Source organism: Bacteroides sp. HF-162, from assembly GCF_015679285.1.
GTDB classification, from domain to species: domain Bacteria; phylum Bacteroidota; class Bacteroidia; order Bacteroidales; family Bacteroidaceae; genus Bacteroides; species Bacteroides uniformis.
The window spans coordinates 230685-346027 of record NZ_CP064937.1; the positions used below are offsets into that span (position 1 = coordinate 230685).

At 43.1% G+C, this 115343-nt stretch carries 85 protein-coding genes, 3 tRNA genes, 3 rRNA genes, 4 pseudogenes and 1 riboswitch (2 of these 96 cut by a window edge); of the genes and pseudogenes, 33 read left to right on the top strand and 62 right to left on the bottom strand.

The window, feature by feature from the left end; genetic code table 11:
* On the top strand, window positions 1-683 hold the 3' portion of the coding sequence (locus tag ITJ87_RS00920; protein ID WP_005829541.1) for an ABC transporter permease. Its footprint begins 61 nt before the window's first position; the window shows 683 of its 744 coding nt (coding positions 62-744); the start codon falls outside the window, past its left edge; the stop codon is at window positions 681-683.
* On the top strand, window positions 680-1450 hold the full coding sequence (locus tag ITJ87_RS00925; RefSeq protein ID WP_005829539.1) for an ABC transporter ATP-binding protein: 771 nt from the start codon (window positions 680-682) through the stop codon (window positions 1448-1450). The genes ITJ87_RS00920 and ITJ87_RS00925 overlap by 4 nt, the downstream gene beginning before the upstream one ends.
* A gap of 114 nt (window positions 1451-1564) precedes the next feature.
* On the opposite strand, the gene der is transcribed toward ITJ87_RS00925, so the two are convergent.
* The 12 genes from der to ITJ87_RS00985 all read right to left on the bottom strand — a co-directional run bounded on the left by der (window position 1565) and on the right by ITJ87_RS00985 (window position 14050).
* A complete protein-coding gene (gene der / locus ITJ87_RS00930; RefSeq protein WP_005829538.1) occupies window positions 1565-2878 on the bottom strand; it encodes a ribosome biogenesis GTPase Der in 1314 nt (437 codons plus the stop codon).
* Window positions 2879-2927: 49 nt separating this feature from the next.
* Window positions 2928-3809, bottom strand: a complete 882-nt coding sequence (gene era / locus ITJ87_RS00935; protein ID WP_016274452.1) for a GTPase Era — start codon at window positions 3807-3809, stop codon at window positions 2928-2930.
* An 85-nt stretch (window positions 3810-3894) separates the two neighbouring features.
* Window positions 3895-4899, bottom strand: coding sequence for a beta-ketoacyl-ACP synthase III (locus ITJ87_RS00940; RefSeq protein ID WP_005829534.1), 1005 nt, complete (start codon window positions 4897-4899; stop codon window positions 3895-3897).
* A 123-nt stretch (window positions 4900-5022) separates the two neighbouring features.
* Window positions 5023-5208 (bottom strand): 50S ribosomal protein L32, encoded by a 186-nt coding sequence (rpmF, locus tag ITJ87_RS00945; RefSeq protein WP_072546213.1) that lies wholly within the window; start codon window positions 5206-5208, stop codon window positions 5023-5025.
* 12 nt (window positions 5209-5220) lie between these two features.
* The gene (locus ITJ87_RS00950) at window positions 5221-5799 is read right to left on the bottom strand and encodes a DUF177 domain-containing protein (protein WP_005829530.1); all 579 of its coding nucleotides are present in this window, start codon (window positions 5797-5799) and stop codon (window positions 5221-5223) included.
* Between the two features lie 365 nt (window positions 5800-6164).
* Window positions 6165-6275 (bottom strand): 5S ribosomal RNA (gene rrf, locus ITJ87_RS00955).
* Window positions 6276-6348: 73 nt separating this feature from the next.
* Window positions 6349-9226 (bottom strand): 23S ribosomal RNA (locus tag ITJ87_RS00960).
* A 129-nt stretch (window positions 9227-9355) separates the two neighbouring features.
* A tRNA-Ala gene (locus tag ITJ87_RS00965) sits at window positions 9356-9429 on the bottom strand.
* Between the two features lie 56 nt (window positions 9430-9485).
* Window positions 9486-9559 (bottom strand) — tRNA-Ile (locus tag ITJ87_RS00970).
* 135 nt (window positions 9560-9694) lie between these two features.
* A 16S ribosomal RNA gene (locus ITJ87_RS00975) occupies window positions 9695-11218 on the bottom strand.
* The 16S, 23S and 5S rRNA genes sit together here with 2 tRNA genes alongside, the layout of an rRNA operon.
* 231 nt (window positions 11219-11449) lie before the next feature.
* Entirely contained in the window at window positions 11450-11722 is a 273-nt protein-coding gene (locus ITJ87_RS00980) for a hypothetical protein (RefSeq protein ID WP_165853578.1), read from the bottom strand.
* 612 nt (window positions 11723-12334) lie between these two features.
* Window positions 12335-14050, bottom strand: coding sequence for a DUF6377 domain-containing protein (locus ITJ87_RS00985; protein ID WP_117601289.1), 1716 nt, complete (start codon window positions 14048-14050; stop codon window positions 12335-12337).
* A 439-nt stretch (window positions 14051-14489) separates the two neighbouring features.
* On the opposite strand from ITJ87_RS00985, the gene ITJ87_RS00990 reads away from it, so the two are divergent.
* The 4 genes from ITJ87_RS00990 to ITJ87_RS01005 are packed head-to-tail and all read left to right on the top strand — an operon-like array spanning window position 14490 to window position 21842.
* Window positions 14490-17405 (top strand): SusC/RagA family TonB-linked outer membrane protein, encoded by a 2916-nt coding sequence (locus tag ITJ87_RS00990; RefSeq protein ID WP_370293446.1) that lies wholly within the window; start codon window positions 14490-14492, stop codon window positions 17403-17405.
* A 20-nt stretch (window positions 17406-17425) separates the two neighbouring features.
* Entirely contained in the window at window positions 17426-18952 is a 1527-nt protein-coding gene (locus tag ITJ87_RS00995; RefSeq protein WP_117966995.1) for a RagB/SusD family nutrient uptake outer membrane protein, read from the top strand.
* Window positions 18953-18983: 31 nt separating this feature from the next.
* The gene (locus tag ITJ87_RS01000; RefSeq protein WP_117601292.1) at window positions 18984-20483 is read left to right on the top strand and encodes a glycoside hydrolase family 30 beta sandwich domain-containing protein; all 1500 of its coding nucleotides are present in this window, start codon (window positions 18984-18986) and stop codon (window positions 20481-20483) included.
* 27 nt (window positions 20484-20510) lie between these two features.
* The gene (locus tag ITJ87_RS01005) at window positions 20511-21842 is read left to right on the top strand and encodes a DUF5125 domain-containing protein (protein WP_117966998.1); all 1332 of its coding nucleotides are present in this window, start codon (window positions 20511-20513) and stop codon (window positions 21840-21842) included.
* 93 nt (window positions 21843-21935) lie between these two features.
* Here ITJ87_RS01005 and ITJ87_RS01010 read toward each other — a convergent pair whose 3' ends face one another.
* Entirely contained in the window at window positions 21936-22280 is a 345-nt protein-coding gene (locus ITJ87_RS01010; RefSeq protein ID WP_117601294.1) for a hypothetical protein, read from the bottom strand.
* On the bottom strand, window positions 22277-22585 hold the full coding sequence (locus ITJ87_RS01015; protein WP_005824736.1) for a septum formation initiator family protein: 309 nt from the start codon (window positions 22583-22585) through the stop codon (window positions 22277-22279). The genes ITJ87_RS01010 and ITJ87_RS01015 overlap by 4 nt, the downstream gene beginning before the upstream one ends.
* Window positions 22586-22727: 142 nt before the next feature.
* On the opposite strand from ITJ87_RS01015, the gene ITJ87_RS01020 reads away from it, so the two are divergent.
* The 4 genes from ITJ87_RS01020 (at window position 22728) to ITJ87_RS01035 (ending at window position 28921) form a co-directional block, all read left to right on the top strand.
* Entirely contained in the window at window positions 22728-24542 is a 1815-nt protein-coding gene (locus tag ITJ87_RS01020) for a DNA polymerase III subunit gamma/tau (protein ID WP_117967039.1), read from the top strand.
* Between the two features lie 142 nt (window positions 24543-24684).
* Window positions 24685-26556: a sensor histidine kinase gene (locus tag ITJ87_RS01025; RefSeq protein ID WP_117967001.1), complete on the top strand. Its 1872-nt coding sequence runs from the start codon at window positions 24685-24687 to the stop codon at window positions 26554-26556.
* Window positions 26553-28514: a HAMP domain-containing sensor histidine kinase gene (locus ITJ87_RS01030; protein WP_117967004.1), complete on the top strand. Its 1962-nt coding sequence runs from the start codon at window positions 26553-26555 to the stop codon at window positions 28512-28514. Before ITJ87_RS01025 ends, ITJ87_RS01030 begins: the two co-directional genes overlap by 4 nt.
* A 236-nt stretch (window positions 28515-28750) precedes the next feature.
* Window positions 28751-28921 (top strand): DUF362 domain-containing protein, encoded by a 171-nt coding sequence (locus ITJ87_RS01035; RefSeq protein WP_005834872.1) that lies wholly within the window; start codon window positions 28751-28753, stop codon window positions 28919-28921.
* Window positions 28922-29304: 383 nt separating this feature from the next.
* Here ITJ87_RS01035 and ITJ87_RS01040 read toward each other — a convergent pair whose 3' ends face one another.
* The 4 genes from ITJ87_RS01040 to ITJ87_RS01055 all read right to left on the bottom strand — a co-directional run bounded on the left by ITJ87_RS01040 (window position 29305) and on the right by ITJ87_RS01055 (window position 34174).
* Window positions 29305-30498 (bottom strand): pyridoxal phosphate-dependent aminotransferase, encoded by a 1194-nt coding sequence (locus ITJ87_RS01040; protein ID WP_117967007.1) that lies wholly within the window; start codon window positions 30496-30498, stop codon window positions 29305-29307.
* 81 nt (window positions 30499-30579) lie between these two features.
* Window positions 30580-31794 (bottom strand): bifunctional 3,4-dihydroxy-2-butanone-4-phosphate synthase/GTP cyclohydrolase II, encoded by a 1215-nt coding sequence (locus ITJ87_RS01045; protein ID WP_117967010.1) that lies wholly within the window; start codon window positions 31792-31794, stop codon window positions 30580-30582.
* Between the two features lie 14 nt (window positions 31795-31808).
* Window positions 31809-33710, bottom strand: coding sequence for an LptF/LptG family permease (locus ITJ87_RS01050; RefSeq protein ID WP_117967013.1), 1902 nt, complete (start codon window positions 33708-33710; stop codon window positions 31809-31811).
* Between the two features lie 77 nt (window positions 33711-33787).
* A complete protein-coding gene (locus tag ITJ87_RS01055) occupies window positions 33788-34174 on the bottom strand; it encodes an START-like domain-containing protein (RefSeq protein WP_005824726.1) in 387 nt (128 codons plus the stop codon).
* A 256-nt stretch (window positions 34175-34430) separates the two neighbouring features.
* Here ITJ87_RS01055 and ITJ87_RS01060 point away from each other — a divergent pair.
* Window positions 34431-34504, top strand: a tRNA-Met gene (locus ITJ87_RS01060).
* Window positions 34505-36285: 1781 nt separating this feature from the next.
* On the opposite strand, the gene ITJ87_RS01065 is transcribed toward ITJ87_RS01060, so the two are convergent.
* The 3 genes from ITJ87_RS01065 to ITJ87_RS01075 all read right to left on the bottom strand — a co-directional run bounded on the left by ITJ87_RS01065 (window position 36286) and on the right by ITJ87_RS01075 (window position 38658).
* Window positions 36286-37677: a hypothetical protein gene (locus tag ITJ87_RS01065; RefSeq protein WP_117967016.1), complete on the bottom strand. Its 1392-nt coding sequence runs from the start codon at window positions 37675-37677 to the stop codon at window positions 36286-36288.
* A 70-nt stretch (window positions 37678-37747) separates the two neighbouring features.
* Window positions 37748-38308 carry a helix-turn-helix domain-containing protein gene (locus tag ITJ87_RS01070; RefSeq protein ID WP_117976947.1) on the bottom strand — a complete coding sequence of 187 codons (561 nt, stop codon included), beginning with the start codon at window positions 38306-38308 and terminating at the stop codon, window positions 37748-37750.
* Window positions 38290-38658, bottom strand: a complete 369-nt coding sequence (locus tag ITJ87_RS01075; RefSeq protein ID WP_117967022.1) for a DNA-binding protein — start codon at window positions 38656-38658, stop codon at window positions 38290-38292. The genes ITJ87_RS01070 and ITJ87_RS01075 overlap by 19 nt, the downstream gene beginning before the upstream one ends.
* Window positions 38659-38876: 218 nt before the next feature.
* Here ITJ87_RS01075 and ITJ87_RS01080 point away from each other — a divergent pair, with 218 nt between their 5' ends.
* Window positions 38877-39554, top strand: a complete 678-nt coding sequence (locus ITJ87_RS01080; RefSeq protein ID WP_117967025.1) for a hypothetical protein — start codon at window positions 38877-38879, stop codon at window positions 39552-39554.
* Between the two features lie 439 nt (window positions 39555-39993).
* Here the strand turns inward: ITJ87_RS01080 and ITJ87_RS01085 are convergent, their stop codons facing one another.
* The 3 genes from ITJ87_RS01085 to ITJ87_RS18930 all read right to left on the bottom strand — a co-directional run bounded on the left by ITJ87_RS01085 (window position 39994) and on the right by ITJ87_RS18930 (window position 42475).
* Window positions 39994-41271, bottom strand: coding sequence for a hypothetical protein (locus ITJ87_RS01085; protein WP_118918683.1), 1278 nt, complete (start codon window positions 41269-41271; stop codon window positions 39994-39996).
* 355 nt (window positions 41272-41626) lie between these two features.
* A complete protein-coding gene (locus ITJ87_RS01090) occupies window positions 41627-42133 on the bottom strand; it encodes a hypothetical protein (RefSeq protein WP_117967030.1) in 507 nt (168 codons plus the stop codon).
* A gap of 228 nt (window positions 42134-42361) precedes the next feature.
* The gene (locus tag ITJ87_RS18930) at window positions 42362-42475 is read right to left on the bottom strand and encodes a hypothetical protein (protein WP_333494197.1); all 114 of its coding nucleotides are present in this window, start codon (window positions 42473-42475) and stop codon (window positions 42362-42364) included.
* A gap of 338 nt (window positions 42476-42813) precedes the next feature.
* Here ITJ87_RS18930 and ITJ87_RS01100 point away from each other — a divergent pair, with 338 nt between their 5' ends.
* Both ITJ87_RS01100 and ITJ87_RS01105 read left to right on the top strand, forming a co-directional pair.
* On the top strand, window positions 42814-44043 hold the full coding sequence (locus ITJ87_RS01100) for a site-specific integrase (protein WP_004311259.1): 1230 nt from the start codon (window positions 42814-42816) through the stop codon (window positions 44041-44043).
* A gap of 19 nt (window positions 44044-44062) precedes the next feature.
* Complete coding sequence (locus ITJ87_RS01105; RefSeq protein WP_004311260.1) at window positions 44063-45274, top strand: site-specific integrase; 1212 nt, start codon at window positions 44063-44065, stop codon at window positions 45272-45274.
* Between the two features lie 64 nt (window positions 45275-45338).
* On the opposite strand, the gene ITJ87_RS01110 is transcribed toward ITJ87_RS01105, so the two are convergent.
* Entirely contained in the window at window positions 45339-45632 is a 294-nt protein-coding gene (locus ITJ87_RS01110; RefSeq protein WP_004311261.1) for a helix-turn-helix domain-containing protein, read from the bottom strand.
* A gap of 12 nt (window positions 45633-45644) precedes the next feature.
* The gene (locus tag ITJ87_RS01115; RefSeq protein WP_032849094.1) at window positions 45645-45848 is read right to left on the bottom strand and encodes a helix-turn-helix domain-containing protein; all 204 of its coding nucleotides are present in this window, start codon (window positions 45846-45848) and stop codon (window positions 45645-45647) included.
* Between the two features lie 661 nt (window positions 45849-46509).
* On the opposite strand from ITJ87_RS01115, the gene ITJ87_RS01120 reads away from it, so the two are divergent.
* Window positions 46510-50058, top strand: a complete 3549-nt coding sequence (locus ITJ87_RS01120; protein ID WP_004311263.1) for an Eco57I restriction-modification methylase domain-containing protein — start codon at window positions 46510-46512, stop codon at window positions 50056-50058.
* Here the strand turns inward: ITJ87_RS01120 and ITJ87_RS01125 are convergent.
* A pseudogene (locus ITJ87_RS01125) lies at window positions 50030-50716 on the bottom strand (transposase); the annotation flags it as partial. The gene ITJ87_RS01120 and the pseudogene ITJ87_RS01125 overlap by 29 nt on opposite strands.
* A 232-nt stretch (window positions 50717-50948) precedes the next feature.
* Between ITJ87_RS01125 and ITJ87_RS01130 the strand changes: the two are divergent.
* Window positions 50949-51122, top strand: a pseudogene (locus ITJ87_RS01130) (transposase); the annotation flags it as partial.
* 3 nt (window positions 51123-51125) lie between these two features.
* On the opposite strand, the gene ITJ87_RS01135 reads toward ITJ87_RS01130, so the two are convergent.
* From ITJ87_RS01135 to ITJ87_RS01185, 10 genes are all read right to left on the bottom strand, one after another.
* Window positions 51126-53318, bottom strand: a complete 2193-nt coding sequence (locus ITJ87_RS01135) for a hypothetical protein (protein ID WP_004311265.1) — start codon at window positions 53316-53318, stop codon at window positions 51126-51128.
* A 2-nt stretch (window positions 53319-53320) separates the two neighbouring features.
* Window positions 53321-55522, bottom strand: coding sequence for a HEAT repeat domain-containing protein (locus ITJ87_RS01140; protein WP_004311266.1), 2202 nt, complete (start codon window positions 55520-55522; stop codon window positions 53321-53323).
* Window positions 55523-55528: 6 nt separating this feature from the next.
* Window positions 55529-57703 (bottom strand): HEAT repeat domain-containing protein, encoded by a 2175-nt coding sequence (locus ITJ87_RS01145; RefSeq protein ID WP_005829319.1) that lies wholly within the window; start codon window positions 57701-57703, stop codon window positions 55529-55531.
* A gap of 30 nt (window positions 57704-57733) precedes the next feature.
* A complete protein-coding gene (locus tag ITJ87_RS01150; RefSeq protein WP_004327091.1) occupies window positions 57734-59296 on the bottom strand; it encodes a DUF6850 family outer membrane beta-barrel protein in 1563 nt (520 codons plus the stop codon).
* A gap of 23 nt (window positions 59297-59319) precedes the next feature.
* Window positions 59320-60591 (bottom strand): DUF4876 domain-containing protein, encoded by a 1272-nt coding sequence (locus ITJ87_RS01155; RefSeq protein WP_004312956.1) that lies wholly within the window; start codon window positions 60589-60591, stop codon window positions 59320-59322.
* 13 nt (window positions 60592-60604) lie between these two features.
* Window positions 60605-63475 (bottom strand): TonB-dependent receptor, encoded by a 2871-nt coding sequence (locus tag ITJ87_RS01160; RefSeq protein ID WP_004311273.1) that lies wholly within the window; start codon window positions 63473-63475, stop codon window positions 60605-60607.
* A gap of 910 nt (window positions 63476-64385) precedes the next feature.
* Entirely contained in the window at window positions 64386-66266 is a 1881-nt protein-coding gene (locus ITJ87_RS01165; RefSeq protein WP_117976751.1) for a carboxypeptidase-like regulatory domain-containing protein, read from the bottom strand.
* A gap of 1257 nt (window positions 66267-67523) precedes the next feature.
* The gene (locus tag ITJ87_RS01175; protein WP_004311277.1) at window positions 67524-68312 is read right to left on the bottom strand and encodes a ParA family protein; all 789 of its coding nucleotides are present in this window, start codon (window positions 68310-68312) and stop codon (window positions 67524-67526) included.
* A 75-nt stretch (window positions 68313-68387) separates the two neighbouring features.
* A complete protein-coding gene (locus ITJ87_RS01180; RefSeq protein WP_004315818.1) occupies window positions 68388-68792 on the bottom strand; it encodes a DUF3408 domain-containing protein in 405 nt (134 codons plus the stop codon).
* A gap of 29 nt (window positions 68793-68821) precedes the next feature.
* On the bottom strand, window positions 68822-69238 hold the full coding sequence (locus ITJ87_RS01185; protein WP_004327094.1) for a DUF3408 domain-containing protein: 417 nt from the start codon (window positions 69236-69238) through the stop codon (window positions 68822-68824).
* Between the two features lie 121 nt (window positions 69239-69359).
* Between ITJ87_RS01185 and ITJ87_RS01190 the strand changes: the two genes are divergently transcribed.
* The gene (locus tag ITJ87_RS01190) at window positions 69360-69569 is read left to right on the top strand and encodes a hypothetical protein (RefSeq protein ID WP_005829337.1); all 210 of its coding nucleotides are present in this window, start codon (window positions 69360-69362) and stop codon (window positions 69567-69569) included.
* 583 nt (window positions 69570-70152) lie between these two features.
* Here the strand turns inward: ITJ87_RS01190 and ITJ87_RS01195 are convergent.
* From ITJ87_RS01195 to ITJ87_RS18935, 10 genes and pseudogenes are all read right to left on the bottom strand, one after another.
* Window positions 70153-70719 (bottom strand): DUF2284 domain-containing protein, encoded by a 567-nt coding sequence (locus tag ITJ87_RS01195; RefSeq protein ID WP_004289236.1) that lies wholly within the window; start codon window positions 70717-70719, stop codon window positions 70153-70155.
* A complete protein-coding gene (locus ITJ87_RS01200) occupies window positions 70716-71474 on the bottom strand; it encodes an ABC transporter ATP-binding protein (protein WP_004289235.1) in 759 nt (252 codons plus the stop codon). The genes ITJ87_RS01195 and ITJ87_RS01200 overlap by 4 nt, the downstream gene beginning before the upstream one ends.
* Window positions 71471-72451, bottom strand: coding sequence for an iron ABC transporter permease (locus tag ITJ87_RS01205; protein ID WP_004311292.1), 981 nt, complete (start codon window positions 72449-72451; stop codon window positions 71471-71473). Before ITJ87_RS01205 ends, ITJ87_RS01200 begins: the two co-directional genes overlap by 4 nt.
* Window positions 72452-73591, bottom strand: a complete 1140-nt coding sequence (locus tag ITJ87_RS01210; protein WP_004289233.1) for an ABC transporter substrate-binding protein — start codon at window positions 73589-73591, stop codon at window positions 72452-72454.
* A gap of 11 nt (window positions 73592-73602) precedes the next feature.
* Window positions 73603-75681: a TonB-dependent siderophore receptor gene (locus ITJ87_RS01215; RefSeq protein WP_004311295.1), complete on the bottom strand. Its 2079-nt coding sequence runs from the start codon at window positions 75679-75681 to the stop codon at window positions 73603-73605.
* An 18-nt stretch (window positions 75682-75699) separates the two neighbouring features.
* Entirely contained in the window at window positions 75700-76800 is a 1101-nt protein-coding gene (locus ITJ87_RS01220) for a YncE family protein (protein ID WP_004293828.1), read from the bottom strand.
* Window positions 76801-76828: 28 nt separating this feature from the next.
* On the bottom strand, window positions 76829-78919 hold the full coding sequence (locus ITJ87_RS01225) for a lipoprotein (protein ID WP_004311297.1): 2091 nt from the start codon (window positions 78917-78919) through the stop codon (window positions 76829-76831).
* A 14-nt stretch (window positions 78920-78933) separates the two neighbouring features.
* Window positions 78934-80715, bottom strand: coding sequence for a PKD-like domain-containing protein (locus tag ITJ87_RS01230; RefSeq protein WP_004293827.1), 1782 nt, complete (start codon window positions 80713-80715; stop codon window positions 78934-78936).
* 64 nt (window positions 80716-80779) lie between these two features.
* Window positions 80780-81697 (bottom strand): DUF4465 domain-containing protein, encoded by a 918-nt coding sequence (locus ITJ87_RS01235; protein ID WP_004289228.1) that lies wholly within the window; start codon window positions 81695-81697, stop codon window positions 80780-80782.
* A gap of 154 nt (window positions 81698-81851) precedes the next feature.
* Window positions 81852-82044: riboswitch (cobalamin riboswitch) on the bottom strand.
* A 599-nt stretch (window positions 82045-82643) separates the two neighbouring features.
* Window positions 82644-83025, bottom strand: a pseudogene (locus ITJ87_RS18935) (site-specific integrase); the annotation flags it as partial.
* A 243-nt stretch (window positions 83026-83268) separates the two neighbouring features.
* On the opposite strand from ITJ87_RS18935, the gene ITJ87_RS01250 reads away from it, so the two are divergent.
* The 10 genes from ITJ87_RS01250 to ITJ87_RS01295 all read left to right on the top strand — a co-directional run bounded on the left by ITJ87_RS01250 (window position 83269) and on the right by ITJ87_RS01295 (window position 89460).
* Entirely contained in the window at window positions 83269-84111 is an 843-nt protein-coding gene (locus ITJ87_RS01250; RefSeq protein ID WP_122296722.1) for a GyrI-like domain-containing protein, read from the top strand.
* Window positions 84112-84118: 7 nt separating this feature from the next.
* Window positions 84119-84394, top strand: coding sequence for a zinc ribbon domain-containing protein (locus tag ITJ87_RS01255; protein ID WP_122296721.1), 276 nt, complete (start codon window positions 84119-84121; stop codon window positions 84392-84394).
* A 7-nt stretch (window positions 84395-84401) separates the two neighbouring features.
* Entirely contained in the window at window positions 84402-85271 is an 870-nt protein-coding gene (locus tag ITJ87_RS01260) for a radical SAM protein (protein ID WP_122296720.1), read from the top strand.
* 3 nt (window positions 85272-85274) lie between these two features.
* On the top strand, window positions 85275-86045 hold the full coding sequence (locus tag ITJ87_RS01265; RefSeq protein WP_122296719.1) for an N-acetyltransferase: 771 nt from the start codon (window positions 85275-85277) through the stop codon (window positions 86043-86045).
* A gap of 70 nt (window positions 86046-86115) precedes the next feature.
* Complete coding sequence (locus tag ITJ87_RS01270) at window positions 86116-86343, top strand: hypothetical protein (protein ID WP_122296718.1); 228 nt, start codon at window positions 86116-86118, stop codon at window positions 86341-86343.
* Window positions 86300-86767: a hypothetical protein gene (locus ITJ87_RS18545; protein WP_230391785.1), complete on the top strand. Its 468-nt coding sequence runs from the start codon at window positions 86300-86302 to the stop codon at window positions 86765-86767. Before ITJ87_RS01270 ends, ITJ87_RS18545 begins: the two co-directional genes overlap by 44 nt.
* 147 nt (window positions 86768-86914) lie before the next feature.
* The gene (locus ITJ87_RS01280) at window positions 86915-87265 is read left to right on the top strand and encodes a helix-turn-helix domain-containing protein (RefSeq protein ID WP_122296716.1); all 351 of its coding nucleotides are present in this window, start codon (window positions 86915-86917) and stop codon (window positions 87263-87265) included.
* Between the two features lie 254 nt (window positions 87266-87519).
* Complete coding sequence (locus tag ITJ87_RS01285) at window positions 87520-88104, top strand: BfmA/BtgA family mobilization protein (RefSeq protein WP_122296715.1); 585 nt, start codon at window positions 87520-87522, stop codon at window positions 88102-88104.
* 4 nt (window positions 88105-88108) lie between these two features.
* Window positions 88109-89050, top strand: coding sequence for a DUF5712 family protein (locus tag ITJ87_RS01290; RefSeq protein ID WP_122296714.1), 942 nt, complete (start codon window positions 88109-88111; stop codon window positions 89048-89050).
* A complete protein-coding gene (locus ITJ87_RS01295) occupies window positions 89047-89460 on the top strand; it encodes a GNAT family N-acetyltransferase (RefSeq protein WP_122296713.1) in 414 nt (137 codons plus the stop codon). The genes ITJ87_RS01290 and ITJ87_RS01295 overlap by 4 nt, the downstream gene beginning before the upstream one ends.
* Window positions 89461-89658: 198 nt before the next feature.
* Here ITJ87_RS01295 and ITJ87_RS01300 read toward each other — a convergent pair whose 3' ends face one another.
* The 4 genes and pseudogenes from ITJ87_RS01300 to ITJ87_RS01315 form a co-directional block, all read right to left on the bottom strand.
* Window positions 89659-90900 carry a site-specific integrase gene (locus ITJ87_RS01300; protein ID WP_178241398.1) on the bottom strand — a complete coding sequence of 414 codons (1242 nt, stop codon included), beginning with the start codon at window positions 90898-90900 and terminating at the stop codon, window positions 89659-89661.
* 13 nt (window positions 90901-90913) lie between these two features.
* A complete protein-coding gene (locus ITJ87_RS01305) occupies window positions 90914-92158 on the bottom strand; it encodes a site-specific integrase (protein ID WP_178241399.1) in 1245 nt (414 codons plus the stop codon).
* Between the two features lie 273 nt (window positions 92159-92431).
* Window positions 92432-93184: pseudogene (locus ITJ87_RS01310) on the bottom strand (phage integrase SAM-like domain-containing protein); the annotation flags it as partial.
* Window positions 93185-93559: 375 nt separating this feature from the next.
* Entirely contained in the window at window positions 93560-94648 is a 1089-nt protein-coding gene (locus tag ITJ87_RS01315) for a site-specific integrase (protein ID WP_229135115.1), read from the bottom strand.
* A 324-nt stretch (window positions 94649-94972) separates the two neighbouring features.
* On the opposite strand from ITJ87_RS01315, the gene ITJ87_RS01325 reads away from it, so the two are divergent.
* The 5 genes from ITJ87_RS01325 (at window position 94973) to ITJ87_RS01345 (ending at window position 100904) form a co-directional block, all read left to right on the top strand.
* Window positions 94973-95338: a type II toxin-antitoxin system HigA family antitoxin gene (locus tag ITJ87_RS01325; RefSeq protein WP_117966645.1), complete on the top strand. Its 366-nt coding sequence runs from the start codon at window positions 94973-94975 to the stop codon at window positions 95336-95338.
* A gap of 406 nt (window positions 95339-95744) precedes the next feature.
* The gene (locus ITJ87_RS01330) at window positions 95745-97079 is read left to right on the top strand and encodes a TolC family protein (protein ID WP_117966648.1); all 1335 of its coding nucleotides are present in this window, start codon (window positions 95745-95747) and stop codon (window positions 97077-97079) included.
* Between the two features lie 76 nt (window positions 97080-97155).
* Window positions 97156-98253, top strand: a complete 1098-nt coding sequence (locus ITJ87_RS01335; protein WP_117966692.1) for an HlyD family secretion protein — start codon at window positions 97156-97158, stop codon at window positions 98251-98253.
* Window positions 98254-98359: 106 nt separating this feature from the next.
* A complete protein-coding gene (locus ITJ87_RS01340; RefSeq protein WP_117966651.1) occupies window positions 98360-100000 on the top strand; it encodes an MFS transporter in 1641 nt (546 codons plus the stop codon).
* Window positions 100001-100037: 37 nt separating this feature from the next.
* On the top strand, window positions 100038-100904 hold the full coding sequence (locus tag ITJ87_RS01345) for an AraC family transcriptional regulator (RefSeq protein ID WP_117966654.1): 867 nt from the start codon (window positions 100038-100040) through the stop codon (window positions 100902-100904).
* 6 nt (window positions 100905-100910) lie between these two features.
* On the opposite strand, the gene ITJ87_RS01350 is transcribed toward ITJ87_RS01345, so the two are convergent.
* The 8 genes from ITJ87_RS01350 to ITJ87_RS01385 form a co-directional block, all read right to left on the bottom strand.
* Complete coding sequence (locus tag ITJ87_RS01350) at window positions 100911-102350, bottom strand: PAS domain-containing sensor histidine kinase (protein ID WP_117966656.1); 1440 nt, start codon at window positions 102348-102350, stop codon at window positions 100911-100913.
* A gap of 20 nt (window positions 102351-102370) precedes the next feature.
* A complete protein-coding gene (locus ITJ87_RS01355; RefSeq protein WP_117966659.1) occupies window positions 102371-103492 on the bottom strand; it encodes a sensor protein KdpD in 1122 nt (373 codons plus the stop codon).
* Between the two features lie 112 nt (window positions 103493-103604).
* Entirely contained in the window at window positions 103605-104360 is a 756-nt protein-coding gene (locus ITJ87_RS01360) for a hypothetical protein (RefSeq protein WP_034529308.1), read from the bottom strand.
* A gap of 146 nt (window positions 104361-104506) precedes the next feature.
* On the bottom strand, window positions 104507-105079 hold the full coding sequence (locus ITJ87_RS01365) for a K(+)-transporting ATPase subunit C (protein ID WP_005824709.1): 573 nt from the start codon (window positions 105077-105079) through the stop codon (window positions 104507-104509).
* Window positions 105080-105091: 12 nt separating this feature from the next.
* On the bottom strand, window positions 105092-107140 hold the full coding sequence (gene kdpB / locus ITJ87_RS01370; protein ID WP_117966662.1) for a potassium-transporting ATPase subunit KdpB: 2049 nt from the start codon (window positions 107138-107140) through the stop codon (window positions 105092-105094).
* Between the two features lie 30 nt (window positions 107141-107170).
* Window positions 107171-108877: a potassium-transporting ATPase subunit KdpA gene (gene kdpA, locus ITJ87_RS01375; RefSeq protein WP_117966695.1), complete on the bottom strand. Its 1707-nt coding sequence runs from the start codon at window positions 108875-108877 to the stop codon at window positions 107171-107173.
* A gap of 18 nt (window positions 108878-108895) precedes the next feature.
* Window positions 108896-108976, bottom strand: coding sequence for a K(+)-transporting ATPase subunit F (kdpF, locus tag ITJ87_RS18940; protein WP_055305132.1), 81 nt, complete (start codon window positions 108974-108976; stop codon window positions 108896-108898).
* A 385-nt stretch (window positions 108977-109361) separates the two neighbouring features.
* On the bottom strand, window positions 109362-110720 hold the full coding sequence (locus tag ITJ87_RS01385; RefSeq protein ID WP_117966665.1) for a sigma-54 dependent transcriptional regulator: 1359 nt from the start codon (window positions 110718-110720) through the stop codon (window positions 109362-109364).
* Between the two features lie 306 nt (window positions 110721-111026).
* Here ITJ87_RS01385 and ITJ87_RS01390 point away from each other — a divergent pair, with 306 nt between their 5' ends.
* Complete coding sequence (locus ITJ87_RS01390) at window positions 111027-112361, top strand: aspartate kinase (protein WP_117966698.1); 1335 nt, start codon at window positions 111027-111029, stop codon at window positions 112359-112361.
* Here the strand turns inward: ITJ87_RS01390 and ITJ87_RS01395 are convergent.
* The 3 genes in view from ITJ87_RS01395 to ITJ87_RS01405 are tightly spaced (at most 18 nt apart) and all read right to left on the bottom strand, a layout consistent with a single transcriptional unit that may run on beyond the window.
* Window positions 112358-113149 carry an SGNH/GDSL hydrolase family protein gene (locus tag ITJ87_RS01395; protein WP_117966667.1) on the bottom strand — a complete coding sequence of 264 codons (792 nt, stop codon included), beginning with the start codon at window positions 113147-113149 and terminating at the stop codon, window positions 112358-112360. The genes ITJ87_RS01390 and ITJ87_RS01395 overlap by 4 nt on opposite strands.
* A gap of 18 nt (window positions 113150-113167) precedes the next feature.
* On the bottom strand, window positions 113168-114355 hold the full coding sequence (locus ITJ87_RS01400) for an AGE family epimerase/isomerase (RefSeq protein WP_117601306.1): 1188 nt from the start codon (window positions 114353-114355) through the stop codon (window positions 113168-113170).
* A gap of 17 nt (window positions 114356-114372) precedes the next feature.
* Window positions 114373-115343: the 3' portion of an MFS transporter gene (locus ITJ87_RS01405; protein ID WP_117966670.1), read on the bottom strand. It continues 424 nt past the right edge of the window; only the last 971 of its 1395 coding nucleotides appear in the window; its start codon lies off the right edge, out of view; it ends in the stop codon at window positions 114373-114375.

Genomic DNA, 115343 nt, shown 5'->3' on the forward strand with positions numbered 1-115343 from the left:
GTCCCGAACGTATGCGTATGTTTTTCCGCCAATATGTCAACGAGTTGGAACAGCTCGGCGTGAACTCTATCGGCATCGTATTGCTGATATCGTTCTTCATCGGAGCTGTAATCACCATACAGATAAAGTTGAACATCGAGAGTCCCTTCATGCCCCGATGGACAGTGGGATATGTAACCCGTGAAATCATGCTGCTGGAATTCTCCTCCTCCATCATGTGTCTGATTCTGGCAGGAAAGGTCGGGTCAAACATCGCCTCGGAGCTGGGCACCATGCGGGTCACCCAGCAGATAGACGCCCTTGAAATTATGGGTGTCAATTCTGCCAACTATCTTATCCTACCGAAAATTGCCGCTATGGTGACAACCATTCCACTGATGGTGACGTTCAGTATATTCGCCGGCATCATAGGTGCCTTCTGTACTTGCTGGTTCGGCGGCATCATGTCGGCGGTAGATTTGGAATACGGCTTGCAGTACATGTTTGTCGAATGGTTTATTTGGTGCGGCATCATCAAGTCACTGTTCTTTGCCTTTATCATTGCCAGCGTATCGGCATTCTTCGGTTACACCGTCGAAGGCGGTTCCATCGAAGTGGGCAAGGCGTCCACCGACTCCGTAGTATGCAGCAGCGTACTTATCTTATTCGCCGACCTAATATTAACTCAACTTTTAATGGGATGATTGAACTGAAAGGACTTTGCAAATCATTTGAAGAAAAAGAGGTACTGAAAGATATCAATGCCACTTTCGAGAATGGAAAGACCAACCTAATCATAGGGCAGAGCGGTTCGGGAAAAACCGTACTCATGAAATGTATCGTGGGTCTGCTGACACCGGACAAAGGAGAATTGTTGTATGACCACCGCAACTTCCTCGCCATGGGAAAGAAGGAAAAGAAAGCGCTCCGCCGGGAAATGGGAATGATTTTCCAAAGTGCCGCGCTGTTCGATTCCATGACGGTACTGGACAATGTGATGTTTCCACTGAACATGTTCAGCAACGATACCCTGCGCGATCGGACTCGTCGTGCCATGTTCTGCTTGGAGCGTGTAAACCTGATTGAAGCCAAAGACAAATTTCCCGGAGAAATCAGCGGCGGTATGCAGAAACGCGTAGCCATTGCCCGTGCCATTGCCCTAAACCCGCAATACTTGTTCTGTGACGAGCCGAATTCAGGACTTGACCCCAAGACCTCGCTTGTCATCGACGAACTGATACAAGATATAACCCGAGAATACAATATGACTACTCTCATCAACACTCATGACATGAACTCTGTAATGGGTATCGGAGAAAAAATCATCTATATTTACGAAGGACACAAAGAATGGGAAGGCAATAAAGACGATATCTTCACTTCTACCAACGAGCGGTTGAACAGTTTCATATTTGCATCTGACCTATTCCGGAAAGTCAAAGAAGTGGAGATACAGAACCTTGAAGGATAAAACCACACCTCATTTTCTAACCTATTACATAAGAAAGCGTCCGGAAGCTATGTTCCGGACGCTTTCTCTTCATAAAACCAGTTAATAGAATCGACTATATCATCACGATATATTTTACTTCTGCCGGATATAGATATTTATCGGAGTTCCGGTCAACTTCCATTTCTCACGCATCTTATTTTCCAGGAATCGTCTGTAAGGCTCTTTCACATATTGTGGAAGATTTGCAAAATAAACAAATGACGGCACCTGGGTATTGGGCAACTGCGTAATATACTTTATCTTGATATACTTACCCTTAATTGAAGGGGGTGGATACGCCTCGATAAGCGGCAGCATTTCCTCGTTCAAACGAGCTGTCGGAATACGCGTCATACGATTTTCGTACACATCACGCGCCTCTTCCAATACCTTCAGAATACGCTGTTTGGTCAGTGCCGAAGCAAAGATGATAGGAAAATCCACAAACGGAGCGAAACGGTTGCGGATAGCATCTTCGAAAGTCTTCATCACCTTCACAGTCTTGTCCTTCACCAAGTCCCACTTGTTCACCACAACCACCAGCCCCTTGGCATTCTTCTGTATCAAGGAGAAGATATTCAAATCCTGGCTTTCGATGCCACGCGTAGCGTCTACCATCAAAATACATACATCTGCATTCTCAATGGAACGAATGGAACGGATTACGGAGTAGTACTCCAAATCCTCATTCACCTTGTTCTTCTTACGGATACCCGCCGTATCTACCAGGTAGAAATCAAAACCGAATTTATTGTAGCGGGTATAGATAGAATCGCGCGTGGTACCGGCAATCTCCGTCACGATGTTACGGTCTTCTCCAATAAAGGCATTGACTATGGAAGACTTTCCGGCATTAGGGCGTCCCACTACTGCAAAGCGGGGAATATCCTCGTCCAGAATTTCATCAGATTCCTTCTTGAACTTGCTGACGATAAGGTCCATCATATCGCCCGTACCGCTACCCGTTACAGCAGAAATACAATAAGGGTCACCCAAACCCAAGCTATAGAACTCAGGGGCATTGTATTGCAGTTCATGATTATCAGTCTTATTGGCAACCAGCAACACAGGCTTCTTGGCACGACGCAAGATGGCAGCTACCTGCTCGTCGAGGTCCGTAACCCCGTTCATCACATCCACCACAAACAGTATCACGTCGGCTTCGTCCACCGCCATCAATACCTGCTTACGAATCTCTTCTTCGAAAATATCATCAGAGTTCACTACCCAACCGCCGGTATCTACCACGGAGAACTCACGTCCCAACCATTCGGTCTTTCCATATTGGCGGTCACGGGTGGTTCCCGCTTCCTCATTCACAATTGCCTGACGTGTCTTGGTCAGACGGTTAAATAATGTAGACTTTCCCACATTGGGACGTCCTACGATTGCAACTAAATTTCCCATAGTTCACACTCTTTGTTTTTTGCGACTGTCACAGTCGTATGAATAACTCTTAATCCAGCTGATAACCAAAATTACGCAGTTCCTTGTCCGAACTCCGCCAATCCTTATCAACTTTCACAAACGTCTCCAGGAATATCGTTTTCCCGAAAAACCTCTCCAAATCACGGCGCGCTTCAGTAGCCACTTTCTTCAAAGCCTTCCCCTGCTTGCCTATGATAATACCTTTTTGCGAATCACGCTCCACATAGATTACGGCACTGATATGAATCTTCTTTGCCTCCTCCTTAAACTGTTCTACCATCACCTCCACCGAATAAGGGATTTCCTTATCGTAGTACAACAGAATTTTCTCACGGATTATTTCGGTCACGAAGAAACGCGCCGGCTTGTCCGTCCACTGATCCTTGTCGAAATAGGGAGGTGAGTCGGGCAACAGTTCCTTCACCCGCTTCATGACATAATCCACATTAAATTTCGAAGTAGCAGAGATAGGAATAATTTCCGCCTTCGGCAGCAATTCCTTCCATGCTTCCACCAGTTCCACCAGCTTTTCCTGGTTGCTTAAATCAATCTTATTGATAAGCAGCAATACCGGAACGTCCAAGTGTCCTACTTTCTCCACAAAATCATTATGCTTGTCGGGAGTCTCAACCACATCTGTCACATACAGCAACACATCCGCATCCGCCAATGCCGAAGTGGAGAAATTCAGCATGGACTCCTGCAACTTATAGTTTGGCTTCAATACACCCGGAGTGTCCGAAAACACAATTTGCATGTCATCCGTATTATAGATGCCCATAATCCGATGACGGGTGGTCTGCGCCTTGAAAGTGGCGATAGAAATACGCTCACCTACCAAAACATTCATCAATGTGGACTTGCCTACATTCGGATTTCCTACGATATTTACAAAACCTGCTTTGTGCATGACTTCAGTATTTGAATTGAGACAAAAAAACGCATCGAATCGAGATAGGATGCGTTTTTATCATATTATATTCAGCAATAGCATGTTACTGCTTCTTTCCGTCGTATCCCCACTTCACATACACAGCTCCCCAGGTAAATCCTGCGCCGAATGCAGTGAAAATAAGGTTGTCGCCTTTCTTCAGCTTATCTTCAAAGTCCCAGATGCAAAGAGGTAACGTAGCAGCACTAGTATTGCCATAACGTTCGATATTAATCAGCACTTTCTCACGAGGAACTTCCAGACGATGTGCCACAGCATCGATGATACGAAGATTGGCCTGGTGCGGAATCACCCAGTCAATGCTATCCTTTGTCAGACCGTTTTTCTCGGCAATTGCCGCGCTAACATCCGACATATTGGATACGGCATACTTAAACACAGTACGTCCTTCCTGATAAATGTAATGCATGTGATTGTCTACAGTAAAATAAGAGGGAGGACAAACCGAACCACCCGCTTTCATATGCAGGAAAGGCAAACCTTTGCCGTCGGTTCTCAGAATAGCATCCATAATACCTACATCTTCTGTTGTCGGCTCGAGCATGAAAGCTGCAGCGCCGTCTCCAAAGATAGGACAAGTAGCACGATCTGTATAATCAACCATTGACGACATCTTGTCGGCTCCCACAATGATAACCTTCTTATATCTACCAGAACGGATAAAATTGGCCGCAGTCTCCATCAGATAGAGAAATCCGCTGCAGGCTGCCTGCAAGTCAAAAGCATATGCATTTTTCAGCCTTAGCTTATCACACAAAATAGAAGCTGTAGAAGGGAAGTGGTAATCCGGAGTAGAAGTAGCTACAATCACCAGATCTATATCATCCGGGTCTGCGCCAGTACGTTGCATCAGCTGTTTGGCAGCTTTACGCGCCATATAGGAACTACCTAGCCCCTCTTCATTCAGGATACGTCTTTCCTTTACTCCGATACGAGTCATAATCCATTCGTCATTGGTATCCACCATTCTTGAGATTTCGTCGTTTGTCAAGACGTAATCAGGTACATAACCGCCGACTCCTGTAATTACTGCATTTATTTTTTCCATTAAAATCTTGTTTACTTATAGAACTACTGAAACAACGGTAGTCTAAAAAGGTTTGCTTATTAAATTACAAATCTTTTTAGACGCCCGATATTCAAGTATAAGTTTTAGTCAAACTGACCGTAATTATACGGCAGCTTCCTTTTCAACTGCAAGCTTACCTCTATAGTAACCGCATGCACTACATACAGTATGATATACATGCCACTCACCACAATTCGGGCAAATAGCCAGTGTAGGAGCTACTGCTTTATCATGAGTTCTTCTCTTCGCAGTTCTTGTTTTTGACTGTCTTCTCTTAGGATGTGCCATTTTCTTTAATCTTTAATTGTTATCTAATATTTTCTTTAATTCGTCCCAACGCGGGTCTACCTGCGTTTCTTCTTCATTCATCAGCTCCACCTCTTCTTCCGGAGCAAATGTATCCTCAGCCATATCATCATCCGGAGTGGTGCGCATATGCTTACTCAATTTGCTGGTCATTGCCTTGTTACACTTACCCGGAGCATGCACATGCTTCATGGGGATGGCCAAAGCTACAAACTCGTACATAAACCATGCTACATTAATCTCACCTTCCTCTTCGGGAATTACTATGAGATTGTCACCTTCTTCGGCATATTCATGACCGAACTTAACCAGCAGCTTATCTGTCGAGCTGACAAGCTGTTCCATATCGTCCAAACAACGGTCACATGGCACCCACACCATTCCGTCTGTCTGGAAGTTCAATTCGAAAGCACGAGATGTTTTCTTTACAACTAACACCACATTGACTTTACCCTTCTGCACTTCCGGTCCATCAATATTGGCAAAGAAAAGGTTGTCTAGCACAAACTCATATTTGCATGAATCTGCTTGCATACCTTTCAGGTCTATTTTGTATTTATCAAACTTTCCCAAAGCTTCTTTTGTTTATTCGGGCGACAAAGATACGAATAATTATCCTCATTATGTAGTATTTAGAGTAAAATATTCATTTTTTTATGTTCATTTCACCCAGATATCACTACAAATCAGCAGAAAACTCATGAACTAAAACACAAGAACAATCCATACCAGCATCCAAGTATATGTAAAGAAAACGAACTAAGCGTTTTTAATCATTCATTTAGTACCTTAATTCGGGAATTAATCTGATGAACATACGATGAATAATTATATATAATAAGGTATAGTGATTAGCGGTAGAAACGGAATGTTAGAGGAGATATATGTAAACGAACGAAGCCTCCGTATCCTTATCAGACACGGAGGCTTCTTCTGAAAAACGGCGACTACCTACTCTCCCACTGTTACGCAGTACCATCGGCGTGACCGGGCTTAACTTCTCTGTTCGGAATGGGAAGAGGTGGAACCCCGGTGCTGTAGTCACCTGAATAAGGTAGACATGATGCGAAAAAAGCAAAGCATTCATTTATGGCTGAACGTATATACCTCCATACAAGGCAAGGCAAAAAGTGAACGGGCAATTAGTAACGCTCGGCTATGACATCGCTGCCTGTACACCTGCGTCCTATCAACGTTGTAGTCTACAACGACCCTGAGAAATCTAATCTTGTGGCTGGCTTCGTACTTAGATGCTTTCAGCACTTATCCAATCCCGACTTAGATACCCGGCAATGCACCTGGCGGCACAACCGGTAAACCAGAGGTCAGTCCAACACGGTCCTCTCGTACTAGTGTCAGAGCCACGCAAATTTCATGCGCCCACGATAGATAGAGACCGAACTGTCTCACGACGTTCTGAACCCAGCTCGCGTGCCACTTTAATGGGCGAACAGCCCAACCCTTGGGACCTTCTCCAGCCCCAGGATGTGACGAGCCGACATCGAGGTGCCAAACCCCTCCGTCGATATGAGCTCTTGGGAGGGATCAGCCTGTTATCCCCGGAGTACCTTTTATCCTTTGAGCGATGTCCTTTCCATACAGAAACACCGGATCACTATGCTCTAGTTTCCTACCTGATCGACTTGTGAGTCTCCCAGTCAAGCGCCCTTATGCCATTACACTCTGCCGACGGTTACCAATCGTCGTGAGGGCACCTTTAGAAGCCTCCGTTACGCTTTTGGAGGCGACCACCCCAGTCAAACTACCCACCAAACAGTGTCCCCGCAACAGCGGGTTAGAACTCAAATAATCAAAGGGCCGTATTTCAACAGCGGCTCCACGAACACTGGCGTGCCCGCTTCAAAGCCTCCGGCCTATCCTACACATCAATTACCCAAATTCAATGTTAAGCTATAGTAAAGGTTCACGGGGTCTTTTCGTCCCATCGCGGGTAATCGGCATCTTCACCGATACTACAATTTCACTGAGCTCACGGTTGAGACAGCGTCCAGATCATTACACCATTCGTGCAGGTCGGAACTTACCCGACAAGGAATTTCGCTACCTTAGGACCGTTATAGTTACGGCCGCCGTTTACTGGGGCTTCAATTCAACGCTTCTCTTGCGATGACGTCTCCTCTTAACCTTCCAGCACCGGGCAGGTGTCAGGCTGTATACTTCATCTTTCAATTTTGCACAGCCCTGTGTTTTTGTTAAACAGTTGCCTGGACCTATTCTCTGCGCCTCAATTGCTTGAGGACCCTTTATCCCGAAGTTACAGGGTCAGTTTGCCTAGTTCCTTAACCGTGAATCACTCAAGCGCCTTAGTATATTCAACCCGACTACGTGTGTCCGTTTGCGGTACGGGTACCGTAAGGATTAAGTTTAGCGGATTTTCTTGGAAGTATGATTACACGCACTATTGGATTGTCCAGAAGGACGCTCCATACTGTCAGGTTCGACTCTCATTCCGGATTTGCCTGGAACAATCAACATCTACACCCTTCAACGGACTATTCCGTCAGTCCGCGGCGCTGTCACGACTCCGTCTCCACGTCACTCCTTAAGGTAGTACCGGAATATTAACCGGTTCTGCCATCGGCCTCGCCGTTCGGCTGAGCCTTAGGACCCGACTTACCCTGATCCGATTAGCGTTGATCAGGAAACCTTAGTCTTTCGGCGAGGGGGTTTCTCACCCCCTTTATCGTTACTTATACCTACATTTGCTTTTCCACACGCTCCAGCAAGGCTCACGCCTTACCTTCGACGCTGAGTGGAATGCTCCCCTACCGATGATTTCTCATCCCAAAGCTTCGGTAGAATACTTATGCCCGATTATTATCCACGCCAAACTCCTCGACTAGTGAGCTGTTACGCACTCTTTAAATGAATGGCTGCTTCCAAGCCAACATCCTAGCTGTCTTAGCAATCTGACTTCGTTAGTTCAACTTAGTATTCATTTCGGGACCTTAGCTGTTGGTCCGGATTGTTCTCCTTTAGGACATGGACCTTAGCACCCATGCCCTCACTCCTGACATAGAACTGACACGCATTCGGAGTTTGTCAAGACTTGATAGGCGGTGAAGCCCTCGCATCTTATCAGTCGCTCTACCTCATGTCAGTATAAGTCAAGGCTGCACCTAAATGCATTTCGGGGAGTACGAGCTATCTCCAAGTTTGATTAGCCTTTCACCCCCACCCTCAGGTCATCCAGAAGCTTTTCAACGCTTATTGGTTCGGTCCTCCAGATGGTGTTACCCATCCTTCAACCTGCCCAAGGGTAGATCACTTGGTTTCGCGTCTACTCCTTCCGACTATACGCCCTGTTCAGACTCGCTTTCGCTTCGGCTGCGGATCTGAGATCCTTAACCTCGCCGGAAAAAGTAACTCGTAGGTTCATTATGCAAAAGGCACGCCGTCACACTAAAAGTGCTCCGACCGCTTGTAGGCACATGGTTTCAGGAACTATTTCACTCTTCTGTTCGAAGTGCTTTTCACCTTTCCTTCACAGTACTGGTTCACTATCGGTCTCTCGGGAGTATTTAGCCTTACCGGATGGTCCCGGCAGATTCACGCAGAATTCCTCGTGCTCCGCGCTACTCAGGATACCACTAGGCTTCGGTTGGCTTCGCATACGCAGCTATCATGCTCTATGGCTGTACTTTCCAGAACATTCTGCTCACCAACTTTCTTGCCACAACGTGGTCCTACAACCCCACACATGCCGTAACATGGATGGTTTGGGCTGTTCCCCGTTCGCTCGCCACTACTGGGGGAATCATTATTTATTTTCTTTTCCTGCAGGTACTAAGATGTTTCAGTTCCCTGCGTTAGCCTCCCGCATTGCGGGATGATATCCCTTCAGGATATCGGGTTGTCCCATTCGGAAATCCGCGGATCAAAGGTCATTTGCACCTACCCGCGGCTTATCGCAGCTTATCACGTCCTTCATCGCCTCCGAGAGCCAAGGCATCCGCCATGTGCCCTTACTTACTTTTTGTCTTACCGATCACGTATGGTCGATATATACTTTCAGCTTTCAACTTTACTTTTTTTGGTCACATCATGTCAAAGATCGTTGTCAAGGATTAGGAATTAAGAATTTAAAATAATGCCTAATCTTGAGAAGTGGAGAATAACGGATTCGAACCGTTGACCCCCTGCGTGCAAAGCAGGTGCTCTAGCCAGCTGAGCTAATCCCCCTTCACCATTGATGAAAGACCCGCTAAATCGTAACCGGTCGGTCACCAACTGAGAAGTAGTCCCAGGCAGAGTTGAACTGCCGACCTCTACATTATCAGTGTAGCGCTCTAACCAACTGAGCTATAGGACTGTCAGTCAAACCCTCGCCTTACGGCTCGGCTTCTACTTTTCTCGTATATTTTAATAAACAAGTACGCGCAGTACAAGAGGTTCTTATGGAAGCATAACTTCAAGAACCAACGATCGAGTCGAGACGTCACTCCAGAAAGGAGGTGTTCCAGCCGCACCTTCCGGTACGGCTACCTTGTTACGACTTAGCCCCAATCACCAGTTTTACCCTAGGGCGCTCCTCGCGGTTACGCACTTCAGGTACCCCCGGCTTTCATGGCTTGACGGGCGGTGTGTACAAGGCCCGGGAACGTATTCACCGCGCCGTGGCTGATGCGCGATTACTAGCGAATCCAGCTTCATGGAGTCGGGTTGCAGACTCCAATCCGAACTGAGAGAGGTTTTAGGGATTAGCATCACGTCGCCGTGTAGCTGCCTTCTGTACCCCCCATTGTAACACGTGTGTAGCCCCGGACGTAAGGGCCGTGCTGATTTGACGTCATCCCCACCTTCCTCACATCTTACGACGGCAGTCTCGACAGAGTCCCCAGCATAACCTGATGGTAACTATCGATAAGGGTTGCGCTCGTTATGGCACTTAAGCCGACACCTCACGGCACGAGCTGACGACAACCATGCAGCACCTTCACAAATGCCTTGCGGCTGATCTGTTTCCAGAACATTCATTTGCAATTTAAGCCCGGGTAAGGTTCCTCGCGTATCATCGAATTAAACCACATGTTCCTCCGCTTGTGCGGGCCCCCGTCAATTCCTTTGAGTTTCACCGTTGCCGGCGTACTCCCCAGGTGGAATACTTAACGCTTTCGCTTGGCCGCTTACTGTATATCGCAAACAGCGAGTATTCATCGTTTACTGTGTGGACTACCAGGGTATCTAATCCTGTTTGATACCCACACTTTCGAGCATCAGCGTCAGTTACAGTCCAGCAAGCTGCCTTCGCAATCGGAGTTCTTCGTGATATCTAAGCATTTCACCGCTACACCACGAATTCCGGCCTCTACTGTACTCAAGACACCCAGTATCAACTGCAATTTTACGGTTGAGCCGCAAACTTTCACAACTGACTTAAGCATCCGCCTACGCTCCCTTTAAACCCAATAAATCCGGATAACGCTCGGATCCTCCGTATTACCGCGGCTGCTGGCACGGAGTTAGCCGATCCTTATTCATACGGTACATACAAAAAGGCACACGTGCCTAACTTTATTCCCGTATAAAAGAAGTTTACAACCCATAGGGCAGTCATCCTTCACGCTACTTGGCTGGTTCAGACTCTCGTCCATTGACCAATATTCCTCACTGCTGCCTCCCGTAGGAGTTTGGACCGTGTCTCAGTTCCAATGTGGGGGACCTTCCTCTCAGAACCCCTATCCATCGATGGCTTGGTGGGCCGTTACCCCGCCAACAACCTAATGGAACGCATCCCCATCAATGACCGAAATTCTTTAATAGCTGAAAGATGCCTTTCAGATATACCATCGGGTATTAATCTTTCTTTCGAAAGGCTATCCCCGAGTCATCGGCAGGTTGGATACGTGTTACTCACCCGTGCGCCGGTCGCCAGCAAAGAAAGCAAGCTTTCTTCCTGATGCCCCTCGACTTGCATGTGTTAAGCCTGTAGCTAGCGTTCATCCTGAGCCAGGATCAAACTCTTCATTGTAAAAGTATCGTGACTGCGCAAATTAAAAAAATCAAAATGCGACAGCTTGTTATCTGTTCAGGACGCTCGAATTCAAAAGTTTATCTTTACCTATATAAAATAAGTATTGACGGTTCTCTTGTTTTACCCAAGGCAATTCCCCATTGATAAGGAAAAGCCTTGCTCTTGTACTACTTGTATTGTTTATGTAAATCTGTTCAAAGATCGCTCGTTTCACGATTGCTGTTCTTTTCAGAAAGCGGATGCAAAGGTAAGAACTTTTAAGTATATCCTCCAAATATTTTCGGAAGTTTTTTTTCTTTTTTTTCTCTCTTTTCTCTTTCCTCGTCGTCTCTCTTGTCGAAAGGGAGGCAAAAAGAAAAAGAAAGAAGAACCAGGCACCGTTTCTTTTAAAAGAATGTCAACTCGCGCTGCTTTCATTTTCAAAAGCGGGTGCAAAGGTAAGAACTTTAAAGCATAACTTCCAAATATTTTCAGAAGTTTTTTTTCATTTTTCTTTTCCAAGGCCGAAGTTCCGGAAGAAACCGATGGCAAAGAAGAGAAAAATGGAAGCTTACCGCTCCGTTTTACTGTCAGAATGTCAAAACATCGCCGCCTTCGTTCCCGAAAGCGGATGCAAAAGTAGGCCTTTTATGGACATCTGCAAAATTTATACACGGTTTTTTTTGAGAGATTCCATGAACTTTTTCATAACTCACTGATTGATAGATATGTTTTAAAGCATGTTTTTTAAAGGAAACTGGGATAAGGAAAGGAAGGGACACATTATATATATACGCGCGCGCAATACAAGCTCCAATTCATACCTTGACATAGACCACTGAACGGCCGGCACCGCGCTTGCGAATCACAAAGAGAACTGACAATAAACCTGCGAAAGGCTACATCCGGAAAGCACGGAAACTAAACGGGAACTAATGAACAACTTTTCTCACCACAGATATGTTGCTTTCCTTCCACACCCGTGTTTCTTTCTTACCACAGCTGTGGTAAGAAAGAAACACGGGTGTGGAAGGATTAGTTCTTAGGGAAAAATAAGGTGGTACATCGCAGTTTGTATCCTAATTCTTAGCTACCATCTATACGTCATACAGCGACAATCAGTAGAAGCCTTTATCAAGTCCACTTCTGTGCCCTACCCAAAGAACGCACAGCGGCAGCAAACTCTTCCCGAGGAATGATAGCCTTATTACGTGTCTTCAAACGATTATTATAAACGGTCTGAGGTGAATAATGCAAGAATTCGGCAATCTTCACACTATCAGTGATACCTAAACGCACCAAAGCATAAATGCGCAATTCCGTATTCAGCAACTCACCATCTTTTAGCACAATCTGCTCGTCAGGATGGAGCAAGGCATTGAAGTCACTTACAAAATCCGGATAAATGTGCAAGAAGATAGCATCAAAGTTATGATAGAACTCTTTCAGCTCATTCTGTGCCATAGAATGAGTATCGGTTAATGCTTTCACATCCTCCAACTGATTTGCCTTAAGCTTACGATTGATATTTTTCCGATACTCATCCAGCTTGCTGATATAATTGGAACAAATGGAAAAAACATAACCTATGTATTCCTCCTTCACATAGTTGGATTCACGAAGCTGATTATTGGTATCTCTCAGCTGTTCATTCAAAGAAGTAAGCTGTACATTCGTTTCTGCCACTTGTCCGTGCATTTTCGAAAGTTCTTCCACATGCTTATTCAAGCGGTTGTTTGCCTCATTCAGCTGTTGGCGCGACTGCTTCAACCGCTTCATCTGCTTATATATATACAGAAAAGCAAACAAGGATATCAAGGACAAGACACTGACCAATACCAAATACATACGTAACCGCGCTTCTTGCTTCTGATTACGTTCCTGATAAATCTGATGAATGGTGTCCTGCACCGCAGAGATGCCTACTACTCTCACCCGGTTCCGATATGCCAAGGCATTCTGCAAGCAGTAACTCATGTAGACATAGGCATGGTCAATATCACCCAAACTAAAAAGCACCCCCGCCAGCTCTTCCAGCGAAGCAATATCTTTATTGGAGATACGTACATCGGCCATAGCAGAATATATCAGGTAAGTCAGATAATTTTCTTGCTCATCGGACTCGCGATAAAAGCAAGCCAGCACGTAAGCATTCATGGCATCACGCCGAGTATCGAATGCAGAATTAAAGATTCCCTTCTGCAAACGCTCCTTAAAAACATACATACTGTCCGTACCTTGCACTACCTGCCCCTTATACCACAAGAACAAGGGATGTTCAGGGGTAAGAACCATATTCAAGGAGTCTTTGTAAACACGTTCCAACTGTGCATAATGTTCATGCAAAGTGGCCATTTCACTACCGGTATACTGATTGAAATGCGAATACAGATACAGCATTTGTCCATAATAGTCCACTAACAATTCTTTGGGGAGCGAACCGCCTGAAACTCCGCGCAATTCATCCTGGGCTTCTTTCAACAAACCGGTGGCAGCCAACAGAAAAGACTTTTTTATCTTCCACTCCATCTGCCGGTATTTATCATTCTGCCTATAAACTATATCCAAATTATCTACCACATAATTCATTGCAGAATCGGCATTATAGACACAATACTCATCATAAAGATTTTTATTCAGCCAATATCTCTCCTCCAAAGTACGCACATCCTTTTGAAGCTTGTGCAACTGAGCAATCTTCGCCTCTTTAAGCATAACAAACGTGTTTTTCTGCGCAATCAGAGAGTCAAGGCGTACCAGTAGTTCTTTTATCTTTTCACTGTAAGGTGCCGCATTCAGGAAAGTACACCCCACCAGCAAAAACAGCAAAGCTATGATTTTTCTTTTCATTTCTATTATTTACATAAAGCAGAGAGCACAAAGATAAATTAATCTATCTAAAGATAAGCTACTTCTACCCTAAAAAAGTACACTAAAATTAAGAGCTATTTCGATCGTTTGAAGTAATAACACAGTATGTCCAAACCTACTTCCATCGTAGCAAACCTTTACTTTACCCACTAACCACAAACATTATAATACACTGATTTTATGATATTTAAATTTTATACAGACTTACTTCCACACATTACCCACCTATCAGACAAATAGGGTTGTCCACTATCTTTGCAAACAGAAAGGAAAGTGTACTATGGAAAAACAACTAATCCCTATTAGAACATACTTTTCTAAATAAATCAAATCTTTTAATAAAAGTACTATGAGAATGATTACAAGAAATCTTCTTACGCGGAGTTACAAGCTCCTTCTGACATTACTCGTACTGCTAATGTCAACAAATGCATTTGCCCAACGATTGACAGCTACGGGTAAAGTAGTAGATACCGCAGGCCTGGAGGTCATCGGCGCATCTGTATTGGAAAAGGGAACAACAAACGGTGTTGTCACCAATCTAGACGGAGAGTTTTCCCTAAGTGTAGAACAAAATGCCACACTGGTAATATCTTTCATCGGCTATAAAACGATGGAGGTAAAAGCAACCACCAACATGAATGTCACATTGCAGGAAGACAACGAACTGCTGGACGAAGTGGTAGTCATCGGCTATGGAAGTGTAAAACGCAAAGACGTAACCACTGCCGTATCTACGGTTTCTACAAAGGATTTGGATCAGCGCCCCATTGTATCGGCCGCCCAAGCCCTACAAGGCAAAGCAGCTGGTGTGTCGGTTATGCAGCCCAGCGGCGAACCGGGCGGTGGTATGAGTATCCGTGTACGTGGTACCACCTCATTCAATGGTAGCAACGACCCGCTCTACGTAGTGGATGGTGTACCTGTAGACAATATCAACTTCTTATCACCCAATGATATCGAAAGCCTCTCTATCTTAAAGGACGCTTCATCGGCAGCCATCTATGGTTCGCGTGCAGCCAACGGTGTAGTACTAATTACGACCAAAGCCGGAGCAGAAGGCAATGCCAAAGTAGCACTGAACGTACAATATGGTATGACGAAAGTGGCCAAAAGCATGGAGGCTTTGAATACAGAACAATACCGTGAATTACAGAAAGAGATTGGCGCCGTCAATCCCGCTGACCTTGAAGGTTTAACAGACCAAACAGACTGGTTTGACGAGGTTTACAAAACCGGACAGACTCAGAACTATCAAGTGTCCGTGTCTAACGGAAACGAAAAGATGAAATACTTCCTCTCTGCCGGTTATCTGGATGAAAAAGGAATTTTGGAAGGTACGTACTTCAAACGATACAGCTTCCGTGCCAATATCGACAACCAAATACGCAGTTGGCTGAATGTAAGTGCCAATATCTCCTACTCCGATAACATCGGAAACACCGGCATCATTTCCGGAACAGGTGCCAACCGTGGAGGTGTAGTCCTTTCGGTTATCAATACACCGACCTATGCTCCTATTTGGGACCCTGAAAAGCCGAATCAATACAATAAGAACTTCTATGGGGTAAATATCATGAACCCGATGGAAAACCTAGCCCGCCAGAAAAACAACAAAAACAAGGAAAACCGCCTCATCGCATCCGGAGCCGCTACCATCAGCTTCCTGCCCAACCTGAAGTTGAAATCATCTGTAGCACTGGACCGCCGCAACGGTGTAAGCACTACATTTCTCGATCCAATATCAACTACCGACGGACGCAACAGTTTCGGAACAGCCTCTGACAACCGAAACATGAATACCGTATTGGTTTTCGATAATGTATTGACTTACAACACCAACATCAAGAAACATGGCATCGACGTCATGGCAGGTTCTTCCTACACCAAATCAGACTATACCAACAGCTATATTAATGGTTCACACTTCCGGGACGATAAAATACACACTCTGAATGCCGCCAATAAAATTTCATGGGACGGTACCGGATCAGGAGCCTCACAGTGGGCTATCTCTTCCTATTTTGCCCGTGTGTCCTACAATTATGACAGCAAGTACATGCTTACCATGAACATGCGTGCCGACGGTTCATCCAAGCTGCATCCCGACCATCGCTGGGGCATTTTCCCCTCCTTCTCGGCTGCCTGGCGTATTTCGTCAGAGAAATTCATGAAAGACATTACTTGGATTGATGACTTGAAGCTTCGCGGCGGCTGGGGACAGACCGGTAACCAAAGCGGCATAGGTGATTACTCATATCTGCAACGCTACAACATCAACCGCATACCGTGGTTTGAAGAAGGCAACGACCATGCAGTTCCCGGTATCAGCCAAGCCAACCTTAGAACAAGTGACCTGAAATGGGAAACCACCAGCCAAACCAACATCGGTCTTGACTTAACTGTGCTGAACAATAGACTGACCTTCAGCATGGATTACTATTACAAGAAGACAACAGACATGTTGATGAATGTAAGTCTGCCTGCAGGTGCAGCAGCAACTACCAGCATCACCCGTAATGAAGGCGAGATGACCAATAAAGGGTTTGAATTCTCACTCAATTCTCACAACCTGACCGGCGAATTCTCTTGGGACACAGACTTCAACATATCTTTCAACAAGAACAAGCTGACTAAGCTATCATTACAAAAAGTCTATACAGCAGCAAGCAGTGCCGAGGTAGTAAAGGAAAACATCGTACGCAATGAACCGGGACGTCCTTTGGGTGGCTTCTACGGCTACATCAGTGACGGTGTAGATCCCGAAACCGGTAACTTGATTTATCGCGACCTCAACGAAGACGGCAAAATTTCCACTTCTGACCGTACCTATATCGGCGATCCGAATCCCGACTTCATCTACGGATTGACGAACACTTTTACTTGGAAAGACCTTAGTCTGAGCATCTTCATTCAAGGAAGCTACGGAAACGACATCTTCAATGTGTCCCGCATGGAAACCGAAGGTATGTATGACGGTAAAAACCAATCAACAGAAGTTTTGAAACGATGGAGGATTCCCGGACAGATTACCAGTGTTCCGAGAGCCAACTTCAACATCAAGAACTCCACTTACTTTGTAGAAGATGGCAGTTATCTGCGTGTCAAAGACATCTCACTCTCTTACAACATCCGTTGCCGCCAGTTTAAGAAATGGGGTATCAGCCGCGTACAACCCTACTTCACTGCAAGCAATTTGCTAACCTGGACCAGTTATTCCGGTATGGACCCTGAAGTAAACCAATATGGCAACAGCGGTTCCGTACAAGGTATCGACTATGGAACCTATCCACAGAGTAAAGCATTCGTTTTCGGTATCAATGTTGAATTCTAAAAAAAAAGAAGAAATAACTTATGAAATCAAAGCATATATATAAAAGTATAGCTTGCGGTGTACTGTTGGCACTAACCGCAACCTCATGTGATCTAGACTATAATCCGGTAGACAGCTACTCGGATGTAACGGAAGGAGTGGACAAAACAGATGAAAAACCTATTTTCAACAGTGTGCAAGATGTGGAAACCTCAATGGTAACCCTTCATAAAAAATTCCGCGACCAGCAGGAGCACTGGTATGTCGACAAACTGCTTATCGGTGACGCCCACTCCGACAATGCATACGCCGGAACAACGGGTGCAGAAGTAGTACCTTATGAAACCAATTCCATTGAAGGATCTAATTCCGTACTAAAACGTGACTGGGACCGTTTTCTGGGTGATATTGCCGAAGCCAACCGTATCATCGTAGGCTGTGAGCAACTCAAGGCCCTCAGCGACAGTGAACGTGACAAATATCAATCACAAGCCAAGATATTCCGTGCCATGGTAATGTTCGATATGGTACGTTTATGGGGGAATTTCCCTGTCATCACTACCGTGGGTGGTGACATCACCGAAGACAACGTAGAAGAGATGTACCCGACCTACTTTCCTCCACAGAATACAGCTGAAGAGGCTTATGCCCAAATAGAAAAAGACTTGACTGAAGCTGTGGAAAACCCCAACACACCGACAAACGATGCATCCGACAAGAGCATACTTACCAAATCGGTGGCACGTGCCATGCTTGCCAAAGTCTATGCAGAAAAGCCTCTGCGCGATTATGCAAAAGTTATTAAATATGCCGACGAATTGGCTGCCGACGGCTTCGACCTTGTAGAAGACTTCAGCGACCTTTGGGCTTATGATACAGAAAAAAAAGACTGCCGGGTACGCAATACTAAAGAAGCTATTCTCGAAGCTCATTTTCCTCCTGGTTCAGGTAACTGGTGTACGTGGATGTTTGGCCGCAACTTAAGCAACTGGGATGAAAGCTTTACCTGGGCCAAATGGATTACTCCTTCCCGCGACCTTATCCGCCTCTATGAGGAGCAAGGAGACACGAAACGCTACAATGAGTCTGTTGTATGGTACGAGTGCGGATGGAGCAACTATTATCCGGCAGACCATTATGCTTTCATGTACAAATGCCGCTCTGCTTTCAACAGTATCATTTATCTGAGATATGCCGACATCCTACTTCTTAAGGCTGAAGCCAAAATTATGGGAGAAACTCCCGACCTGAACGGTGCAGCCGACATTATTGACCGCATCCGTAACCGTGCCGGACTGGGTAAACTTCCACAAAGCACCCGTAGCAGTAAAGAAGCATTGCTCCAAGCTTATATGGACGAACGCCGTATGGAACTTGCTTTTGAGGGACAACGCTGGTACGACCTTTGCCGCCTCAATAAGGTAGAAGAAGTGATGAACGCCGTTTATGCCAAAGACAGTGGCCGCCTTGCACAAGAGAATTTGTTTAATGAAAACTCTTATCTACTCGCAATCCCTCAGGGAGCCATTGACCAGAATGAGAATTTGGTACAGAATCCAGGCTATTAACAATAAAAAGTAATATAAAAATCAATAGAATATGAATTTGAAAAATATATTCACTACCGCATTAGGCTGCTTCGCTGTATTGGCAGCCTGCGGCAATGATAATGACAGTGACGTCACTCCTACACCAGACCAACCTACAGAAGAGGCAAAAGATGTTACTATCTATGTGACGAACACCAGCCGTACTTACGACTTGAAAAAGTCTGGACTGGCCTTCGGCACCGGAAGCAACATGTCACCTTCTACCGTGACACTCGACCCCACCACCCGTTATCAGGAAATGGACGGTTTTGGCGCAGCCATTACTGGCTCTACCAGTTACAACCTGATGCAAATGACACAAGAGAACCGCACGAAGTTTCTGACTGAGACATTCTCGGATAAAGAAGGCTACGGCTTCAGCTATGTACGTATTGCCATCGGTTGTTCCGACTTCTCATTCAGTGAATTTACTTGCTGTGACGAAAAGGGACTTGAGCACTTTGCCCTTCCGATGGAAGACACCAAGTATGTAATTCCTATATTGAAGGAAATTCTAGCAATCAATCCTACTGTCAAAGTGATTGCTGCTCCATGGACATGTCCGAAGTGGATGAAAGTGAAAAGCCTGGAAGAACGTGTACCCTTTGACTCATGGACCAGCGGACACTTGAACCCCGAATATTACAGAACGTATGGCGAATATTTCGTAAAATGGATACAAGCTTTCGAAAAGGAAGGTATCAAAATCCACGCTGTGACTCCGCAGAACGAACCGCTGAACCACGGTAACTCAGCATCCTTGTTTATGGGATGGGAAGAAGCCCGTGACTTCATCAAGACCGGCCTGGGTCCCGCTTTCAAAGAAGCCGGAGTTGCCACAAAGATTTATGTTTTCGACCATAACTATAACTACGACAATCTGGCCGATCAAAAAAGTTACCCCACCAAGATTTATGATGATGCGGAAGCCTCACAGTACATTGCAGGTGCTGCCTACCACAATTATGGCGGTAACCGTTCCGAACTGCTGAACATCCATAAGCTTTACCCCAACAAGGAATTGCTTTTCACAGAAACATCCATCGGCACCTGGAACTCCGGCCGCGATTTAGAAGCACGTCTGCTTAACGATATGGAAGAAATAGCATTGGGGACAGCCAACAACTGGTGCCGCGGTGCCATTGTGTGGAACCTGATGTTAGACAGTGACCTGGGACCGGTAAGCCCTTCAGACGGTTCTTGCAAGACCTGCTACGGTGCAGTAGATATCGACAATACAAACTATTCTAAAATTGTCCGCAATTCCCATTATTACCTTATCGGCCACATGTCTTCAGTCGTGAAACCAGGTGCTGTACGTATCGGAACGACTGGTTACACTGCCAATGGGGTCACCTACTCGGCCTTTGAAAACACTGACGGCACCTATGCCTTCGTATTGGCAAACAACAATGCAGATGCCAAACGAATTACTGTAAGTGACGGCACTCACTACTTCTCCTACGAAGTACCGGCTAAAGCAGTCGTTTCTTATCGTTGGAAAAAATAAGACTAACAAATTAAACAGAAGATTATAATGAAAAACTTTAAATACTATCTGATGGCATTGGCAAGCATAGCCATGCTGAATGCCTGCAGCGATGACGATCCGGTTCCCGGCAACCCGACAATGGACTTTCAGGCAGAACCTTCTTCAGCCTTGTTCGGCGACAGTCTGCCTTTTACAATCAAAGCTTCGGACGCAGATGTACCTCTTTCTACACTGAAAGCACAGTTATACTTCAGTGACGAAATGGTTTCCGAAACTGTAATCCGTACCAAAGTTAGCGGACAAGAGTATAACGGGAAAATATATGTTCCCTATCTGGCAAACATTCCCAACGGAACAGCTACACTGAAGTTTATCCTGCAGAACATCAACTTTACGATTACAGAAAAAAACTACGACGTGGCGCTGAGTCGTCCGGACTTCCCCTACCTGACTCTGATTTCCGGAGACCAAGAATACCGCATGGAAAAAGTCGCAGCCAATCAGTATAGTGTGACCAGTGAATTTGCACAAAAAGTGAAAGGTTACATCAAAGCTCCTAAAGTAGGCGCCAACGGCAATGAAATCAATTTCGGATGGAGTAACGGTGCCATCACACAAGGTACTTCCAGTGAGATTACTTTCTCCAGTCTGTCAGCCGGGAAGTATTCCATCTCCTTCAACACGCTGACTTATGCGGCCGCCCCTTTCGTGAAATTGTTACTGAACGGCTCTGAAATGGAAATGGTGGATGATAACCATTACAGCATCGACCTCAACCTGAAACAAGGGGACAACATCACCGCAGATATTCCCAACTTCAACCAGTACTGGATAGATCCCGACTTCTTCAAAAAGAATGAAGACGGTTCACTGAAATTTTTACCCATCGACGGAACTTACCGTATCATTGCCAATCTGGACCTAAATTATTTGGAAGTATTGAAAATGAACGGAACAAGTACCGATACACTGAACGATGACGGAACCGGTGCCCTTTGGATTATCGGTGATGGCATCGGTAAGCCCTCAGTAGCAACCAATGCCGTAGGTTGGACCACAGAGAAAGGGCTCTGCATGTCACAGATTGAAGCAAAGAAATATCAGGTGACGGTAGTAGCGGGAGAGCAAATCAAATCAGATGACATCAACTTCAAGTTCTTCCACCAGCAAGGTTGGGGAGGTGAATATAAAAACGATGCCTTGTCTACCACCAGTGACCTAGTATTTATAGGTGACGGTACCAATGGACGTGATGCCGGCAACTTGGGACTCGTAAAAGGCAAAAGTTTGGAAAACGGTGTTGCTTACCGGTTCACTGTTGACGTAACGGCAGGTATCTCTTCGGCAGTTCTGACAGTAGAAAAGGTAAAAAGATAGACGGATAACGCAGAAGATTAACTAAATGAGAAAGGGGCTGGCTCTATAAAAGAGTTCAGCCCCTCTTGTTTATGCAGAATATATGTTCCGGATTTAGCTTAAACCTTCTTTCGCCTCCTCTTGTGGAATACGTACCGAAGTGTAAAGCTCAAGAATGGCGGCTATCGTCAGAGACACAATCCATTCATTGCCCCTTGTAAAGAGCATGAATGCCCCCGTAAGCACCAGCAAAAGTGCACCGAATATTTGCTGCCGACGCAGGCGTTTGACGGTGGGACTTTTACACTTGGACGGAGAATTGATTTGTGCCAAAGCAACCATCGTAGCACCGACAGTATATATATAAGGTGAAAGAGGCCAGCCCGTAATATAAACGGCAGCTCCAGCCAGGAGCATCACGGCCCCTACTGCAAAAAGGGCGGGTATCAGTTGTTTCATTCTTCTATATCTTCTTCAAATACATAAATATCCTCATTGGGCTTTTTCATCAGATACTTCTCACGGGCAATCCGTTCGATGGCACCGGAGTCGACGGCAAGTTCATTGAGCCGTTCGGTATTCTCCTCGTATTCCTTGCGGTACTTTTCTATTTCATCGCGCAGACGGCTTTCTTCCCGGGCGTAACCCAAACGGCGTACAACACTGTTCTCATCCAGGAACCCGATAATTACAGCAAACAACGCAAGCGTAATCAAATATTTATGCTTGCGGACAAAAGACCAGAGAGAAGCAAGTTTATCCATCTCGTTATCTACTATTTAGCAATTTATCATTCATGATGGAACTTGCCCATCATATAACTTCACGTCACAAAGATAAGAGGAATAACCGAAAGATTTCTTTTTTTTGTGTACATTTGCACAAAAAGCAAAGAATATCCCGAATATGGAAAACTATATCGTATCTGCACGGAAATATCGTCCCTCGACCTTTGAGTCTGTGGTAGGCCAACGTGCACTGACCACTACCTTGAAGAACGCCATTGCCACCGGAAAATTGGCGCATGCCTATCTTTTTTGCGGTCCGAGAGGCGTGGGAAAAACGACCTGTGCCCGTATCTTTGCTAAAACAATCAACTGCATGAGTCCCACAGCAGACGGTGAAGCATGCAACCAGTGTGAATCCTGCACTGCCTTCAATGAGCAACGCTCCTACAATATCCATGAACTGGATGCCGCCTCAAACAACTCTGTAGATGACATCCGCCAATTGGTGGAGCAGGTACGCATTCCACCTCAGATAGGTAAATACAAAGTATATATCATTGACGAGGTACATATGCTGTCCACCTCGGCTTTCAATGCTTTCCTGAAAACACTGGAAGAGCCTCCACGCCATGCCATATTCATCCTTGCCACTACCGAGAAGCACAAGATACTGCCCACCATCCTTTCACGCTGCCAAATATATGATTTCAGCCGGATTGGTGTGGAAGATACCGTAGCACACCTCGCATATGTCGCCTCCAAAGAAGGTATCACTGCTGAACCGGAAGCGTTGAATGTCATTGCCCTCAAAGCAGACGGCGGTATGCGCGACGCACTATCCATCTTCGACCAGGTGGTAAGCTTCACCGGAGGACACATCACCTATAAGAGCGTGATTGAAAACCTCAATGTGCTGGACTATGAATACTACTTCAAACTAACCGGATTCTTTCTTGAGAACAAAATCAGTGACGCGTTGCTATTACTGAATGATGTGCTCAACAAAGGCTTCGACGGCAGCCACTTCATCACCGGACTTTCATCCCACCTGCGCGACTTGCTTGTCAGCAAAGACCCGGCGACACTGCCGTTGCTTGAAGTGGGCGCAAGCATCCGCGAACGTTACCAAGCACAAGCACAGCAATGCCCCCTCCCTTTTCTTTACCGTGCCATGAAGCTCTGCAACGATTGTGACCTGAACTACCGTGCCAGTAAAAACAAACGGCTACTGGTAGAGCTTACTCTGATACAAGTGGCACAACTGACCGCCGAGGAGGACGACGGTACCAATGGGCGCAGCCCTAAACAAGCTATAAAACCCATATTCACGCAGCCTGCCGCCGTTCAGCAGCCACAAGCCACTACTGCCATGCCCCAACAAACTGTACAGCCGGCAGTACAACCAAACAGAACTCCTCAACCTGCTGCTACGCAGCATGGCAATACTACAACTCCACATGCTACACCTGCTGCCATATTAATGGCACAAGGGAGAGAAGAGAAAAAAATTCCGGTCATGAAAATGTCCGGATTAGGGGTATCCATCAAACGCCCCCATATAGAAGAGGAACAAAGAAACCCTTCATCCAACTCTACTGCCGCCCACCAAGCAGCACAACCAGAAGAGGACTACATCTTCAATGAAAGGGATTTGAACTATTACTGGCAGGAGTATGCCGGACGTATGCCCAAGGAGCAAGTAGCCATAGCCAAGCGCATGCAGAACATGCGCATCACTTTAATAAATGACACAACTTTTGAGGCTGTAGTAGACAATGAAATCGTTGCCAAGGAATTTACCGGCATGATACCCACTCTGCAAAATTACCTACGTACCCGGCTAAAGAACCGCAAAGTCACCATGACTGTCCGGATTAGTGCTCCTACTGAAAAGGTACGTGCCTACGGACGCGTTGAAAAATTCCAGATGATGGCACAAAAGAACAGTGCCCTACTACAACTAAAAGAAGAGTTTGGTTTGGAACTGTATTAATTCCTTCCAATCGACTGCATAAAGTTGCTAACAAATTGAGTATAAAGGAGAAAAAAGCATCTATTTAATTTTTTATTTACTCATTTATATTTATTTTTGCCAATAATAAACAAAAGAGGCAAACAAACATTTGAGAACAAAAATGATTATATGGATGCTATTGGGGCAGCTATTGTATACTTCTGTCTTATCAGCACATACAATAGCCAATCAAGAAAAGCAGAGTATTCTGCAATCATTGGTCAAAAGACAAGTTCTCTATGATGACTCCATATCCATAGACAGCGTCATTACGTGGAGTGAGCAACTTCTTCCCACCCTACAATCAAATGAAGATAGAACGACGTATTTTCTATTACAACTTCAATTGGCCAATGCCTACACATTGCGCGGCGATATCAGCTTAGCAACGAACCGGGCACAACTTATGTACGAAGAAGCCAAAGCTACAGACTACCAATTTGGTATGGTAGTGGCCAACCAGGCCATTGGAGACGCCTATAACACAATAGCCAACATGGGGGATAAAGCCCTGGAATCATACCAGGATGCTTTGACTGAACTATCCAACATTTCAGACCAGCATCCATATAGGGCACAGCTTCTTTTAAAAATGTCCAACGTTCTGCAACGGAAAGGACGTCTGGAAGAAGCAGAGAAAATCCTGGAAGAGCTGGAAAAAATATTATATCAAGAGCCTGACTACCCGACAGACTTCTTTTTCTGCATCGAAAAGACGAATTTTGCCATTTCCCATGGGCACCTCTCACAAGACTATCTTGATGAAGCAAACATCTGGCTCCACAAAATAGACTCCATTTACCAACTGCACCCAGAAAAGTTCTACCGGTTTCACTTGGATTATACCACTGCTGCCTACTATAGAGCCATGGGAAATTTGGACAAACAATACTGGAAACAAGCTCTGGACATCTACTCCAAATTGCAAGCAGAATACTCCGGTAATAAACGCTCCACTTATTACCGCTGGACTTCGCTGGAAAAAATCTATCTCTGCAAAATACAAGGCATGGCCATGGAAGCCTGCCGAATCTACCAGGAATTGTATCCTCCTATAGATACACTCGCTTCACAAAACTATATCCGGCAAATCAATACGATAAAGGCAAAATACCAGGTAGATAAGATAGAGACGGCCAGCAATAACGAATACAATAAAATCATAACCAGCATATTGGTAGGAACGATGGCATTAGTAACGTTATTTGTTCTACTTGCCATCCTACTCAAAAGGCAGCGGGAAAAGGTGAAGCTCTCCACCCAAAAACTGGCAACATCACGGATAAATGCCGAAAATGCCATGCGTGCAAAAAGCGTGTTCCTCTCGAACATGAGCCACGAAATCCGTACCCCGCTCAATGCGTTATCGGGCTTTTCATCCCTATTGACGGAAGAGGGACTGGACGATGAGACACGCCGTCAATGCAATGAAGTTATCCAACAGAACTCAGAACTATTGCTGAAGCTTATTAACGACGTGATAGATCTATCGAGTCTTGAATTCGGCAAACTGCAATTCTGTATTGTACAACATGATGCCGTAAGCATATGCAGAAATGTGATAGACACTGTGAATAAAGTGAAACAGACACAAGCTGAACTTACATTCACCACCGAGCTGGAAGAAATGCCCATCGAGACTGACGACTCACGCCTGCAGCAAGTCCTGATTAACCTACTGATAAATGCTACCAAATTTACCCCACAAGGCAGCATTGTCCTAAAGCTGGAAAAAGAAACGGACGATACCGTACTATTCACCGTAACAGATACCGGTTGCGGCATTCCCAAAGACAAGCAAGCCAACATTTTCCAACGTTTTGAAAAGCTGAATGAGAATGCTCAAGGCAGTGGGTTGGGACTCTCCATATGCCAACTTATCATAGAGCATATCGGCGGACAAATATGGATTGATTCAGAGTATACCGAAGGCTCACGTTTCTGTTTCACCCACCCCATAAGCCAGACAGGCAGAAAGGAGCATAAGAAATGAAACAGATATTTACATTGCTCATTGCCTTATGCTGGCTATTACCGTCCGCACACGCAGATGTGCGACGGGCAGAAGTCAAGGATAGCCTGCTACGTATATATCTAGCCTCTCCAGCCGATACCACCAGATTGAGAACTCTATATCAGATAGCACTGCTTGACCAACTGTCACCGACATTCATCTATTACGAGAACAAATTACTGGAAGAGACCATCGCTCAGAAAAATGTACATTACCAGAGTGCCGCCATATATGCGCACATTATTTATTACTACAATCTACTGGACCAAAAACGTGCAGAACAATGGCTGAGGAGGCTCGAACAGTTGTCTGAAGAGCACAACTACTACCGCCATTACTTCAGAGGCAAAAAGATGATGATAGAATGCTATATCATCAGCCAGAAGATTGAATTAGCCCTCAAACAAGCACAAGACATGTACGACAAAGCTCAAAGTCTCGGCAACCATGACGGTATGCGCGAAACATGCCTATGCCTGATGACCGGATATTTCAATACCTTACGTTACAAAGAAGGAATCACCTACCTGAACAAGGCTTTTGAACTGACAAATCCGGACTCCTCCCTTGCCACTCAGATTGATTTATTGACAAAAGCGGTACTGGCTTACTCATATCTGCATGACAATGGCAACATGTTCCGGTATCTGGAGGAACTCAACAATGCCAAAAATAGATTGCAGGAAGAAGGCACCACCGTACTGACAAACGGCTATACCAATTTGTATCTGCTCATAGATTTACAATACGCCCTTTACTATACCCGCCTTCAACGGCCTGCGGAAGCATGGGAATATTTGCAGCAATCAGAACGGCATCTCAGTACATCTTCATTTCTTCCTTATCGGTTGATACGTTTGGCAGCATATGCCGAATATTACCAACTGACAAAAGAATACGACAAAGCGTTGGCTTATTTAGAAGACGCCATTGAACTTGTAACCCCTATTTCACTGGATGATGCCATGATTTATGGACTTCAGAAAGCGGATATACTAGTAAAGATGGGGTTTCCGGACGACGCACTTCCTATCTATAAACAAATAACCAAGGCAAGAGATTCGTTATATACAGTATTCTCCACCTCACAGATAGAACAGATACAAAGCCTATATAATATGGACCAACTGCTTCTCCAAAAAGAACAGCGGCAAGCCAGTTTTCACCGTATCTGTCTGGTCACCTCCATTATCATCATTATAGCCTTGTTACTTTTCAACCTACATATGTATAGAAGCAGGAAGCGGCTGCAACAAGATGAGAAGGAAATGCGTAAATTGGCAATTATTGCCGAAGAAGCCAACGAAGTAAAAAGCCGTTTCCTTGCCAATATGAGTTATAATATCCGTATTCCACTGAACAATGTAGTCGGTTTCTCCCAACTGCTTTCCACCGACAACGAGCTGGATGAAGAAGAGCGAAAAGAGTATTCCGGTATTATCCAGGCCAATTCGGGTGAGCTTATCCAACTGGTAAACGACGTATTGGACCTCTCACGCCTGGAAGCGAATATGATGAAATTTCAATTGCAGGATTGTTATGTAAAAGAATGGTGCAACGAACTAGGTTTTCTAATACAAATGCGCAGTGAAGGCCATATCCTCCTGAAACTACAAGTGGAGGTAGGAGATGCGCGTATCCATACCGACGTCAACCGCCTTACACAAATAGTGACAAGTATGCTGCTTTATCCGAACGACTGTAAAGAAACGCGCAAAATCAGCATGTTCTTGGTCAACCATCCGGACAAACACATCATAGCATGCCGGATAGAGAACAGCCCGATAGCCGATCCCAGGTTTGCCTCTCAAAAAGTATCAGTGCAACAGAAAATCAACCAGTTGTTCTTTGAACATTTCAAAGGTACCTATCAAACCGAGAATGTCGAAGAAGGAGAAATCGCAGTGATTACTTTTACCTATCCGACTCTTTCTTAAAAGCTGAAAACCTGCTTAAGTTCCAGCTAAAGCCAATAGTATCAGAGCAATTCGTTTACGAAGTTCAAAAACGAACATTTTTCAGTCTCTGCAGTATGCTATGCCGCTTTCTCGACTCCTTATTTAGACGACATACAAATTATACGTTTTTAATCAAGATTGATAGCAAGTAATAAAGAAAACCACTATTTTTGCCGAACGAATTAGTACTAATAATAATTTAAATCTAAAAGAAAATGGCTTACGTAATTAGTGACGATTGTATTGCTTGCGGAACTTGTATCGACGAGTGTCCGGTTGGCGCTATCTCTGAAGGTGATATCTATCATATCGACCCTGAGACTTGCACAGAGTGTGGTACTTGTGCAGATGTTTGTCCTTCTGAAGCAATTCATCCGGGAGAATAATACAATCCCAGTATCAAAAACAAAAGCGTGGGCAGATAAACTGCCTGCGCTTTTTTATATCCCCCACGTAAGATTCAGTACCTTCAAACCCTTCATTGTTATTTTCTATATACGGATAACACATTAGTTCACAGACATGAACACTTTGTTCCATAAGTAGAAAACAAAGTGTTCATACTGTAGAAAACAAAATGTTCGTACAGTATAAAACAAAGTGTTTATACTGTATGGAACAGAGTGTTCGCTATAATGAAACAAAGTATTTGCCATAATGAAGCAGAGTGTTTGCCATAACAAAACGAGCAGTCCGCTTTGATGAAACGAACTGCTCGTGACAGCATGACAGATGTCTTGCTAAAATAAGTTTGTAGAAGAAGTTAGAATCACTTCAGATTAGCCAGTGCTTCTTTTATACGACGGATAGCTTCAACTATATTTTCATCGCTGGTTGCATAACTCATACGAATGCATTCAGGAGCTCCGAAAGAAGCACCGCCTACGCAAGCCACATGAGCCACTTCCAACAGATACATGGCCAAATCATCTGAATCATTGATTTTACGTTCGCCGGCAGATTTACCGAAGAATGAATCGCATTTAGGGAACAGATAGAAAGCACCTTCCGGTACATTCACCTCGAAACCCGGAACTTCCTTGGCCAACTTTACAATCAAATCACGACGACGCTCGAAAGCCTTGCGCATTTCCTCCACCGGAGCTTGTGTACCCGTATAAGCAGCCTCAGCAGCCTTCTGAGATACAGAACAAGGACCGGAGGTATACTGTCCCTGCAATTTATTGCAAGCCTTCACAAGCCATTCCGGACCTGCAATGAAACCGATACGCCAACCAGTCATTGCATATGCTTTGGAAACACCATTCACAATGACCGTACGCTCTTTCATTTCAGGGAATTGTGCTATGCTCTGATGCTTGCCGATATAGTTGATATGTTCGTAAATCTCATCGGCAATCACAACAACCTGCGGATACTTTGCCAATACTGCGGCCAGGCCTGCCAACTCCTCCTTGCTGTACACCGAACCCGTAGGGTTAGAGGGAGAGCAAAGAATCAGCGCCTTTGTCTTCGGGGTGATGGCAGCCTCCAGCTGTGCAGGTGTTATCTTAAAGTCCTGGTCGATACCGGCAGGTACGATAACCGGCGTACCCTCAGCCAACTTTACCATTTCCGGATAACTGACCCAATAGGGAGCAGGTACAATTACTTCGTCACCCGGATTTACCAATACCAGGATTGCATTGCAAACCGACTGCTTGGCACCATTGGCGCAAGAAATTTGTGCGGCGGTATATTCCAGACCGTTTTCCTTCTTCAACTTCTCTACAATTGCATTACGCAAGGCAGGATAACCCGGCACTGGAGAATAGCGAGAAAAGTTATCGTCTATCGCCTTTTTCGCAGCCTCTTTAATGTGGTCGGGAGTATTGAAGTCCGGTTCTCCCACACTCAGGTTAATTACGTCTACGCCTTGAGCCTTCAGCTCTGCGCTCTTTTGAGACATAGCCAGTGTCGCAGAAGGCGACAAACTGTTTAAACGATCTGATAATTGGTTCATTTTGTTACTATTTAATGATTGTTACGCAAATCCGGTTGCAAAATAAGCGATTTTCTTTGATATAAGAAAACAAAAAGACAGTTACTTATTGAAATGAAGTGTATGTCCCATACGTTCTTTCTTGGTACGGAGATAACGCTCGTTGTATGGATTCGGAGTAGTCTCAATAGCTACGTTCTCCGTTATTTCCAAACCGTAAGCCTCCAAGCCTACACGCTTCACGGGATTATTGGTCATCAGCCGCATTTTGTGCACTCCTATCTCACGAAGAATCTGGGCACCTACACCATAATCACGCTCGTCTGCCAGATGTCCCAGGCAAATATTAGCTTCTACAGTATCCATGCCTTCTTCCTGCAATTTATATGCTTTCATTTTTTCCATCAGACCAATGCCGCGACCTTCCTGATTCAGATATACAACTACCCCCTTACCGGCTTTCTCTATCATCTCCATTGCCTTATGCAGCTGCTCGCCACAATCACAGCGTTTGGAATTGAATATATCACCAGTGGCACAAGAAGAATGTACACGCACCAGAATCGGTTCATCCAATTCCCAAGTACCCTTGAACAAAGCTACATGCTCCAAACCGTTCGACTTCTGGCGGAAAGGAATCAAACGGAAATGACCGTGGTCTGTAGGCATATCCACTTCCACTCCTTTTTCTACAATAGACTCCTGCTTCAAACGGTAGGCAATCAAGTCACGGATGGAAATCAATTTCAAGCCAAATTCATCTGCCATTCTACGCAATTCGGGCAAACGAGCCATTGTACCATCCTCATTCATTATTTCCATAAGGGCTCCCGCCGGATAAAGTCCAGCTAAACGTGCCATATCAATAGCCGCCTCCGTATGTCCAGCACGGCGCAACACACCTTTCTCCTGGGCATACAACGGATTAATGTGGCCAGGACGCCCGAAAGTGGCCGGAGTAGAAGCCGGATCGGCCAACGCCTGGATAGTAGCAGCGCGGTCTGCCGCAGAAACGCCAGTACTACAGCCTTCCAATTTATCAACAGTAACTGTGAAGGGAGTACCCAATACAGAAGTATTATCCGATACCTGATGCGGCAAATCCAGTTCCTTGCAACGCGAAACTGTAATTGGAGCACAAAGCACACCGCGGGCATGTTTCAACATAAAGTTTACTTTCTCCGGTGTAATCTTCTCTGCTGCAATTATCAAATCACCCTCATTCTCACGGTCCTCATCATCCACAACAATTACAAAGTTACCGGCTTTGAAGTCTTCAATGGCCTCTTCTATCGTATTCAACTTTACATTTTCCATAATCTATTTTGTTTTTATTTATTCTGATCTCTTTCTATGATTCCAATCACATCTTCATTTGTCTTGATAATCCGCTCCATATCCTTATTCAGACGGATACGGAATGCCCAGATACGGAAATAAAAGAACAAGCCTATCGGGAAAACAATACCGCAGAGCAAGTTTAACCAATAATTGCGGAACGGACGGACATGCGCATGGACGGGGATGACCGGATAGGTGTTCAGCGCTGTCAACAAAGTAACGGATCTTGTATTCGACATCTCATCTATCAGACTCTCCAAACGTTCGTTAATATCTTCCACTGCCTCATCCTGGCTATCAGTCATCCACAATTTAAAGTAATTGGGAGCACGTTTCAACCCCTTTCTATCAGCATATTCACGACAGTCTACGGACAAAGCCTTCAGTTCTTCCGGAATACGTGTATAATCAGGGTCATGGATGATTACTTCCTTACGGAACAGATGGCGTACACTGCGAATGCCCACGACCTTCTTGAACCAATTTATATAGGCATCAGCATTCAATACCACTGAATCATTGTTGGATTTATATGTCAAGAACGCACCCAATGGGGCCAAGACAGCAGTACTGGTCCACATACCCATCCAGACAACCCACTGTCCGTCACGGGCCATCTTATACCCTGTATTGTTGATGATGTAATAGATAATAAAAATCAATACAGAAACCACCACCGGCATTCCCAAGCCTCCTTTACGGATAATTCCTCCGAGTGGCGCACCAATAAAGAAGAAGATGAGACATGCCAGAGAAAGAGTCAGTTTCTCATGCCAGGAAGTCATGTGCCGTCGAAGGCTGCTTTCAGTCTGCGATATATTAAAGCTCTTAAAACTCCAGTCACTCCCCGCACTCTCTGCACGGCTGACGGCCGTGGATATAACCTTCTGTTTCTGCATCAGTGTAGCCACATTGTAGAGGCTGTCTACATTGTACTCCCCTAAATAGGCCTTTTCAATCTTCAATGTATCTTCTTTAGACAAGCTGGCTGTCACCTTATAAGTTCCTGCCATAGCTTCTTTATAATAACCACGCCCCACACTGTCATTCTGCAATTTCATGGAGTCAATGTCCGCCTGCAGCATTTTCATATCCTTACTGTTGGACTGATTACTCATGATACCTGCATCCACCATATTGAAATCCGAATTGAACTCAATGATTGCATGCTTTTCGCGGAATGTCTCACGCCGGTAAGGCACATTCCTTTGGTTCATGTTCTGCGATTTCAAATTCTCAAACTGCTCACCACTGTATAAATGCAAATATAAATGCTGTTTGTCAGCCGTCATCTCCAGACGTCCCGAATCAGACTTGATAATTTGAGCATTCTCAAAACCTTTCTCAAAATTATATATCAGTACGTCATACAGCATACCAGTTTTGCGGTTCTTATGCTTCACATACAGATTATAACCATCTATTTCATCGTAGAACACACCTTCAGGAATATCCACTTCGGGAGACTTCTGCTTCATGGAAATAAGCAAAGTCCATAATTTTGTTTGGGCTTTTGGTCCTATGACATTTTGGAAATAGAAAGAGACACAACAGATGAAACAAATAAAGATAATCAGTGGCCGCATGATTTTCAATAAAGAAATACCGGCCGCCTTCATGGCAAGCAATTCAAAACGTTCTCCGAAATTTCCAAAGGTGATAAGGGCAGCCAGCAGAATAGCCAGCGGCAACGACGCAGGTACCAACGAAAGCGCAGAATAAAAGAAAAACTGTGCAAGGACAGTCATCTCCAATCCTTTTCCTACCATTTCGTCCACATACCTCCATAAAAACTGCATCATAAAGATGAAGAGGCAGATGAAGAAAGTACCCATAAAGAGCATGCAAAAGCTCTTCAAAACAAATATATCTAACTTTTTTATGCGCAGCATTTTACTCGTTTCATGCAATGAGAGCACAAAAGTAGTACAAAAAAAGGGAGTACGGGAAATTTTTAATCTAAAGTTAACTAAAAACCACAAGTTCTTCGCAAAGTATCCACTTGCGATTCCCATAATTCACGCGAATCACCCACCTCGTCTATATCGGCAAAGTCTGTTATCTCCAATACGAAATCATTGGTCAACTCATTGTTTGTCATCTTCAGTTCAAAGTATTCTCGCTCGTTCTCATCGTCCAGCCAGCGGAAGCGGATGAATGAATACGCCCGCACGGCAATAATCTCGGCATCACGTTTTTCTGTTTTTCCCCAAAAAAAGGTTACTGTTTTATCGTCTGACTGAACCCTATCAGCAAACCAGCCCTCCAAACCAGTAGGGGTACTTATCGCTGCCCAAAGAATACTTTTAGAAGTCGCATTCAAGAGATATTCCAAATGTATTTTCTTTCTTTCCATAGTCTATTCTGCTTTTTATTGCGCCAGCCAAGATAAATACTTTTTTCTAATTACAGAAAATAAATCATCAAATTTATTTATACCTCCCTTTCCATACACCCCTAATTCATTGATAATGTTATACAAAGACTTTTAATAAAAAGTACTGCAAACCACTTCAGCACCCTATCAGCAAAAGAAAAAGCAGAAAATATCCATAAAAGTTTTGGCAATTTAAATAAAAGCTATATCTTTGCACCCGCAATCGAGAAATGATGGCGGGATAGCTCAGCTGGTTAGAGCGCATGATTCATAATCATGAGGTCCCCGGTTCAATCCCGGGTCCCGCTACTAAGCCGAAAGGCTTGTAAATTAGGCAATTAGGAGGCTTCCACTCTTGGTTGTCTTTTTTGTTTATAAGGGCATTTGCACAGATTTTGCACGAATTTCGATGTAAAGCACTGATAATCAATGAAATCGTAGGATAATTCTACTTTAAAATCTCTTTCTTCTGTTTTCTTTTCGTTGCTTGGCTTTTCTTAACGGTAATGTTCGAGACAAGACTTAAGATGTCCAATGATGAGGCTTGAATCACAATAAAATCATTCTCAAATGATTTTATTGCACGAAATCTTGCACAAATGAATATGAGAAAAGAGATAAGCTACACACCGGTAATTACCTCTTTTCATCGCGATAAAATTGAGTAAGAAGTACATATCTTACAATTTTCTTGTTTTCATGTAATATTACTATCGACAACCAGCTTTCAAGCAAAAGCACTTTCAAACAGATTAAGCATATTCAAGTTATAAAGTCATACCTCATAAAAGAACATCTCACCATTAAGTGATTTGATAATCGACTTTCAAGCAAAAGCACTCTCAAGCCAATTAAGCATATTCAAGTTATAAAGTTATACCTCATGAAAGAGCATCTCACCGTTAAGTGGTTTGATAATCGACTTTCAAGCAAAAGCACTCTCAAGCCAATTAAGCGTATTCTGGTTATAAAATCATACCTCATAAAAGAACATCTCACCATTAAGTGATTTGATAATCTATTTTCAAGCAAGAGCACTCTCAAGCCAATTAAGCATATTCAAGTTATAAAGTTATACCTCATAAAAGAACATCTCACCATTAAGTGATTTGATAATCTATTTTCAAGCAAGAACACTCTCAAGCCAATTAAGCATATTCAAGTTATAAAGTCATACCTCATAAAAGAGCATCTCACCGTTAAGTGATTTGATAATCGACTTTCAAGCAAGAACACTCTCAAGCCAATTAAGCGTATTCAAGTTATAAAATTATACCTCATGAAAGAGCATCTCACCGTTAAGTGATTTGATAATCGGCTTTCAAGCAAAAGCACTATCAAAGCCAATTAAGCGTATTCTGGTTATAAAATCATACCTCATAAAAGAGCATCTCACCATTAAGTGATTTGATAATCGACTTTCAAGCAAGAGCATTCTCAAGCCAATTAAGCGCATTCAAATTATAAAGTTATACCTCATGAAAGAGCATCTCACCGTTAAGTGATTTGATAATCGACTTTCAAGCAAAAGCACTCTCAAGCCAATTAAGCGTATTCTGGTTATAAAATCATACCTCATGAAAGAGCATCTCACCGTTAAGTGATTTGATAATCGACTTTCAAGCAAGAACACTCTCAAGCCAATTAAGCGTATTCTGGTTATAAAATCATACCTCATAAAAGAACATCTCACCATTAAGTGATTTGATAATCTATTTTCAAGCAAGAGCACTCTCAAGCCAATTAAGCATATTCAAGTTATAAAGTTATACCTCATAAAAGAACATCTCACCATTAAGTGATTTGATAATCGACTTTCAAGCAAGAGCACTCTCAAGCCAATTAAGCATATTCTGGTTATAAAGTTATACTTCATGAAAGAGCATCTCACCATTAAGTGATTTGATAATCGACTTTCAAGCAAGAACACTCTCAAACAGATTAAGCGTATTCAAGTTATAAAGTTATACCTCATGAAAGAGCATCTCACCATTAAGCAATTTGATAATCTGCTTCTAAAAATATATAAAGGCAAAGATTCAAGAGTATTTAAAGTACATCTTGAATCTTTGTATCTAAAAATAAATCGTTTAGAATGTTAAAAGTATTTGCTCTTCATCATTTGATGGTAAAATACGAGTTATTTTATCATTGTGCATAAGTTTGAATCCATAGCACCTTAGCATATTTTTCATTGTTACCATCTTTGATTTTTTTACACCTTTATCAGAATTACGTATCAGCCAATCAAGAATCTGGCATGAATATTTAAGAGATAAACCTTCCTCAACCATTAGCTGATAGAAAGAAGAACAAGATACCTCCTTAAATATTTTCGTAATAATAGGAATATCGATGAAGTAAACAACATCCTCTAATGAATACGACTGATTTGTAGATAACTTAGTTTTTCTAATCTCCTTTTTCTTCATATCCTCTATTATCCACTCATATAATATATTCATGAACTTTCGATGCATAGATTCCGTACCAAACGCAAACTTACTTTCATCAAAATTTTCCTCATCCCAATCATCACCGTAATAGTCAATACAATCATCTGAATTTAAATCTATTACAGTATCCTCCAATCCTTCCGCAAGATTGATGTTTTGAATTTCATTTTCAACTTTAGACTTTTTTGGTTTTCTTGTTCGTTTCTTACTCATTACTCTTTCTTTTGCTTCTTCTTTAGTTGTAAGGGTGGTAAAATATGTAATTTTGTCCCAATATTCTCGTTCGTCCACGAATCTACTCAAAGCATTATGCCACCTGCGATTAAAATATTCATCCAATATTCTAACTTTTTGTTTTTCCGAATAATATGCTCCATATTTACCTGTGATTTTCATAAATTCATGTAATTCTTCCATGTTCACTACGCCATTGATTAGAAATGTTTGACGGGCTGTAATTAATGAGTCTACATTTAATAGAGGATATTCTTCAGAAACTCCAATCATATAATCAATCTGCTTTAATTTTTCTTTATGCTCATAATTTGTATAATTCATTAATATATGATTTATCTCCTGACGTGCATTAATTATACGGTCTGAATAATAGTGCTTTGACTCACGTCTCATTTTTGCTATCTCATAATCATTATAACTAATATTTCCAATACACCTGTTTCTAAACAGATAATCAAGTGCAACTCTGTCCATTCCTAAATCGATATTTCTACATAATCTTTGTATTGACTCCTTGATTTTTTTTCCTTCTCTGAATCCAAAATAAATTTCCGCACATTTAATATCTATTTCTAAAACTTTATTCGTTATCTTATTTTTTATAGCAACAATATGCTTTATTTCTCGGAGACTGCATGGGCAACATACTCTTTGAGTTGTATTATAATAGTATTTATCAAACCCCCATTCTTTTTTTGCTTCATCCCATGTTGTGTATGCGCTATTTTTCAACACAGCATTCTTAAGAGCTATTGGAGGGTTTTCTTTTGTTTTTTTGAATTCACACATAATTTATTTTTTTAGAGGAACGGAAATTTTATTAAAATCTCCGTTCCATTGATTAATGTTTAAAATTTTATTAGCGAGACAATATAACTATCATTTCTCTTTTTTCATCTACATCGATTTGGAGTCCACAATCATCGAGTATAGTCCAAAACAACAGTTCGTCAGGTATTGGATAATTGTGTTTCGAGCAATATTCTTTATATTCATTCCAAAAAGGTTCATACTTAAAGCTTTGCCCTTTGAAAATCAAACATTTTTGATGTATCCAGAATTTAATAAATTGTTTCAAATCTTTGATTGTTGTCATTTTTTCTTTTTTTAATTGAGCCGATTTTGTAATATAATTAATTGTATCTCGTCCTGTAAAGTATCGGCTCGTTTCACTTTTCATTCCGAGTTGTTCTTGCAGCCATTCTTCCTGTTCATCAGGAAAGAAGTAATTCCGGTTTCCTAACTGATAAAAAAGTATCTTGCTTTCCGAAGTCATCTTATATAGTTTCGACTCGTTCACCAAAAATTCTTTTTTCTCCAAGTAAAGTTTGGCTTGTTTAATGGATAGATATTTGGGTATCTCTTCCGTCTTCTTGATTCTTTGCGTTAATAACTTTTTCATCATACTTTTTTCTTCCATTTGTTTAAAGGACTTTTAATTAATAATTGCAACTCATTTTCTTCATGTGATACGGTTTGAATTTTATCTTCACACCATTTGTCAAGTTCTTCTGGAATGAACAATAATGTATTACCACTTTTATGGAAAGGCATTCTTCCACAAGATGTAAGTTTATACAATTGGGACTTGCTCATTGGAAAACCTGTCTTTTTTAAATAGGCCAGTGCATTTTCCGTACTTAAATATTTGGGGATTTCTTCCCTTTTTTCTATTCTGTTCGTCAGAATGTTTTTTATCTCTGATATTTCCTGAATCAGATAATCTATCCGTTCCGGCAACGTGTCATAACTTGTTTTTTGATGTTCCATACCTTTTGTTTTTTGTTTCTGGTGCAAAATTCGGCAACTTTTGGAAGGGCATAAAAAGGCACGTTCAGGCACATTCAGGCACGATTGTATCAGACTAATTATTAGTTTGTTACATATATTACCGAAAAGAAATTATTGATTTTAGCACGTTCAGGCATGAAATATATTTGATTAGTTGGCTACGTTTTGTATTTTTGCCATAAACATCATGTAGTAATATGGCAAAGAAAAGAATACCGATAGACAAAGAGAGGTTTGAAACTTTAAAAAACGAGTTAGTAAGAGTTTCTAATATAGATTTGAGTTCAGACAATGCATACTCTGACCTATGCGATTATATAAAGAAACAGAGCAATACAAATTTTCCTCTCCCAAAATATGAAGACGGAAGCGTTATCCAGCAATCTGAAACTATCAGCGTTGATACATTACGTCGTTATTGGGGAGATAAGGATGCAGACAAGGAAAGAAAGCCGGATGTTGGAAAATTATCTTTCATGGCTCGCGCTTTAGGATATAAGGATTGGGAAACATTCTGCCACGAATACAAACAGACCAATACGGACTTTGACATAGAGAAAGGATTTAATGGAATGGACTATTTCAAGTTTTCTTCGTTATGCAAAAATGAAATAATCTGTATCGGCTGGTATCCTCAAAAATATTGCAGATTGAAGTTTTTAGGAGAATATTCTTTTGAGGTCGTTGAATCTTATAGAATGGAAAGTAAGATTGGACGCAAGTTTGAAACTTCCGGTTTCCGTCTCGCCCCAATATCAGACAAGGCTATTTTACCACAAGTCCTGATAGAGCCATTATATGAATATCAGGAAGACTTATGGAATGCCATAGAAAACTTTGATATAAAGAATTGTCCTACAGAAATCCTTTTATAAGAAAAGATAAAAGTGAACAAAGTGAGTAAAGTGAACTATATTTTTATAATAGAGCATATTCTTATTTTATAGACCATATAACGATATAAAACCTTATACTTTTTATAAAATATAGTTCACTTTACTCACTTTATTCACCATGTAATAATTTTCTACTTTTATTTATTCTTTCATATTCGAGATATGCTCGTGCTTCTTTATACCAAGTATTAGAGGCAAGAGAAAAGCTCAATACGTGAGACGAAAACAGCCTTATTTTGGGTATGGGTATATAGTAAGCTCAGATTGTATGGAGCTAAATAAGAAACGTAAATATTGCTTGATTTAGAGAAACATAGCACATATAGAACTCTCGTTTTTCCGATAGTTCAGATTTTAAGGCATAAAAAAATCCTCTTGCTGTATAGACACAACAAGAGGATATTATTTTGAGTTGATATTAGTTCAACGAAATAAGATTGATGATTCTGTTTCCGTTTTCTGCAACATTATCGATAATAACTTCATCTGTTTCTGTGATAGTTCCTACGACATTTACACCGTCCGAATATCTAAAACCTGTAAATGCGATATTCGGACTTTCTGAACTCGCCGAAAGACTTTGTATTTCATAGTCCAAGATTTGAAACTGAGATTCTTGATAATCTTTCATTGCTACTTTTGAGAAAGTTGTATTGCTATGGTTGTACCATGCTTTATTTGTGCGAATATCTCCAATATTAATTTGCTTATCAAGTTTTGTACATTTTTCTCCGTCAAACTCATAATGTTCATTCAGCACCATTGTTTTGCGTACATGATTAGGTACAAATCGCCAATACCCATTGAATTGTTCATCAGGTATGGTACATATTGTTTTTTCTTCTAAATCATTATTACCGATAGTTTCATACTTGATAATCTCTTTGTCACGAACTGAATATAAATCACCGTTGAAAACAAATGTATAAATATCTGAAATCGGATAAATTCTACCACCGGGGCACTTCACACGACAATTCTGTTGTTGCTCAAATCCTTGCCAATATACAATGAAACCATCACCTGTTACCGAAAAATTATCAAAACGTATATCATCTGGCAACAAACCCTCAATAGTCATTGTTTCAGGCGACAACTTTAATACCTGCTCACCTTTCAGATAGCCTTTGTAATAGATATTACCTTGTTTGTCAGTGAAGATATTATCGTTCTTACCAGGTGTTGATAGGTTTTCTGGAAAACGATATAATTTCTCAGTTTCTTTATTCAAAAGCATTGCGTAGTATGTATCTGCACCATGTAGTATAGGTTTTCCATCAGGTCCAACACTCGTCGTAAAATTTGACGGGTCATCATTATGTGCTTTTTCCCATTCCTCGCGGATTCTATTTGTATCAAAAAAATCGGGGTACATCAATAATACATTGTCTGATAATTTGTTGATTTCATAGATATTCAAAACATTTGTTTTGCCGTCAGAACCTGTGATTATTAATTTGGATTCATTGCCATTTTGGTCAATTTTCCACACTCCACCAAAAGTTCCAGACTCCCCAGAACGAGTATTAGTACCTTCTTTCGTATAAATCATCTTTGCATCGCGAACATTTACAGAGGAAAGATGCTTGTAAATTTCATTACGGTCAAATTCCTGATAGTTCCCACTTTTTTCGCAACTTGACAACATTGTTCCAAACAGGAACAAACTTAAAACAAAACAATAATTTTTCTTCATAATTACCAGTATTTATTCCATTCTCCCCGCCCACACAGAAGAAGTTTATAAAATGCGAAAGCGTGAGGGCTGCTAACTTATTTTACGGAATAGGCTCTGGTAAAACCCTTGAACTAAAACAAGCAACAGTCTCCCCACGCCATATATGGATATGACGCGAGAGATGCTAACTTATTCCCGTTCGTTAATAGTTTACCAGACTTTATTCCGGAGAATCAGTTAAACACTTTCGTGTACCTTAAATTTCTAATATGTCCGCCATGTTGCCATGACGATACAAAATTAGAAAAAATAAGGCACATCACAAAGTTACATCTCATAAAGAGACTGTTGCAGGTTACAAAATTAGATATTCTTATTCATTCAGCATTTCATCAATGGCGAATTCGTGAAGTTCATGCTCCAGCTCCATTTCTTTAAGCCGTTCTTCTTTCTTCCGAAAATAATCATCGCCCAAACCTTTTTCTTCGAGTGCCTTGTCGAATTTATCAAGTATTTCATCTGAAACACATTCTTCATCGTCATTATCGATTGACTCGTCCAATACAGCAAGCATATCCTCCATTGTGTATTCCTGTTCTTGTGAAGAAGTATCTTCCGTTAATGAAAACTCTGTATCATCCTCACAATCAATATCTGGTCCTAACATATCTATAAGCTCATCGATTGTATAATCTTTGTCTTTAAAAGAATCTTTCGTATTTTCTTCTTTGACAATCGGCTCTTGAACACCGGTTTCCTGTATGCTTTCTTTTTGAGCAGACATTTTAGTCTTTGGTGCTTTCTTTGAAGATTTCTTTTTAGTCTCTACGACTTCGGCAGTCACCGCTTGTTCTTCTTTTACTTTTTTCTTTCGTGTCATAACTTTATTTATTTTGACAATTAGTAATATTCCGAATAGTTGAATTTTCGGTTAATACATATATCCTCTTTTTTACCGGAATATAAAAGAAAAAGGTATTTTAACTATATTCTTAACCATAATTAAGCTCTCGCACCGGTAATTTTGCATAAAAAAAGCCCGATTCTCCACTAAACAAGAGAATCGGACTGTATGCTTGACCTATCAAAATTAAGAGAAATACGGACATTAAAAGCTCAATAAACTCGCATTTCTGGCTCTGTTTTCAGACTCCAAATCGGCAAGATATATCTCAGTAGTGGTTATACTTGTATGACCCAACATAGGTGATATTATAGACACCGGAACACCCTCGTTTCTCAATACGGTAGCATAAGTATGGCGTGCAACGTAAGTAATATTTAGAAATGCAATAAAAAACAGAATGACGATAATTAAACGTAAAACGTTTATAATTAAGCATTTTGCGAGAATTGCAGAACAGACAGACCTGCAAAAGAAAACAAAATATTGCGACGTTTCAGTTACCAGACTGTTAGCCGCCTGTTTCGGAAACGACGGCAGGTAACCGAATTTTTACCGATAAGAACAAAGCGGATTTGTATTCACTGTTTCTCAATGTTTTGCATGCCAAAGGACGCTTTTCAAAGGAGTATTTTTACAACCTAAAAAAGAGCGTTATGAAAGTGGAAAAATTCAAGGTGCTGCTCTACCTGAAAAAGAGCGAGCCGGACAAGACCGGCAAAGCCCCGATCATGGGACGGATCACCCTCAACCGCACGATGGCGCAGTTCAGCTGCAAGCTCTCCTGCACCCCCGGGCTGTGGAACGCGCGTGAGAGCCGGCTGAACGGCAAGAGCCGGGAAGCGGTGGAGACCAATGAAAAAATAGAAAGACTGCTGCTTGCCGTACACTCGGCCTTCAATTCCCTCATGGAAAGAAAAAGGGATTTCGATGCCGCCGCGGTCAGGGACATGTTCCAGGGCAATGCGGGCATGCAGATGACCCTGCTCAAACTTCTCGACCGGCATAACGGGGAAATGAAGGCCCGTGTCGGTGTGGACCGTGCGCCCACCACACTCTCGACCTACCTCTTCACCTACCGCACGCTTTCCGAATTCATCAAGGCGAAATTCAAGGTTCCGGACCTTGTCTTCGGGCAGCTCAACGAGCAGTTCATCCGCGACTATCAGGATTTCATCCTTCTGGAAAAGGGATATGCCGTGGACACGCTTCGCGGCTACCTGGCCATCTTGAAAAAGATCTGCCGCATCGCCTACAAGGAGGGCCACTCGGAGAAATACCATTTCTGCCACTTCAAGCTGCCCAAGCAGAAGGAGACAACACCGAAAGCACTCAGCCGTGAGAATTTCGAGAAGCTGCGTGATCTGGAGATACCGGAAAAACGCAGGTCACATGTCATCACCCGGGACCTCTTCCTCTTCGCCTGTTACACCGGCACCGCCTATGCCGATGCGGTAAGCATCACCCGGAAGAACCTCTTCCGGGATGACGAGGGCAGCCTCTGGCTGAAATACCAGCGAAAGAAAACCGACTACCTCGGACGTGTCAAGCTGCTTCCGGAAGCCGTCGCGTTGATTGAGAAATACCGGGACGATACCCGCGAGACTCTTTTCCCGCCGCAGGACTACCACACGCTCAGGGCCAATATGAAATCCCTGCGCCTGATGGCAGGGCTGAGCCAGGACCTTGTCTACCACATGGGACGGCATTCTTTCGCCTCGCTGGTCACGCTCGAGGAGGGAGTGCCGATAGAGACCATCTGCAAAATGCTGGGACACTCCAACATAAAGACCACCCAGATATACGCGCGCGTAACCCCGAAGAAGCTGTTCGAGGACATGGACAGGTTCGTCGAGGCAACCCGCGATTTGAAACTTATCCTTTAATCCCTAAACAATCATTATCATGCGCAGTACATTCAAGCTCTTATTCTACATCAACCGTAACAAGGTGAAATCGGACGGCACGACCGCCGTCCTCTGCCGGATCAGCATCGACGGAAAGAAATCGGCAGTCACGACAGGCGTCTATTGCAAACCCGGGGACTGGGACAGCAAGAAGTGTGAAATCAAAACAGCCAGGGAGAACAACCGCCTTGCCGCCTTCCGCAGCCGGTTGGAAGAGGCGTACGGGAACCTGCTGAGGAACCAGGGAGTGGTCACGGCCGAACTGCTCAAGACCACCGTGTCAGGCGCCAATTCCGTACCGGAATACCTCCTGCAGGCCGGAGAGGTGGAACGCGAACGGCTCAGGGTCCGCTCCAAGGAGATCAACTCCACTTCCACCTACCGCCAGTCGAAGACCACCCAGCTCAACCTCAGGCAGTTCATCGAATCCCGCGGGATGAAGGACATCGCCTTTTCGGACATCACCGAGGAGTTCGCCGAATCGTTCAAGGTCTTTCTCAAGAAGGAGCTGGGACACAGGAACGGACACGTGAACCACTGCCTGTGCTGGCTCAACCGGCTCATCTACATCGCCGTGGACCGGGAAATACTAAGAGCCAATCCGATAGAGGACGTGGCATACGAGAGGAAAGAAACACCTAAACTAAGGCATATCAGCCGCAGTGAACTGAAGCGGATGATGGAAACCCCGCTGCCCGACCCGATGATGGAGCTGGCACGCAGGACGTTCATCTTCTCCTCGCTGACCGGTCTGGCCTACGCGGATACGAGGGCTCTCCATCCCCGTCACATCGGAACGACTTCGGAAGGAAGAAGGTATATCCGCATCCGCCGCGCCAAAACGGACGTGGAGGCGTTCATCCCGCTGCATCCCATAGCCGGACAGATACTGGAGCTTTACAACACCACGGATGACGACAGGCCGGTATTCCCGCTGCCGGTCCGCGACGTCCTCTGGTATGAGGTACATGGAATGGGCGTGGCATTAGGCATGAAAGAGAACCTGTCCTACCACATGGCCCGGCATTCGTTCGGGACCCTGACACTGACCGCAGGTATTCCGATAGAGAGCATCGCCAGGATGATGGGCCACACGAACATCGACAGCACGCAGGTCTACGCCCAGGTCACCGACCGGAAGATATCCTCGGACATGAACCGGCTGATGGAAAGAAGAAAGCCCGCGGCCGGCAAGGAAGCCGCAGGCTAAATAAAAACTGCCGCCGGAATCGTAAATGCAATTCCGGCGACAATCCTTAAACTTAAATACGATATTATACCAATGCAGGGTGATAGTTCTCCTCCAGCAGCCTCTCGATGTCCGACTGCCTGTACAGGATCTTCCCGCCAAGCTGGATATAGGGAATCCGTCCTTGGTCCCTGTAATCCTGCAGGCACCTGCGGCTGATCTTCAACATCCCGGAAAGCTCCCTGTCGGTCAGGAACCGTTCCCCGTTGAAGGGAGGACGGTTGTCACGGGCAAGACGTTCCACTTTTTTCTCCATGTCGTCCAGCAGGGCAAAGAACCTGCGGACACGTTCGTTCTCCTTGTCGATAATGCCTTCCATCTCTTCCGCTCTTTAAAGGTTTCCGTTCTTCCTTCTTTCTCTCACCTCCTTCTCCTTGCGTCTGATGCCGACGTAGACCATCAACTTCTCCACATCCCCGGGCTTGTAATAGAACTTGCGCTGGAGGCGGGTGAACGCCAGCCGTCCGGTATCGCGGAGAGTCTGCAGGGTACGCGGCGAGATGTCAAGGCGCAGGCAGACATCCTGGCCGTCCAGTCACTCTCCGGGTTCCTTACAGCGGTTTCTCTCATACAATCTGTCCACACGTGCGGACAGGTTCTCGGCGCGCGCCAGCATCCTCTCAAGGACACCGGCCTCGATGTAGCATATTTCCATATTTTCAACTCGTTTAAATATCAGTGCGAATATAAGGGAAGAAACCATGAGAGGCAAGCACGACCGGCACACTGGCAGGAATAGTCATGGATAGTCGGTTTTTGTCATATGGGAAGGAAAAAGAAAGCCGAAGCAGGTCTGGATCCACTACCCCCTTTGGGTATGTGAAAGGAACGTTGTGGTGAAAGAAAAGACTCCTTTTCACACATGGATGAGGCAATGCCGGAAGTCCGGCAATAAAAAATGTGGCTTCTCTATCCGGGTAAATGCCATGATTACAGACTTCTTCCTGTTCCTATACCATCAGGTCGGTTACCTTCAGGTTAACAACTTATCCAACCTGTGATAGATCCGGATGTGAAAAGATTACTTTGGCTGGCTATTACAATATAATAAGTAGAATCATGTCAAATCTACTGCTGCTATTGTTTGTTGATAATGGCTGGCAGTAGAACAAACTTTCGTTAAACCAATACGTTCATTCTTTATTATCAAGTTTTTAGACTACCTTTGTATTTTATTAACTCATTTACCAAACATTATGGGACTACTCAAACCGAATCAAGTTTTGAACAAAGCATATAGACAGGTTGCGATTGAAACAACAGATTTTGACTTATTCAAAAATGCCCTTCGCACATTGAGAGACAATATTGTGGATGGGCAAAGAGAACACACGCAAAAAGAACATTTACGTAATTTTCTGAGTGAAACGTTCTACAAGCCATACTACATGGCTCCCGAAGAAGATATTGATTTGGCTATCCGATTGGATAAAACTATCAAGTCCAATATAGGGTTATTGATTGAAGTAAAGAGTACCACCAACAAAGGTGAGATGATTTCTAATGACAATCTTAATCGTAAGGCTTTGCAGGAATTATTGCTATACTATCTTAAAGAACGTGTCAATAAGAAGAACAATGATATTAAATATCTCATCGCTACTAATATTCATGAATTCTTTATTTTTGATGCCCATGAGTTTGAACGCAAATTCTATCAGAACAAACAATTACGTCGTGAGTTTCAAGACTTTGTGGATGGACGCAAAACCAGTAACAAAACCGATTTCTTCTATACTGAAATTGCAACAACCTATATTGAGGAGGTGAAAGATAGCCTTGAATACACTTACTTCAACTTACAAGACTATCAACACCTGCTTGATAGAACAGACAGTAGCGCTTCACGCAAACTTATCGAACTTTATAAGATATTCAGCGATACACATCTTTTGAAGCTATCGTTCCAAAATGACAGCAATTCGCTCAACCGTGGATTCTACACTGAGCTGCTACACATTATTGGTATTGAGGAACGCAAAGAGAATAATAAAACCGTGATTGTACGCAAAGCTGTGGAACGGCGTGACGAGGCTTCATTACTAGAGAATACTATTAACCAACTGGATGCAGAAGATTGTTTGCGTCACATAAATGGTCGTTTGTATGGGAATGATTATGAGGAACGGTTATTCAATGTTGCAATGGAATTGTGTATTACTTGGATGAATCGTATCCTTTTCTTGAAACTGTTGGAGGCTCAGATGTTGAAATACCACAATGGAGATGCAATCTATAAATTTCTTTCAATAACTAAGATTCATGACTATGATGATCTCAACACACTCTTTTTCCAAGTGCTTGCACGTGACATGGGCAGCCGCACACACTCCATTATGCGTGATTTTGCTTACGTTCCCTATCTTAACAGTTCTCTTTTCGAGGTGACAGATTTGGAAAGTAAAACAATTAAGATAAACAGCCTTTCACAACGTACGGTACTTCCTGTCTTGGCGAGTAGCGTATTACGAAATAAAAAACGCAATCTACAAGTCAACGCATTACCCACCCTGCAATATTTGTTTGCTTTTCTCGACGCTTATAACTTTGCGAGCGAAGGCAGTGAAGAAGTGCAAGAAGAGGCTAAAACACTCATCAATGCTTCTGTTTTAGGGCTTATATTCGAGAAAATAAATGGTCACAAGGATGGTTCAGTATTCACTCCAGGCTTTATCACTATGTTCATGTGCCGTGAAGCAATCACCAAGACCGTGTTGCAAAAGTTTAATGGTTATTATGGCTGGAATTGTACCACCCGTATAGAACTATACAACCATATTGACAATATAGTCGAAGCTAATGAACTAATTAACAGTTTGCGACTGTGTGATCCAGCTGTTGGTTCGGGTCACTTTCTTGTGTCTGCTCTCAATGAACTGATACTCTTGAAATACGAATTAGGTATTTTGGTAGATGCTACCGGTAAGCGTATCCGCAAAGCGGACTATCAACTTGCCATTGAAAATGACGAGCTGATTGTTACCGATACCGAAGGTAATTTATTTGCTTACAACCCACTCAATGCGGAAAGTCGCCGCATGCAGGAAACTCTTTTCAAGGAGAAGCGTCAAATCATTGAGAACTGTTTATTTGGCGTTGATATTAACCCCAACTCTGTGAAGATTTGCCGCCTACGACTGTGGATTGAATTGTTGAAGAATGCTTACTATACGGCTGAAAGTAATTACACTTATTTAGAAACCTTACCAAATATCGACATTAACATCAAATGTGGAAATTCTTTGCTTCACCGATTCGCTTTGACAGACAGTATTCAGACCGTACTGCGAGAGTCTAGTATCAGCATCAGCCAATATAAGGAGGCTGTAGCTAAATATAAAAATGCCCAAAGTAAAAGCGAAAAGCAGGATTTGGAAACGTTTATAACAGAAATCAAGTCGAAACTGAAAACAGAGATCAACCGCCGGGATGCACGATTGGTTAGATTGAACAAACGCCGCTCTGAGTTGGCAAACTTACAAGCGCCTCAACTGTTTGAACCGACAAAAAAGGAAAAGAAAGCGTCGGACAAGCGCATTGCCGATTTAAAGAAAGAAATTGCGACTTTAGAAAATATATTTGAGGAAATACGCTCCAACAAAATTTATCTTGGTGCATTCGAATGGCGTATAGAGTTTCCAGAAGTACTCGATGCCGAAGGCAACTTCTTGGGATTTGACTGTATCATTGGCAATCCACCTTACATTCAGTTACAATCTATGGGTAAGAGTGCCGATGTATTAGAATGCATGGGTTACATAACTTATGCACGCACTGGTGATATTTACTGCCTCTTCTATGAGTTGGGTATGAACCTGCTTACTCCCAATGGTTTTCTTTGCTATATCACGTCTAATAAATGGATGCGTGCAGGGTATGGTGAAGCCTTGCGAGGTTATTTCGCAAGCAAGACCAATCCTATTATGTTGGTAGATTTTGCAGGTATAAAAATATTCGATGCAATAACGGTAGAAGCAAATATTCTTTTATCTCAAAAAGCAGCAAATATTTTTAACACACAAGCTTGTTTGGTACAAGATTCGAATGGCTTGAATAATTTGAGCGATTTCGTGCAGCAACAAGGCGTGAAGTGTAACTTTGCAGATTCTATCCCATGGGTGATATTGTCTCCCATTGAACAGAGCATCAAGCAGAAGATTGAGTCTGTGGGAATACCCTTGAAGGATTGGAACATCCAAATCAACTATGGGATAAAAACTGGTTTCAATGATGCTTTTATCATTTCTACCGAAAAGCGTGATGAGATACTAGCGAATTGTCAAACAGAAGATGAACGTGTTCGGACGGCTGAACTTATACGACCGATTCTTCGTGGCAGGGATATCAAGAGATATGAATATGAATGGGCGGACTTGTGGATTATAGCCACATTTCCTTCGCGGCATTATGATATAGAAAGTTATCCTGCGGTGAAAAATTATCTTCTGTCAATTGGCATAGAGCGTTTAGAACAAACAGGAGAAACTCATATTGTTAATGGCAAAAAAATAAAAGCCCGAAAGAAAACTAGTAACGAGTGGTTTGAAACACAAGATAGCATCAGTTATTGGGAGGATTTTTCTAAGCCAAAAATTGTATGGAAAATAATCGGAAACCAAATGGCTTTTGCATATGATGCCAACAATTATGTAATGAACAATGCCTGTTATATTATGACAGGCGATCATTTGGATTATCTGTTGGCAGTATTGAATTTTCCAATAACTGAAGTAACCTTCGTGTAATCATACGAGTCTGTGATTTCCTGCGTTTACGCAGTTTGCTATAAGCAAGATAGGCACGGCGTACATCAAGATACTTGTTACGGGGACGTTGTATGTGCAAGGTCTGGCAATGTTTGCACAGATGACGATGAAGCCATACAATACCTTCCCATAAGAGTTTGGTATCAGTAGGAAAACGCAGATGACTTTCATAACAGGTGGCATCGGTCATACAGACATGAAGGTTCTCAAGATAAGGTTTCCAATGCTCGGCAAGAATGAGCTGGAGGGGCTCAACGTCAAGGCGATGCGCTAGTTCCTGACGAATTGCACTAACGATTTTAGGATTGGTTAGTGGATGAAGCGGATCAATCTGAACACCACAAAACAACTGGTAATGAATATTACCGTTTAAATGCTCAATCAGTTGTGCATCGGAAAAGTTGGTATAGGACTTCAAGACCATCAAGGCTATTTTACCTTCGGGAGAAAAATAACTTTTACGACCCAAAGCAGAGGACTTCAAATGCATTTGTCGGGCCAGTTCCGAGAAAGGAAACAGAGCATGGAGGCGACCTAATTCACTCGTTGCAAAACTTTGACGATATTTTTTTAGCATATCGAACTCGGTAAAACCTAAACGAGGTTCGATTTCTGAGATTTTTTGTATCTTTACCATGTGTTTTTATTTTAGATTACCCCCGTTTTGGCCGTCAAACCGTTTTTTGGGGGGAATGCTTAAAGATACAAAAAAGGCAACTAACTCGCAATGAATTAGTTGCCTTAAATTTTATTATTTTAGGAATATCCCTGTTTTAATGATTGGTGTCTGGAACTGGTTGAGGAGTTATACTATAGACATTTACTGAATGTCCCTGTATAGTGTCGATAATATTAAAGAAAAACTTGTTATCTCCCTATATGCCAAAGGAATGAGCGTGTCAGACATAGAAGAGGAGATGCGTGAAATCTATGAGATAGAACTGTCCACATCAGCTATTTCCATCATCACGAACAAAGTCAACCAGGCTGCTCAGGAATGGCAGAACCGCCCTTTGGATCCGGTCTATCTCATCGTTTGGATGATTCTACCTATTTTGACTTTTCAGCCTATTAATTGTTTTGGTAACTTCGTTCATTAGCTTTTGATTGGAAGTTCTAAATGTGTTAAGTTCTTTGATTATATCTGCTTTATTATAGTATAAATTATACCAGCCTAATGTTTCAGCAGCCAATATGCGAAGTTCTTCTTCTTGGCTTTCATTTTTTATAATGTTCAGTAATGGCTCAATAGCTTTAGCAATAGGTTTATTTCGGAACCTACTTATTTCGCTTTGTATCTGTTTGGTAGTACTTTCCGGACTGTCAATAAGTGCAAAATCTCTTTCAAGTCCTTTCTTTTGGCGAGGAAGGTATTCTAACAATTCATTCACATAGGAAGAATCGTAGAAAGACCAATCGGCAGCCTGTTTCTTCAATTCATTCAAAGCCATATCATGGTCGAACGTGTTGATAGCACTAAAAATTCTGAAACGATGGCGGTTTTCATGTCCGCGTAATAAATAGCTTTCTATCCATGCCGGCAACAATTCCGGATTGCAATTCTTTTCAACGTATTCCACCGCATAACGACGGATCAGTTCATAACTGTCGTTCATGGCTGTCTGCAATACATCGGCAACCTCTGTCGGATAGTTCAAAGCTAATAGGCGTAATGCTTCCAACCGCACAACGAAATAGTTCGATTCGTGGTAACTTTTCTTCAGCAACTCAACGAGACCACTATAATTTGCCATTGACAATTGACGGAGCGCCATTGCCTGCATGTCAGCCATAGGGGAATTCAGCTGTTTTTTCCAGAATGTAACATTTCCTTCCTGCGCAACTAAAGCTTGGTTGATGTCCATATCCAGCCCGGCATTATTGGTGAAGTGAAAAGTCGGGTCACCGATCAGATGATTTTCCAAGAAGCAGGTAAAACGAGTGAACTGCCCGATGCGCATACCGGCAGCTAACAAGCCGAGAAATTCATCCGGCCATTTATCTTGAATGGTGTTAACCGTACATCCCATAGTAGCAATGGTCTTACCCTTATTGAATATATAAGAGCCTACAATGTTGTCATCCAAATGGAAAGAACCGTTGAAACAAGCATCGAACAATATAAAACGCGCATTAGGAGTCAAAAGACGAATATCTTCAGTATAGATATCCATATTACGGTTTACAATGGAATCCGATTTTATTTTCTCCTCATCGAAAGCTTCCGCACACCAACTTTCAGGCACCCCATACTGCTTGGCATATTCTTTGATAGCAGCTTCACGCCCATGTTTCTTGGCGTATGAAGGCACTTTGCTTCGCAAGAATATTTTGGCATTCTCAATACTCAAATTAATACCGGAACCATTTTCATAGCCATTGATATACTGCATGGTGGGGCCACCGTGGTGATGGAATAGCATGACATCTAATCCTTCGCGCTGAATCTCGTTCAAGTATAATGGTTTCATCGGATAGCGCATGTTAAAATCATAGAACTTCACTGTATTACCCGATTTGAATATTTGCGGCAATTGCTCACGTAAGGCTATTTGCTCACCGCTCCATGCCAAAGGATCTTCAGAATTGTAACCATGGCCACGGGCCATAGTCAGTTGGTCAAATGCATTTTGCTTTGCTTTTTCGGCAACTGCCTTTTTTAAGTAATCGCGTAGCATCTGATAACGGTTCTCACCTTCTAAATGTAATGGACGGATACGGGCCGAATAAATATCCGGTGAAATATACTGTTTAGAATCAGCACGCAATGTCATATAATGATAGTCAGGTATCAAACTGTCTTGTTTAATATAATCAAATTTTAATCCGAAGTCATCATAATAACGGTCGGAAGGAACGCTTGATTTCTGCCAATTGGCTTTGGGAGACCTTTTGAAAGCCGAAGATAGATGATGTGCATCACGAATCATTGGAATAGGGATGTCACCTATAAATACGCAACCCTCCAAAGGCGTTTTCTCATTCTCATGCAATTTGACAAGTTGCTCACGAATAGGTTCGGGCCTTTTCCAATCATCAATTAGCAAGTAAGTACCTAAACCTTCTTTTTCTATACTGGTACGATAAGCATCAATTTCACTTTTCGCTTCATCATAACTTTTCTGATCGACTACAATTGCAAAAGTAGTCTTTGTTTTTATACTAGGATGTACAACTGTTTGCGCCTGCATATCCTGTAAGCACAAAGCGGTAATTGCCAAAAGGATGTATTTATTCATATTTATAAACTTAATCTTTTGATTGTCTGTTCAAGCTCTGCTTTTAAATCTTCCGGAAGATTGGCTGTTTGTTGCATCTTCTTTATTTCTTCAAGAATGTGTGGCCGTTGTACAGAATTAGTAAACCAACCTAATGCTTCGGCCATTACTACACGTACTTCCTGTGGATTACCGGCATCACGAATTACATTCAAATAATCATCCACGTGGAAATGGAATGTATAGTTACGCACATTGCGGATTGCACTGATACGTTTTGCTTCCGGTGCAGCTACATCCATCAAGGTCTGATGGACTTTTGCCTCTTGTACAAACATTCTTTCCAGGCTTCTTAGTAATCGTTTTTTCTCTTCGTTTTCATTCAAACGGTCAACTTTTGCATAAAAGTCTTCTATTGTCTTTTCTACTTTCTCTTTCGGATAAAGGCTTAAAGCCTTGTTGGCACTCATTTGTACGCGTAAGCGTTCATTATGTTCGACCAATGCTTCCACAATAGCGGGCAATAAGGAATCGTCACCTACAAATCCAGCATAAATGGCACTTTGGCGAGCTACCATTTCATAAGTATCGTTCAAACCTTCGCGTAATGCTTCGATGAAGTTGTCGTCCTGATAACGGCTCAACAACTTGATAGCTTCCATACGAACCGTATTGAAGCCACTTTCCCGGTACTTCTTCAGGAGCAACGGAGATAATTCCTTTTGGGTATCGGCGTCAGCCAGCATACGCATGGCCAAACTTTGTACATCAGCGTATGGGCTGTTTAACAAATTCTTCCAATAGGCTTTGTCATCTTTGTGTATTGTTATATCGGTACTTAAAGTATTGGCTTCGATAGGAGCAAAACGGAAAGTGGGATCACCAAACAAATGACCTTCAAGTGATACGATTAGCTTATTGTATTGCCCGGCTCGTACACCATGGGACAACAAACCAATCATTTCAATAGTCCAGCGGTCTTGCAATACGTTACGGGTATTTCCTTGTGCTACTAATGTCTGACCGTCATTAAAGATATATTGTCCTGCTATATAGTCGTTTTCGTGAAAAGAACCGTTGTAGCACGCATCAAACATTATCATCTTCGGATTAGTGGAAAGATTTCTCTTCATTAAATCTTCCGTTACGATACGTTCATCAGCGTAGTGAAGAGAGTCTGCTTCCCAGAACTTAGGATTGTCCAGGTCTTTAAAAAACACCTCATTCACTTGTCGTTTTTCCTGCATCTGAATACGTAAGGTGTCTTTGTCACGTTTTCCAACATGGGACATGACTGCATTATAAAGTGTACTCTTCAACATTTTATAACGATTATTGAAATCAGTGCATGCCAATTCATCATTAATAAGCTGCCCTGTTGGCATTCCATGTTCATGAAACATAAATAAGTCAAGGTCCTTTCGTTGCAATTCGCTGAATAACTTATATTTCATAGGGTGTTTCATTCGGAAGTTCCAATGTTTGAATCCCATTTGACGACCAAAAGCTAATGGAAAGTTCTCCATATAAGCTTTTTCGTCATCCATCCATACAATCAGGCAATCGGAATTGTAAGAAGCACCATTGAATGAGAATACCCGATCTAATTGATTATGCTTATCTGCCTTGGCAGCAGCAGCTTTCTTCAGATATGAGGCAATGGCCGCATATTTATCCCCTTCCTTTTTTTCCGGATACTTGATACGAGCTGAATAGAAAGTAGGATTTAGCCGCTGGGGACTGTCTTCTGTCAATTTGTAGTAGAAATGCTGATGATTTACTGAGTCTTGCCTGATGAACTCAAACTTTAAGTTCAGATCATCATAAAAGCGGTCGGTAGGTACGGAAGACTGATCCCAAGGAAAGGCTTTCTCATTCATTTTGAATGCAGTAGTCATGTGTTGCGCATTACGTACCAATGCGACAGGCACATCGCCGATTAAAACCAGACCTTCCAATGAAGGGCATTCTTGATATGTTTTGATGATTATCTGTTTGACTTGATCTGGATTTTGCCAGTCACCGCTGATCAGATAAGTTGCCAAACCATCATCTTCAACCGCAGTTTTGTACTGATGCATGGCATCTTTGGTATTTGCATAAGTTTGGTTATCTGTTATGATAGCAAAAGCGGTAGGTTGTTTGACCAATGGCTTTATGACTGTTGTTTGTGCATTTCCTGCCAATGGCAAAAGAAATGCCAGATATATTATTTTTTTAATCATGGCCAATTAATTTTTAAGTCTGTAATATGTACGGTCGGCTTCTTCACGAAGGTTCTCGGATAAGCTCTTATCTTTTCTCAGTTGATCGCATACCCGAAGGATGTCAGGCTTCCGATAAGAATGAGTGAACCAAGCAAAAGCCTCCAATAAACAGGTTTTTAGCTTTTCACTTTCACTGGAGTCGGTAAGTAAAGCCAAGAGGCCGTCTACACAGGCATGTGCCATATGATTTTTCAGAGAATTGCAATAAAGGATGCGCCAACGTTCGGAAGTTTCTTTGCTTAATAACTCTTTTTGCATGCTACGACTATTATTGGCATTCTCCAAAACCTTACGCATCTCCTCCTTGTCTTGCAACACATAGGTCTCAGCCATTACTTTATCAATTGCCGCCTGTACGGCTGCCTGATCAAAGACTTGAAGCCCCAAACTCACATTAAATGCCACACGCTCGGATAGGTTGTCTTCTACATAGGCTTTGATTTGCGGATAAACATACTCGTTCAGTCCCACATGTTGCATCATACGAACAGAGGTGCGACGAATAAATTCATAGGAATCCGTAATGGCCAAGTGTAAGACTTCCCGGAAGTTTTTGTCACTAATCTTCTCAAGCAATGCCAAGCAGGTGAAACGTACCATCATGAACGAGGAAGTTTCAAAAGTTTTTCTTAATAAATCAGAAATACCCGGATAGTCATTGCGATAAAGGTTGTGCAAAGCAAAATTCTGTATGTCGGCATAGGGCGACTGTAATAACTCCAACATGCGGGACTCGCTATATGGTTCTTTGAACAAAGCATTGGCATCTACCTCATTGATAGAATGAAAACGTAGAGTAGGGTCACCGGTAATGTGCGATTCGAGAATATTCGTCAATTTAGCCCATTGCCCCACTCGTGCTCCCATACCTAACAGGCCGAGCATTTCGTTTGCCATTTTATCTTGCAGTACATTGACTGAATTGGCAAAAGTAGTTACGCATTTTCCTTCCGACATGATATAACGTCCGGCAATGTAATCTTTTTCCCGGAAATCACCATTATAGCATGCATCGAAAATTACCATACGGCTATTAGGCTTAAACTCTGTAACTTCCGACAGGATAATACCGGTGCGCAGGTCTAGTAAAGAATCTTCTGCAATTACTTTGGGATCATCATAGCCTGCAATCCAAGTAGTGTCCAAACCGTATGTGTTTTTCATCATATCCAGCATTTCGTCGAAAGACTTTTTGTTGTTTTGCTTTCTACGCGCTAAACCACGATAATAGTACTTCATTGCATCTACATGAGCATTCCACCTATTAGTAGCGGGACTACCGGAAAGATATTGACGTTCGGGCATACCATGCTCATGAAAAATAGACAAGTCCAGATCTGTGCGTTTCAGCATATTAATGACATCGTCCTTGGGATAATCGCTGAAATTATAACGGATGAAACGGGCCCGTCCCTCTTTATCGAATACGCCCGGCATTTGTTCGCGAATAGTAAAGGTTTCCGGTGTCCATGCAGTCAATGAGTTAGAGTAAGAGCCATCACCTGTATAGGAGAAGAATTGGTCTAATTTATTGTTTATCTGGTGCTCAGCCACCACTTTTTTAAAATAGCGGCTGATTTGCGCATGCGGTTCTTCGCCGTTATCAACAGCTTTGACACGTGCAGAATATATGTCACACCGAATTTGCTGTGGAGATTTTATAGCCAAATTATAATAGAAGAAATTATTTTCGACACTGTCCTGTTTCAAAAAATCGAATTGTAGGTCGAAATCATCGTAGAAACGGTCGCTGGGCACTGAAGAATCTCTCCAGTCATTGTTTTTCTCATCCATTTTAAAAGCGGAAGTCATATGCTGGGCTTTGCGGAGCATTGGAATAGGGATATCACCGACAAATACCACTCCTTCCAATTTATCCTTTTTGTAGAGTTTAACAATAACTTTCTTTACATCTTCCGGTTTATTCCATTCATTGTATACGATGAACGTAGGCAACCCTTCCTTTCCTAGAATCTCCTGATAGGCTTTAAGCTCGGCTTCACAAGCCTGAAATGTCCCTTTATCTGTAATTACAGCAAAAGAGGTGTCCTTTACTTTCACAGCCGGTTTAACAAATGTCTGTGCCCGCAGAGATAATATGCTGCAGAGCATCAAACTTCCAGTTATTAATTTACGCATGTTTTGTAATATAGATTTCGTTATGTAGCATTAAAAATTACATCCTAAACTTATCGATAAATGAGTACGCCCATCATAATCATAGTCAGAGGTATTTACACGATCGAATACAACTTTTGCAAATAAGTTCATACGTCTGTTTTCTCTGACTTGTTGCGAATACGTTATCGACCCGCCAATACGATAGTAATCACAGGTATAATAATTAGTCAGCCCTTGTTGTAATTCGGTTACAGTTGGATAGTCTGCATGGCTGCCACCATATACATATTCACCTCCCAGATTATTGTTATACGCAACATGAACATCTATTAAAAGCCTGCGATTCAAACTATTGCCTAAAACAAAATTTTTTTTGCCACCTAAGCCTAAAGATAAATTTTCTGCATTCTGTACAGAATTAGGCATTAAATATTCATCGTCTTGCTTGGTATAATTCACATTTAATTCTGCTTTCCAACTATATTCATTCCCGCGGTTTCTGCTTAATGCATAATTAAGAGAAGCGGTTTGTGCCTTGTACGTAGAACGGATGTTATTATATAATTCCACCCAGCCACTTTGTGATTCAGAGTTATCGCGTTGAGAAATATACTGAATACCATCGATGTTACGATTTGTATATGTGGTTCTCATATAATTGGTATAGTCCTTTCCTTCCTGAATCATCGTTAAAGAAACATGAGCAGTTTTATCTTTTACACCGGCTATTTTTTTAGGAGTCGTATAGCTCTGCTGAACAGTTTCCGCTTTTACATCGTAACTGCCCTCAAGCAGTAAATTGAAAGAGGGCATACTGAAGTTGTACTGGAGAGCTCCACCGAAACGGTCTCCAATATAATTGCTGGTTACACCGCTGCCTATTCCTTTTATGGCTGTTCCCAAACCGTATAATATATAATAGTCCTGATCCACATAAGAGTTGACATTACTCATTCTTGAGTCTTCCTTGATAGAACTATACTTGAAACTTGCACCAAACTTGTGTGAATTATTCAACTTGTAAGTAATCCCCGGCGTCAGTCCCAGCGTATAAAAACGGGTATCCACACGCGGGTCGCGCTGTTTGGCAGCTAATGTAGCTACATAATTACCTTCCAACCCCAATGCCCAATGATTACCAAGTAAAGGAGTAGCTGCACGAAACTTCAGATCGTAATATTGATTTCTCCATTTACTTAAGTGCTGGTCTGCGACATAGTAAGGCATTCCCCTGAATGGATCGGCAATGGAGGCGTTATATCCGGCATCTGTCAGATTTTTTTGTGCAAAATTAAATGCTCCCCACACATATGCATTTTTCAGATTGATAAAGCCTTCACTGGATACACCTACGATAGCCTCTTTCTGCCCCTCTTGCGGACGGCAATAGTTTCCGTCCTGTAAGTCATATCCCAATATAACATTCGAATAATTCTGAATATCATCGAATGGCATACCGGCAGCATTCTGTGAATGAGACCATAGTCGTCTTGTTTTCAATTGTTCCATAGCGGCGGGAGAGAAGCCCTGTGCCGCTCCCACCATACTTACAAGGCAGGCTATCATTACCAGCAGGCAGCTTTTCATATAGTTCATATATTGTTTTTTCATTGTTCTGTCTTTTTAGTTAATTATTACAATGTGTGATTCCATGAAGGCATTTTTGCTCCATTACGACGCATTACAGGAACAACGCCACGTTCAAAGTCATCCGTACTGTTGTTTGTATCCTGATATATATATGTACCTGTTTCTTCGCGAATAATAGGATTACCTTCTTCGTCTGTGGACAATTTGCGAGCAATACCTAAACCGCAATAAGTAGCTCCTACCCAAGTAATACCTGCATCAAGTACACCGGGGACACGTTTTGCATTCATCTTTGACTCATTGTTTACTGCTTCAACAGCATCCAATACATATTTAATAGGTATTTTTGCATAATAAACATTGCTGTTCGGTTTGCTAAGATCTGTTGTCTTCATATTTTCATCGTTGACCGGATCCCAAGCTTCTCCTTCAGGAACACGAAAAATCACATAAGCACCTCCGAATACGGATGTCAAATATTGTGGTATACTTCCCATCTCTGCTTTTCCTTGGTAGAAAACATGTTGCATATCATAAGCTGCCTGGTCAGGGAAGTTTGGATTATTCATATTAAACTCAAACTCAGAACTACTGCCGTCTATAGGACTTTGAGGGTTATAGATGTCCAACTGATGGTTAGCGGCAAATTGAGAAATGATGCAAGATTCACCTGGCGCTAACGGATATTCGGTTCCATTTCCTGGAAATTTCCACACACGTTCTCCATATGCATAATTATTACCGTCCGCTTCCGGCCAAATAGGTAATTTAGTGGTAGCTGTACCCGGAGTTAAATTTGCGAAATAAATACCGTCCAAATACAAAATGTCAGCAGAGTTATTGTATATCTCATAGAACTGGTCTCGGAAATAGACTCCTCCTTTTTCCGGACGGCTACCGCAATAATAAATCTCCTTGAATATTAATGGGCTCACTTTAAGCCCTTGTACTTCAATATTCAATGCGCTACCATGCTTAAATAATGCCGCATTTACAGAATTGCCATTGATGTAGTATTCATTGTTTTCTGTATCGATCGCTGTACCGGATACTGTTACCGAATAAATTCCGGGGATAATTCCGTCAACTTTCACACTATTATCAGTTACTTCTTTTACATAATGTAAATCTTCATCGTAATTGTCGAACTTTACAGTCAGATCTTTCAGTGTGGATATATTTTCAACGGTAATATCCAAATATACATCCACTGTGATAGGATTCACTTCTGCTGTGCCAGACATGTCCCTGAACGAATCGCATCCTATCAAAAGGGTACTTGCCAATGTAAACAAATATATTAAATATTTTTTCATAACTTCCTAAACATTATAAAGTGAGTGATAATTCCAGCCCAAAGAAAAATCGGTTATTCAATTGAATATATGAACCCGGATTACGTTTGGATTCTCTGCGCGGATAACTTCTGAACATATTGTTGGCAAAGAAAGAAACACGTAGCATATTGCTAATTTCTTTAGTTACATTCAAGTTAAAACAAAAATAAGGACTGTATGATTCTTTTATAGCATTATTATGACTTACATTATTCAACATATATCCATATCCTGCATCCTTTACTTGCTGGGTAGTGGTATATTTCCCCTTGGGAAACATATTTACAGACGCATCTTCCAATGCTAAATAGCCCACAGGTATAGAATCGTTTCCAAATGTATTCCAATTAGACTGCTGCCAAATAGCTTGTGCTGTCATCGTAACAACAAAACCGATACGCGGGATATTGTGAGTGGCACGTAAAGTCGTTACAAATTGTTGTTTGTAACTTGCATTGCCTTCTTGAGAATAAATGGCCACCGGTTTACGGGCTGAAGCAGCATCTTCGCTATTGTCATAGAAGCTATAACCCTGACGCCAACTCTTAGTACGCATCCATGAGCCATTTATTTGGAAGGCCGTACGGATAGCATCAATACGTCCGATATTCAAATCAAATTCTAAACCTTTAGTTTCTATATTTAAATTATTAGTTGGTTTTGCATAAGTAGACAATACCGGTAGGCTACTACTAAGCTCTATCCCGTTTTCTGTGCGCTGGTATTCATTGTAGATAAATGTATTGAAGGTGTTGAAGGTTTGGCTCATTACATAACCATCCTTCAGACGCTCCTTATAAGCTATTACATTCAGATTGGTTTTACCCACTCGTAAATTAAAACCGACTTCTGCTTTATGATTTTGGGCAATCTTCAAATCTGAGTTATCTACTTGCCGAACTTCTGTGGTAGTCATAAACAAGCGCTGGCTTTCCGGAATATTTTCATTGGTAAGCTCATTTATATTGATATATTCAAAATATGCATTTTCTGGATATAAATAGAGAAGAGAAGGCATCTTTGCAGCAATACCGTAACCTCCCTGAAGACTTAATAGATTCGGAATCAAATCAATGGATGCATTTACACGTGGCGAGAAAATGCCTCCTACTACTGAGGTATGATCATAACGCACACCAGCCTGAATGTTCAAATCATGCGTACCGCTTATGGACCATTTGAAATTATCTTCCACATATGCACCAAATTGGTTAATGAAAGGAATATCCTTATAGTTACGTGGACGGAAAGATGAATTATGACCGTATTGACTACGATAAGGAGGAGTACTTGGGTCATAAGTTTTTCCTTTACCAACGTTACCGTCACTCCGGAAATCCGCACCAATCAAGATGCGGTTGTTTACATGACCGCTCGCCTTGAATAGAGAACTCGTCACTTTAGCAAACAAATTAACTTCACGACTATCGATCTCATAGTGTCCCAAATAGCTGCTTGGTAGATAAACAGCATAATGATTTATGTCTTCCGGTCCAAAATTAGTAATTTGATTACCATTGGCATCATAGATATGCTGACCTGCAAAGTTACTAAGTACCGCACCGTTTGTAGTGGTCATGGAATAAGGAGATGTAGCAGAACTGTATACGGTTTCATAATAACTGTCTTTATCCATATACGTACCTGACAATACATAGCGTAGTGTTTTTAACCAGCCCTTATTTATATTCCATGTACCATTGGTATTCAAAGTAAAACCTATATCGCGGCCTTCCGAAGCTGTTTTAGTTTGTTCATCATCAGGATTACGTTCACGTTGATCCTTACCATAAATAAAATCAAAGCTGGAATTGGTACGTAACTTATTATTAAAGAAAGTATTTGAATAGAGCAACTTTGTTGTGGCACGCTGATAGTGCTGGTAACTGGATATTGGATTATTCGTATTATAAGCATAATCTGCACTTACATTTAAAGCGCCTTTCTTTTTTCCAAGTTCAAAACCGGTTCCCATAGACACCTGATAGATATTGGGATTGGCTTTTGCTTTGACACGTAGCGGCTCACGACCAGCTTTTGTATTAATAATTACTGCTCCTGAGGTCAGATCACCATATTCAACAGAAGGGATACCACGAACGATTTGTATAGACTCTATATTTTCAGTAGAAATACTACGAACATCGGTTCCACCAGCCGGCGAGGCACCTCCGGCCAATGAAGCGGGTGTTTCCGTACCACTTAATACCGTAGGGCTCATCGCAGATAGATTAGCATTATTTGAGATGGGGGCACCATCACGAATTATTGCGGTGCCCATAGCATTCATCGGAGCTTCCGGACCACTGGAACTGGAAACTTGACGGATGTTAATCTGTTGTGCCGAACTCATATCTTGATTCTGTGAAATTCCACCTGGCATCAATGACATTACATCATATAAACTGGTCGCTTGCATATGGTCCATAGCAGAGCGGGAAATGTGAGAAGATGTGGATTTGCCTGAACGGCTGTTGGTTGCAGTTACTGTAACTTCTTTCAACTTAAAATCCTCATTCCTCATTGTAAAATTAAGAACCAAATCCTTATTTACATTTATTAAGGTGTCAATGGAGACTTTGCCCAAATATTGAATTTGCATACGAATTTTACCAGTAGGTACGTTTTCCAGTATGTATCTACCATTTTCATCAGAGGTTGTCCCTAGTGCAATTTCAGGAATAGACACAGCTGCAAATTCTAAAGGCAAACGCTTGTTGTTGTGGTCGTACTCATAAACAGTGCCTGTAAGTTTTACTTTGTAATTGTTTTGCGATTTGATAGGGAGGGCAATTCCTATGCAAATAAGTATAAACAAGTATATAATATTACACCCCAAAATACCTTTTTTCATAAGTAACATCATATTTATTAATAATGCAAAATTATATGTAAATTTTAAATTAAAACAAACCATTGTGTGTAACAAAACTAAAATTATTAAAAATACATGTTGTTTTTGTTGGTGCCGTTGCATAATCTCACAGACCTCAACCGTCTGTTGTCTAACAATATAGCAACTGCATTATATTTAGGAAAATCCAATATATATTAGTACTTTATTTAAGTTCCATACATAGTAATACGGATCTTGAGTGATTAAAAGCAAACTGCAAATCTAAATAAAAAACGGGATGGTTGTAGTTCTGATATGCTATATCTTAATACAACGCAGATAAATACTTATATTTTCATTGATAGATCTAACTAAGTTAAAAAACGGATTTTCTCCAAAATTCTTCTGATAGCTCCGTTCCAGCCTCATATTTATCGCACTTTACAGAAGCCCCAGTTCAAATATAAGGAAACTGTATCTCTCTTCGATAAAAGATCTATTTTAGGACGCAAAATTAGATATTACAAAAGATTATAAAAATACCATTTTTTGGGTATAAAAACGCATCTAATACCTATATATAGGTATTAAATATCATTGGCAATGTATGTTCCATTTCATTAAGCAAACAATTTTTTGTATAAAATACAAATAGTACTTTTTTACCCACTTAAAAAGTGCAAGAATGTATAAAAGTCCATGTGTCAGCTATAATAGGGGCATGAATAGGCATCCGTTCCATACCTGTCCCTATTTGAATCGGTCACCCCACAGTGACCGGACATTACTCACCCAATTCGGATTCTCATTACAGTAGGCAACGAAAATCTGTATCAAGTTCCAAAGCCCGAGAATCATTCCATTAAACCTGGCAGGAATTGTGACAACATGTCTGCTTGAAACAGCTACTATTATGGTATCATGCTGTATTGTTATGCTATATACCATGTTCTAAGTCAAAACTCTTTTTTTTTAGAATTGAAGGTTTAAGGCTCCATCCGAAAGTCAATATCACTTTCTCAAAATTCTTTTCTACAGCACCCTTTGTATAAGTTAGGATGTCTTTCTCTAGAAAATTTTTGAAATCAGATGAACTCATGTCTCTAAAAATGTTTATATATTCTTTTTTAAGAAATTCATTTATGGCATGTGCCGATATCTTTTTTTGCGTGCACTTTTCTATAACATATAAGTTGCTTGGTACCGGTACCATCGTGTCCAGCCCCATGAAGATATTACAGTCTACCATAAGAGTATAAGCGCCGCTCTCGGCAAGAGGTGCGGAAATGCAGTAATTGGCTTGCTCAAGCAGAGAATCCGCCAGTTCTTTTGTGGAAGAACTGATACTATTGGCCAATTGTTCATATCCTCTTAGATTCAGTTGGGATATGGTCTTTTCGATAGCCGGGATGAATTTCATTCCTGGACCCAGGTTCAAATCAAATCTTTTGTAATAGACAAGAAGCTCATTCCAATCTTTGTACCGTGAAGGTTTGATGATATTTACATTGTCTATACCATGTTGTTTAAGATACTCGCCGGAGGAAAATGCATCTTCTTTGAAGGTCTGTGTGTTTCCATCCGGGAAACTTAAATAGATGGTCTTATATGTGTCTCCAGTGTTGGTCCTTGCAAAAGCTTTACATTCCTCACCTTTGAGATAATATGCTGTGGTGATGTCAAAACCATTACCGCTGGCATCATTGTCATAGCAACAATTCCACTTTACCTTATCAGATGGGAATATACGGCTTATATTCTCTATTTGGGATTTGGTGACATATCCCCCCGTGCTTATGAATGCGCATGTGGTTTCTTTAGTATAATGGTTTATTTCGTAGAAACTCATTGCGTCAATAGCGGATTCAAAGAGATATATGTCTGTAACCTTGTCAAAAGGAACAAAATTGGCCATCCAACAGCTTTGTGCCTTGTCACCACCCGTGGCAAAGGCTTTATAATTGGTATTGGTCTCTGCAAAATAGTTCCTCATTTCAAAGTTAAGGATTTCCATCTGGGAGGGTTTGCGGAATGGAAAGCCGATATGATTGTTTTTTCCTACCTGGTAGATGAACAGTCTATTGGCGAAATCCTCCACAGTCTGTGGAGAGAGCTTCCTTTGGACGGTCAAATATGGATTATCCTTTTTGATAGGACGAGGATTCCAATAATTCAAATTGGATTCAATATCATTTGGATTCAGTCCCAGCAGAGGATTGTTTACCGTTTCGGTATCTTCATTGGTGATCTGTTGAGTAGGCATTGGTACACCATCAATGACGAAGAGAGGCTGGGTTCCTCCTGTGACGGAGTTGACACCTCTGATTCTGAAAGTCATTCCGCTTGACAATGAACCGTCTGTGGGGATAATCTGTACTCCGCTGATTTTGCCTTGTAGTGCTTGCAACGTCTGCGTAGAACTACTGTTTACAATATCTTTTATATTCACAGAAGCAACGGCGGTTGCAATATCACTTTTTCGCTGGCTACCATAGCCTACAACAACCACATCATCCATCTCTGTGACTGAAGGGTCTAGAATGATATCAAATCTTCGGTTCTTTCCGATAGTGATAGTTTTGGGCTTATATCCCAGATAACTGATGACCAGTTTTTCAGAAGGAAGTACTTTTATCGTGAACTTTCCTTCTAAATCGGTGATTACTGCATTGGTGGTACCTTCGATATTTATCGTGGCACCGATAAGAGGTTCACTCTTCTCATCCAACACTTGCCCTGAAATAGTTACTTGCTGTGCTAATGCTACAGTGAAATGTAGTATTAGAAACAATGTGCTTAATAGTACTTTTCTCTTCATAGTGCAGATATTAAAGTTTATAATAAGGATTAATACAATTAGATTTAAAATGGTAGTGCAAATAAAGCGAATTATAATATCCATGTTTTGACCTATTGTACTTTTCTCTTGACCAAATTACAGACTTTTTCTTCAAAGGTAATCGCTTTCTATTAATTTCATTTATCACCGCGTAAAATTATTCGATTGGACTTTTTATAGTGAGTATTATCATGGGGAGTATTAAAAAAGATTGGATATGAAAAATAGTATGTTAAATCATTCTGTTTTCTCAAATATGCAGTGGGGTGTGAGCGCAAGGAAAAATATCTGTAGAAATTGATAATAATGTATTTTATTCAAACTTTCCATTTATCCAAACTCTATCAGTTATCTGCACTTAAATCAGGCTTTGATATTTCAAGAGTTTGGATAAATGATTAAGGATTCAGTCTGCATTAATACCGAACATAGCAGTCAGTGAACGATTGATACCTTACGTTCGCATCGTGCGAAGTCTATTCCTTTCCACACGGTTTTGCGTCCGGCTGAAGATGCACACTCGGCTTGCGCCTTGTTCCTTTGCTGTTTCTTTATACTTGAAGTTCTACAATTCGTTTCACAAAGAATTACCCTGTGGAAGTCTGCCCGCTTTCGCGTAGGGTGACGTTGAAACCTTTATCCAGGGCATTACACCATGGCATTCGCTTTCTCCACAATCCTTTACCCGCACCTCATTCGGCCGCTCTTACAATTGGCCACCCATCGGTTATTGGCTGACGGGAGAGATACGGGCTTACCAAGTTTCGCACAAATAACTGACGACCGACTTAGACTCCGCCTATCCACCAGCAGTGCGACATCCGTGTAGCACGATGTAACAGCGTACTATCCTGACTGCTTGCCTTTTGGAATGGCCCATAAATATCCGTGAGCTAATTCATAGTCACGATGGTACGGCGATTCACTTAGGTTACTCATATCAGTCAGCTTTGACATTCTTCGCCTATGATGCTTAGGTTGGAACGTCGTTGTCAAGAGGGCTTCGCACCCGACCGTTGCCAGTCACGTACGCCTCTTCAGGCTACTATTGATGGAACAATAGGTTCAGACACGATGCTGAACAATTACTTGTGTGACCTCTTGGCGCACATTACACTACTAAGGTAATGCTTTTATAGGAGAAGTCACATCTGTAAAAAACTTATTATCATGCAATTATCTTACTTTATCTTAGGCTAAAAGCCCTTATTCAAGGTGTCTGTATCCTATCATCCGCTACCGCTCGGTATCGGATTCCTCCAGACCGATGGCATGGCATATCTCCTCCACCAGTTCAGGAAGGCCGGAGTCTTTCTCCTGACGGGGATCGGGTGGAAACAGCGTGGAACGAAAGACACCCTTACAGACAGGGTCCGCCTCCTTGTTGTAGCGGAGGGTGTTCGGAATGTGTGAGGACAGCAGCCGCAGCCCCATCCTGTGGATGACCCGGTTCCAGGCATCATACAAATTCTTCCGTCCCCTTCTATCCACCATGTTCCAGAACAGCCGGATTCCTTTCAAGTTGCAGTTCCCCTTGGCGATCAGCTCCTCTTCCAGCACCTTGGTAAACTGCAGGGAACTCTGCATGACGATATTGTCCGCCTTGAGCGGGACAAAGATATAGTCCATCGCGGCAACGGTATGAACCACCCCCTCGCTGCGGAGCGTTCCGGGAAGGTCGAAGAGCACGATATCGAAAGTCTCCCCTTTTTCGTCCATATAACGCCGCAGGTCTTCCACCCCCTTTTCCGGGTCGCTTTTGATGACCGGATAGGCAGGCTTACGGATTCTTTCGTACTGCCGGTACAGGTTCACCTTCAGGTCATCATTTTTCATGACATTCTCCATGTCCCTCTCACGCATCAGGGCGATGCTGTGCTGCGGGGAGTCACAGTCCACAACCGCCACACGCACGTCTTTGCGGTAATGCAGGACACTGGCCAGCAGTACCGTAAAGACGGATTTTCCCACGCCACCCTTCTGGCTGGCGATGGCAACCAACAACTCTTTTTCTTTTTTCATCATACTTCTTTTTCATTAAAAGTTAAACACTATTGTTTCAGAAACAAAAATAATGCTCCCATCGGGGGAGATCCCCTGTCATGGGGGACGAGCCTTTATGACCGGGCCGGGCAGGGACTCCTCCAGAATCATGTCCGTCGTTTCCCTGTATTCTTCCAGATGCCGCGAGACAAGGTGGTTGATGAACCCCTCCAGAGTGACCTTTCCGTTTCTCGAGGCTCCCGCCAGGATGGACAGTTTCCGGTGCAGGGCGGCGGGAATATGCAGCGACCGACGCTGCACGCCCGCAATGCCATGCAGGTATTCCTCCCCGTAGACGGACGGTTGCATGGGGCCATTTTTCCTTGCGGGACGTATAATGTCGTTACCGGACGTTCCACGTCTCTTCCGGGGACAGGCAGGCGCTTCCCCCATGATCTCACGGATGCGGTCCGCGTCCATCCCGCCAAGACCAATCCGCTCTTTTACGTTCTTTCCTGTCATGATATGCCTTCTTGGACAATGACAACGTTTTATCGGCGAGGTGTTCCTCCCGGCTGTCCGTCCTCATCCCAGGGACGGTAGACCTCACCGAGCAGGGAGGCGATGTCCTCCCTGTGTTCCTCCATATGGAGTTCCAACAACCGGATGATAAAACCGGAGATGCTGCCGCAGCCGGCGGCCCTGACCAGCATGGCGATCCGGCGGTGCAGTCTCCCATCAATGTAGGCGGTCTTCCACTCAGCGGCTCTGGGAGCGGGAACCAGAAACCTCCTCTTGTATTCCTCCGGACCTGTCACTTTCCCTGCCCGGACCTGACTTCCATGACTTGGTATCTCCACCACTGGTTCCAGGGATGGGGAAACGGGAGCTGACAGAAGGTTCCCCGTGAGTCCGACCCTCTCGAGAACGATATCGGAAAGCCGGTTCTTTTCCTTTTCTGAATCCATATTTTAAAATCTTAAATTATTAAATTACACAACTGGTATTGTCTCGGAATACAAAATAAAGGAAGAAGAGAACAGGATGAAACCACCTGTCACTTATAGTCATCCAAAGTCAGTTATTGTCATGATACACATGACGGGGGGGACGGAGATGCCGTTCCGTTCGGACGGTTCTTCCTATGCGGAGGCGACATCAGAGGCCCGTAGTGGTGTGGAAAAGCGAGCGGGATTCCGTTTCCTTGTCCACCGTTCCTTTTTAATCCTTATGGGCAGGCGTGAGAGCGCGCATCCGTCCGGATACGGATTCTTAAATTATCGGTCTATGGGAGTGTAAAAGTATTAATCCGTTAATGGAGAATTATGAAGGAAGACCATAAGGTGTACACGGCTACATTCTCCATTTGCAGAAGTGTAGAAGTAGTAATCCATTAATGAAGATAATGCAGAAAAACCATAAACCATATACGGCTCACTGCCGCTCTCCATTTGTAGATGTGTAGAAGTAACAATCCATTAATGGACAATAGGGCATGTAAAGGGCAGATTTCCCGTATATTCGCCTCCTTATTCCCGAATTATGGACGTAAGTCATATGATTATGGAGAGATATCCACCCTTTTATGGGGAGAGCAGCCGGCAAACACCTGATGGAAATGCCTCGTAAATCACAGGAGAATAGCCATACAATGGGCTAATACACAATAATTATTGGATAAATGTGGTCCGCTCCTGCGGACAGCAAGTTGTGTTTTCGTTTAACGAAAACAGGACGGTTTAACGGAGAATACACCGATAAACCGTTACTTATTTCAAGCTCCAGCGTCGCTTTTTACATATCTAATTATAATTCATTTGAAATCACAAAACAGATTGAACCGAATGTGGTTAGTTTGTCTGTTTATTTCATGTCCGAATCATTAGTATGCTATGTTGCAAAGTTCGTATTCATTATGAAAAAATCCGCTTACGAGAACAAGATATTCAGGTAATTTGCCATCCTTTCCCCAAAGAAGTTCGATGTTAAAAAGTTCAGAAAGCGTTTTGGCTATGTCAAATCCGAAGGCTTCGAGTGACGGACGCACTTTTTCCGGGTGTCGGCATGGTGTGCCGCAGTTACGCGTACACTCGTTATCTGAGCAGTGAAGACATTTACCTATATAGGCAAATGAACGCCCTCCATATTTCCGTTCCATATCCAATAATTCGCTCTCGATTCGTATCCGTTCCGGTAAAATGAGTTTTTGTGTATATTCAATCGGAATATCTTTGTCTTCAGGGATTATCTTCGTTGCCATAAGATGTGCATACTTGTATTGTCGGAGAAACGATTCCGTATCAAAATCAAATGGAGGACACCCCCAACTTTTACCGTAATTGGTACATTGTTTGCAAAGTTCAAGAAAATGTGGTTCGTCACGGAATTCGGCGATGTATCCTTCAACAGTGATGTCTGAAGTAAAATTTTCTACAGTGTATATACTCATTGTTTCAAAATCATTGTACCGCATAAGGAGTCGAAACGGATGTTTTCATTTTGGAAAAGTCTGTCAATGTATCCGCTTTTCTGCATTTCAGACGCGGTCAAGCAACTTAAATTCGGGGTATCTAACAATGCTATCGAATCGCACATGGACAACGCGATGTCAAGTTCATGTGTCGAGAACATGATACATTTTTTCTCGTCGTGGACAAGCCTACGAAGCAACGCCACAAGTTCGTAGCGATTAGGCATGTCAAGAAAGGAAGTCGGTTCATCAAGGAGAATGATAGGAGTATCCTGTGCCAATGCACGAGCAATCATCACACGCTGGCATTCGCCATCCGACATTTTATCCATCGTGCGGTTTGCATAAGCCTCCATTCCCACCGAAATGAGCGATTGCATGACTATCTCCTTATCTGTTTCTTGCATCCTACCTATCCAGTTGGTATAAGGAGCACGGCCTATGGCTACGACATCCTTGCACCGCAGGTTGGCGATGCGCGTGCGCTCGGTCGTGACGACAGCCAGCGTTTTTGCCATATCTTCGGTTTTCATGCAGGCGATGTCGTGCCCGTCGAGAATGATTTTTCCGGAATAACACCGGTTCAGACCGGCTATGGCGCGGAGCAACGTCGATTTTCCTGTCCCGTTTCTTCCGATAAGGGCTGTCAGTTGACCTTTTTTTATCGTGGCATTTACCTCGTGGAGCAACGAGTTTTCTTTGTAACCTATGGAAAAATGCTGTAATTCTATCATGCGGTGATGGATTTGTTGCGTAAAACCACCCATACGACGATTGGGATTCCCAATAGAGCTGTAATGGCGTTGATCGGCAAGGTGAATATTTTAGAAATGATGTCGCAAAGAAGCAATATCGATGCTCCCGAAAGAATTGTTCCGGGCAGAAGGACATGATGATCGCTATTTTGGAAAAGCATTCTTGTGACATGAGGCATAGCGAGACCTATGAAACCTATCGGACCGCAAAAAGCGGTTATCGTTCCGGCGAGCAGCGTTGTCGAGAGAAACAACAGGCTGCGTGAACGCCGAATATTCAGTCCCATTGTTACGGCATATTCCTCTCCGAACAGCAGGAGGTTAAGCGGTTTGATGGTCAGTACAGCCAACAGCAGTCCGGCAAACACCGATGGAACAAGAATCAGAAGTTGTCCGGAGGTGACGTCACCCAAAGCCCCCATCGTCCAAATGACAAAGGCTTTCAGCGATTCCTCTTTGCTGAGGTACTGCAATATCTGCACGACAGCACCTACGCCCGATGAGAACATCATGCCCAGAATCAGGATTACCATGATGTCTTTTATTCGCTGTCCGACGGCAGTTATCACGAGCAACACGACAGCCGCACCCACCCACGCTGCTCCGGCAATGCCTATTGATGAACCGATCCCGGCAAGTACCACAAGTGCCACACCGAGACTTGCACCGGAACTGATGCCAAGGACATAGGGACCGGCAAGAGGATTACGGAAGAGGGTCTGCATCTGAAGACCGCTGACCGATAAGGCAGCCCCGGCCAACAGTGCCACTATAGCTTTTATGAGGCGTATGTTGAGTACGATTTTTTCCGTGGCACGGGAACAATTTCCCCCGGTCAGTGCTGCCCATACATCGCGGATCGGAATGTTGACAGCTCCCACGGCCAAGTCCAGTAAAAAAAGACCGACCGTGAGCGTAATCAATATGGAGAATAATATAGTCGAACGGGAACGCATCTATTTCAGTTGCTTGTAATACACACACTCTTCCTGCACCAGTTCAGGATGGAATATCTTCACGAGGTCGCGGAGCACGATGTCAGGATTCACGACGGCAGACTCGTAATAGTCGTTACCCCCGGCTGTGTTGGTACGGGCGTTGTTGTTATACACCTCTCCATTTTTGAAACATCGGGTATCGGTGAATTTCGGACATGATGCCTTCAAGTCGTCAAGGGAGTTCGCCATTCCCACGTTCAACCACATGTCCGCATCCGACGCGAGCAGATATGCTTCTTCTAAGTCAATGGGGATAGAAGCGTTTCCCGTGTTCTTCTGGTAGATATAGCGGCCTCCCGCATCAGTAATCAAGCGGGCTACATAACTTTGGGTTGAAGGCATGAACCACGAGTCGCCATAGGGAACATTAAGCATAACCGAAGGAGTGCCGAGGGTACTGTCGGCCACTTTCTTTTTCAAGGCGTTGTATCTGACCGGGATTGCGGCAAAGGCTTTTTCACCCTTCTCACGTTTTCCTGTGACTTCTGAAAGCACTACCATCCATTCGGCCTTGCCGAGAGGCGACTCTTCAAGATAATCGCCGACATACATGAACGGTATGTCGAGTTCTTCGAGTTTGCTTTCCATTGCGCTTGCGCCGTTCACCCCATAGAGCAGAACGAGGTCGGGATCGAGCGAGAGCAGCAACTCGTAGTTGATGTTCCCTTCATAGCCGACATCGCCAATACTGTCGCGGCGGGCTTGGATGTCTGGGTTGGAAATGTAGTCGATTCCCGAAACGCCGGTTATACACCGGACTTCACCGATTGCGTCAAGCATGGCGATATGAGTGGAAGACATCGCCACGATACGTTTGGCGTCTCCTTTGAGTACCTGTCCTGCAAACCCTTCGGGAACCTCTTCACCGTTGCGGACGATAAACAGCCATGTGGTTACACTGTCCGCTCCCTGCCAGGGATTCCTGACGGTTATCAGTACGCTTTCCTTCCCGCCCGCCCCTTTGATGTCGAAGCCGGAGGCATATTCGGGAGCATAAAGCAGCAGGTTGAAATCATTGATTTTTGAGCTTTTGTTGTGGCAGCCTGTAAATGCCAGAGAAAGCAACAAAATCAGGCTTAAATTCTTTAATGCGTTCATATTGATGCAGATTATCGTTTACTATTTTTGTTTTTTCCGAACTTGGGTGTTATGCCGATGAATATCTCGAAATTGATGCCCGGCATGGGACGGGACAATACGGAAAGGTATTCTTCATCGAACAGGTTGTTGATGCTGCCCTTTAGCGACAGATCGGCCCATCGGAAAGAGAGCTGTTTTTCCAGTGTCACGTTATTCATGAAGTAAGGGGGCAGATAGCCCGTCAGGGTATAGTCATTACTCGACATGGTATAACGCTGGCTGTAATAACACCATTTGTAAAGCAGGCTCCATGTCCGCCATGACAGACGTCCGGTCACCGTTGCGGAAAACTCCGGCACGTATGGCAACTGTTTGCCGACGGATTGGTCTGCCGGACTCATCGGTTCGCTCTCGTTGATCGAGGGAGTCCACGAGAAAGTTCCGTTCATATCCAGTTTCCAGTCCTTTCCGAGCATTATATCAAGGTGGGCGTTGGTCTCTGCCCCGTAAGCATGTACCTTTTTGAGGTTTCTGGGGGAGAAGAATCCCTTGGTTGTGGGTAGCCAGATGATCCAGTCGTCGATGTGCGAATCGAACCAGTTGATACCACCGCTCAAAGCATATACATTTTCTTTCCCCACCGAGAACGACAACCCCACGTCGTATGTGAAGCCGTGCTCGCTTTTCAGGTCGGGATTACCGCCCGGCAGAAAATAGAGGTCGTTCAGCGTGGGAAAACGGTAGTTCCGGGAGATGGATGCTTTCGCCACGATATTGCCTTTTTTCGACAGTACCCCGTCGATGAAGAAAGCCGGGATAACCGGGGCCCATTCCGTACCGAACATATCCTCGCGAAGGACAAGCGAGGCGGCAAAACGATCGACAGGCCGCCATTTCGCAGAAACGGAACCGGAAAACTCGACACGTCCCTTGTCATACCCGACAACAGCCTTGTTACCTTCCTGCGAGATGATATTTTTGTCCGCGCTTTCCACCAAATGCTGGTGTACGGAAACACCGGCCGTGAACAGCCATTTCTCTGAAGGAGCATAATCCCCGTCCGCACTTCCGTAGAACGTGTTAATCTTACTGCGTGAGCGGGTCATCGAAGCCATTTCGCCGTTTCCCTTGTCCCGCTTGTAATCATAGGCCATCCATGTGTGTATATAGCCGCCTTTTACACCGACCTTCCATTTCTCCCGCACGCGATCCCACGAGAGGACGCCGCGAAACGTCTGCTCCCTTTGGCGGTTCTCGAAGTCCATGTCGTTCCCGTAATCCGTGCTGAGCATCGCCAGTTCCCGGTTGGAATTGATATACCAGGCGTTTAGCCCGAACTTGTCGCCTTCGCCCGTGTTATAATAAATTTCCTGCAAGACGTGCAGATCCTTATAAGCCCCGCTGCGGTTGCGTTCCGTCGGGTAATAGGAACCGATGATGTTCTTGTCCTCGTCATAGATGTTTTCCTTCTTGTCCCGGTTTCGGTATTTGTAGTCGTTGGGGGAAGAGGAATACACCACACGGGTGGAGGACTGCCAGTGTTTGTCACCGTAGGTCAGGCGGAGAAACTCGTCGAACGTGCTGAACGACCCCACTCCCTGCACGTACTGCAACCCGAACCCTTCATGGTTGGCCGGAGAAGTGGAGAGCCTGACCAGACCACCCAAGCCGCCGCCCGTTTCGTTTACCGATGACGTTCCGTGCAGCAGCGAGGCATCATCGATAAAGTAAGAAGGGATGGTGGAAAAATCCGTCATGCCCAGCATCGGGTTGTTAATGCGCATACCATTCCACGTCACTTGGGTATGCGAGGGAGAGGTACCCCGGAAAGCCACGGTGGATAACGTGGCGCGTCCGTAGTTCTTGACAAAAACGGATGAGTTGAATGTCAGCACATCGGCCATAGACAAGGCGATGTTCTCTTTCATGGCGATGGAATCGAAACGGGTTCGTTGCACGCCTATATCCTTCATAGGTCGTTTGCCCACCACCGTAACCTCCGGAATACGTAGTACCCTTTTGGTAATGCTGACGGAATTTTTCTGCTGGGCGGCAAGCAGAAAGGGCAGGCTTACCCCCACGAACAATAGAATAAGATGTCTTTTCATTTTTGTCCTCCTTCCTCGTTATTTCCAGCAGAAAGCTCCCGGAATGATTCCCACGTAAAATTCATCGATCAGCTTGCCTTGCGGCGAATAGCGATACACGATACCTTGTTGCTGGTAATCAATAGCGTCGGCCACATATACCTCCCCGTTGTTGGGATTGACCGTAAGGCCGTAGTATTTGGTGTCCCGAAACTCCAGAAAAGGCCGGACGGGAACACGGTCGGCTTCCACCGGCATTCGCCAAATATCGTTGTTGATCCAGTAAAGTGTATCCCGTGTACCGTTGAGCTGGACTTCCGAAGGCCAGTCGCCCAGCTTAAACTTGAACTGTTTCTCTACGGTGAAAGTCTCGGCGTCTATACGATAGAGAGACGGTGCCTCGTAACCGTATGGGCTGCCCTCGTAACCGCCATCCGTGATGGTCCACATCTTGTTGTATTTGTCCATGACCAGCGAAGTAGGTTGTATGCCGATGGTCAGTTCGTCCACGACCTTGTCCGTCTCCGTGTCGATTTTCAGGATGCGGTTCTGGTACGACCAGCAGTTCACATAGACGTACTTGCCGTATTGTACCATTTGTTCGGTGGAACCCGATTCCATGTCCATGTCTGGACATTCGATATAGCCGGTAATCTCGTATGTCTTGGGGTTGATGATGAAGATACGGTAGTCCCATATCTGCGTCACATAGGCTTTCTCATCCGACAGAAAATGGATATACCGGGGTGAGGTGAAACCTGTGATACGGCCCACTTCCTTGAAAGTATTGATGTCGATGGCGAAAATCACATGCGAGTTGTTCACCACGATCCAGCCTATACCGTCCCGGATAACCATAGACTGGGCCACATCGCCCAACTTGAACCCGTTGGCACGGTAAAACACTTCATTCTCCACTTCGCACGTGGCGGGATCGTAGTAGGAAAGCGTGGCATTGCTGTACTGGAAATTCCCCTCGTTGGTAATGAAAAGACCAGAGGCCGATACAGAGAAATCTTCCATCTCTCCGTAATCCCATTTCATGCAACTGCCGAAAACTGGCAGGCAGAAAAGAAAAAGGCAAATCCGTTGTATTGTTCTGCTCATTGTCATTCGGATAAAAAAGAGTACCCGAATCATTACGGGTACTCTGGTTAAGGTATAAGGTTTAATCCTGCTGCGTATATTGTTTGTCCTTCATATTTTGGAAGGTTGGGTTATACCCACATTTCGTCACGCTCCAACTTTCCCCCGTAATCATTCCGTTTTCTATAAACTTGCCGAAGAAAGTGTAGTCGGTAAATTTCGTCAAACCGTCAAAAACAACCCCATGCAAGGTCTCCAACTTCTCCATGGAAAGTGTTTCCTGAGAAAGAGAAGTCGCACTTTTTATCTGTAGCGTACCATCTATAGTCTGTAATTTATCACAAGTAATGCCTGTTGCTTTATTAACGAACAACCCTTCACCTCCTACGTGAAGCAATTCCGGAATATCCAGCGATTTACTTTGTAAAGATATTGCTAACGAACCCTCTCCCTCTTTATAATATACAGGAGAAGCTGAACAACAAACTTTGGATAGTAAGGGCAAGTTACAACTGGTAAAATTTCCAGATAAATAGAACTGTCCTCCCACTTCTTTCAAGACTGGCATTGTGATTGAAGCAAACATGGGTATTTGGATATATCCATATCCATCTATGATTTCCAAGTCGGGAAATTTGGCATTGCTTCGCATTTGGCCTGTCACATTTAGATTTCCATATACATGTTGAATTGTCGATATGGTATAATCGGTATTGTTGGTGGTTGGCTTACAAGTGAAGTCTTTGATATTCTTGAACGTGATTTCAGGGAACTTATTATTCGTGAGACTGGTGATGACAAAATTTACATTTGACAAATCTTCGGCTGTTTCAATTTTGGAGAGCTGCACCTTGTTTATAATTTCAATCTGGGGCGCTGTTTCTCCGAAGGTTTCAAATCGGGCGTTCGGCAACAGCAGTGTTCCGCTCACATCTTCAAGATAATCCAGCGTGATGCTTCCAAGTGTGGTGATCTTGCTCCAGTCGGGAAGTTGTTTGAGTGCCGTGAAATTCTTTATCTTTATCTGTCCCTTTATCGTTGTCAGTTTGTCCATTCCACCGAAAGCCTGAAGCACGTCATTTCGTTGGGGAACAAAACTACCGGTAGGAGGAGCTTCCATATTGGCTTCCATAATAATACTTCCGTTTACTGTTTCGATTTCCGGAAGGTTGATGGTTTCCAACATCACGGGGACGGTATGGAAATCAAGGCCACCGGTCTCTTTCAGCTTAAGGAAGCTCATGGAAGTCAGCTTGGCAAGATTGTTTACGGACAAGACCCCTCCGACACTTGTCAGTTCCGGTATTTCCAAAGACGCAATCGAACCGGCTGCTGTGTTCTCTTCATTGAGTCCTTGAAGATTCAGATCCTGACCTACAGTAGTCAGAACCGGAAACTCAAAACTCTGTAACGACGACGCATTGAACATCACGCTTCCTTCAATAGTTGCCAGTTTCTCGAATAGGACATACGTCACTTGGTCGTTATATACCGATATGTCTCCGGAGAGCGTTTCCAATGCTTTCATGGAAATCATGTGAAGTTCCGTAGCTTTCGAGGCGACATCGGTCGAACCTACCTGTAAACCTCCGGCAGAAACGATATTATCCAACCCTGTCAAGTCTGCACCGTTGTAACTGTTACGAATGACAATGTTGCCAGTAACCTCTTTCAAAGATGCCAATGCAGATATGTCAGTGATTTTTTCTGCCTCTTCCGCATCAGAGCCGATAATCAGGTTCCCTTTGACAACGGTTGTTTTGGTTGCGGCAAAAGAAGCTACCTCCTCGGTGGTCTTCAACTCCACATCTCCATCAGATTCTATCTCGCTTTTCACGACCTTATAGGTATATTCGCGGGCATCTCCGTTATAGGATGTCACCCGGAAGGTTCGTTCGTTATCCCAGTCCGTTACCGTTTCAGGATCAGGTATGATTGTTGCAGAAGTTGTGTACTTGAATTCCACTTCGGCGTTGTTCAGCGATACCGTATAGGGAACGGTTATTGTTACTGTATTGTCCGTAATGTCGGCCGTGTACGATTTCCCGTCCACGGTCATCACGACCGATGTGATGAAATTTTCATCTGCATCTTCAGGTATAATTTCATCGTTTTTGTCACACGCTCCCAAAAAGAACAAGGATAGGAGCATGGGAAGAAAATAAATTTTCATACTTGTAATTTTTATTATTTGGTTAGATCCTCAAAAGAAAATACCTCCGTAGAAACTTCGCCCAGCCAGCCGCTTTTGGCCAGAACACCGCATTGTATTTTGATAAAGTCAATATATTGCAGATTGGCTTCCGTTCCATCGGCATGGATGGCATTGGAAATTTTGAAACCGTTCCTTTGTCCGCTTCCATCCACCGTACTGCCGCCTTCTATCTGGTCGTTTCCGAAATTATCCACGTACCCCCAGTCATAACTCTGATTATCCCAATAACCGGTTTGAGAATCTTGGGTGTTGCGGGCGGCCAGACAAGTGCCTGTCAGGGTATAACTGTTTTCCGAAATCCAAGCCGGATAATAATAGTCTTGTGTATGATAAGCGGACAGATAGTCTACCCAGCCGTTTCTACCGTCGGAACTGATCCATTGGACATCCATTTTTTTGCCTTCCGGACGGTAATAGGTCACTTCAAAATTCTGTATTGTTTCTTCCTTGCCTGCTTCAGATCCTTTCAGTTCGTACCACTCGTCATCCGGCAATCCGTTTCCGTTTATATCTTGCATGACCCATACGATACCCGGTTCGGAACTGCCGTCAAAGGCGTTCCCCTGAACACAGAAATCATATTGGTTACCCGAATTGGGAATACTGTGGTCGAAGCCGACGATGATATAACCCCCGAAAGAACCTAAAGAGACGTGCAGTTTGTCTTTCAAACGCTGTGTTGCCCATGCGACAGCCGCTTCAGGGGATGTTTCGTTGCCGGTCATACCGCCTATCGTGCTCGTCTCGTTGATAAATTGGCCGGGAGCTGGGGTATATTCATAGACTTTATTCCAGAGCTTGGAACTTCCCGAAGCCCGGAAGCCGTCTTGTTCCTTTTTGTCCACACAAACGACTTTTACGGTGGCAGTGACAGCCGTTTTCCCTTTGTCGATATTCCTGCTTATTTTTTCCGTCGGTGTGTCTTCCGACACAGTACAGGAGACGGTGTATTCTCCGGGTGCGGACGGCGTGAACTTGAACATGCGTTCCACTTCTCCTTCCATGACCTGACCGTCCACACTCCACTCAAAACGGGGATTGTCGAAATACTCCAACAACGGACGCAGGAAAACAGGACGGTCGGCAAAAGTGTACCTGTCCGTGGATGTTTGCAGGTAAGACGGGGTCGGGAATTTGACAACGTAGGGCATCGTTTCCACGACCTCTACGCTTACGTCTTTCGTTGTTGTCCCATCTATATTGGAAGCGTTGATTGTCACCGTATAAACACCGAGTTCTTTTTCATTGAAAGTATAAGTATTCTCGGTGGAAACGATTTTTCCTTCCCGTACCCATTCGATTTTGAACCCTTCGACATCCGAATGCTGAATATCGGGAGTAAATGTGTAATCGGTATTCCGGACGACTTTTAGCCCCTGCGAAGGTAGTGCCAGTGAGATGACCGGAGGGGTGAGTTCTTTCACTTCTACTTTCAGTTCCTCTTCGGCATAGCCTTCCGCATTGTCTACTCTTAGTTTGACATAAAAATCCCCGCATTCATTCCATGTACGTTGAAGAGACGGACCCGAAGAAACCAGCGTACCGTCTATCGTCCAAGCAAAAAGAGCATCTTCAACATTCTGGTATGTCGGGGCGATAGTCAATTCGTGATCGACCTTGACCGTGTAAATACCGGTCTCGCTGTCAAGTTCTATTATAGGTTGTCCTCCTACTTCTTCGGTAATGACTTCATCCTTGTTGCAGGAGGTGAACAGCATACAGGCAGAAATAATAAAATAGTGAAAACGATGCATGATGTGTGGATTTTAGAAAAATAACAGGGATACCCCCGACAGAAGGGATATCCTTGTATTCTTTTTATTGTATGGTGATATCATCAATACAGATATAAGCCGGAGTATTCAAACCGTATGCTCCCGAATCCGAACCCTCGAAGTTGAATTTCACACTTTGCACCCCTTCGGCATTGATTTCCCAATAATCCCATGTCGTGATAGGATCAACCTGTTGTTGGCCGTTACGATAATCGGCTAAAAGACGTTTGTAAGTGCGGATCAGACCGCCATTCGCATCATAACATTCCAGATTCACTTGGAAATACCCTTTCATCTCTTTCAGAGGAGTCGCTACCCCCGTAGAACCGAACTGATTACCATAAGTAATGACACCATAAGTGTATGAGGTGTTGCAGATCCACAGGCCGACCAATTTCCGGGGAACATTGAAATAAAATTCTGGTTTAGCCATCCATGCCTGATTGTAAGCATCCACATATCCGTAAACGACACCGAAATTGGAACCGCTGTGCCCGGCTTCCTTATTCTGTCCTTCCGCTTCCACCGCAGTGTTATAGACAGAACATTGGTTTAGATAAGAATACCACCAGTCTCCGGTATTTCCCGACTGATTGGAGCGGATGTTCCAGTTGGAAAGTGCGATGCCGCCGCTGGAATACTCTGTGCTTCCACCTACAGTATTAAACATTGAAAGGAAGAGATATTCTTCCGGAGTATTGTCGTAAATGGTGGTTACTTGAGGATACCCTTGGTACGAATAAAGATTTTCTCCGGCCGAGGTAGGTCCTGCTAACATGCCGGGATCGAAATCATCGAAAGTGATAGTTAAAGTACCGTCCGAATTTGTCACAGCACGGGTTTGCGAAGTTCCGGAATCAACCGGGTCCATCAAAAAGTCATCGTCCGAGCTACAGCCAGAGAACAAGGCGGTTGCGGTAAATAGACAGGCACCTGCCAGAAAGCGTAATTTTCTTTTCATAGGTCACTCATTTTAATGTAAAACATATTATTAACAAACACAAAAAATTCCCGTTCGTGCGGACTTACACGAACGGGAATATGTCTGTCTTCAAATATTGAATGGCCGATGAGCTATTCCTTATTTGATTACGACCCGTATATCCCGCAGGTGTAAATCTCATTCCGGTCATGGCAGGTCTTCTGACTCGTCCCGGTCATCGTGCCTTCCCGGTATTACACCAGTGGCAAAAGTTCGATGTCCGTTTTTGTGGACTCACAGCAGCGGGTACTGTCCCGGATTTTCACCGGGTTCCCTTTTCATTCGGAAGGCGTAAACCTCCCGAAACCATTTCCCGACTGCAAAATTATCTATATTACATATCAATTCCAAATAATTCATAATATTTATAATAAAACACACAAAGCATGACAACCGTACTGTTTTAATTAGAGCATTCAAGTTTACGACAAACGAAGACGGTAATTATCATACACAATATCCATAAACCAACAAAACAGCTTGCCATTTTCCATAACAATGCGTTCTGGAATAGATAACTGTTAGCTGCAATTATGCAAGCAAAAAAAGCAGACAGAATAATGACTATTAATATCATGCACCAGAAATTAATCCTATAAATTTATGGAAAACAAGTAAGGGAATGGAAGTTCCGTTGCCGCATGGATGCAGGTGAAGGACCTTCTCTTTTAACGTTGGATACGCCAATGCACGCCAACGGAAGACTCTGATATTATCTGTTTGGAAAGGATATAGGATGTGCGTTACTTTGTCGCATATTCAGAATCTTAAAAAGAATTTTAGTATGGAACTGACAATTATTGAAACAAGCGCGTATTAGGAGTTGAGAAAGCTGGTCAGCACGCTGGTCGTACAGATGGGCGACTTCCAGAAAAAGATTGCCCCGCCTGCGCCGGACAAGTGAATGGATGCGCAGGACGTATGTGATGGACTTATGCCCAAACACTTTCTGAAGAGTTTCCAGCAGCATCCCCTTGAGTATGGCCAGAACGGCAAATGCGTGGCGTCCGATGTGCGGGGTGACCTCGCCCCGGAGTTGCATTTCCTGCCTATGATTCCAAGACTGAGCCGCATGGCATTGTATTCACCTACCGGAAAGACACATTCGGGGAGTCTTTCTTTTCATCCGTACCCCTATATTTTTCAATCAGTTCAATAGCAATGGGCAATAATTTTACGACATACGCCACTCCCGTTTTTATACGGTTGCCCATCAGCCATGTACCGCCGTCGGAGTCGGTATGGATATTATCGTATGTTATGGCTTTCAAGTCCACATAGGAAAGACCCGTAAAACAGTAGAATATTTTAGTTTTATCTATTGATAAATAGATATTTAGAAGAAAAAGAAAGAACAATGGGTAACGATATAGAAACGAGCGAACTTCTTTAGTCTGCTGTGTTTTTCCATTGCTTCAAATAACTTTCTCACAAAAGTACGATTATTTTCTAATATATTTTCTCCTTTGGGAATAAAATATTAATTTGGCGAGATTGGACAACATTTGCTCATAGCAAAATGAGTAATTTTGTTGCAAATAACAGAAGCAATGAGAAATAGTACTGAAAACATATATCAGCAAAAGGTTAATCAGGTTATTGATTATATCAGTGCAAATCTGCATTTGCCTTTACAGTTGGATGTCATTGCCGATAAAATAAACGTATCTCAAAGGCAATTACTTCGTATTATGCGTTCTGCCCTAAATGAATCATTATATACTTATGTGGCAAGGCAACGTATTGAACGGGCTGTACTATATATGCAAACCGAAGAAATGAGCTTGACAACATTGTCATCAATGGTAGGATATGATAATCCACAGTCTTTTTCAAAAGCATTTAAGAAACAGTTTGGTATATCTCCTAAAGCATACATTAATGAGTTACAATCTCGATTAGAGGGCTACGTACAAAGTAGTGGAAATAGAAGTAGTCTTCAAGCCGAAATATGCTATTTTGAAGGATTGGAGTTGGTCTATATTCGCATATTTGGAAAGTATGGTGAAGCAGAGCCTTATGAAATAGCATGGAATAAATTGATGCTGTTTTTAAAAGACAATCAAGCCTTAACACTTGAAACTCGTTTTATCGGATTGAGTTTTGATGACCCAAACGTAACTAACTATAACCAATGCCGATTTTATGCTTGTGCATCGGTGAAAAAAAAGATTGTTCCAACTGGAGAGTTTGGAACAATTCGGTTGCAACAAGGTAAGTATGCGGTTTACACGTTAAAGGGGAGTTGTTCAGGGCTACAAGAGTTATATAACAATATTAGTGTGAATTTTGAACACACCATACGGCATGGGATGGCTTTTGAAGAATATATTAGTTATAGAACTGAAAATAGCAAAGAAAACATTACAAAAATTTATATGCCAATAAAATAGAACATTTATGGAGGACAAGTATTGCCAAAGTTGCGGAATGCCGCTACAAAATCAGGACGAGTTAGGAACAAACTCTGATGGAAGCAGAAATGAGGAATATTGCTGCTATTGTTTTAAGGACGGAGCATTTACGATGGATTGCACAATGGAGCAAATGATAGAGCATTGTGCGCAATTTGTAGATGAGTTTAACAAAGATTCTGAGGTAGTTTATACTAAAGAGGACGCTATTACAAATATGAAAATTTACTTTCCAACACTTAAACGTTGGAAAGTACAATAAAAAGATTATGCGATATATTGAAACAAAATCAATTCTATCGAAACTAAGGGAACAAGATACTTGGTTTGGCATTACTTATAACATGAATTTGTATAGGGGATGCCAACACGGGTGTATCTATTGTGATACACGAAGCGAATGTTACAGAGTTGGAGATATATCGCAAATATTAGTTAAGCAAAACGCTTTAGAATTACTGACAAAGGAATTACAAAGTAAACGTAAAAACAGAGCTACCATAGGTACAGGTTCTATGAATGACCCATATATGCCAATGGAAAGAGAACTGCAATTAACCCGGAATGCTCTACAAATTATTGCTTCATATAAATTCCCAGTCCATATAATAACCAAAAGTAATTTAGTAGAGCGTGATATAGATATTTTGCAGGAAATATCAAAAACGTATGCAGCCGTAAGTTTTACAATAACCAGTGCAACAGATTCGCTTGCAAAAAAAATTGAACCTAATGCACCACCCACATCGGAGCGTTATAATGCGATGAAAGTGTTAGCAGGCAAAGGTGTTTATACAGGAGTTACATTAATGCCTATATTACCTTTTATCAATGATACAATAGAAAATATAGAAACAATAATCAGACAAGCAAAGGATTCGGGTGTATCTTATATACTACCTATGTTTGGTGTGACACTCCGAAAAGGGTCACGAGAATATTTCTATATGGCATTAGACAATCAGTTCCCCACAATAAAAGCTAAATATCAATCAGCATTTGGTGAACGATATGATTGTTACAGTTACGATTATAAGAAACTGTCAGATGTATTCTATAACCTATGTATCAAATTGGGGATAGAAACTAAAATGAGATTTTACGAGCCTAAAATATATGAACAACCATCATTATTCTAAGTCATGGAAACAAAATACATTACACTTACAAAAGAAAATATAGATACAGAACATATCTGCTGTGCATTTTCCGATAAAAAATGTTTAAAAGGCTATGAAATGAAAAAAGCATGGCTAAAAAAAGAGTTTGATAATGGATATATTTTCAGACGATTAGATGCACGAGCAAAAGTTTTTATAGAATATGTCCCTGCTGAAAAGGCTTGGATTCCGGTTGATGCTTCCAATTATTTGATGATAAATTGCTTTTGGGTATCAGGACAATATAAGGGAAATGGGCACGCTAAAGCATTGCTTCAATCCGCTATTGAGGATGCAAAAACACAAGGTAAAAATGGTTTGGTTACGGTTGTTGGAACAAAAAAGTTTCACTTTATGAGTGATACAAAATGGTTACTTAAACAAGGATTCAATATTATTGAAAATTTGCCAAACGGATTTTCACTCTTAGGGCTGAAATTCGATAATAATGCACCGCCGCCATCTTTTAAGGAATGTGTAAAGAGTGGAGAGTGTGAAGAAAAGAATGGACTGGTTGTATATTACACAAATCGTTGTCCTTTTACAGATTACTATGTAAATGGTTCTCTCTGGGTGTTAGCACAAGAACATAATATTCCACTAAAAGTAATAAAGTTGGAAACAATGGAACAGGCACAAGCCGTACCTACTCCAGCCACTATATTTTCAGTTTTTTTTAATGGCAAATTTTTAACAACAGATATGAGCATATGCGTAGAATCCCGATTTACTAAGTTGTTGAAAATTGATTAAAAATAGATTCTCTATCAATTTGAAAAATGCATTTTTCATAATCAATTCATTTACTCTAAAAAGATTGCTTATGAATGATTTATTACAAACGAGGATATTTGGACTATTGTCTGAAACCTCACAGAAAGTAACTAACCAAGAAATGCAAAATGCCTATGGTGAATTTGTCGAACAAATAAGAATAGTGGGGGATGGAGAGGATTATTCAACTACTTACCGGATTCTTGTAGCTACCCGTATTGAGATAGCTTCACTTGAAACAGCATCTCTTTACGGGCAGGGGGAAAAATGCGCTTAAAAAGCGGTTCTTACAAAAGACACTGGCGATTATTAACGCAGAACAGGAACTACTAAATTTCAAAATCACACATCCCAAATCGTTTCCTTCGGCAACTCCATTGACATTTGAATCACCTTTATCGGTTATACCTAAGTTTCCTAATCTCGGAATCATGGGTATGACCGAAATTCTTTCAGCCCTGATGCTGTTGGGTGGCATCACCGACAACACAGGCAAGCATCCAACTATCATTGCTTTTTCGGATGTCTTTGAACAGGCTTTCGGATTTAGTTTTAACGGTATCTATGACCGTCAAAACGAACTATTCAAACGCAAATCATGTAATCTCACCAAAACATTGGATGCTTTAAAAGCCGTCCTTATTAAAGAATATAAGAAACGACAAGCGGAAGTACTGAAAAATAAAGATGAAAAAAGATGATTTTGCAACAGGTTGATAAATAATAATTTGCATTTATAATATAGAGGGGTCAATACCGGACTCCTCTATTTTTATTTCCTTATTCTTCCGTCCTTTGCTTCATCAATCGATTGGAAAACTTAATGTTCAACTAAAAAATGAAGCAAAATGTATATAGACAACGAAAACTTCGACAAGTGGATGGAACGACTATCTAAAAAACTCTCTGAAATCGGGCAAGACCTGAAATCGCTTATCAATACTGACAAGGTATTGGACGAAAATGATAAGATACTCGACAATCAGGATTTAGCTTTCCTGCTAAAAGTATCTTTCCGAACCCTGCAACGGTATCGGGTAAGTGGCAAACTCCCTTATTTCACGATAAGCCATAAGACCTATTACCGTGCAGCAGACATCCGGACATTTATTCAAGAAAATGCCGAAAGTAAGACCTATGAACGGTTCAAAAAGGAAAACCAACTCGATAAGCAAACCACTGCAAAACAAGACGGGTAATGTTACCGCCTGATGATGTGCCACCGCTCCCCATTTAGCAGAAACCGCCTCGCCTTGTGGCTCGGCTCGTTTCGCTAAATGAAGCAAGAGGGAACTGGACTTTGTCCTGTTCTCCCTCTTGCCCTGCGGGGCAAAGCCTTCGGCTTTAAGAGGTTACATTCGTAACCGTTTATAACAGTGATTATAAGTCGAAAACGTATTTCGCTTATAATCAACTGAATAGCCCTCACTTTCTTTATAAAAAAGTTATAATCATGGATAAGACCAATAATATACCCACACTTACCACCATCGGAATAGACCGACTAACGAGTAAGTTAATAGATAAGCTCTGTAAACGCTATTCGATGAAAAAAGGGGAAATAGTCCGGTTGGCATTTGTCTATATTGATAAAGCCTGTATCAACCCATCGGAATCACCGGAATCCGTAAAATCGGAACTGGCGAAAATTAACAAACGGCAGGACGATATTATCCGCTTCATCCGACACTACGAGGAGGAACAACTGAATCCCATGATACGAACCGCTAATTCTATTGCAGTTCGGTTTGATACCATTGGCAAGACATTGGAAACACTTATTCTTTCGTGGCTGGAATCCAGTCAGGGGAAACAAACAGCCGTACTACAAAAAGTAAGTGAGCAATTTGGCAAACATGCCGATATAATCAACCAACAAGGGAAGCAACTAAACGCACTCTATCAAATACACCAACGGGATTACAAGAAGCTACTTCAACTGATACAACTCTATTCGGAACTGTCCGCTTGTGGAGTAATGGATAGCAAACGGAAAGAGAACTTAAAAGCGGAAATCATTAATCTGATAAACACATAGAACCATGCACATAGATTTTGCCCCACCATCAAGCGGAACATACAACAATGCAGGAAGTAGCCGCCAATTAGCTTCATATATGGAGCATGAAGATTTGGAACGGATGGAAAAGGGTATCTATACCGATGGCTTTTTCAACCTGACGGATGATAATATCTACAAATCAAAGGTTATTAAGGATATAGATAATAATATCGGGCAACTGTTGAAAACGGATGCAAAGTTTTTTGCCATCCATGTCAGCCCATCGGAAAGTGAACTTCGGGCAATGGGGAATACTGAACAAGAGAAAGCCGAAGCAATGAAACGGTATATTCGGGAAGTCTTTATTCCTGAATACGCCAAGAACTTCAACAAAGGACTATCCGAAGCGGATATAAAGTTTTACGGGAAGATACATTTTGACCGTAGCCGTTCCGATAACGAACTGAATATGCACTGCCATTTGATTGTGAGCCGGAAAGACCAAGCTAATAAAAAGAAGCTATCTCCACTAACCAACCACAAGAACACCAAGAACGGAGTTATCAAAGGTGGTTTTGACCGTGTGAACCTGTTCCAACAGGCAGAGCAAGGATTTGATAAACTGTTCGGCTATAACCGCCAATTATCAGAATCCTTTGAGTATGCCAATACCATGAAGAACGGTTCTATTTCCGAACAGATTGAATTACAGGAACAAGATTTGAAAGAACCAAAACAACATTTTACTGGCGAAAATAAAAAAGAAGTATTCCAATCCGGTGAAAAAGAAAACATGATTTCTTGCAATATTGATAGCAAGCGAAATGAGTATCATTCTTTTAATCAGGGAGATAATAAGAGCGGCGATTCTCTGTTATCTATCTTTTCATTGGGAGATGGCAGCAGCTACGATGCAACATTAGCGGAAGAATTACAGGCACAGAAACGTAAGAAGAAAAAGAAGAAAGGAATAAGAAGATGATTGAATACGAAGAACTACGAGCCGACATAGACCGCTATCTGATGGAACGGTTCAAGTATCGAAAATCACTCGTTTGCCTGACGGTGGATAATATAATTGCCACCCGGAGAAACAGCCGGGTAGATTTGTATTTGCGTATCAGGAGGATTGAAAGTCGTTTTCCACCTGATTGCCTGATTATCGCCCGATTGGGTTTCATTAAAGAGCGGATAGGACATGGAACACACTTTCTTAGGTTCTTGACCGAAGTAGCCCGGAAATATGGTTTCAATTATATCGGCATTGAGTGTGCCAACATCAAAAGCAGTGCATTTGCCAAGAAGTTAGGCTTTTATTCCATAGATGGCGAAAATTACGCAATAGCGATAACCAATCTAATATCTTATTTTCAATGGAATAATCTTAGTTAATCCTTTCTTTCTCTGAACACAAAGGTATATTCCAAGAATAAAACGGCAACACCGAGCCGCAAGCGGTTTTTGTAAATTTCTTCCTTTTTCGTCCCGAAAAAGAGTAAATTTACAAAAAGTGTTGCCTTATTTATTCTTTCCATATAGTGAACGTGTATCAGAGAAAAAAAGGAAAAAATATATTGGTTTGGGAGTTGCTTATTCTGCCAGTTCATATTTACCCTCAATCCGTTCCGCAAGGTTAGTCATATCCTCATTGATTTTGGTACGGGTAACTTCCGCATAGATTTGAGTAGTCTTTATTGAAAGGTGTCCCATCATTTGGCTAAGGCTTTCTATTGGAACACCTTGCGTCAGGCAGACGGTCGTAGCAAACGAGAAACGACTCATATGGAACGTCAGCCGTTTGTCTATATCGGCAGCCTTAGCAATACGTTTCAGTTGCCAGTTCATAGAAACATGGTGCTGTAATTTGAAAACTTTCCCATCTGTTCCGGCAAACTCCGTATTTCTGTATCTTTCAAGAATACGTTTAGGAATATCCAACAGTGGGATATACGAAGTTGTTCCGGTCTTTTGCCTGTCAAGAATAATCCATTGGCTACCGTCTTCCATTTCCTGAATATTGGAATGTTTCAGATTTCGTAAATCAATGATTGAAATTCCTGTAAAGGTCGAAAAAATAAACATATCACGGGTAAAACGCCATGTGGCAAGTTTGAGCTTGGCTTGCATCATTCGTTGTATCTCGTCATTAGAGAGCCACGGACGTTTAGGAATTACCCGTTCAGGGACAAAATCAAAGAACGGGTTCTGACGTAGAACTCCTTTATTACAAGCCCTTACAACAACTTGACGAAATGGATTCATATTAGTTTTAACTGTTCGGGGTGTCATTTTCAAATCAATTTTCAGATAATGGAAATAGCTCTCTACAAATGGAGTATCAATCTTTCCAAAAGGCAAATCGGAAAGATTATACCTTTCTTGGAGGAACTCTTTCATGTGTCGGTAGGCATTGGTATATACCGGAAATGTACTTTCAGTTATCCGTATTCCGATACTTTTCCGTTTTTCATCGAGTAGTTCGGCAAATTCCTGCATCAAGGTATTACGGTTTACACCGATACCACGTAACGCATTTTTAAGAGCTTCGGCAGTAACGTAACCATTGTTATTCACCATATTGTTATAATGGGAAGATATTTCTTTATGAAGCTTTTCTATTTGCTTATTGATAGATATTAATTCCTTAGATTGTCCCTTTGCAGCCCCTATTTGATTATCCCAATTGTCGGGCATTATTTCCAATCCGGTGCTGAATGTGGTGTTCTTACCATCCACAGTGATACGCCCGACTATCGGGCAAGCTCCTGATTTCTTGGTTTTACTGGTGTTCGGGTAGAATAATATAGCGAAAGTACTTCTATTTGTTTTCATTGTTATATGGAATTTATTGTTCGACATAAGTGTATTTATCGGAGATACGGAGAGATAGCAATTTCATATCATTGCCTATCTTCTCATTATTGACACGTGCGTAGCGTTGGGTAGTCTGAATATTCTTGTGCCCCATCATCCGGCTGACACTTTCAATGGGTACGCCTTGCGAAAGGCATAATTCGGAAGCGAAAACATGCCGCCCGACATGGAAGCTTAGTTTGGTTGTGATATTGCAGAGTTTAGCGATAATTTTCAGCGCATAATTAATACGTCCCGGTCCTAACATGGGAAATACGTTTTCTCCTTTTGCCAGTCCTTTGTATTTCTCTATAATCTGTACGGGTATATCCAGCAATTTAACATTAAATGGTATTCCGGTTTTTTGTCTGTCGGTGGAAATCCACAGACTACCATCTTCTTCGGTAATAATTTCTTTCCAAGTAAGTTGTTTCAGGTCAATGTAAGGAAGCCCCGTAAAGGCTGCGAATACGAACATATCACGGATAAAGCATTGGCTTTTGGATTCTATCGGAGTGGATATAAGCCTTTGAAACTCTTCTTTTGTGAGTGAGCGTATTTTGAAATCGGGCTTCTTCAACTTGTAGCCAAAGAAAGGAGGATTGATAATCAATTTCCGATGCAGGGCGATACGCACGACTTTGAAAAGCACCAACATAGTACCGGAAACTGTTTCATCCGTCATTTTTCTTTCCACTCTTAAATGAAAATCGAACGCTTCGATAAAGGTCAGGTCTAACTGGTTCAGGGGTATATCCTGAACATTATACTTGACTTTCAGAAAACGTTTGACTTGTTTTCTGATGGTAACATATTTGTGGTAAGTGGCTTGGGAACGGTCTATTCCGATGCGTGTTTGGAAATCCTGCATCATTTCATCAAAGAGAGTAAGCAGTGTTTTTTGTGCGGTCGCAATCCCTTGAAATGCGTTCTTAACTTCTTGGGCTGTAACTGTTCCGGTTCGCTCTAAAATAGCCCTGTAATGCGTGTGTATGGAGAGATTAATTTTATTAATCTCTCTGTTGAGTTCAACGGCTACACGACTTTTTCCGGTAGCCCGACCGGATTTAACACTCCAAAGCCGTTCTTCGATTTTCAGTTTGGAACTGAATTGGGCGATAGAGTTGCCAATAATGATTTTTCCGATAACCGGATAAAGGGCATCGGGGTTTACTTCTGTTCTTTCTGTACTTCCTTCCCGTTTGAGGTAAAAGGACACTTTCAGTTCGTTGTTCATAACGCTCACATTTTAAGTTCGTAAAATTACTTTCTCTGTGAGTTATTTGAACAATGTAACAAGCAGACAAACAGTGTTATAACCAGACGTTCAAGGTCATTGGTTTGCTGTGTTTTTCTCTAATCTCAATGGGTAACGATTTAGAAACGGAAAGTTTGCTTAAATCTGCTTTTTCCTGCTATTTCACTATCGGACACCCAAAGACACTAAAAGACGTACATTTCTATATTTCAATCAATTACATCGCTTTTCTCTTTCTTGCTTCTACTGTAATAAGTCGGTGAAGCACATGAACAGGAACATGTCGCGCATGGCACGCTGGCGTTTGTATCTCGGTTCTATATGGATTATCCTTTGCAGTTCCTCTTCGGAAAGGAAAGAACGCCTCTTGTATTCGGGCATACACTCGAATGATGCGAACGGATGAACCCGTATCCAGCCTTTTTCCTGCGCGATATACATCAGCCACTTCAAGGTATTGACACGCCCGAAGACAGTGGAGTTTGCCAAAGCGCATGTACCGAGCATCCAGTTGTAGTAATCCTCGATGAATGATTTCTCAAGTTCTTCGATGACAATATCCTCTGCATTCTTCTTGCTTTTCATGAAAAGCAGGAGACTCTTGTAATCGGCAACCAGACCGCAGTAGGTGCTTTCGGCTTTCTCTATGCCGATTTTCTTTTTATACGGTTCCAGCTGTTCCCTGAAAAGGTTCATAAGGGTGTGGCATTCCTCTGAGAAGCCGACATAGCGGTTATAGACTTTCTTGGCTGTAACAAAACTGTCGTGGTCGCAGATGTACTGGTAGTGCCTGGTGATTTGCGCCTTGATATTGTCAAGCTCCTGATTGAGTGTACGGGCCTCCTCGGACTTGCCTTTGGCCCGGTTGGTTTTGACGTCCCACAAAGCGAGGGACACTTCTTTCTTACAACTGAAACCGGCTTGGGTTCCATTGATGGTGATACGGCCCATAATCGGTGTCTTTCCGTTTTTTACAGACTGTTTATTCTCAAAACACTTAGCTATACATGGTCTGCGATAAGCTAAGAGAGATTCCCCTTACACAAAAGCATGGCATCTCCTTGTCGTATCTCGCCTTTATACTTTTATGTATAGTAGTCTACCGGATCGAATGAACAAGACCTATCCCATACATAAACCAATTTAGACTGCTATGTTATTTTTGAGGAAGAAGATGGAATGAGACCAGATACCCTCTTTAAGGCTGACTGTAAGTCGATTAAATGTAGAAAAAGATTGCTTTTGTCACAAGTAAAGTGTATATTTGCATTGAAAGAATCGTTCTTTGACAGAGGCAAAAGAAAACAGAATATTGTAATTCGCTCGTTTCTAAATCGTTACCTGATATTAATTAAACAGAAATAACTGTTTAATTTTCAATTAGATAGAGATTGTATGATGTTTCGCCATGTATGTTGTAATCTTGCCTATGTTCAGCTTTTCACCGATGACTTTCATTCTGTCATTTATATGTTTGGTGAGATTCTTCTTTTTCTTCTCATGTTCCCAAGCATCATCACCGGCTTTCATAAAAGGAAATATATAAATACTCTTTCTCGGATTGTTCCCCCACTTTTCAATAATAGACTGCATTTCAGGAGTTATCGGTGCATAAATCCGTTTTGTGTCACGAGTTCTGTCTTTGGTCTTTTCACGAATAAACGAAATTTCTCCGTTTTGAATGTCAGAGAATTTTAGGTTTATCAAATCGGCAACGTTGATACCGTTACAGAAATAGATGAATAGCCATAAGTCACGATAAAACTCAGTGAACTTGTTACCGTCCGAATAATTGGCGATAGCTTTGAGTTGTTTCTTGTTGAGTGCTTTTTTCTTGCCTACACCTTCCTTTATCTGGTATTTGCCTCTCCCGAAAGGATAATCAGCCTCTCTAATCACTCCGGCAGATTTGGCAATATTCATGATAGCACGAATATTTCTCATATTGATAGCCAAAGTTGTCTGACTGACTGTTTTCAGGCAGAATTTTTCAAAATCACGCAGCCACTCAACTGTAATATCCCGAATTGGTACATTATTCCTTTTATACCGCTTAATCAGCGAGAGCGTACTTTGATAAAAAGTCTTGGAACCAAACTTGTTGTTTTCATCCAGTTCTTTTATCTTGGCTTCAAGCATTTCATTGATAGTACCGCCGATGTTTTTTCCAAGTCTTGTATTCAGACGGTCAAAAGAGAAAGTTCCGCGTTCGGCCAGATATTCCACATTCTTTAGAATACGGCTGAGTTCCTTCCCGATTTCTTCCTGAATATCTCTGCACTCTTTGGACTTGCCTTCAAGCGCTTCTTCAAGTTCTTCTTTTGAAGTCAAGCAGATACCGACTGAATAATACTTTGGTTTGCCCTGATAATACACTTTGATTTTTACCGGATAAGTACCTTCTTTATTAATGGTGCGAGTGTCGAGTACAACCGACACAACAACGCCGTTTTTAATGATTTTAATCATGATGTTTGAATTACTTGTAAACGGAATTGTTTACCGGTAATATATCCTCCAATTTTGGGAATTATAAGTTAAACGGGGCTTTCAAAAGGTATTTACAGGCATTTTTTAATAACGTTTGCAGTATTGTTTTGGAAATATTTTAAGGTAACATCGAATATATATATTCTGAAATTCAGTAGAATGTTTTGTATTTCAATAATAAAGAGATTACTTTTGCATAAACAACAAAGAGCATGAGAATAATAGCGAGAAGCAAAATCTTGATTCGCTTTATCGGTACTCATGCCGAATATGATGTAATTGACGCTAAAAATATATAGACGTATGGCAAAGATTCAAAATGAAACTGCTTATAAGGCAGCAATGGAGAGAATAGAAGAACTTCTGCCATTGGTTGATGACAATACGCCTTTGAATGACAAGAATCTGATAGAATTGGATTTGTTGTCAGAACTTGTTGCGGATTATGAAGATGAACACTATCCGATAAAATCACCTTCTTTAGTGGATGTGATAAAACTTCGTATGTATGAAATGGGATTGAATCAGGTGAAACTTTCAGAACTTCTTGAAGTAAGTCCTTCACGTGTCAGCGACTATCTTACGGGGCGTTGCGAGCCTACCCTTAAAGTAGCTCGTGAAATAAGCCGGAAACTCAATATTGATGCGAATATAGTGTTAGGTATCTGATATGAAATTGGGGCTAAAAACGACCATTTGCACGAAAATTGCACAAATCACCGGAAAACAGAAGAAATAACGTGATTACGGATGAAAAAGAAATATTATATTTGCCCTTGAAAAAGAGCCATTTAAGTAAGAGCGTGAAACGCAAAGAAATAGGAAGACATCGGTACAGCCCGGTTTCATAATCATGAGGTCCCCGGTTCAATCCCGGGTCCCGCTACAAAGAAGATTTAGACTGTTAGGAGGCTTCCACTCTTGGCGGTCTTTTTTGTTTTTAGTACTCGGTTTGCGCTATGGTTTGTTTTCAAATTATAGTAAAAAGGAAAATATGAATACAAACAGTTGATATATGGATAGTCCTCTTGCATTTTAAGCCACTAACTTTGTGTGCAAATATCAAGTGACTATTATGAAAAGACAACTGTTCACATTTTCCTTTCTGTGTCTGCTTGCACTAGGCACAAAAGCACAAGATACCCTAACCTTGGAGGACTGCCTCAAAATAGGTATCGAAAACAACTTGTCCTTGCAAAGCAAACGGAAGGAAATACAAAAAGGGAAATACGGCATCTCTGAGAATCGAGCCAAACTGCTGCCCCAAATCAATGGTTTTGCCAACTATAACGACAATATCGATCCACCCGTCTCCGTTACCGACGGTTCAGCGTATGGCAATCCCTACAATGTAACCCAAACCTTGCAATACAACGCCAACTTTGGATTACAGTTGCAGATACCACTTTATAACCAGACACTCTACACCACTCTATCCATAGCCAAAACCATGGATGAGATGAATCGCCTTTCTTATGGAAAGGCAAGAGAAGACCTCATCCTCCAAATTAGTCAAATGTACTATTTAGGACAGGTTACAGCTGAACAGATTATTTTGATAAAAGCCAATATCACTCGCCTGGAAGAGTTGAGAGATATCACTCAAGCCTTCTATGACAACGGCATGGCTATGGAAGTAGATGTGAAACGCGTCAACATCAACTTGGAGAACCTCAAGGTGCAGCACGACAACGCACAAGCCATGATGGAACAGCAGCTGAATCTACTTAAATACATTATCGACTATCCGGCGGAAGAAAGAATAGCACTGGTACCAGTGAATACAGAAACGATTACGCCCGCAGCACTCACCGGGCTGTCCGAAACACTATATGAACTCCAGCTGTTGCAATCACAAAAACAACTTGCTGAACAGCAAAAAACAATAATCAGCAACGGTTACATCCCCTCCTTGAACCTGACAGGAAGCTGGATGTTCTCCGCCTATACAGACAAAGCTTACCATTGGTTCCATTCCGGCCCTTCCAACCATTGGTATCGCTCCTATGGAGTGGGCCTCTCCTTACGCATTCCCATTTTCGACGGACTGGACAAACGCTACAAGATGCGCAAGGCAACCATTGACATAGAGAACATCAAACTCGCTCAAGAGAATACCCGAAAAAATCTTCAGACACAATATCTGAATGCTACCAATGACCTGATGAACAGCCAGCGTAACTTTAAGAAGCAGAAGGACAATTATCTGCTTGCTGAAGATGTATATACCGTTACCATGGACCGTTATCGGGAAGGAATCGCCTCAATGACCGAAGTGTTGCAGGACGAAATGCGGATGAGCGAAGCCCAAAACAACTATATCAGTGCCCACTACAATTACCGGATAACCAATCTGACTTTGCTGAAGCTGACGGGACAGCTGGAGACGTTGAGCCCCTCAATTCCTTAAAGAGGAAGATGAATAGAGTCCGTATTCAAGGACGGATATATATATAATAATGAGTAAACAATATAATATAGAAGATATGGAAACAAAAGAGAACAATAACACCGCAAGTACCCATCAAGAGAAAGCACGGAAATTGAAGAAGCTTCGCCGTTGGCAAATCGTTGTCAGCCTATTAGGAATAGCTATCCTTATCTGGGGAATAATTCAAGTGACCTGCCTCTTTTTGAACTACAAACGGACGGAAACCAGTAATGATGCACAGATTGAACAATACATATCTCCCGTCAATCTGCGCGCATCAGGATATATCAAGAAAATTTGTTTCACAGAACACCAAGAAGTACACAAAGGAGATACCTTACTTATATTGGACGACCGGGAATATAAAATCAGAGTCATGGAAGCTGAAGCTGCACTCAAGGATGCACAAGCCGGCGCCACAGTCATTGGTGCTACACTACAAACCACGCAAACTACAGCCTCTGTCTACGACGCCTCCATAGCAGAGATAGAAATCCGCCTTACCAAGCTGGAGAAAGACCGCCAGCGATACCAGAACTTGGTGAAGAGAAACGCTGCCACCCCCATTCAATTGGAACAGATAGAAACCGAATATGCAGCTACCCACAAGAAGTTGGAAGCTGTGAAACGACAACAGAAAGCTGCCTTGTCGGGTGTGAACGAAGTGTCACATCGCCGTGAAAATACAGAAGCTGCCATACAACGGGCAACAGCCGCACTCGAAATGGCACGGCTGAACCTCTCCTACACCGTAGTAGTAGCTCCTTGTGATGGGAAATTGGGACGGCGTACTCTTGAAGAAGGACAATTCATTACTGCCGGACAAACCATCACCTACATTCTGCCTGACACACAAAAGTGGATTATAGCCAACTACAAGGAAACCCAAATTGAGAATCTGCACTTGGGCCAAGAAGTAGTCATTACCGTTGATGCCATCAGCGGCAAAGAGTTCAAAGGGAAAATCACTGCTATCTCCGGAGCCACTGGTTCCAAGTATTCCCTAGTGCCCACGGATAATTCTGCCGGTAACTTCGTGAAGATACAACAACGCATCCCAGTCCGCATCGACTTTACCGATTTGTCTAAAGAAGACAACAGTAGCCTTGCCGCCGGTATGATGGTAATAGTCAAAGCGAAAACAAAAAAATAGGGATTAAGGATTAGAGGTTAGGGATTAAGGCAACCAACTCCTTAATCCTTACCCCCTAATCCTTAATCTTTAACCCTTAATCCCTAACCCCTTAACCCTTATCCCCATGCCCTCATACCCCAAGAACTATCCTTTCTACAACTGGGTACCCAAACCGGTAGGTATCATCATCCTATTCGTATTCTTTTTGCCGATACTGACTGTGGGCGGTACCTACTCGGTGGCAAGCACCGAAATGATAAGCGAACTCGGCATCATTTCCGAGCATATCCAGTTTGCCAACTTCGCCACTTCCATTGGCATGGCAGCATTCTGCCCTTTTCTGTATAGGCTGGTAGTCATACGCCGGCAGAAAATGATGTGCCTGGCAGGATTCTCCCTGATGTACATCTTCAGCTATATCTGTGCCAAGACAGACAGCGTTTTCCTGCTGGCACTATGCAGCATCTTTATGGGATTCCTACGAATGGTGCTGATGATGGTCAACCTCTTCACCCTCATAAAGTATGCAGGGCATATCGAGGCGTACGACAAAATTACACCCGGCAACGAGCCCACAACTGACGAAGGCTGGGACAAGCTGGACATCGAACGGAGTGCGGCACAACCCGCCATCTACCTATTCTTCATGGTACTGGGGCAATTGGGAACCTCGCTCACCGCCTGGCTCGCTTTTGAATATGAATGGCAGTACATACACTACTTTATGATGGGGCTACTATTACTTTGTATCCTCATCACCTTCATTACTATGCCTTATCATAAATATACCACCCGCCGTTTCCCCATCAACTTCAAGCAGTTCGGCAATGCCTCCATCTTCTGCATCACACTGGCCTGCATTACCTACGTGCTTACTTATGGCAAAGTGCTCGACTGGTACGATGACCCAACCATACAATGGGCCACAGTCTGCGCCATCATTGCTGGCGGCATATTTCTCTATATCGAGTCTACCCAGCGCAATCCTTACTATCAGCTCGATGTATTCAAACTGCGTACCATCCGTATGGGTTTCCTATTCTATTTTCTGTTAATGGTACTGAATTCCAGCGCCATGTTTGTCAATGTATTCACGGGCATAGGCATGAAACTGGACAACTTCCAGAATGCCACCCTGGGCAACTGGTCCATGCTGGGCTACCTCATCGGCGGTATAGCCACCATCTGGCTCAGCGTAAAAGGCGTACACTTCAAATATCTCTTTGCCGCCGGTTTCCTTCTATTGGGGCTTTCCGCCATGTTCATGTATTTCGAGGTACAAGGTGCAGGACTGTACGAACGGATGAAGTATCCGGTCATCATCCGTTCTACCGGTATGATGTTCCTCTATTCGCTGATTCCAACCTACGCCACCCAACGCATGCCTTACAAATATCTTTCTTCCTGGATATGTACCATGCTTACCGTACGCATGGTATTGGCTCCCAGCATCGGAGCCGCACTCTATACGAATGTACTGCAAGAACGCCAACAGCACTACGTCACCCGCTATGCACAGAATGTAGACATGCTGCACCCCGAAGCATCCACCTCGTTTACCCAGACCGTACAAGGTATGCAATATCAGGGAAAGAGTAAACAAGAAGCAATCAGCATGGCTGCCATATCCACCAAAGGACGCATCCAAGTGCAGGCCACCCTCTCTGCTGTAAAGGAAATGGCAGGATGGACACTCTACGCCTGCTTGTTTTGCATGATATTTGTGCTTGTCGTGCGGTATCCTAAACGAAAATTACTAACTTAGCAGACAATTTTCAGTATAACCTGTAATTTTGTCTGTTATGGATACCCAACAAGAACGTTTATCCCACTTAGACCGCGCATTGTCAAACGGAGAAAACATTTGTAGTTCAGAAGGTATGCTCTGCTCCTTTCCTGCCTCCCTGAAAAAACCTTTTATGATTAATGGAGCAGGACTGATGGTCTGCCGCCAAGGCAACTTCACCTTTTCACTTAACATGAAAGCATTCTCGGCCCAAGCTGGCGAAACAGTTTTCATCCCGGAAGATTCTCTCTTCCAAGTGTTGAGCGAATCGGAAGACCTGCAACTATTCATATTCATTTACCAGATAGAACCGATACGGGACATCATAGGCAATTCAGTGGCAGCCATGTACCTATACATGCAGCTCCGGACTGAACCATGCTACGTATGGAACACCGGAGATGAAGAAGAAGTTTTGAAATACATGTCCCTATTGGACAATACCCTGCACTTGGACAACAACACCTTTAATGATTACGAACAAAGACTGCTTCTACTGGGACTTACATACCGCATCTGTTCCATTTACAACCGTAAACTGATGAACCTAAAAACAACGGTTGGCCACAAACATGAAATCTTTATCCGGCTGATTCAGCTGATAGATGCACACTACACGGAAGAACGCGGCGTAGAGTTTTATGCAGACAAACTCTGCTTGTCACCCAAATACCTCTCTGCACTATCCAAGTCCGTCTGCGGATTCACGGTGCAGGAACTGATATTTAAATCCATCATCCGTAAAAGCATCTCACTACTCAAGAACACCCAGAAAAACATCCAGGAAATCGCCGACTTCTTCAATTTTCCCAATGCTTCTTATTTTGGAACATTCTTCAAGAAACAAACCGGCATGTCTCCGCAACAGTACCGTAAAAAATAGAAAACGTTACGCTTTCAACCGGATAACGAAGCGACTCCCCTTACCCAGCTCACTCTGGACAGCCAATGTACCGCCATGAGCTTCCACAAAGTCTTTCGAAATGGAAAGTCCTAAGCCACTACCTTGCACTTTAGTGCCCGGCACTCGGAAATAACGGTCAAAAATGCTCTGGTGATAACGCGGGTCGATACCTTTTCCAAAATCCTGCACATACATTTCCACAAAATCCTCGTCATGCTTGGCGCCGATAACCACCCTCCCGTTCTCTTTGGAATAGCGGATAGCATTACTCAACAAATTGGTGAGTACCCAAGCAATCTTTTCGCTATCGACAAACAATTTAGGCATTTTTTCTTCCGGATACTCCACTTCTATCTGAATGCCGAATTTATCAGCTTGTACCTGATTGGCCTTGATAGCATACTCTATCAGTTCAATGGGCTTCGTTATCTTAGGCATCATCTGCAATTTACCGGCTTCCACCTGCGTCATGTTCAATAATTCCCCGGTAATCCCAAGAAGGCGATCAGCATTTTCCTTGATGCTGTTCGACAATTGCTCCTGTTCGTCGTTCAACACCCCTACCCGCTTGTCCTCCAACAACTGCAGACTCATCAGAATAGCGGATATAGGCGTTTTCAGTTCATGAGAAATAGTCGAGATAAAAGTAGTCTTGGCACTGTCCAGTTCTTTGAATTCTGTAATATTTTTCAGTAAAATTACATCACCAAGATTATGAGGTTCGTCATCATCAGCCTCTGTATTTATAATGGTAATGTAAGAAGCTTTAAAATAACTCTCCTTATTGTCTGCATAAATTTTCAACGGTTCTTTCTTTTCACCCGGAGTTACCAATTCACGAACTAAACGGCGAAGCAAATCATTCTTCAAAGAAAGCTCCTCAGCCGAACGGCGAATTACCTCTTCCCGTTTTAAATTCAGCACAGTTAAAGCCTCATTATTGATAAAGAGAATTTCCCTATTACGGTTCAAGCCAATAATAGGTTCATCAATACTATTCACAATAGCTTCTAGAAATTTCTTAGCAGAAAGTATGTCGTTCAGCGTACTGGCGCGATACTCCGTCAGTCGTTCCGCCATCCGATTAAAACCATCAGCCACTTCACGAAACTCTTCGTGTCCACTCATATCCAGACGTTTCTCATAATTATGGTTCGCTATTTCAAGAATCCCACGTGTCAGTTCTTGAATAGGTTTGCTGATGGAACGGGGAAGCCATACCAATAATATGATACTGGCAAAAATACACACCCCACCTATCACAGAAATCCAGAGCAATGCACGTTGCAATCCCGGTACAGCAGCAGGACTATCCGGCTCCGTAGCCGTCAGTATCTGTAGATTCACCACAGAAAGAGCAACTAGCAAAATAATCATTCCAGCCAACACCCCTACGCTGAGTATCAATTTTGTACGAATATTCATAATGTTCCTAAGAATTAATATTATGCAAGTATAATCAAATCTATGTTTACTTGTGCCAAATCACGCACAAATTTTCGGTATTTCAATATCATAAACAATGATTTCGGAAAAGAAAGTGACGGACTTCCCATGCAGACAGTTGTTATCTGTTTCTCCCTACAAGTATCCACAATGCTTCCCAACACATCCGACGATTGTACCTGAACAACCTCCCCCCCCAGTTCAGTCACCAATTTGAAGTGGTTCAACAAATACCTTTGATTTGCCAGACCGATACGGTCAGTACTTTCTCTGGGAGTCTGTACATAAAGGGCGACAAACGAAGTATTGTAGCGGGTTGCCAAACGTGCAGCTTTACGAATAATGCGTCGTGGTGTTTTCTCGTTGCTGCTGATACATGCCAGAAACTTCTCATGACGGACTCCCACACTGGTAACCACCTCATTCTCCACCTTCTTTTCCACCCGTAAAGCCACCTCTTTCAAAGCCAGTTCACGTAATTGGAGAATATTTTCCGTTTTGAAGAAATTGTTCAAGGCAGTAGGGACCTTTTCCGGTTTGTAAATTTTTCCAGCTTTCAGACGGGCTATCAATTCTTCCGCAGTCAAGTCAATATTCACCACCTCATCTGCCTCTTGCAAAACGCTATCGGGAATACGTTCCTTCACCTCAATACCCGAAATGCCCTGCACTTCTTCATTGACACTCTCAATGTGCTGGATGTTAACGGCGGAAATCACATTGATACCCTCATCAAGCAAATCCATCACATCCTGCCAGCGTTTCTCATTCCGGCTACCTTCCACATTGGTATGTGCCAGTTCATCCACCACTACTATCTCAGGGTGTATCTGGATAACGGCATCCAAATCCATTTCTTCCAGCTCTTTCCCTTTATAGAATATCTTACGACGAGGAACAACGGGCAATCCTTCCAACATGGCATCCGTACCGGCACGCCCGTGTGTCTCTATATAGCCTATCTTCACATCTACTCCGTTGTCAAGTAACTCGTGTGCTTCCTGAAGCATACGATAAGATTTACCTACACCGGCAATCATGCCGATGTAGACTTTGAACTTGCCACGCCGCGACTTTTTAATCAAATCAAGAAAATGCTGTACGCTTTCTTCCCTACTCATTTCTTCTGTTTTTTTACTTGTCCTATATATGCCATATAACCCGTAACGATCATCACGACCGCCACGGGCATCCAACACTAATTCATGAGTTCTAAAGTTATATCTAAATAAATCATGGCCTTAAAGTAAAGCCGAATACCAGATGTGCATCTTCCATACGAGGGTTCCAAATGGCTTGTGCAAATACAGGTATTGAGAAATTGTCAGTAATCTTGATTTCCGTAATACCTTTCAGTGCCACATTGGTTACGGCAAACCCGCTGTTAGGAACGCCATATACTCCTACCCCAGCTTCATAAGGCAGAAATCCGCAAGTCAGGTTCAAATCTACAGACTTAACACTGAACGGATAGTTGAGTTCAACATACGAAGAATAATTCTGCCTGCCTTTGTCATCTTTGTCAGCTCCGGCAAACATAGTGTACCAAGCGATTGACAAAGGAAACTTTTCAACCGGCAATGTATAGGCTAATCCCGCTTCAAAGTGATGAGCTGTTTCGTGGCTCTTAAAATTAAAATACTTTCTTGCTCCTTGTCCGCCCCACCACAAGCTGGCAACAGAAAAAGTTAGACCTGATTCTCCCAAAGCATAGGCAGCCGTCAAATCAATCTCCTTAGCCGCAGCCCCTTCTCCTGAAGAAACTCCGTCAAAATCGGTAGAGCCCCATGCCGTCAAAGAAAAATCACCGACCCCAAAACCCAAAGTGGGCTGAAAACTGACTCCCGTCTGGTAAAAGCCGCGCCAAACATAAGAACTGACTAAATCACCTTGTATTGTAAATTCCTGAGCTTGCACTTTGCCGGTTCCCATAAAACAAGCAGCTACCATACTCGCAAAAACTAGAATTGATATTTTTAAACTTTTCATATCCAACTATTTATTTACCATTACTAATCAATCGTTGAAAGGCAGGAAGGAAGTTTCGGCTCCCCCTGTAAAATGACAGTCTTTCGCTGCCTGAACAGAAATACTTCCGCTCCTGCCCATAACACATGACAAACACAACTAAAAAATTATTTATTCTGATCGGCTTCTTCTAATGCAATGTTCAGTTCCAGCACATTGACAGTTTCCGTACCAAACACCCCCAAAAAGGGTTTGCTGATGTTCTTGTCTACAATGGCTTTCACTTCAGCCTCGTTCATGCCACGTGCCTGAGCCACACGCTTCACTTGTACATAAGCACAAGCAGGTGTGATATGTGGGTCTAGACCGGAACCACTGGCGGTTACCATTTCAGCAGGCACATCCTTGCGGCTCAGATAAGGATGATGTACCAGAAAAGTATCGATACGGGCTTCCACTTCTGCCAGGTATTCATCGTTCGTAGGTCCTTTGTTACTACCACCTGAAGCATCGGCTGTATAATCACCCGCAGATGGGCGTCCCCAGAAATAAATATCTTGCGTAAACATCTGGCCTACATTGGCTGCACCTACCACTTTACCATTGAGTGTTGCCACCTCTGCATTTCCCTTGTTGGGACCGGCGAACTGTGCAAATATCCACAAGACAAGGATATAGAACAGAGAGAAAAATATGCAAAATGCAATTGTTATTTTAAATGATTTCCAAAGAGTTTTCATTTTATCCAAGTTTTAAAAAAACAGACTAACTATCATATCTATCAGTTTGATGCCGACAAACGGAGCAATGACGCCACCCACACCATAAATCAACAGATTGCGACGAAGTAGCGCACTGGCACCGATCGGCTTATACTGAACACCTTTCAAAGCCAACGGAATCAAGATAGGAATAATGATAGCGTTGAATATGACAGCCGAGAGAATGGCCGTTTCAGGGCTATGCAGTCCCATAATGTTCAGAGGAGCCAACTGAGGGATGGCTACCATAAACAAAGCAGGGATAATAGCAAAGTACTTGGCAACGTCGTTCGCAATGGAGAAGGTAGTCAACGTACCGCGTGTCATTAACAACTGTTTGCCAATCTCCACAATTTCAATTAGCTTCGTCGGATCGTTGTCAAGGTCCACCATGTTACCAGCTTCTTTGGCTGCCTGCGTACCGCTGTTCATTGCCACACCCACATTAGCTTGTGCAAGGGCGGGAGCGTCGTTTGTACCGTCACCCATCATAGCCACCAGCTTACCGGCCTGCTGTTCTTTTTTGATATATTCCATCTTGTCTTCCGGCTTGGCTTCAGCAATGAAATCATCTACTCCAGCTTTCTCTGCAATATATTTGGCTGTCAAAGGGTTGTCACCGGTCACCATCACAGTTTTCACACCCATCCTGCGAAGACGCTCAAAACGTTCTTGAATGCCCGGTTTGATAATATCCTGCAACTCAATTACCCCAGTAACTTTCTGATTGACACATACCACCAGCGGAGTTCCACCGTTGCTGGTAATTACAGCAATCACCTCTTCAATCTCTTTCGGGAACTTGTTTCCGGCATTTTCCACAATCTTGCGAATAGCGTCGAATGCGCCTTTACGTATCTGAGTACCATCCTGCAAATCCACACCCGAACATTTTGTTTCGGCTGTAAACTTAATCATATGAGCACCGGTAGTATTCAAATCACGCATACGATGACCGTTTTCACGTCCCAGTTCAATGATAGACTTACCCTCCGGAGTCTCGTCAGAAAGTGAGGACAACAAGCAAGCCTCTACGAACAAATTCTCGTCAACACCCGAAGCCGAATGAAACTTGGTGGCTTTACGGTTACCGATTGTAATGGTGCCGGTCTTGTCAAGCAACAAGGTATCGATATCACCGGCTGTTTCTACTGCCTTACCGGATTTTGTGATTACATTAGCGCGCAAAGCACGGTCCATCCCCGCAATGCCGATGGCAGAAAGCAGTCCGCCGATAGTAGTCGGTATCAAGCAGACAAACAAAGAAATGATGGCTGCAATGGAGATATAAGTTCCCGGATGGTCGATATTCGTATAGTCGGCCATAGGAATCAACGTCACACATACAATGACGAATACCAAGGTGAAACCGGCCAGAAGAATAGTCAATGCTATCTCGTTCGGAGTCTTCTGGCGAGTAGCGCCTTCTACCAAAGCAATCATCTTGTCAAGAAAGCTCTCACCCGGTTGCTGCGTCACCAGTACCTTGATTTTATCAGAAAGAACTTTTGTACCACCAGTTACGGAACTCTTGTCACCACCGGCCTCACGGATTACCGGAGCAGATTCACCGGTAATGGCACTTTCATCAATGGAAGCCAAACCTTCCACAATCTCACCGTCGGCAGGAATCGTATCTCCCGCTTCACAAATAAAATAGTCACCTTTCTTCAAACGTGAACTGCTAACGGTATGGATCTTACCGTCAACCAGCACTTTAGCCGGAGTCTCTTCACGGGTTTTACGCAAGCTGTCAGCTTGGGCCTTACCACGCGCTTCAGCAATGGCTTCAGCAAAATTAGCAAACAGCAACGTCACAAACAAGATGATGAATACCAAGAAATTATATCCGAACGCTCCATATTCCGAAGTACCTAATGAAAGGAAACAGACAATCAGCATGACAACCGTTACGACTTCCACCGTAAACATAATCGGATTCTTTATCATCACCCGTGGATTCAGCTTCACGAATGATTGCTTCAAACTTTCCATTACTTGCTCCTTCTGAAACAGAGAAGCTGATTTATTATCTTTCATACCTATGAAATTACTTTTTACAAACTACTATTACAAACTGAAATGTTCAGCAATCGTACTCAATGCATGTGCCGGGAAGAATGACAAGGCAGCCACAATAAAGATAACGGCAAAAGTCATCACACCGAAAGTTACTGTATCCGTCTTCAGCGTACCGGCACTCTCCGGAACATATTTCTTTCCGGCCAACAGACCAGCAATGGCTACCTGACCTACGATAGGCAAGAAACGTCCTAAAATCAGCGTCCAGCCGGTAGTATAGTTCCAGAAGTAAGTATTGTCGCCCAATCCTTCGAAGCCAGAACCATTATTGGCCGCAGCCGAAGTATATTCATAAAGCTGCTCACTCAGTCCGTGGAAACTGGGATTATTCAACCAGCCGCCTTCACCTGCCACAAATTCAGGATAATGAGCGAACAAAAAGCAAGAAAGTGCCACACCGCCCAAGATGATAAGCGGATGAAGCAGTGCCACAATGGTAGCAATCTTCATTTCACGCGCCTCTACCTTCTTACCGAGGAATTCCGGAGTACGTCCCACCATCAGTCCACTGATGAATACGGCGATAATGATGAATGTATAATAGTTCATGAAACCTACACCCACACCTCCAAACCACGTATTAATCTGCATGTTCAGCATTTCCATCATACCGGAAAGAGGCATCGTTGAATCATGCATACCATTTACAGAGCCATTGGAAGTAACTGTAGTCACAATACTCCAAAGAGCAGTAGCAGCAGACCCTAAACGGACTTCCTTACCTTCCATTGCTCCATTGTCTTGGGCAATTCCCATCTCATCAATGCGCAGATTACCTCCCATCTCCTGCGAAACGTTGATGCAAACACCGACAAGAAAAGCAAAAAGCATTACGCCGTAGATAGAGTAGGCCATCTTTCTGCGTCTGGTGTAAAAACCAAGTGCAAGGACCATTGCCATAGGGATAATCAAGATAGACCAGCATTCTGCAATGTCCGTCAGGTAAGTAGGATTTTCCAACGGATGTGAAGAGTTACATCCAAAGTAACCGCCACCGTTCGTACCCAATTGCTTGATAGGAACAATGGCTGCCGTAGGACCTTGTGAAACCAACTGGGTTTGCCCTTCCATCGTCTGAACTTCCAGCTTACCATCAAATCCCATCGGAGTACCTTGTAGAATGAGGATGAAGCCCACAATCAACGAAAGCGGTAATAATACACGTGTACAGCTCAAAACCAAGAACTTCCAAAAGTTACCGATAGTCTTCGTCGATTTAGCAGCCATACCCTTCATGATACCTGCCATAGCTGCCATACCGGTAGCGGCGGTAATGAATTGGAACAACATAATAACGAACAACTGTGTAAAATATGTCAGTCCGCTTTCACCGGAATAATGCTGCAAATTACAGTTCACCATAAAACTGATACATGTATTGAATGCCAGATCCGGTGTCTGGTTAGCGTTTCCATCCGGATTTAACGGCAACCACTGCTGTGTACAGAGTAGCACCATGCCCCATACAAACCAAAAGGCATTCAGAATCAGCAGGGCTTTCAAGAACTGTTTCCAGTTCATCTCTTCCTCCGGATTGACTCCGGCCACTTTATAAATCAATCTCTCGACCGGCTTCATGAAATCCGACCATGTCTTTTCGCCTTTGTAAACCTTGGCAATATACTTTCCCAGAGGATAGGATATCACAATCAGCAGAACAATCTGCAAGGCTACACCTAAAATTTCAGTGTTCATTTCTCCACTCTCCATTCATTAAAACTTTTCGGGTCTTATCAGCACATAAGTCAGATACCCGAACATTACAATACCTAATACAAATAAAGCTGTGTACATAATTCTCTCTTTTAAATCTTCTCAAACCAATCTACACATTTCCAGAAAAGCCAAAAGGCGAACAAGCCGCTCAATAGGCAAAAAATAAATGATACTGTTATTCCCATGTTTTTACCTTTTAAAATGTTACTACATATTTTTGTCTGCCGGGAATATGCCAAATATGTGCCAAAAAGAGCGCGCATGACATACATCATTAATTATCAACAAAATACAAACTACATAAGTATAAAAAGAAACAGGTTGCACCTTTTCATTTTGAAAAGGTGCAACCTGTTTTGATATGTTTTAGTCCATAGGCACTTTCTGCTTCTAAGACTGTTTCAAAAATAATCTTGCCACAGTCCTATATCGAAGGTACCTCAGTCGTATACTGAGCCCCCTATTATAGAAGGCGTTCTGAGATCTTGTATTCCTCAATCTTCCGATACAACGTCGTCAAACCTATTTTCAATAACCGGGCTGCTTCTGTCTTATTCCCCTTTGTATACTCCAGTACACGGGCAATATGCCGGCGTTCCATAGCTGAAAGTTCAAAACTGCCGGGACTTGAATCATTGGAGTGTTCATAATGGGCATTCTGAATATCAAACGGCAAATCAGCAATGTCCAGATGTCCGCTCTCGCAAACAATCATACTACGTTCTATCACATTACGTAATTCACGGATATTTCCCTTCCACGGTTGGGAGTCCAATGCTTCAAGAAATGCGGGAGCTATTTCAACCACCGGACGCGCCAGCTGTTCAGCAAAACTCTTTATAAAGGCCTTCGCCAACAGCCGGATATCACCTGCACGTTCGCGCAATGGCGGCAGATGTATCTGAAATACGCTTAATCTATAAAACAAATCCTCACGGAAACGTCCGGCAACAATTTCCTGGGACAAGTTGCGGTTCGTAGCGGCAATGATGCGGACATTGACACGGGTAGGTTTCGTATCACCTATCTTAATATACTCACCGGTTTCAAGAATACGCAACAACTTGGCTTGCAGTTCAAACGCCATCTCACCGATTTCATCCAAAAAAATAGTCCCATTGTTCGCTTCCTCGAACAGTCCCTTCTTATCCTTCAATGCACCGGTAAACGAACCGGCTTTATGACCGAACATTTCACTTTCCAGCAACTCCTTGCTGAACGAAGAACAGTTAACCGCTACAAAATTCTGCCGTGCACGCTTACTACTGTAATGGATGGCCTGGGCAAATACCTCCTTACCCGTGCCCGTTTCTCCAGTCAACAGTACAGGAACATCAGTTCCCGACACCTTCTGAGCTAATGAAACGGCATCCTTCAGAACTTTGGATTCTCCCAGGATAGAATCAAAAGAGTACGTCTGCCCCACCTTCTTCTCCAGTTTTTCCAACCGTACATTCATACGCGCTTTCTCTACGGCACGGCTTATCAGAGGAATAATCTTGTTATTATCGTCTCCCTTGGTGATATAGTCGAAAGCACCGTTCTTGATGGCTTGTACTCCATCGGGGATATTGCCATGCGCTGTCAGCAGAATGACTTCCACATTGGGTGCCGCCTTCTTGATAGCCAACACCAAGTCCACCCCATTTCCATCGGGCAGAAATACATCGCACAAAGCAACATCAGGATTTTGGAGTTCCAGTTGTTTCAGGGCAGCCCTACAATCACCGGCCTGACAGACATCATACCCCTCCAACTCCATCATACGCGTCAGAAGAGTACGGATTTGCACTTCATCATCAATGATTAGAATCTTACTCATATCTATTCGATAAGTTTTTAAACTGATAACGGTAAAAACAGGGGTGTGCAAATATAAGGCTTTTCCCGAATATCGACGGCACATCTTTTGAACTTTTATAAATGAAAGGACAAGAGCCTGCTACCAGCCAGAGCATGAATATCCCACCACGGCAATGCTACAACGGCATTATGCAGGCCAAGCTCAGGTGGCAAGCCCCGTCCTCCCCCCCCTTTCATTTTGGGAAGAGACCACCTAAAATGAAAAGCCGGAAGAAAGAACCTCCGGATGAATGCAATTATGAAACTGTTAAAAAAGAAACAAGAAATGAAAGTTTGTAAATTCGGCGGAACTTCCGTCGGCACCGTAGAGAGAATGAAACATGTAGCAACACTCATTAAAGATGCAACACCCAAGATTGTGGTACTGTCTGCCACCGCAGGCACTACCAACCATCTGGAGGAGATTGCCGCCAACTTATTCAACCGTGAAATGGAACAAGCCCACGACCGCATCACCCGGCTGGAATTCCAGTTCATCGAATTTGCCAATGGGTTGCTGACCGACGAGAAACTGAAACGGGAAGCAATAGATTATATCCTCGACCGCTTCCAGCAACTATGGAAATTTACCAAGAACTCTTTCACCTCCGTCGAAGAGAAGGAGGTGCTGGCACAAGGCGAACTTATCAGTACCGCTCTGATGCATTTCTACCTGCGCGAGCTGAAAATTCCCAATGCACTGCTTTGTGCATTCGACTTCATGCGTACCGGCCCCGACAACGAACCCGACTTGGAATATATAGAACAAAAACTCCGAGAACAGCTTGCCTGCCATCCCGGCATCAATCTCTTCATCACTCAGGGTTTCATCTGCAAGAATGCCTATAACGAAACAGATAACCTGAAACGCGGCGGCAGTGATTACACTGCTTCCCTCATTGGCACCGCCCTCCAAGCAGACGAGATACAAATATGGACGGACATAGATGGCATGCACAACAATGATCCGCGCGAGGTGTCAGGTACCCGCCCCGTGAAACGCCTCAGCTTCAACGAAGCCGAACAACTGGCCTTCTATGGTGCCAAGATACTGCATCCTTTCTGTATCGCTCCGGCACGCCTAAGGAATATTCCCGTCCGGTTGCTTAACTCTATGGAACCATCGGCAGAAGGCACGCTGATTTCCAACCTGCAGGACGACAATATCATCAAGGCCATAGCCGCCAAGGACCACATCATATACATAAAGTTCGAATCGAACCATAATCTGTGTCCCTATCTGTTCATCAGCAAGATTTTCGACATTTTTGCCAAGTACCGTACCCCCCTCTGCCTGCTGGTATCCTCCAATCTGGACATATCTGTGGCTATAGACGACTGCACTCGTTTATCAAACATCATCTCCGAACTACGCCAATATGCCCATGTATTGGTAGAAGACCGCATGACCATTGTCTCCGTGGTGGGCAACATGCAATGGGAATATGCCGGGTTTGAGGCAAAGATTATGGAGGCGCTAAAGGACATCCCCCTACGGATGATTTCATATGGCAGCAGCAATAATGATGTGGCATTCGTCATTAAGAATACAGACCAAAAAAGGGCTTTACAAGCCCTAAATGATAAGTTATTCCAACCGGAATATGCAGAACGGAACTAAAAGAAATGGTTCCGTATCTCCTTCGCGATGTAACGGCCCATCAGCTCCTGCCCCGGTTTGTCGGGATGCAACCCGTCGCGCAGATAGCGCCCGCTACCGGAAGGCTGCTCAAACTTTTCGGTGATACCACAGTTGGAGTAACAGTCTATCAGCTGCACGGAAAGCGCCCGGCACAACTCACGCAAGATGGCAATCTTCTGCAGATTCAGTGCATTGTGTTCGGGGTTGCCGGTCTGAATCGGCGTGCACACGAATACGCGGCATTGGGGATAATGCTCCAGAATGGTCTGAATGGACCAACGGGCACCGCCCGCCATGGTGTTGACATCTACTTCATCGAGCGTCTTCCCTTTAAGGGCCTCTTCGGCACTACCCAAGTTACGGTCATTCGTTCCCATAGAGAACACAAAGACATCGGGCGCAGGGTAAGCTCCACTTTCCACTTCGGCTATGAACTTCTGGATATGCACCTTTGACACGTTGTTGTGCCGCATCTGCAACTCATGCTTATCCTCCGTAGCCTGCCAACCGCTGGAGATGCCGGCAAAAGCTTCGCTACCATAATCCTGAGTATCGGGATGGCATGCCCATGTGGCAGAACCGACCGCCACGTTGTGATGTGTAGCGAATCCGAGTTTATCCACTACAGTCTTAGACCATTGTTCGCCTGCGGTAATGCTGTTTCCGTCGCACCCGAAGTTCAGCTTGCTGAAGTCCGGATAAAGAGATTGCGCGTGCAGCGCAATCCCCATCCAGACAAGAATCCCCAAAACCATCAATCTATTCATCTTCTTATGATAGAAAACCTATGAAAAACGTTCAATAATTTCCATGCACATACGTCCGTTGTGATACGGACATTTCCAGAACCCCGCCTTGTCATCATCGGTGTTCACCGTGCCGTCGGCACGCACGCTCCAATGCCATTCTCCGTACTTGTAGTCTACCAGATGCTGCTTGATGAAACCCCAGCATCGGAGAGCCTTCTGCATGGCCACTTCGTCATCAAAGTGCTGGTAGAGGTTGGCATGTCCCACTACGTTCTCGGCCTGCACCCACCAGTGGCGGTCGGTATCGGTCTTTCCCTTATCCAGAAAAGTCTCGTATATCATGCTGCCGTCGGGCGTCAATCCTTCATCGGCAGCGGCAGCGATGTATTCTACAAGTGGTTCCACTTTCTCCAGGAGCTCCTTATCGCCCAGAACAAGGGCAGCCTCGTGTATCAACCAGGAAGCTTCGATATCGTGCCCGTAGGAGACAATTCGGTACTTGCTCACCCAATCATCATTGAAGAACAATTCTAGATGGCCGGTCTTGATATTCAGAATCCGTTCAGTAAAAAGACCTATCAAATTACGAAGCTGCTTCTCCAGACGAGCATCCTTCCATATCCGGAAAAGGTTGGTATAAGGTTCCAAAATATGCAGATGGGTATTCATCGTCTTGCGCTCGTTCTCATCCTTGGCGCTGAGGCGCATGTCGGCTATCTCTCCCCATTCGCGGGTCAAGGCTTCACAATAACCGTTCTTCACGGGGTCGAAACTATGCTCTTCAATCGTCTCAAACAAGCGGATGGCATATGCCAGTGCTTCATCATCGCCCGTGGCACGAGCATATTCACTCAGCCCGTAGATGGCGAAACCCAAAGCGTAAATCTGCTTCTTGGTATCGAGCGGATTGCCTTTATAGTCGAGAGACCAGTAAACTCCGCCAAATTCATTGTCGTAGAAACGGTCGATAAGAGTGCGTTTGGCACGCGTAGCCGTTTCCAGATACTCCGGCCTCCTCAGCAAGCGGTATGCAGCCGAAAAGGTCCACAAGATGCGGGCGTTCAGGATGGCCCCCTTTTCAGCTTCGGGCTTCACCTCCTCTCGACCCGTGATACGGCCGTAGAAGCCGCCGTTCACTTCATCCGTCATTCTGTTTATCCAGAAGGGGAGGATATTGGAGACCAACTCCTCCTCCATCTCCTGCTTCATCTTCTTGATATCCACTATTCTATGAGTTTAAGTTATAAGTTATTCTGCTGAAGGTTCTCACGACGCTTTTTCAAGTCTGCATTGATGGCTGCCATACGCGTCTTGTTCAACGGGTAGACGAATACGACAAGAATGGAAAGTGCAGCTATCGCAGCAGGAATAAAGCTCATCAGATACTTCAAGCCATCCAGCGCTTCGGGCGTCTGCACAGCATTCTCTGCAGTGTTGTAACCAAAGAATGCCAACAGCGCCATTACTGCCCAGCCAGCAAATGCACCGCCGAACTTCTGTGCCATAGAGCCAGAAGAGAATATCAGCCCTGTAGATGACGTACCGTCCTTCTGCTCGGCATAGTCGGCCACATCGGCATACATACTCCAAATAAGCGGGGATACGATACCGGTACAAATGGAGATAAGCACCTGGAAAATCATCATCAGCCACCATCCCAGCCCGTCATTCGGCACAAAGAAGAAGAGCACACTGAATACTACCAGGCACACGAGCGAAATGATATAGGTTGACTTCTTTCCAAACTTCACGGAAAGAGGCACAGCCAGCGCCACACCAATCATATTACACACTTCACCCACCATCAGGAACAGACCGGCATACAACACCAGATTGAATACCCCGAAATCGAGGAATGCATTGGCACTGATATAGTCCTTGAAGAAGTAGGCGGCAGTAGCTCCACGCACCGTATTGAAGAAATTCGACAGCAACGCCGCACCGTTCAATATCCACCAAGGCGAATTGCGCACCAGCGACTTCACATCCTTGCCGATAGATTCGGACGCCACACTCTTGACATGCTCGCGCGTCATGCTAAAGCAAAACAGAAAGCCTAAAAAGCAGAGCGTGGCAATACATACCATGGCATATTGCCAACTGGAAGCATTGCTATAGTCCATTGATTTAAACCAATTGCACAATGGCTCCCATGCTCCCAAAGCGATAAAACTACCTCCGTATGCAAAAAACATACGGTAAGAAGAGAAAA

Bases quoted from the DNA above. Each gene is read 5' to 3' on its own strand.
- ITJ87_RS00925 (WP_005829539.1), top strand. From the start codon at position 680: ATGATTGAACTGAAAGGACTTTGCAAATCATTTGAAGAAAAAGAGGTA.
- der (WP_005829538.1), bottom strand. From the start codon at position 2,878: ATGGGAAATTTAGTTGCAATCGTAGGACGTCCCAATGTGGGAAAGTCT.
- era (WP_016274452.1), bottom strand. From the start codon at position 3,809: ATGCACAAAGCAGGTTTTGTAAATATCGTAGGAAATCCGAATGTAGGC.
- ITJ87_RS00940 (WP_005829534.1), bottom strand. From the start codon at position 4,899: ATGGAAAAAATAAATGCAGTAATTACAGGAGTCGGCGGTTATGTACCT.
- rpmF (WP_072546213.1), bottom strand. From the start codon at position 5,208: ATGGCACATCCTAAGAGAAGACAGTCAAAAACAAGAACTGCGAAGAGA.
- ITJ87_RS00985 (WP_117601289.1), bottom strand. From the start codon at position 14,050: ATGAAAAGAAAAATCATAGCTTTGCTGTTTTTGCTGGTGGGGTGTACT.
- ITJ87_RS00990 (WP_370293446.1), top strand. From the start codon at position 14,490: ATGTCAACAAATGCATTTGCCCAACGATTGACAGCTACGGGTAAAGTA.
- ITJ87_RS00995 (WP_117966995.1), top strand. From the start codon at position 17,426: ATGAAATCAAAGCATATATATAAAAGTATAGCTTGCGGTGTACTGTTG.
- ITJ87_RS01000 (WP_117601292.1), top strand. From the start codon at position 18,984: ATGAATTTGAAAAATATATTCACTACCGCATTAGGCTGCTTCGCTGTA.
- ITJ87_RS01005 (WP_117966998.1), top strand. From the start codon at position 20,511: ATGAAAAACTTTAAATACTATCTGATGGCATTGGCAAGCATAGCCATG.
- ITJ87_RS01010 (WP_117601294.1), bottom strand. From the start codon at position 22,280: ATGAAACAACTGATACCCGCCCTTTTTGCAGTAGGGGCCGTGATGCTC.
- ITJ87_RS01015 (WP_005824736.1), bottom strand. From the start codon at position 22,585: ATGGATAAACTTGCTTCTCTCTGGTCTTTTGTCCGCAAGCATAAATAT.
- ITJ87_RS01020 (WP_117967039.1), top strand. From the start codon at position 22,728: ATGGAAAACTATATCGTATCTGCACGGAAATATCGTCCCTCGACCTTT.
- ITJ87_RS01025 (WP_117967001.1), top strand. From the start codon at position 24,685: ATGATTATATGGATGCTATTGGGGCAGCTATTGTATACTTCTGTCTTA.
- ITJ87_RS01030 (WP_117967004.1), top strand. From the start codon at position 26,553: ATGAAACAGATATTTACATTGCTCATTGCCTTATGCTGGCTATTACCG.
- ITJ87_RS01035 (WP_005834872.1), top strand. From the start codon at position 28,751: ATGGCTTACGTAATTAGTGACGATTGTATTGCTTGCGGAACTTGTATC.
- ITJ87_RS01040 (WP_117967007.1), bottom strand. From the start codon at position 30,498: ATGAACCAATTATCAGATCGTTTAAACAGTTTGTCGCCTTCTGCGACA.
- ITJ87_RS01045 (WP_117967010.1), bottom strand. From the start codon at position 31,794: ATGGAAAATGTAAAGTTGAATACGATAGAAGAGGCCATTGAAGACTTC.
- ITJ87_RS01050 (WP_117967013.1), bottom strand. From the start codon at position 33,710: ATGCTGCGCATAAAAAAGTTAGATATATTTGTTTTGAAGAGCTTTTGC.
- ITJ87_RS01055 (WP_005824726.1), bottom strand. From the start codon at position 34,174: ATGGAAAGAAAGAAAATACATTTGGAATATCTCTTGAATGCGACTTCT.
- ITJ87_RS01065 (WP_117967016.1), bottom strand. From the start codon at position 37,677: ATGTGTGAATTCAAAAAAACAAAAGAAAACCCTCCAATAGCTCTTAAG.
- ITJ87_RS01070 (WP_117976947.1), bottom strand. From the start codon at position 38,308: ATGGAAGAAAAAAGTATGATGAAAAAGTTATTAACGCAAAGAATCAAG.
- ITJ87_RS01075 (WP_117967022.1), bottom strand. From the start codon at position 38,658: ATGGAACATCAAAAAACAAGTTATGACACGTTGCCGGAACGGATAGAT.
- ITJ87_RS01080 (WP_117967025.1), top strand. From the start codon at position 38,877: ATGGCAAAGAAAAGAATACCGATAGACAAAGAGAGGTTTGAAACTTTA.
- ITJ87_RS01085 (WP_118918683.1), bottom strand. From the start codon at position 41,271: ATGAAGAAAAATTATTGTTTTGTTTTAAGTTTGTTCCTGTTTGGAACA.
- ITJ87_RS01090 (WP_117967030.1), bottom strand. From the start codon at position 42,133: ATGACACGAAAGAAAAAAGTAAAAGAAGAACAAGCGGTGACTGCCGAA.
- ITJ87_RS01100 (WP_004311259.1), top strand. From the start codon at position 42,814: ATGAAAGTGGAAAAATTCAAGGTGCTGCTCTACCTGAAAAAGAGCGAG.
- ITJ87_RS01105 (WP_004311260.1), top strand. From the start codon at position 44,063: ATGCGCAGTACATTCAAGCTCTTATTCTACATCAACCGTAACAAGGTG.
- ITJ87_RS01110 (WP_004311261.1), bottom strand. From the start codon at position 45,632: ATGGAAGGCATTATCGACAAGGAGAACGAACGTGTCCGCAGGTTCTTT.
- ITJ87_RS01120 (WP_004311263.1), top strand. From the start codon at position 46,510: ATGGGACTACTCAAACCGAATCAAGTTTTGAACAAAGCATATAGACAG.
- ITJ87_RS01135 (WP_004311265.1), bottom strand. From the start codon at position 53,318: ATGAATAAATACATCCTTTTGGCAATTACCGCTTTGTGCTTACAGGAT.
- ITJ87_RS01140 (WP_004311266.1), bottom strand. From the start codon at position 55,522: ATGATTAAAAAAATAATATATCTGGCATTTCTTTTGCCATTGGCAGGA.
- ITJ87_RS01145 (WP_005829319.1), bottom strand. From the start codon at position 57,703: ATGCGTAAATTAATAACTGGAAGTTTGATGCTCTGCAGCATATTATCT.
- ITJ87_RS01150 (WP_004327091.1), bottom strand. From the start codon at position 59,296: ATGAAAAAACAATATATGAACTATATGAAAAGCTGCCTGCTGGTAATG.
- ITJ87_RS01155 (WP_004312956.1), bottom strand. From the start codon at position 60,591: ATGAAAAAATATTTAATATATTTGTTTACATTGGCAAGTACCCTTTTG.
- ITJ87_RS01160 (WP_004311273.1), bottom strand. From the start codon at position 63,475: ATGTTACTTATGAAAAAAGGTATTTTGGGGTGTAATATTATATACTTG.
- ITJ87_RS01165 (WP_117976751.1), bottom strand. From the start codon at position 66,266: ATGAAGAGAAAAGTACTATTAAGCACATTGTTTCTAATACTACATTTC.
- ITJ87_RS01175 (WP_004311277.1), bottom strand. From the start codon at position 68,312: ATGATGAAAAAAGAAAAAGAGTTGTTGGTTGCCATCGCCAGCCAGAAG.
- ITJ87_RS01180 (WP_004315818.1), bottom strand. From the start codon at position 68,792: ATGACAGGAAAGAACGTAAAAGAGCGGATTGGTCTTGGCGGGATGGAC.
- ITJ87_RS01185 (WP_004327094.1), bottom strand. From the start codon at position 69,238: ATGGATTCAGAAAAGGAAAAGAACCGGCTTTCCGATATCGTTCTCGAG.
- ITJ87_RS01190 (WP_005829337.1), top strand. From the start codon at position 69,360: ATGATACACATGACGGGGGGGACGGAGATGCCGTTCCGTTCGGACGGT.
- ITJ87_RS01195 (WP_004289236.1), bottom strand. From the start codon at position 70,719: ATGAGTATATACACTGTAGAAAATTTTACTTCAGACATCACTGTTGAA.
- ITJ87_RS01200 (WP_004289235.1), bottom strand. From the start codon at position 71,474: ATGATAGAATTACAGCATTTTTCCATAGGTTACAAAGAAAACTCGTTG.
- ITJ87_RS01205 (WP_004311292.1), bottom strand. From the start codon at position 72,451: ATGCGTTCCCGTTCGACTATATTATTCTCCATATTGATTACGCTCACG.
- ITJ87_RS01210 (WP_004289233.1), bottom strand. From the start codon at position 73,591: ATGAACGCATTAAAGAATTTAAGCCTGATTTTGTTGCTTTCTCTGGCA.
- ITJ87_RS01215 (WP_004311295.1), bottom strand. From the start codon at position 75,681: ATGAAAAGACATCTTATTCTATTGTTCGTGGGGGTAAGCCTGCCCTTT.
- ITJ87_RS01220 (WP_004293828.1), bottom strand. From the start codon at position 76,800: ATGATTCGGGTACTCTTTTTTATCCGAATGACAATGAGCAGAACAATA.
- ITJ87_RS01225 (WP_004311297.1), bottom strand. From the start codon at position 78,919: ATGAAAATTTATTTTCTTCCCATGCTCCTATCCTTGTTCTTTTTGGGA.
- ITJ87_RS01230 (WP_004293827.1), bottom strand. From the start codon at position 80,715: ATGCATCGTTTTCACTATTTTATTATTTCTGCCTGTATGCTGTTCACC.
- ITJ87_RS01235 (WP_004289228.1), bottom strand. From the start codon at position 81,697: ATGAAAAGAAAATTACGCTTTCTGGCAGGTGCCTGTCTATTTACCGCA.
- ITJ87_RS01250 (WP_122296722.1), top strand. From the start codon at position 83,269: ATGAGAAATAGTACTGAAAACATATATCAGCAAAAGGTTAATCAGGTT.
- ITJ87_RS01255 (WP_122296721.1), top strand. From the start codon at position 84,119: ATGGAGGACAAGTATTGCCAAAGTTGCGGAATGCCGCTACAAAATCAG.
- ITJ87_RS01260 (WP_122296720.1), top strand. From the start codon at position 84,402: ATGCGATATATTGAAACAAAATCAATTCTATCGAAACTAAGGGAACAA.
- ITJ87_RS01265 (WP_122296719.1), top strand. From the start codon at position 85,275: ATGGAAACAAAATACATTACACTTACAAAAGAAAATATAGATACAGAA.
- ITJ87_RS01270 (WP_122296718.1), top strand. From the start codon at position 86,116: ATGAATGATTTATTACAAACGAGGATATTTGGACTATTGTCTGAAACC.
- ITJ87_RS01280 (WP_122296716.1), top strand. From the start codon at position 86,915: ATGTATATAGACAACGAAAACTTCGACAAGTGGATGGAACGACTATCT.
- ITJ87_RS01285 (WP_122296715.1), top strand. From the start codon at position 87,520: ATGGATAAGACCAATAATATACCCACACTTACCACCATCGGAATAGAC.
- ITJ87_RS01290 (WP_122296714.1), top strand. From the start codon at position 88,109: ATGCACATAGATTTTGCCCCACCATCAAGCGGAACATACAACAATGCA.
- ITJ87_RS01295 (WP_122296713.1), top strand. From the start codon at position 89,047: ATGATTGAATACGAAGAACTACGAGCCGACATAGACCGCTATCTGATG.
- ITJ87_RS01300 (WP_178241398.1), bottom strand. From the start codon at position 90,900: ATGAAAACAAATAGAAGTACTTTCGCTATATTATTCTACCCGAACACC.
- ITJ87_RS01305 (WP_178241399.1), bottom strand. From the start codon at position 92,158: ATGAACAACGAACTGAAAGTGTCCTTTTACCTCAAACGGGAAGGAAGT.
- ITJ87_RS01315 (WP_229135115.1), bottom strand. From the start codon at position 94,648: ATGATTAAAATCATTAAAAACGGCGTTGTTGTGTCGGTTGTACTCGAC.
- ITJ87_RS01325 (WP_117966645.1), top strand. From the start codon at position 94,973: ATGGCAAAGATTCAAAATGAAACTGCTTATAAGGCAGCAATGGAGAGA.
- ITJ87_RS01330 (WP_117966648.1), top strand. From the start codon at position 95,745: ATGAAAAGACAACTGTTCACATTTTCCTTTCTGTGTCTGCTTGCACTA.
- ITJ87_RS01335 (WP_117966692.1), top strand. From the start codon at position 97,156: ATGGAAACAAAAGAGAACAATAACACCGCAAGTACCCATCAAGAGAAA.
- ITJ87_RS01340 (WP_117966651.1), top strand. From the start codon at position 98,360: ATGCCCTCATACCCCAAGAACTATCCTTTCTACAACTGGGTACCCAAA.
- ITJ87_RS01345 (WP_117966654.1), top strand. From the start codon at position 100,038: ATGGATACCCAACAAGAACGTTTATCCCACTTAGACCGCGCATTGTCA.
- ITJ87_RS01350 (WP_117966656.1), bottom strand. From the start codon at position 102,350: ATGAATATTCGTACAAAATTGATACTCAGCGTAGGGGTGTTGGCTGGA.
- ITJ87_RS01355 (WP_117966659.1), bottom strand. From the start codon at position 103,492: ATGAGTAGGGAAGAAAGCGTACAGCATTTTCTTGATTTGATTAAAAAG.
- ITJ87_RS01360 (WP_034529308.1), bottom strand. From the start codon at position 104,360: ATGAAAAGTTTAAAAATATCAATTCTAGTTTTTGCGAGTATGGTAGCT.
- ITJ87_RS01365 (WP_005824709.1), bottom strand. From the start codon at position 105,079: ATGAAAACTCTTTGGAAATCATTTAAAATAACAATTGCATTTTGCATA.
- kdpB (WP_117966662.1), bottom strand. From the start codon at position 107,140: ATGAAAGATAATAAATCAGCTTCTCTGTTTCAGAAGGAGCAAGTAATG.
- kdpA (WP_117966695.1), bottom strand. From the start codon at position 108,877: ATGAACACTGAAATTTTAGGTGTAGCCTTGCAGATTGTTCTGCTGATT.
- kdpF (WP_055305132.1), bottom strand. From the start codon at position 108,976: ATGTACACAGCTTTATTTGTATTAGGTATTGTAATGTTCGGGTATCTG.
- ITJ87_RS01385 (WP_117966665.1), bottom strand. From the start codon at position 110,720: ATGAGTAAGATTCTAATCATTGATGATGAAGTGCAAATCCGTACTCTT.
- ITJ87_RS01390 (WP_117966698.1), top strand. From the start codon at position 111,027: ATGAAAGTTTGTAAATTCGGCGGAACTTCCGTCGGCACCGTAGAGAGA.
- ITJ87_RS01395 (WP_117966667.1), bottom strand. From the start codon at position 113,149: ATGAATAGATTGATGGTTTTGGGGATTCTTGTCTGGATGGGGATTGCG.